This window comes from Acinetobacter sp. RW6 (assembly GCF_041956835.1).
In the GTDB taxonomy this organism is placed as follows: domain Bacteria; phylum Pseudomonadota; class Gammaproteobacteria; order Pseudomonadales; family Moraxellaceae; genus Acinetobacter; species Acinetobacter calcoaceticus.
Window position 1 is genome coordinate 922742 of sequence record NZ_CP167121.1, and the last position, 115343, is coordinate 1038084.

Sequence of the window (115343 nt, forward strand, 5' to 3'; positions counted from 1 at the left end):
CGAAGGTGTCAGCTTACATCAGGAAAAGGGCATTTTTGCTGCAACCAATGTAGCAATGTTGGAAACTCACCAATTAACGATGACCATTCATCAAGGTGTTTATCACCAAGTCAAAAGAATGATTGCTGCTGTAGGAAATAAAGTAGAAGCATTGCATCGCCATCAAGTAGGTCAATTGGTTTTACCTGAAATAGCAGATGGAGAATGGATTTATTTATCAGAGCAGCAAAAGCAGCTAGCACAAAATATTATTTAAGAAAGCAATGGAATGTCTGGAACTCACTATCCCGAATGAAGCCCATTTGTTCATATAGACGATGAGACTCATGGTTATTACTTTGAGTTTCTAGGCTAATGCGTAGGGCATTTTGTTGTTTTGCAAATAAAATGGCAGTATCGATTAACTGTTTGGCTGAGCCTTGGCGACGAAAAATTGGCGTAACATATACATCATCTAAAATATAATATGTTGAACAAGCAACTGAGGAAAAACCTAAATAGAGTAGAACGAATCCGGTGATTTTTTCATCTTTAATATGAATAAAAAAAACACTTTCTCTATTCTCAAAACGTTGTTTAAGAAAGTAAAGTGATTCATTAAAATTAGAAGAAGCCCCATAAAACTGGCGGTATTCATCAAACAAAACGGCGAGTTGGTCTAAATCTTCAAAAGTCGCTCGTCTAACGATCATTTGGTACTCCTTGTAACTTATCATTATATTTTTTACAAAGAGAGCATAACGAAAAAAAGAACTTTTTGACGTTAAAACTTGTTTATAAATGCAACAGTGTTAAGTTTTGTCGCTCTCGCCAAGAAGTGCATTTAGTTCTTCAAACAAATCTTCATGGTCATCATCTTCGGCTAAAGTCGATGGGTTTTGATTTAATGAAGATGCTTTTGCTTTTCTGAGTTTTAATAATTGTTCCATATTAATGCTCTGATTTTCGATAGCAAAAGGAATAGATTTAGTTAATACGACCTGTTTAAAAAAAAGTCGTACCGCTTGGGCAGGGGTAATTCCCAATTGTTTAAAAACAGCAAAAGCCTGTTTCTTTTCTTGGGAGTCCAGTCGAACCTGATAAACTTCTGTTTTTCGCATGAATAACAAAACCAAATGATTTTTAATTTTTAGGAATTTATTTTAAACCATCGCAATGTAATTTCAATGTTTTTCGGCATAAAAAACAATCTTTTTGTCATTACGCTTACATTACAACGTCAATTCAAACTGAGAATTGAAAAACATTTCCCCTTTTGTGAGTGGATCGACAAATGAAATGTGCTTAGCTAAAAGTTGTAATGGCTCTGAAAAATCATCATCTGCCTTATGTTGAACAGTCGGATAAAATGGATCATTTTTAATTGGAATATCTAGATAATTAAGATGTACACGAAGTTGATGCTGTTTACCTGTCGTCGGTGTTAAACGATATTTAGCCCAAATCTGGTTGTGTTCAATAAGCTCAATATAGGTCTGAGTGTTTGCTTTAGCATTTGCCATAACTTGCATGGTGTAAAAAGGAGTCCCTTTATCTAAATGCAAATGTAATGTTTGAGGAAGTTTTAATTCTTTTTTATAAGGAGCGATAGCGTGGTAAGTTTTATTGACTTGACGCTCTGCAAATAATTGTTGGTAAATACCTCGCGATTCAACCCGTTTGCAAAATAGAACAACTCCAGCAGTTTCACGGTCTAATCGATGTATCGGTGTTAAAAATTCATTGCCTGTCTGTTTTTTAAGTCGAACTAATAATGTTTCTTGCACATATTGTCCAGTTGGGCTAATTGTTAAAAAATGTGGTTTATCGACCACCAGTAAGTCATCATTTTCAAATAAAATCCCATGTTCAAATGGAACATGTGGTTCATAGGCAAGAAATCGATAATAAAAAATATGCGTATTGCTTAAATAAGGACTAGTTAAAGTTAATTTTTCCCCATTTGCCCCATAAATAAGGCCATCCTGAAATCGTTGCTGCCACTCTTGTGCTTTAATATGTTGAAAATGTTGGCATAGATACTCAAAAATAGTTTGAGCAGTTGCTTGTGCAGGAAGATAGACTTGGCTTGCGCTCACACCATCGATCATGGGCGGTAGAAATTCGTTTGGACTAGACATAAAAAAGTATCAATATGTAAGAGAATTGATATAAAAAAAGCCAACTTCTAGGGCTTGAGTAGGCTTTTAAGGCAGGGCAATGTTATCATATCGATTATTTTGAATCATGTTATGTGTGCTATGTCGTATTCATTGAAATTGGTCTTAAATCATGAAGAAGATACTGGGCGTCTAGCTCAAGCGTTGGCGCAACATGTTCAGTCAGGTGTGATTTATTTAATTGGAGACTTAGGTGCGGGTAAAACCACACTTACGCGCTATTTCCTACAAGCTTTAGGTCATAAAGGCTCTGTTAAAAGTCCAACCTATACGCTAGTTGAGCCGTATAAAATCAATGAGAAAGAAATTTTTCATTTTGACTTATATCGTTTGAATGACCCTTATGAACTTGAATTAATGGGAATCCGTGATTATTTAGATGTCGCAGATGCATTATTTTTATTTGAATGGCCATCAAAAGGTGGTGATGAAATTCCTCAGGCAGATATCATCATCGATATTCAAAAGTCAGAGGATGAGCTGAGTCGTTTTGTAACTTTAACTCTACCCACAGAACATTTATATCAGACTTTGCAGGAACAGCTTCATGACTGATGAAAAGCTAACACAACGTCGTATTCATACTTTAGACGCAGCGTTAGCCAACCAGATTGCTGCTGGTGAGGTGATTGAACGTCCTTCATCTGTTGTTAAAGAATTATTAGAAAACTCGATCGATGCGGGTGCAACTGAACTGATTGTGCGGATCGCTCAAGGTGGTTCGACGCTAATAGAAATTATTGATAATGGGCATGGTATTCATTCTGAGGATTTAGCATTAGCCGTAATGCGCCATGCAACAAGTAAAATTAAAACGGCAGAAGATTTACACGCGATTGTAAGTTTGGGATTTCGCGGGGAGGCACTTGCTTCGATTGCCGCAGTTTCAAGATTGACATTGACCAGTAGCCAAGATGACAGTGGTATTGGTCATCAGGTTGAAGTCAATGGTACAGCCTTTGATCATCAAGAGGTACAAGCTGTTGCTGCTCAAAAGGGAACCCACATACGTGTTCAGGACTTATTTTTTAATGTACCGGCCCGCCGTAAATTTTTAAAGAAACCAACGACTGAATTTGGTCATATTGAAGAGATTGTTCGTCGTCTGGCTTTAACGCATTTTGATATACGTTTTGTGCTTGAACATAATGATAATATTAGAATTAATTTACCTATAGCAGATAGCGGAGAGCTCCGTTTTCAGCGCGTACAGCAATTATTAGGTTCGCAATTTGTACAAAATGCATATTGGATGGATGCCGAAAGTATTAGCATGCGTTTATCGGGGTGGCTTGGTCATCCTTCAGATGCACGTGCGCAGGCTGATATGCAATATGTCTATGTAAATGGTCGTATCGTCAAAGACAAAACGATTTCACATGCGCTACGTATGGCATATGACGGTATTTTACATGGCCATCAGCATTCATCTTATTTACTTTTCTTAGAAGTTGATCCTGAAAATATCGATGTGAATGTTCATCCGACCAAGCATGAAATCCGTTTTTTGAATCAAAGAGAAGTGCATGAGTTTGTAAGACATTATGCAAAAGAAACTTTGTCGCAATTTCAGACAGCGAGCGCTGATTTAGCTCAAGCGATGAAAGTGGATGAAACCTCAAATTACTCTATGCAGCCTCAACCTAAATATCAGGAACAATTTACGCTGCATCGGGCAAATGAAGCTTTAAATCCAGACAATGAAGCGCGAACTCAGAATGCACCAACAGAGCTATTAACTGATTTTAATGCTAGTCGACCACAAACTGTTCATTATGCAGATCAAACCCCAAGATATAATGGCTCTCCTCAGTTAAATAATGCGTTAAAGACATACCTAGCGCCACTGCGTGATCAACCTGCTAATTTTTCAGTAAATGAAGATATTGAGCCAGTAACTAAAGTCGATGAATTTCCGTTAGGCATCGCAATTGCTCAACTTCATGGAATTTATGTTTTAGCGCAAAACACTGAAGGGCTGATTATTGTTGATATGCATGCAGCGCATGAGCGTATTTTATTACAGCAAATGAAAAATGCTTGGGATAAACCAGAGTTCTGGACATCTCAGCAGTTGCTTATACCTAAAGTCATTTCTATTAGCCGTATGCAGGCAGTTCGTGTGGAAGAGTTGAAACCTCAACTTGAGCGTTTAGGGCTTGAAATTGATTTATATGGGGATGAGCAGATTATTGTTCGGGGAGTACCAGCCATATTACAAAAAGCTGACTTTGAAAATCTTATTCCTGAACTTTTAAATGATTTAGATCCAAATGATGAAGCACAAGGATTACTTCAAAAAAGAGATGAGTTATTAGCTGGAATGGCATGTCATGGAGCAGTACGTGCACATCGACAACTCAGTCTTTCGGAAATGAATGCTTTACTTCGCCAAATGGAACAAACTGAATTTGCGAGCCAATGTAACCATGGAAGGCCAACTTGGCGTGCATTTCCATTATCTCAATTAGATAAATTATTTGCTCGAGGAGAGTAGTTTTACATGTCAAATCAATTGCCCGTCATCAATTTAATGGGACCAACTGCAAGCGGTAAAACCGCTTTGGCATGTGAATTATACGAGCGTGGAAATTTTGAGCTGATTTCTGTTGATTCTGCTCTCGTTTATAAAGATATGGATATCGGTACTGCTAAACCAACTCGTGAAGAGCAAGCGCTATATCCTCATCATTTAATTGATCTGATTACTCCTCTTGAAGTTTATTCAGCTGCTCAATTTGTTGAAGATGCGTCTAAGTTGATTGATGACATGCATTCACGCGGGAAAACTCCTATTTTAGTAGGAGGCACAATGTTGTACTTTAAGTCATTATTAGAAGGTCTATCGAGTAATTTGCCGAGTGCAGATCCCCAAGTTCGGGCAGCAATTGAAGAAAAAGGTTTAAATGAAGGGTGGCAGGCTGTTTATGATGAATTAGTTTCCGTAGATCCTGCCGCGGCTGTAAAATTTAATGTGACTGATAAGCAAAGGATTATTCGAGCACTAGAGGTTTATAAGCTTACGGGTGAGCCAATTACTAAACTGCAGGCAGAACAACCCAAAAACGTACCATATCGATACATATTTCATAATTATGCTTTACTTCCAGATCGGGTAGAATTACATCAACGCATTGAGCAAAGATTGAGCAAAATGTGGGATATCGGTTTTTTGAGTGAAGTTGAAGCTCTAATTGAAAAATACGATTTAGATGAAAATTTACCCTCAATGCGTTCGGTGGGTTATCGACAAGCACTAGAATTTCTATTAAAAAGTGATATAAGTCTCAAAAGTAAACGTGAAATGGAGGATAAAGCTTTATTTGCAACACGACAACTTGCCAAACGTCAATATACGTGGTTACGTTCTTTGCAAGAAATACACGATTTTAAAACTTACTTGACGATAAAGCAGGCGAAAGAAGACTTGCGAAACTCTTATGGATAAAGCAAAATTTGCACACTGTCTTTTTATAATTTTTAGTTGAAAAATAAAGATAGTTTTTTTGCGCTGATTTAAAATTTTTTTTTTGGAGTTAAAAATGTCTAAAGGTCAAACTTTACAAGATCCGTTCTTAAATTCTCTCCGTAAAGAACGTATCCCTGTTTCTATTTTCCTTGTGAACGGTATTAAATTACAGGGTCATATTGAATCATTTGACCAATATGTTGTTTTATTAAAAAATACAGTAAGTCAAATGGTTTACAAACACGCGATTTCAACTGTTGTTCCAGCTCGTAACCCACGCCCTGCAGGCGCGCAAGGTACAGGCTTCCCAGCACAAGGTGGCACACAAGGCGGCTTTGGTGGTGGTCAACCTACTGGTGGCTTCGGTGGCGCTCAAGGCGGCTTCGGTGGTGCTCAAGGTGGCTTCGGTGGCGCTCAAGGTGGCTTCGGTGGTCAAGGCGGCTTCGGTGGCGGTCAAGGTGGCGGCTTCGGCGGTCAAGGTGGCTTCGGTGGTCAAGGTGGTGGTTTCGGTGGTCAAGGCGGCTTCGGTGGTCATCAAGGTGGTTTTGACAACGATACTAAATTTGAAGATGGTCAAGAAGACGAAAATAATCGTTAATTGATATCTAAAAAAGAAACCAGTCAGATAATGACTGGTTTTTTTATGTTTATTTAAAAGTTAATTCAAAATATTAAACTCATCAAAGGTCATAATGTGACTATGGTGACTCATATATTTAAATAAATAGAGTTTTAATCGATGATATTAATATTGGCTGCTGCTTTAAGTAGTGTTTTGGTGTCTATCCTATTAAAAAACTTAAAGAAAAAAGGGTATCAGCCATTACAGATGATTACATGGAACTATGCGAGCGCGAGTCTTCTTTGCTTTTGGTGGTTTCAGCCTGATATTCAACACATTTCAATATCAAAGACCCCTTGGTGGCTAATTGTTGCATTAGGATTGATTTTGCCCAGTATTTTTCTGTGTTTAGCCAAGTCATTAGAATATGCAGGAATTGTTAAGACTGAGGTTGCACAGCGTCTTTCCGTCGTACTTTCTTTACTTGCAGCTTATTTCTTTTTTCATGAACAATTTAATGTATTAAAACTATGGGGAATAGGTTTAGGAATTTTTGCTGTTTTACTTGTCCTCTTTGGACAAATGGGTGCTTCTTCAAATCATCAATCTCGAAAAGCAATTTTTGCTCTATTAAGTGTTTGGTGTGGATATGCCGCAGTAGATATTCTCTTAAAATATACGAGTAGTTTAGGTCTTCAATTTACACTGACTTTGAATCTTATTTTTATTACAGCTTTTATATTATCAATTTCATATTTATTGGTGCAGAAAACCCAAAAATGGCAGTTTAAAAGTGCTATAGCTGGGTTGATATTAGGTGTACTTAATTTTTCGAATATTGCTTTATATGTGAAAGCTCATATTCTTTTAAAGGATTCACCTGCAATTGTTTTTGCAAGTATGAATATTCTTGTGGTGCTATTAGGCATTGCAAGTGGCGTTATTTTATATAAAGAAAAATTAAAATGGCCTACCACTTTAGGTATTTTATTTGGGATAAGTGGCGTGATTTGTTTAGCTAGGGCAATGGCTTTATAGTTCAAGAGAGTTGAATCTCTTGAACTATTCTAATTTTATAAATAGGTAAAAATAACTTCATCTGGTAGGCGTGATTTAGGTAGTTTGGCATTAAAATCGTTTTCACTGCGATAACCTAGAGAAACAATGACTGAACTACGTAGGCATTTTTCAGTTAAACCTAACTCATTATTTAAAATGTCTTCATCAAAGCCGCCCATTGGGGTTGCATCAATTCCTTCTAAACCCGCAGCAAAAAGTAGTTGCCCCAGAGCAATGAATGTTTGATTTTCCATCCATCCAAATAAATTTTTCTGCTCATTTCGATAGAACTCAACATAGCCATGGCGAGTATCTTTTTGGCCTAATTTAGCTTTTTCATCTTTAAAACGGCCACTTAAATCATCTTGTTCAAGTAATTGATTTAAGTATTCAGATGAAATGTCTGTTTTTGTGCAGAATACAAGTGTGTGTGATGACTCAAGCACTTTGGGACCATTGTAAGCATATTTACCTGTTAAGGCTTTCGCTATTCTTTCTTTAGCTGCAAGGTTATCTGCAATGAAAAAGTGCCAAGGTTGTATATTCACTGAAGAAGGTGAAAAACGTAAAATTTCTAATAATTTATTAATTTTTTCTTGAGGGATTTTCTTTTCAGAATCGTACGCTTTTGTTGTATAGCGGCTTTTAACAGAATTCAATAGGTCCATAGGTCTACTCCATATCAATCTTATGGCAATTGAGAGAATTTAATCTTTGTCATCATACGCTATTTTATTCAAAAACATTTCCTATGTAATTTGATAAAGAAATATAATACTTATATAAAGTTTTAGTAATCTATTGAAAATGATTGATTTAATGCCAACTGATGCAAAGAGTAAGTTGCGAGAAAGTAGAAATGTTAAAGCCTTTATAATTTTTGCATTTGTACTGTGTCTTTTAATTTTATACATTGAGTATCAAAAGTATGGACATATAAATTGGAGATTTGTATTTATTACTGGGGTATGTGTGATTTGGGATTTTGATTTAAATAAAAAAATTAAAGAATTGAAATTTCAAATAAAAAGTGACTAATTTCTAGCTAATAATTCCAGACAACCAATTCGAGCTGTCGCATATTTGAAGATGGATCAATTTCTAAAATATAAGCCTGATCCTCACGCCAATCGCCAAGAACAATTCGTTGTTTATCTTGCACTTGATGAATTGAAGGGCGGTGAGTATGCCCATGAATCAGTGTATCTACATTTGCTAAAGCAGACAGAACTGCTTGTTCATTTACATCCATGATTTCATAGCTTTTTTGCTGTTTATCCGCGGAGCTTCTCTTGCGGAAGCCATTAACCAGCTTAGTGCGAAAACTGAGTGGAGTTCGACGTAAAAGAGCGACTAAGAGCGGATTTCGAATAATCTTTTTAAATCTTTGATAAGAAACGTCATCTGTACATAATGCATCGCCGTGTTCTAGACGATATTGATGTCCTGCAATATTGAGGGAATAAATGTCAGGGAGTAAAACGCCATTAAATTTATTGAGGAAAACTTGATTAAGAGCAAAATCACGGTTACCGACTTGAAAGTAAACTCGATTTCCTTTTTGGGTAAAGTCTTTTAGGGCCTCAACAATTTCATCAAGCCATGGTGCTGAATAGTCATCTCCAATCCAGGCATTAAACCAGTCACCTAAAATGTAGAGCTGAGTATTTTTATCTTGGTAATGCACCAATAAGTCTAAAAACCCTCGAACGAGTCGAGGGTGTTCAGGTGACAAATGTAAATCTGAGATAAACAGATAAGTCACAGCTTTATCCTAAAATTATTCAGAAATAATTTTAGCAGATTCGATTACGACATTTTCTAAAGGAACGTCAGCGTGATAACCACGGTTGCCAGTGCGAACACCTTTGATCGCTTCAACAATGTCTAAACCTTCAACAACTTTACCAAATACAGCATAACCCCAACCTTGAGCAGTTTTAGAGGTATGGTTCAAGAAAGAGTTATTTTTCACGTTGATAAAGAATTGAGCAGACGCTGAGTGAGGAGCTTGAGTACGCGCCATTGCAATCGTACCTTCGTCGTTGCTTAAACCGTTATCAGCTTCATTTTCAATTGAGTCACGTGTTGCTTTTTCTTTGAAGTTTTCATCCATACCGCCACCTTGGATCATGAAACCATCAATGACGCGGTGGAAAATAACGCCGTCATAAAAACCGTCACGTACATATTCTAAAAAGTTTGCTACTGTTTTAGGTGCTTTTTCAGCATTCAGTTCAAGAACAATACGACCTTTATTGGTGTTTAATTCGACTTGAGGAAAACTCATTACATTAATCTCCTAAACATGGGCTTATGACCATGGGTTTTTGGTTGAGAGAAGCATAAGCAAACTGTAAACTACAAGGCAAGTAAAAAACGTTAAAATCTTTGTTAAAAATGAAGATAGCGTTTAAATTTTTCGAAATTTTATCTACAAAGAAGTGATTGATACACTATGAAGCCTAATGATGTTGTCTCGAGCCTGCCAAATAACCCGACACCGAATACTCATGCCTCTGTCGATTCTGCGCAGCAAGAACAACAGGCTGGCTTAGATTTTGTTCGCCAAGTCATTACTGAAGACTTGGCTGCTGGACGTGCAAATCAGATCGTAACGCGTTTTCCACCAGAACCAAATGGTTATTTGCATATTGGTCATGTAAAAGCGATTTGCCTAAACTTTGGTGTGGCTGAAGAGTTTGATGGTTTATGTAATTTACGTTTTGACGATACAAACCCTGATGCTGAAGAACAAGAGTACGTTGACGGTATTGCGAATGATGTGAAATGGCTTGGTTTTAACTGGAATGGTGAGCCACGCTATGCATCAAGTTATTTTGATCAATTATATGCATGGGCTGTTCAATTAATTGAGCAAGGCGATGCTTATGTTGATTTACAGTCTCCAGAAGAAATTAAGTTAAACCGCGGTAGTTTTGTTGAGCCGGGTAAAAATTCACCATATCGTGATGCATCTGTTGAAGAAAACCTTGCTCGCTTTGAAAAAATGCGCAGTGGTGAATTTAAAGAGGGTGAAGCTGTTTTACGTGCCAAAATTGATATGGCAAGCCCAAATGTACACATGCGTGACCCAATTTTATATCGCGTATTGCATTCAGAGCATCACCAAACAGGTGATAAGTGGAAAATCTATCCAATGTATGACTATGCTCATCCATTGTCTGATGCTATTGAGGGGATTACTCATTCGCTTTGTACATTAGAGTTCCAAGATCACCGTCCGTTTTATGACTGGATTGTAGAAAAGGTAAAATCTAAAGCAGTTCCACATCAGTACGAATCTTCACGTTTAAACGTGGACTACACCATTACATCAAAACGTAAATTACGTAAGTTGGTGGAAGGTGGTCATGTGAATGGTTGGGATGACCCGCGTATGCCAACAGTAGTGGGTATGCGCCGTCGAGGTTTTACTCCAGAAGGTTTACGTGATTTCTGTAAACGTGTAGGTGTGTCAAAAACTGATGGTATTGTAGATGTTGCAATGCTTGAGTTCTGTATTCGTCAATCTTTGGAAAATACAGCTGCGCGTGGTATGGCTGTTTTAAGTCCACTTAAAGTAACTTTGACCAATTTACCAGAAGATATGGATCTTACGCATGCTCGCCATCCTAACGTTGATATGGGCGATCGTGTAATTCCTTTAACTAAGGAAATCTATATTGACCGTAAAGACTTTGAGGAAGTACCGCCAAAAGGCTTTAAACGTTTAATTCCTAACGGCGAAGTACGTTTACGTCATGCTTACGTGATTAAATGTGATGAAGTCATTAAGGATGCAAATGGTGAAGTGGTTGAGCTGAAATGTTCAATTGATCCTGAAACTTTAGGTAAAAATCCTGAAGGTCGTAAAGTGAAAGGCGTGATTCACTGGGTATCTGCAACCAAAGGTATTCCTGCTGAAGTACGTATTTACGATCGTTTGTTCACAGAAGCAGACCCTGAAACAGGTGATGATTTCTTGGCAAACCTAAATCCGGATTCGATGAAAGTATTAGAAGCTGTAATTGAACCTGCTTTAGCACAAGCGAGTCCAGAAGATCGTTTCCAGTTTGAACGTGAAGGTTATTTCGTTGCAGATCAGCACGATCATTCACCTGAAAAACCAGTGTTTAACCGTATTCTCGATTTGAAAGATAGCTTTAAGCCTGAGAAAAAGTAACACGAGTAACAGGTTTCGAGTAAATAGCAGATATAAAAAAGCCCAACTGAGTTGGGCTTTTTTATATCTATTTTCTTACATATATTATTCTTTATTGCGCTTTGGCAAATAAGCTAAGCTGGATTAACCACATAAAAATAAAGAACAATGATTATAAGAAGAATAAATGCTAGCGATAAATAAGTATTCACCGTGTTAAAGCTTTTAATAAATTTCAGGATTTCCATAGTAAATCAGCGTTTATTTTATGTTACAAAATGAATAAATTAATAATACACGGAAATTAATTATAAAGGTTCCCAAAGATAGATTAATAATCTACCTTTGGGTGAAAAGTAAGCATTTGGCTTTATGGATATAATTTAATTAATTGTATTTTTATAATTTAACCGCTATATCCAATACGTTTGAGAAATTTTTGAATAATTTCAAATGCAGCATGTTCGAGCGCTTGAGCGTATTGCAAATTATCTTCGCGAAGTTTTGGAATTGAAATATTTGCATGGCGAAGTTCACATGTATGACCAATTAACCACTTTTCAAAATGCTCTTCAGTGGTTTCAATGTGGAACTGCAAGGCAAGAATATTATTTCCGACTTCAAATGCCTGATTGGTATAAATATCAGAGCTTGCTAAGAGCACTGCATTTTCAGGAAGGTCGAAAGTATCGCCGTGCCAATGTAGAACATGCACATTATTAAGCAAACCAGATAAAACCTGATTAGCGCGTAGGCTTAGGCTCAATGGGCCCCAGCCAATTTCTTTTTGATGTCCTGCATATACTTTTGCGCCAAGTGCATGAGCAATAAGCTGTGCGCCTAGGCAAATGCCCAGAGTAGGTTTATCAGCTGCTAAACGTTGTTTGAGTAAAGCAATTTCATCTTTTAAGAATGGATAATCGTCAGTTTCATAAACTCCGATTGGACCACCTAAAATAATGGTTAAACCTTCATGTGAAAAAGCCGGGGTTAAATCATCAACACCCGCCTCAAAATAACGGACGCGAAATCCGAGTTGATAAAAGACATCTTCTAATGAACCTAAGTCTTCGAAAGCAAGATGCTGAATGGCATAAATAGTTTTAGGGAAGGCGTTTGTTGTGTTCATACAAATGATTCATAGAAGATCAATACGTGGAGTATAGCGGTAAATATAAAGAAGAGAATATCTGTATAAATCGCCAATACCCGGAAATTGATATTTTTCGTTAAAATGATGTTGTTATGCAAAGGATTATCTATTTATGAATAAATCCCTAAACATATTCTACTGTTTAAAATAATAGCTTTTGAGTTTCCTCAAGGCCTATGTTTGAAAGTTGATGTTCATCTTTTAAATTAACGCCTGAAAATCCGAGTTGTTTTGAATTTTTCATTAATGCGATTAAACGTTGTACTGCAACTGGAATACTTAAGCCTGCTGGGCGAACATTGGAAATACAATTGCGTTTCGCATCGAGGCAGCCTGAATATGCATTCCATGTATAGTAAATGCCCATACTGTCCGGAGAGCTTAATCCCGGACGTTCTCCAATAAGCATCACAAGCATGGATGCTTTAAAGATTTCAGCAACTTCATCACCTAAAGCAACTCGGCTACCTGTCGCAAGTGCAATTGGTGCAAGACACCAGTTTTCTTGCTGAACTTGCTCACTCAGCGCTGCAATAAATGCCACAGCGTTCGCTTCAATTGCTCTTGCAGAGAGTCCGTCACCTACCACAATACAAACATCGTATGGCTTCGGATTTTCTGCATATTCCTTAATTAAGATATCTTTTGATTGATCTGAAAGCTGACGTCCTAAATCTGGGCGTTTGAGATAAATTTCTTTATTGGATGTATTACTTTGTACATGAATGCTTGGAAGTTGCTGTTGCTGTAATTGCTCAGATAAATATGAAACATCCATATCTTGATAAACAGCATCTTTAGCTTGTGCATGAGACAACTGGAACTCAAGTAAGGCTTGTGTTGGGATACTGCAACCTGCACGACCCAAAGCAATACGGGCATCGGTAAACTGTTTGAGTTTTTCCCACTGATCTTGATGGGTAGAGGAGGGATATTGAATATCACGACTGAGTTTCATAGTGTTCTCCCTAGTTCATGAGCAGGCGAGAGAATTGGTCGGGCATGTGATCTGCCCAACAAATTTGAGAGTTTTGTTGTTTAAAAATACCTTGCTGTTCAAGCCAAGCAGAAAACTCAGGAGCAGGTTTTAAACCTAAAAGCTGTCTTAAATATAGGGCATCATGGAACGAAGTCGTTTGATAATTGAGCATGACATCATCTGAACCCGGAATACCCATAATAAAGTTGATGCCCGCCGCCCCAAATAGGGTAAGGAGAACATCCATGTCGTTTTGGTCGGCATCAGCATGGTTGGTGTAACAAATGTCGCAGCCCATTGGCACACCAAGTAACTTGCCACAAAAATGGTCTTCTAGACCTGCGCGTATAATTTGTTTGCCGTTAAAAAGGTACTCTGGGCCAATAAAGCCGACGACTGTATTTACTAACAGCGGATTGTATTTACGGGCTACGGCATAGGCACGGGTTTCTAATGTTTGTTGGTCAACGCCGTGATGTGCATTGCTTGATAAGGCGCTGCCTTGACCAGTTTCAAAGTACATAACATTTTGCCCAATGGTCCCGCGTTTGAGTGCGAGTGTGGTTTCATATCCTTCTTGCAGTAAATCAAGTGAAATTCCAAAACCTTCGTTAGCCAGTTGTGTGCCAGCAATCGATTGAAACATCAAATCAATCGGCACATTTTTTTCAGCGAGTTGAATACCTGAGCTGATATGCGTAAGTACACAAGATTGCGTCGGAATTTGATATTCCTGAATCACATGGTCAAGCAATTTCAGTAGCTCTGACAAATTATGTAAATTATCTGTCGCAGGGTTAATGCCAATCACGGCATCACCATTGCCATACATCAAGCCATCTAAAATACTGGCAGAAATACCAAGTACATCGTCGGTAGGGTGATTGGGTTGCAAACGGGTAGAAAGATGGCCTTTTAGACCGATGGTGTTGCGAAACTGGGTAACGACTTCACACTTGCTCGCGACATAAATCAAATCTTGATTGCGCATAATTTTGCTGACAGCAGCCACCATTTCTGGAGTTAAACCTGATGCTAATGCTTTTAAGCTTTGTGCAGTTGCTTCTTCTCCAAGTAACCAATTTCGAAAATCGCCTACTGTAAAGTGTGAAATAGGGGCAAAAGCTGCTAGATCATGTTCATCAATAATTAGTCGTGTAATTTCATCGGTTTCGTAATCGACCACTACTTCATTTAAAAAAGTTTTAAGTGGTACATCGGCCAGTGTCATTTGTGCAGCAACATGTTCAGTTGCATCTCTGGCAGCTACACCTGCTAATTCATCGCCAGAACGTAACGGCGTTGCTTTTGCCATTAAAGTTTTTAGGTCAGCAAAGTGATATTGCTGATTGGCGACAATATTGCGATAACTCATGGTTGCATCCTTTTATTTATAGCTCTTGTTCAGCAGCTTTAATATTTGCAAACTCTTCTTCTGGTGTTCCCTTGATTAAATGATAGCGACTGTAGAACAAAAAGTAAGCAATAAATGCAGCATAAATAGCAGCAGCAATAAACCAGACTTTAGGGTTAACCACAAAACCTGCAACTACCGCAGCCACTGCTAAAACTAATGCAATGCTTGAGGTTACAATGCCACCTGGTGTTTTATAGGGACGGGGCATGTCGGGTTTAGATAGGCGTAATTTGATGTGGGATAAAAGAATCAACACATAAGAAATGGTTGCACCAAAAACGGCAATTAAAATCAGTGAATCGCCTTCTTTAGTAAGTGAAAGCAAGAAACCGATAATGCCCGGAATAATAATCGCTAGGTAAGGTGCTTTATTTTTGTTAGTTAAAGAGAGTGAGGTTGGTAAATAGCCAGCACGTGACAATGCAAAGATTTGACGCGAATAGGCATAGATAATTGAAAAGAAACTCGCGATTAAACCTGCTAAACCGACAAAGTTTACAAAGGTCGCAAGCCAAGTGTTGGTGCCATAAACTTTAACTAGAGCATCTACGAGGGGAGCACCAGAATTTTGTAAAGTACTTGCACCCGCTGCGCCTGCACCCAAGAATAAAATGAGGATAGCAAAGGCAGTTAAAATTAGCATTGAACCAATCAAACCACGCGGTAATGATTTTGCAGGATCTTTTGCTTCTTCTGCTGCTAAAGGAACACCTTCAACTGCAAGGAAAAACCAGATTGCAAATGGAACTGCTGCCCATATACCTAAGTAACCATGAGGTAGAAAACGACTTGCACCAGTTGCTGTGCCGACGGGAATATCTAACAGGTTTTGTGTATTAAAATGTGGAACCATTGCCACAATAAACACAACAAGAGCAACTGCTGCGATAAGCGTAATTGCAAACATAATTTTTAAGGCTTCGCCAGCACCTTTCAAATGTATGCCCATAAAAATCGCATAGCAGGCGAGGTAAATCATCCAGCCATTAATGCCAAATAAAGATTCGCAATAACCGCCAATAAATACAGCAATAGCAGCAGGGGCAATCGCGTATTCAATTAAAATAGCTGTACCTGTTAAATAGCCACCAAAAGGACCAAAGGCAGCACGCGCAAAACTATAACCACCACCTGCTGTCGGCATCATGGTGGACATTTCTGACATAGAAAGACATAGGCACAGGTACATGATTGCAGCGAGGGCAGTGGCAATAAACATACCACCCCAGCCACCTTGGGCTATGCCGAAGTTCCAGCCAGCAAAATCACCAGATATCACATAAGCTACACCTAAACCAATCAGGAGTAACCAACCCACAGTACCTTGTTTAAGTTGACGCTGAGCAAAATATTCTGCTGATGAAACTTCTGCGCTTGAAGCAATAACGGAAGCTGTTTCTGGTTGATTCATACAATACTCCTGCGAGTGGGTTTGTATGAATCAATGCAAAAGCAATGCCTAAATGAAGCACTTTAGATAATAGATGGCGCTTTTTTATTCCAAATGATAAAAACTTGAGAACTAACAGTACTAAATAAAGAAGCCAGTAATCTAAATTACTGGCTTCTTACATAATTAATGATCTTACTTCTTTCTAGTGTTGATAGTCTGGTATCAACTTGGTGCAGAACTTAGAAGAAGCCCATAGGTTTAGTTGAATAACTCACCAATAAGTTTTTAGTTTGTTGATAATGATCTAGCATCATCTTGTGGTTTTCACGGCCAATACCTGATTTTTTGTAGCCACCAAATGCAGCATGAGCAGGGTAGATGTTATAGCAATTTGTCCAGACACGACCCGCTTCAATAGCGCGACCAGCACGATAAGAAATGTGTGCTGAACGTGACCAAACACCTGCACCTAAACCATACATGGTGTCATTGGCAATTTTAATTGCATCGTCAAAGTCTTTGAACGTTGTCACAGCAAGTACAGGTCCAAAAATCTCTTCTTGGAAAACTTGCATGCCGTTGTGACCTTTAAAAATAGTCGGATCAACATAGTAACCATCGCCTACTTCTTTACGACCACTACCGCCAAGTAAGAGTTCTGCACCTTCTTCACGACCCGTGTTAATACAACGTAAAATTTTCTCTTGCTGTTGTAGAGATGCTTGAGCACCAATCATAGTTTCAGTATCAAGTGGATGACCAGTTTTAATACGTTTTACACGTTCGACAGCCATTTCCAAGAACTGATCAGCAATACTATCTTGTACTAAAGCACGAGAAGGGCAAGTACATACTTCACCTTGGTTTAAGGCAAACATGGCAAAACCTTCAAGTGTTTTTTCTAAGAAGTCATCCTCTTTATCCATGATATCTTCAAAGAAAAGGTTTGGTGACTTGCCGCCAAGTTCTAATGTCACTGGAATAATATTTTCGGTCGCATATTGCATAACCATTTGTCCAGTTTGTGTTGAACCTGTGAAAGCAATTTTGGCAATACGTGGGTTTGTCGCTAACGGACGACCGACTTCTGAACCGAAACCATTAACAATATTAAGTACACCCGGCGGTAAGATATCTTGGATGAGTTCAGCAACTAGTAAAATACCTACTGGTGTTTGCTCTGCTGGTTTAATCACAACGCAGTTACCAGCCGCTAAAGCAGGAGCAAGTTTCCATGCTGCCATTAAAATTGGGAAGTTCCATGGAATGATTTGGCCAACCACACCTAATGGCTCATGGAAATGGTAGGCAATTGTATCTTCATCAATTTCAGAGATGCCGCCTTCTTGAGCACGAATACAACCTGCGAAATAACGGAAATGGTCAATCGCAAGCGGAAGATCAGCTGCTAAAGTTTCACGAACCGCTTTACCGTTATCCCAAGTTTCTGCGACAGCAAGCATTTCAAGATTTGCTTCTAAACGATCAGCAATTTTTAAAAGTATATTTGAGCGTACCGTTGGCGAGGCTTTATTCCATGTTGCTTTCGCTTTATGTGCTGCATCTAGAGCAAGTTCGATATCTTCGGCACTAGAGCGTGGAATACGTGTGAAAGCTTTTCCATCAACAGGAGATACATTATCAAAATATGCACCCTTTATAGGTGCTACCCATTCACCGCCAATAAAATTTTCATATTGTGATTTAAATTGAACTTTTGAGCCTGATTGATTTGGATCGATATAGCGCATATAAATATTCCTTTGCTTTTTAGGACTAAAGACTAACAAGAACCCTGTCAGTAGGTACTTTCGTACTTTGTATAATTAGGATATAAAGAAGAAGGTTGGAGAAAGGTTGGAATAGAAATGTGGATATATAAGGAATTTACAAATGTTCACAAAAAAGGATTTATTGCAGCAACGGACGTTGATTGATCAACTGCGTACGCAAAATAGTCTCTCTCCTCAAAATGCGGCCAAACTGGGTCAAAGTATTGCAAGTTCATGGGAACGGTCAGCCTCTGCTGCGATTCCTAAAGAGCGTTTTGCGGCTCCATTAGTCGAGAAAAAATCTGCTTCACAAAATGCTTTAGATATGGCTTTAAGTCAGTGTGCCGACGACTTACGTCATATCGCTCAACAATCCTCAATGGTAATTGCTGTTGGTGACATTGGTAGTACGATCATTTGGACGGCAACAAGTGCTCAAATGCAAAGTGCAGCTGAGCGTGTTCACTTTGTGCAGGGTGGGCAATGGCGTGAAGAATTTGTTGGCACCAATGCATTGGCTTTGTCTTTAAAAACTCAGCAATCAAGTTGTGTTTTTTCTAATGAACATTATATGGAATCGATTCATGATTGGGTGTGTTATGCCGCGCCAATTATCGATCCATATTCAAAACAAACTCTAGGTGTCGTTGATTTATCAACCACATGGAAGAATCATAATAGTTTAGGGATATTGGCTGCTGAACGTTGTGCATCCATTATTCAATCTGCTTTGCTAGAGCAGCAGCGCCAGCAATTACATATTCGTGCATTTTCGACGCCACAAGTTAAATTTAATGGCAAAAGTTTGTTATTAACACCGCGTCAAATTGAAATTTTGACGATATTGGCCTTATGTCCACATGGCTTAACTTTAGAGCATCTTTATCAGGCGCTCTATGGCGAACGTAAAGTCAGCATGGGCACACTTAAAGCTGAAATGTCTCAACTTCGAGATATTTTGGGTGGTTTACTTGGGTCTCGGCCATATCGTTTGCTTGTACATGTTGAAGCCGATTTTTTACAAGCTGAACAAGCACTGGATGCGGGATATGCGGCTTCTGCTTTGCAGCTTTACACAGGTGTTTTTCTGGCAAAAACTGAAAGCCCGTTTTTATGTGCATGGCGTGACTGCCTTGAATCGCGCTTGAGCGATGCAATTTTTAAAACGCAAGAAACAGATTTATTACTTAAGCATTTAGCTCATTTCCCTGAAGCAATTGATGCGGTAGAACGTCTTATGGAGTTAGTACCTAGCGAACATCCCGCGCATCAATTGCTGATGAAATACCTTGACTCACCCAAGCTCAGTTAAGTGATTTTTTGATCCAGCCACTGGAACAATTGTTGATAGACTTGTTCTCGTACTGGCTGGGCTGAAAGTACTAAATCGTGCAATCCATTGTGAATAGAGACAACAGAGACATCTCCTTTGATTTTTTTACCGTGTTTTTCAATGTCTTTAACATCTAAAATCACATCACTTTGAGTCGCATCTACTCCCCATTTTTTAGGGTTTTTGGTTTGGTGGGAGTGCATAATCAGTGCAGGGATATCGAGTTTAACCCCGTGATGAATCTCTTTTTGTGCCGTATGAATCGCATGTACAAAGCTGAGTTGAACAGTAGGGGCAGAAGTTGGTTTCCAGTCCAGATTAAAGTCCCATTCACCTTTAAGTTCTTTGTGAAGACTCGCGGTGTACCATTTGTTCAGTTGGCTTGGGAATTTAACTTTAGGTAGATATTTTCCTACTCGACTGAGCATTGGAATACCAAATTTCTTTTCGACCAAGCTTAAATTAAAGTCGTAAAATGGACTATTTGCCCACAGCGCTTTAATAAGAGGATGGTTTGGGTTATGGGCAGCATAAAGTGTTGCTGTCAAACCGCCAGTCGAATGCCCTGCAAGCAAGACTTGGGTGTGTTGTTCTTTAGCAATGATATCTAATGCTTGAGTAATTTCGGCATCGTATTCACTTAAATCAAGCACATTATAGAAGATTTGATGGGGTAGCTTGGAACGACCGTATTTTCTTAAATCCAACGCATAGAAGTCGTAACCATGCGCGTTGAATTGTTCAGCCATTTCAGTTTGAAAGAAATAATCTAAAAAACCATGAATATAAAGCACAGCTTTTTGAGTAGATTGAGCGGCCTTTTTACGAACCAGTGTTGCTACCACTTTACCTTCGTAATCATCGGGAAAGTTGAGTGTGAGCTGTTCGTAGCCAGTACCTAAAATATCTGGAACATAATTTTGAGTAGCTGAAGATGTATTCATTTTTATCGAGCTATTGTAATTAAGACATGCTGAGTATCCTTCAATGAAATGGGCGAATTGTCAATCAGGTTTAGAGGTTGGATTGGAATAGAGGTTTAAAAAAAGGGAATACCGCTGGAGCTAAGTATTCCCCAAAAAGTAAGTCAACGGTCGGAGGGGTTTGACTTACTAGAGGGATGTGCCATTACATCAAGATTAAAGTGCTGCTTTGAAAATCTCCACAACTTGTGCATGATTTGCTTTACGTGGATTGGTCAGCATACATGCATCTTTTTGAGCATTATCGGCCATAACCGCAAGGTCTTCAGTTTTTACGCCTAGTTCTGTTAATCCAGATGGAATACCAATGGATGAAGACAGTTTGCGAATGGCATCAATTGCAGCATATGCAGCTTCCATCACCGTCAGTCCATGAGTTTTTACACCCATTAACTCTGCGATTTTTGCGTAGCGATCTGGGCAGGCAATTAAGTTAAATTCGCACACGTGTGGTAACAAGATTGCATTACATACGCCGTGAGGTAGGTTATAGAAACCGCCCAATTGATGCGCCATCGCATGTACATAACCTAAAGATGCATTGTTAAACGCCATACCAGCCAAGTACTGTGCATAGCTCATTGCATCACGAGCTTCGATGTTTTCGCCATTTGCTACAGCAGGTTGTAACCATTGGCTAATCATGGTGATGGCTTTTTCTGCACAAGCATCGGTAATTGGGTTTGCCGCTGTAGAAACATAGGCTTCAACAGCATGGGTTAAAGCATCCATACCTGTTGCCGCTGTTAAACCAGCAGGTTTCGCAATCATGAGCTTTGGGTCATCAATTGCAATGAGTGGGGTACAACGCCAGTCAACAATTGCCATTTTTACGTGAGTGTCTGTATTGGTAATAATACAGAAACGGGTCATTTCAGATGCAGTACCAGCGGTTGTGTTGACTGCAATCAGCGGAGTCATCGGTACCTTACTTTTATCGATACCTTCGTAATCACGAATATGACCACCACCCGCAGTGACTAGGCCAATCCCTTTTGCACAGTCATGAGATGAACCACCACCTAGCGAGACAATAAAGTCACAGCCATTTTCGTTATAGGCATTTACGCCATTATGAACATTGACGTCAGTTGGGTTTGGTTCAGCGCCCGGGAAAATATGGCTAGCAACGCCTGCTTCAGTTAAATAGTTTGCGATAAGATCTGCGACACCAAATTTAAATAAGCCTTCATCGGTCACAATTAATGCTTTTTTTGCGCCGAGGTTTTGCGCCTTAGTACCAATTTCTTTGGCACATCCTGGTCCAAAGAGTGATACACAGGGAATATAAAAACCGTTTGTTTGATCTGCAATATTTTTAAAAGCCATGGAGTGATTCCTTCTTCCATAAATCCATTGTTTGTTATTACAGGTGAGCCTCACCATGGGCTTAGTATTGTGATGTGAAGATTATTTTCCTACCTACCAAAAACCTACCAAATATTATTTTACTGTTAGTTATTGATTTACATTGATTTTACAGAAATTCTGGCTCATTCATTTAATTTTTTCGGGAAAGTCGTTAAGCTATGGGCTGTTGAAGATGTACTTATGAGATTATGAAACAGGAAACTGCGCTTAAACTGCTTAAAGCAGGTGAAAATGTCTTTTTAACCGGTTCGGCTGGTGCAGGGAAAACCTATACACTCAATCAGTACATCCAATACCTAAAAGCACGTAAAGTACCTGTGGCGATTACGGCATCTACAGGTATTGCTGCAACGCATATGAATGGCATGACGATTCATACATGGGCAGGCATCGGGATTAAAGATCAGTTAACTGACGATGACCTAAAACGTATGAAAGAGCGTAAATATCTCAAGGAACACCTTGAAAATGCGCAAGTTCTCGTCATCGATGAAATTTCGATGTTACATGCAAAACAGCTTAATCTGGTGAATCAGGTTTTAAAATATTTTAAAGAGAGCGACGAGGCATTTGGTGGCATCCAAGTCATTGTTGCCGGAGATTTCTTTCAGTTGCCACCAGTTGGACGTAATAGTGAAGCCAACCGTGACAAGTTCTGTTTTATGTCTGATGCATGGGTCGAAGCTAAATTTCGCGTATGTTATTTAACAGAACAACACCGCCAAGATGATGAAATCCTTAACCAGATTTTAAATGCCATTCGTGCGCAAAATATTCAAGCAGACCATATACACGCGTTACGTCAATCACGCTCGCATGATATTGGTGAGACCTTTACTCGTCTCTATACGCACAATATGGATGTCGACAATATCAATTATCAGCACTTAAATGAAATTGATAATGAAGGACATCAATTTAATGCAGTTTTAGATGGTAATGAAAAACTGATAGAAACTTTAAAATCTTCGGTTCGTGCACCAGAAGAGCTCACCTTAAAGAAACATGCAAAAGTCATGTTTGTAAAAAACAACTTTGATATGGGATATATCAACGGGAGTTTAGGTGAAGTGATTGGTTTTGAAGAAGATGATGAAAATGGTTTGCTACCAAAGGTGAAATTGACCGATGGCACGACATTGCTGGTCGCGCCTGAAACTTGGTCAGTTGAAAATGATGCAGGTAAAGTGATTGCCAGTTTCCAGCAAATTCCACTCCGTTTGGCATGGGCGATTACCATTCATAAAAGCCAAGGGATGACTTTAGAAGCTGCTGAAATTAACCTCACGAATACCTTCGAAAAAGGTCAGGGCTATGTGGCATTGTCGCGTTTGAAATCTTTAACGGGTTTAAAGTTATTAGGGATTAACGAGCAAGCTCTAGAGCTAGATAGCTTGGCTGTAAAAGCCGATCGTCGTTTCCAAGAGTTGTCTAAAGAAGCAGAAGACAACTTTGCAGATGTAGATTTAACTGCTCAGCACAAAGCATTTATTCGTCATTGTGGCGGAACTTTAAATGAAACCGAGATTTCTCGTAATGAGAAAAAAATCGCAAAAGGTGGAAAGCAAAATTACGCTACGGCAACTCTAGACGAAACACGTGCGTTGTTTGAAGAAGGCTATGAGATTGAAGACATCGCGCATGAACGTGGCCTAACACCAGCAACTATTATTAATCATTTGGCGCGACTTCATAAAGAACAAAAACTGGATATTTCGGTTGCCCATCCTGGTGAAGAGGTGGTGGAAGAAATCCGAAAAATTTATAAGAAACTGAAAAAGCGCCAAAATCCAGATCATTTTTCTGATGATGGTTCGATCAAACTAAGACCAATCGTTGAAGCAACCAGTCCTCGAATGGGATATGATCAGGTTCGATTAGCTTTATTATTTATTGAGTAAAGTTTAATTAGCTTAATTACTTATTACATAAATTGAGGTGGCTATGCCGCACATTGTAGTTGATTATTCAGATAACTTAACTGGATTAAACGCAAAACAATTACTTAAAGAAATTAATACAACGCTCATTGAAACAGAGTTGTTTAGCCCAGAAGACATTAAAAGCCGTGCGCGTAAAGATGATGTTTTCCTAATTGGTTTGGGACTAGAACAGGCTTATATTCATGTAAAAGTTTATATTTTGTCGGGAAGAAATGCAGAGCAAAAACAACTGATGGGTGATCAGTTGTTAGCGGCACTCAGCAATAAAAATTATCTACAACAAGAATTTAATAAAGAAATTCAATTGTGTGTTGAACTTGTTGATATGCCAAAAGAAGATTATTTTAAGCAAGTTGTATAACTTTAAAAAGCGCAATTTCGATCAAGAATAGAGATCAGCACTATGTAAAAGTAGTGCTATCGAATGAACAGACATAAATGTATGGCTGTATATACACAAAAGCTGCAACTGGTTTGCGATTATATTCAAAGACATTTAGATGAAGATTTAGATGTTGATCGATTGAGCCAGATTGCAGCCTTATCCAAATTTCATTTTCATCGTATTTTTGCCGTTCATATTGGTTTAAATGTGATGAAGTTTATTCAACTTTCTCGTTTAAAGCGGGCCTCTTTTCAATTGGCTTTTGAACCCGATCTCAAAATTATTGAGATTGCATTACAAGCAGGGTTTGATAGTCCAGAGGCATTTACTCGTGCATTTAAGCGTTCATTTGATCAAACTCCTCGGGCTTTTAGAGATAAACCGGACTGGGAATCTTGGCACCAGAAGTTTGTTTTTACACTTCCGAAAAGTGAGCTAAAAATGAATGTAAATATTGTTGAGCGTCCTGCCCAAAAGATTGCGTATCTGTCGCATCTGGGAAGTCAAGATAAAGTTTTTGAAACTGCTGCGCGTTTTATTGCTTGGCGTAAAGAAACGGGTTTATCACCCGTGACTAAATCAAGAACGTATGGCATTCCTTTTTCTGACCCTGAACAAACGCCATCAGACGCGTTTAGGTTTGACATTGCAGGGTCAATTGAAACCACTGTACCTGAAAATATTTATGGCGTACAAACAGGGGAAATTCCTGCCGGACGTTACGCGACCGTAAGACATTTGGGTAGCCATGACCAGATTAAAGATAGCGTATATTACATTTTTAAAAACTGGTTACCTGAGCAGCCTGAAGAAGCTGGGGATTATCCAGTTTTCTTTCACTATCATAACTTTGTGCATGATGTGAAAGAATGTGATCTTATTACAGATATCTATTTACTTTTAAAGTAGTCCGTTACCCACAAAGGCATAACTTCTTGTGGTTATGCCTTTAAACCAAATAGTTTGATATTTGCATATTGCTCAATCAGGTTGGCATCTAACATATGAATATAATCCATAAAAATGGTACTAAAACTTCCCATGGTTTGTGCCTGATTGGATGCAAGTTTACCCGCAATTGCAAAATGTATATGAGCTGAAAGCGCTGCAATGGTTGGAGTCGTTACCGCACTATATGCAGCGATTAATGCACCCAAAGCACATCCTGTTGCCGTAATTTTAGGTTGTAAGGGGCTGCCGCCGTTAATTTGGATAACGACATCCAGTTCTTTAGACAGAATGTAATCTGACTCGCCTGAAATTGCGATACAGTCTGTGTGTACTAATAGCGCGTAAGCCTGTCGATAGACATCATCACTACTTAGGGTGCTATCTACACCCTTAGATTGAACCTGATTACCTGCAAGCGTACTGATTTCTGAAGCATTACCACGAATAATGCTTGGCTTAAATTGTAAAAGCTCGTCTGTCATTTGACTACGCCAAGCTAAAATTGGGCCATAGCCAACCGGATCAAGTACCCATGGAATATCATTTAGCTGAGCTGTTTTAGCTGAGATCTGCATGGCTTGCATTTGCTCAGTGGTGGGCGTACCTAAATTAATGCTCAAGGCCGATGCGATTTTGGTAAAGCTTTCGGCTTCATAAGGATTATCAATCATCGCAGGCGAAGCACCAGACGCGAGTAATACATTGGCCGTATAGTTTGCAGCAACGCTATTGGTAATACATTGTACAAGAGGCGTTTTGGCTTGCATGTACTGCCAAGCTTCAATGACCTGTTCAATCAAACTAGATGTCGATGTCATATTATTATCCCTAGTAAGCCAAAGTGATTATAAATTTAGTGGGTAAAATAGTGGTCTTGATGCTTACATTTTTGGCAAATCAAAGAAACATAATCTGCTGCATCATAGTCAACGGTTAAATCATTTGAACCACAATACATACAACGTTTGACAGAATAAAAGTTTAAACGTGGTTCAATTTTTCGCCATGCTTTCCATACAGGTTGCACAAATATCTGTTCGTCGTACCCTAAGAAACGATTAAGCAAAATATAACTCATTTTACTGTAAGGAATATTGTGAGGACGAGGGAGCATAGAGGTTTCCCACTTTTCGGTCACGGCTCTTTCGCGATATTGTTCTAAAGTCTTCTTTAATAGATTGGTATTAATAAACTTATCATTGCGAGGCTGTAAAACTTTTTGTTTATACAGATATTCGAGTGCAGTTTGTACCAGATAATAAATCTGCCCAATTGCGAGTGAATCCATTAAACGATAGCAAAAGCTTTGAAAGTTTGAATTTCCAGCAATTTGGATACCCCAAGTTCGGCAGTAGAACTGCATGAACTGGATAATTTCCTGATAGAGCACCTGAAAAAGTACGTCTTTCACTTCATCTGCACTACGAAAAGGAATACCAAAACTTAAGTTTTCATAAAACCAATTACGTAGTTGCTGAGCCACACTAAATAAACTTGGATCGCTGTAGCCATCTAAACGAATATTTAAGTGAAAACATTGTGGGTCATCAGTTTGGTCATTTGCATTCAAAATGCCATCTTTATGCAACTGTTTAATTAAATAGCTCTGAAACATCCAGTTAGGCGTGATGTGATGGTATTTAATTTTGTCCCAATGAATATATTCATCATGAGCGATTTCTTCACGGGCATAGTCGTCTAGGAGACTTAGCAAGAACAGTTTATGTAAAAAGCTGAGCTGTTCCAGACTGCGTTGAGGTTGTTCTTTTGACTTAAATTGTCGTTGTTCTTGTAGGCGTGTTTGTTGTAGAAGCTTTTTGCGTTGTTTTGTGCATGTATCACAGTGGCAAGTCATTCTTTGATCTTTAAATAGACGGTGCTGACAATGACTGCATTCATGGAATTGAATGTCTTGTTCAAATTGCTCGGCATCTACCCAGTACATTGAAGCTTGGCAGAGAGGACAATGGCTACTTTCATCTAGCTGTTTCTGTAGAATTTGTAAGGCCATTTTGCTCCGAACATAAAATAAAAATGATGGGGCTATTATACACAGCCGAGCTATAGATGGCTGAGATTGCCACTTTCGTTTGTTGCTAAAATAGAAAAACCTAAAATCTATGTTTCGATTTTAGGTTTTCATCGTGAGTTAAAAAGTTGAATTAAACAGGGCACGGCAAGCTCTCATCATTTTGGCCAAGCTTTTTGGCCTTAATAAGCGCCTGTACTTTTTTACTTGGTAATTTCAATTTCCCTAACGCATCGTAAGTATTAACAATAGAAGTAACCTCCTGAGTTGTAATAGAAATACCTTCCGCAGATAAGAACACGGCAATCACATGGTGATCGAGTCCTGCTGCTGATAGATCATGAATAGCTTTAATGTTCTCTAGTCGATGAAAATGTGCTTTAAATTCCATGCTTACACCTCTTGTTCTAATTTAGATACCCATATTGGTATATTTAATTAGGCAAGAACCATGCCCAAAATGTAAGCTGACTCTAAAAAATGTTAAAAGCTAAAGGTGTTTTATTTTTATTGTATAGATTGCTTATATAAACAACGATTATCGTAAATTTGGTCTAATCTGTGCTAATAAAACAAGATTCTAATTTGAAATGTATAAATGAAGTCCCATTAATTTCATAAAGGTAATCAAATACAGTATGTATGACTTGGCGTATGATATTTCATGACGACTCATACTACCGTTTAGACGAGTATATAAGGAATAAAGATGAATATTGCGGCGCAGCCTCCAGTTCAGGCAGATCAGACAGTTTATTTAAAAGATTATCAAAAACCTGCGTTCTTGGTTGAATCAATTAATCTTGATATCCAAGTATATGATGACAAAACAATTGTTGATTCGACATTAGTGATGAAGCGTCAAACTGCTGGAGATCTGGTGCTATTAGGCCGTGACCTAGAATTACAGTCTGTTCAGTTAAATGGACAAATTCTCACTCCTGCACAATATTCACTCGATAGTGAACAACTGGTGATCACTGATGCACCAGATGAGGTCATTTTACAAACTCAAGTCATTATTCATCCTGAAACAAATACTCAATTAGAAGGCTTATATAAAGCAGATGACTTGTTTGTAACGCAGAACGAACCTGAAGGTTTCCGCAAAATCACGTTCTATCCAGACCGCCCAGATGTACTCTCTGTATTTACTACACGCGTAGAAGCAGACAAAAAATATCCAGTGCTACTTGCCAATGGTAATTTGCTAGAAACAGGTGAGGCTGGTGAAAACCGTCACTTCGCGATTTGGCAAGATCCGACCAAAAAGCCAAGCTATTTATTTGCTTGTGTCATTGGTGATTTAGCAGTTCTTAAAGATCGCTATACGACCTCTGAAGGACGTGATGTTGCTTTAGAAATCTATGCAATTGAGAAAGATATTCCAAAATGTCATATTGCGATGGAAGCATTAAAGCATTCGATGCGTTGGGATGAAGAACATTATGGTCGTCCTTATGATCTCGACAACTATATGATTGTTGCAGTCAGTCAGTTCAACATGGGCGCAATGGAAAATAAAGGTTTAAATATCTTTAATACTGCATGCGTACTTGCTGATGAAGAGTACACGACTGATGCTGCGATTATGCGTGTACAGTCTGTGATTGCCCATGAATACTTCCATAACTGGACAGGGAACCGTATTACTTGCCGTGACTGGTTCCAGCTCTGCTTAAAAGAAGGCTTAACCGTATTCCGTGATCAGTCATTCTCTGAAGATTTACAATCTGCTGCGGTTCAACGTATTGATGATGTCGCTGTGCTGAAATCACACCAGTTCCCTGAAGATGCAGGTCCATTATCGCACCCGCCGCGTCCAGATCACTTTGTGGAAATTAATAACTTCTATACGGCGACTGTCTATGAAAAAGGTGCGGAAATTAACCGCATGATGTCGACCTTGTTAGGTAAAGAAAAATACCGTCAAGGGACTGATGAGTATTTCCGCCGTCATGATGGACAAGCCGTGACTGTAGAAGATTGGGTTGCTGCTTTAACAGCGGGTTCTGGTGTAGATTTATCTGCATTCTTAACTTGGTATAACCAACCAGGTACACCAAAGCTTGAAGCAAAAGGTGAATATGATGCAGCAGCACAAACTTACCGTTTAAGCTTTAAACAAAGCCTGAAAGCACATCCTAAATACCCAAATTTAAAAGCTGTTCCGATTCCTGTGGCTTTAGCACTCTTTAATGCTAAAACAGGTGAGCAATATACTTTGCACAGTGACAGCCTATTTGTAAACGATGTTAAAGATGGCGTGTACTTGTTTGATCAAGACGAGGCAAGCATTGAATTTACAGGTGTGACTGAACAACCAGTTGTTTCGCTACTCCGTAATTTCTCTGCACCCGTAAATCTTGTGTTTAATTATACCGATGAAGAATTAGCTTTCTTAATTCAGCACGAAACGAATGGTTTTAACCAATGGCAAGCAACGCAAACTTTGCTTGAACGTATTTTGCTAGAAGACCATTCTGCTGATGCATACATTCAGGCAATTCAACGTACTTTGCCTGAGTTAGTCGGCCGCGACCCGCTATTGGCATCGCGTTTGTTTGATGTACCAAGCGAAGGTTATTTGGGTAGTCGTATCGATCAGAACTATGCACCAGCTGATATTCATGTAAAACGTGAAGCATTGCTCAATCGTTTAGCACAAGAGTTGGGTTCATTCTGGAAAGATACTTACCTTACACTTGACCCAGATTTGCAAAAAGAATTTTCTTTAGCAATGGGCGTGCGTGCGTTAAAGAACATCATGCTGATGATGATGGCTCGTCAGGGTGATCAAACCGCATTTGAACTCGCACATGTGCAATATCAGAACACAGGTAATATGTCTGAACGATTAGGTGCGCTACGTGTACTGGTATGGCAAAATGCGCCTCAAGCTCAAGATGTACTTGCTGATTTCTATGACCGTTTTAAAGATGAAGCTTTATCTTTAGATCAGTGGTTTATGATTCAGGCTGCAAATCCGAATGCGACAACTGAAACAATTGAATACCTCACTCAACATCCTGATTATGATTTAACAACTCCAAACCGTATTCGTGCGGTGAGTGGAGGATTATCAAATAATCCTGAAAACACGTGGGGCTTTGGTGTAGTTCACTTTATTAACCTTGCACAATATCTAGACGAGAAGAACCCAATTTTAGGTTCACGACTGTTACAAGTATTGTCGCGTTGGTACACTTTGGCAGAACCTCAGCGGACTCAAGTGCAACAGGCTTTGCAAGCATTGCAGCCTAAAGTGAAATCGAAAAATGTCTCTGAAACTTTAAATAGTATGTTGAGTGTTTAATTATACTTAAATATAAAAAATAAAGGTCTCGGAAGAGGCCTTTATTTTTATATATCTCTATAGCGATTTAACGCTTAAAAAATAAAAATTTCCTTATAGTGATTCGTCTTTAGCCACACTGCTCATCATTTTACTTTTATTTAAATTATAATCTTTGATAGTGTGTTTGAAATTTATCTTTAAGTAATCATATACAATCAAAATTTAAGAGAGCAATAATATAAAAATAAAGTAAGTAAATCTGTATTTAGCATTTAGTTTCATAAAATTAGCTGAATTTTTGACATATTTATTTAAATTTTACTTAATAAACTTTGTGAAGGTTTTATTTAAATTATTTAAATCAATAGGTTGATTTTTTGCTGTGTTAGTTTTTGTATCTGTGGGGTTGGTTTGAGTAATTATATTTTGTTAATTAGAAATTAAAATAATAATAAGTTCATGCATTTTAATTGTTTTTATGTATGATGTTTAAAAATAGGGTAAAAAAATAAACTTTAAAAGGAGCAGTCAAATAAAAAATGATTGTAAGAATAAGTGCTAAATTTTTTATATCTATTAGTTTTAACAATTTAATTTAAAAGGTTTTGACTATGAAAAAGACTTTTTTTCATTTATCAGTAATTGCTATAGCATTATTTTCTCTCAATTCAGCAAATGCAGCTACAGCAACGGGTACATTAACTGTTAAGGCAACAGTAACGAATAGTTGTGTATTGAATACTTCCGCTACAGGTACAACAGCGAATGCGGTTTTAGACTTTGGGACTTTAAGTTCTCTTGCTAGCAACGTAGATGCAGACACCACAACCACAGGTGGTACCTCAATCAAAGTCCTTTGTAACAACACTGTGCCGTGGACCTTGGCTTTCGATGCTGGGCAAAATGCTCAGACGACTCAACGTCGTATGATTGGTGGTGCAACAAGCAACGAATATATTCCTTATAACCTCTACTCAGATTCGGGGCATGCCACAGCAATCGGCATTGCAACGACTGCCTATAGTGGAACTGGTAGTGGTGCAGTACAAACAGTGAATGTATATGGCCGTATTCCTGCTGGCTCAACGCTGCCGAGTGCGGGTAGCTATCTTGATACAGTGACAATAACAGTAACTTATTAATTTTTATAAATTATAAATATTGTTAGCCCTTTTGAAAGGGCTAACACATTAAAAAAGTTATATTTGAGTAAATCATGAAAAAAAATATCTTTATTATTACGGGATTATTCTTATCTTTATCATCTAACAATATTAACGCCGCTACAATTCGTCTTTCGCCTGTGAATGTAGAAATATTAAGTAATCAGAGTGCTGCTTCAATTAGTTTATTTAATCAATCGAATGAAAGTAGTGATTTGCAGATTCGTGTATTTGAATGGACTCAGAAAAATGGACAGGATCAGTTAACACCTACAGATGAAATCGCAATTAGCCCGCCATTTTTAAAATTACAGTCTAATGATTCTTATAACTTGCGTGTAGTTAGAATTAATCCAGCACCCGTTTCTGGTGAAAAAACGTATCGCATTATTATTGATGAACTACCAAAACCGATTGATAGCCGTAAAGCAGCTCAAGGGGTTAACGTACTTTTACGCTCGTCATTGCCTGTATTTGTAGTAAATAAAGACGCGATTACTCAATTGAATTGGAAAATTGATGCTAATCAGGAGGTACCTTCCTTAAATATTAGCAATATTGGAAACAGGCATGCACTTTTAAATGACTTAGCGCTTGTGGATACCACAGCGAATAAAAGCTATCCCATTAAAGTAAATACCGTGAATGGTTATATTCTTGCGGAGCAGGCACGAAGCTACTCTATTAATAATTTTACATATCAGCCAAATCATAAATACAGCGTTTCTCTGACAGTTAATGGTAAGAAAACCACACTTTAAGAGGCTTCTATGAAATACATTATAGGTGTCTTATGTGTTGCATATCTTCCTGTGTATTCTTTTGCTGAGCAACTCCAAGATAATACGAACACTCCAATTCCCAGTGTTCCTAAATCTATAGATAGCAATAATAAATATGTACAGGTGAATACCAATGGAGAGGAACAATATCTTAATTTTACTCAGCTTTTTTTAATTATTTCTATTAATTCAAATGCCGCTGAAGACTTGGTTGCCGTGAAGCAATCTAAGGATGGAAAGCTATATATTCGCTCTGGTGCCTTAAAAAATTTAAGAGTTAAAATGGATGAGCATACTCCAGATAGCCAATGGGTGTGTATTAATGAGCTAAAAGGAATTCAGTTTAAATATTTAGAGAATGAACAATCTCTAAACTTACAAGTTCCGTCCAGCATGTTGGCAGGCTATGCAGTTGACTTAAATGGTCAGCAGCTCACAAGCCCTCATTTACTGAAAATGAAGCCCTTAAATGCGGCTATTCTGAACTATAGCCTCTATCACACCCTGACTAATGACGAGAATGTTTTCTCTGGTTCGGCAGAAGGGATTTTTAACAGTGCAATTGGTAACTTTTCATCAGGGGTTTTATATAACGGCAGTAATGAAACTAGTTATAGCCATGAAAAGTGGGTGCGCCTAGAGAGTAAGTGGCAGTATGTAGACCCTGAAAAGATCAGGATATATACCTTAGGGGACTTTATTTCCAATAGTTCTGACTGGGGAAGTAGCGTACGTCTGGCAGGTTTTCAGTGGTCGAGTGCTTATACCCAACGAGGAGATATTGTTACTTCGGCATTACCACAATTTTCCGGCTCGGCTGCACTACCTTCGACACTAGATTTATATGTCAACCAACAAAAGATTTATTCAGGGCTTGTGCCTTCAGGTCCATTTGATATTAAACAGCTCCCGTTTATTTCCGGAAATGAAGTCACGCTTGTAACCACCGATGCAACAGGTCAGCAGAGCATTACCAAACAGGCTTACTATTTTTCATCTAAAATTTTAGCAAAAGGCATCAATGAATTTTCAGTAGATGTTGGGGTTCCTCGTTATAACTATGGGTTGTATTCAAATGATTACGACGATGCCACCTTTGCATCAGGTGCGATTCGATATGGCTACAGCAACTCACTGACCTTAAGTGGTGGTGCAGAGGCTTCTACAGATAGTCTGTCGAATCTGGGCACTGGTTTTGCCAAGAACCTGTTTGGTTTTGGGGTAATTAATGCTGATATTGCAGCGAGCCAATATAAAGATGAAAACGGTTATTCTGCCTTGGTTGGTTTAGAAGGGCGTATTAGTAAGAATATTTCGTTTAATACCAGTTACCGCAAAGTATTTGATAACTACTTTGACCTTGCCCGCGTGTCTCAAATTCGATATTTAAAAGATAACCAGACCAATGCTGAACCCAAAAACTATCTGAGCTACAGCGCACTGGCAGATGAGATTTTTAGGGCAGGGATGAGCTATAACTTTTACGAAGGATATAGCGCCTATCTGGGTTATAACCAGATCAAATTTAGCGATAACTCTTACAAGTTAGTGTCTGCCAATTTAAGTGGAAGCCTGAACAAGAACTGGGGATTTTATAGCTCAGCGTATAAAGATTATGAAAATCACAAAGACTATGGCATTTACTTTGCGCTGCGTTATACACCGTCTACTAGAATCAATGCGATTACAAGTGTATCTAGTGATAGCGGCAGGTTGAGTTACCGTCAAGAAATATTTGGCTTATCAGAACCCCAAATCGGCTCATTTGGATGGGGTGGCTATGTTGAGCGCGATCAGGATGCCAATCAAAACAATGCATCGGTCTATGCTTCTTACCGTGCTCGGGCAGCCTACCTGACAGGTCGATATAACCGCATTGGAGATAACGATCAGGTTGCAGTTTCAGCGACAGGATCGTTGGTTGCGGCAGCAGGGCGGATTTTTGCAGCCAATGAAATTGGTGACGGCTATGCAGTTGTGACCAATGCTGGGCCACAAAGTCAGATTATAAATGGCGGGGTAAATTTAGGCGTAACCGATAATTCTGGAAGATTTCTGATTCCTAGTCTAATGCCATATAAAGAGAATCATATTTATTTAGATCCGTCGTATCTTCCTTTAAATTGGAGCGTTAAATCTACAGATCAGAAAACAGTTGTAGGTTATCGCCAAGGTGGTCTTATTGATTTTGGCGCTCATCAGGTTATTTCAGGGTTAGTAAAACTTGTTGATTCGAACAATTCACCTTTATTACCGGGTTATACGGTTCGAATTAATGGGCAACAAGATGGGGTAGTTGGCTATGATGGCGAAGTATTTATTCCAAACCTATTAAAGCAAAACAAACTTGAAGTCGATCTTCTGGATCATGGCTCATGCCAAGTTGACTTCACATATAACAGTAATCAGTACTCAACTAAGAAATTGGGACCTTATATATGTCATTAAATATTATGAATAAGGCTCAAATAGAGAGCTATAAGAAATTTTCATTGTCTTTAAAATACTTTATAGGCATTTGCTTATTTTATCTCGTTTATGCTTTTTTTAGTCCAGCACATGCTGCTTGTACAGTAAGCGGAACTACTAATAGTACTTTTACCTACACGGCAGCAAATATTAATAGTGATGCAACTGTAAACCTTTCAGGCACAATTACTTGCACGAATTTAGGACTTCCCCAGATTTCTAATTTCATGTGTATGAAAACCGTATTTACGGGAAACACGAACGCCAATAATAGCGTTTCATTACCTTACACTGTCACAGCAACTGTAGGTGGAGCTGGCTCTTCTACCACGAATCAAACCTCCAATGTGTGGTATGGACCAGTAGCAACAATCGCATCAAATAATATTGTGAGTTACTCGGTAAATGTGAAAGTACCAGCCCGAACGGGGTCACTCATTGCATATCCTAAAGGAACCTATACGGCTTCGGTTCGGTTGTATTGGGATATGGATCTTTTGGGTTTATCATGCGGTGATTTAATTGGGGGGTGGGATTCAGGCGATACGTTGCTAACAGCGAACTTTGTGGTACCAAGTTTGTGCCAATTAAACTCAACCTCAACTGTAGATTTCGGCAATATTAATGATATTAGTACGACTAAACATGATTACACAGCGCAAGGAGCTGTAAATTCGACCTGTAATTATGGAACGCCATATAGCATTTATTTAGGGGATGGAAACAACCGTATAGCGGGTGGATTTAGACGTATGACTAATGGCAATAATGAATTTATTCCCTACCAGTTATATAAAGACTCTAACTATAGTACGGTTTGGGATGCTGCGGGTGGAGTGACTAATATTGGGGGAGCAGGTGCAGTGTCTGGCACTGGAACAGGTAGTGCTCAAACTACGCCAGTTTATGGGAAAATTCCTCAAGGTACTTCCATTGCAAGTACGCCAGGAAATTATTCTGATAGCGTTGTTGTTACAGTGACTTATTGATTTACCAAATATACGCGGTTCTATTTTAGTAGCATGGTTCCGCGTAATTTCAATTATATTCATTAAAACTGGCTGAGCATAAAACGATATAAATCAAATGATTTTGGCATTTTAAAATTTATTCGTCATTAAAAATGGTTTGACTTAAAAATACATTCTGTATATTTATTGATTAGTTCTAAAAAAGAACTAGTAAGCAAAGCAGGCAATTAAAATAAAGGTGAACAAATGTCGGATATTATTTTGCATCAATGGGAAATTTCCCCATTTTGTCAGAAAGTTTCAAGAATTCTGAAATTTAAAGGAATTCCATTTGAAACAGTTAACTATAACGGCATTTTAGGGGCTAAAGTTCCTTTGCTCAGTAAAGTGGGTAAAGTACCTGTAATTGACCATAATGGACAGCGAATACAAGACAGTACCCGAATTACTCGCTACCTAGAAGAAACTTATCCAGATACACCACGGCTTTATCCAGAAGATCCAAATCAAAAAGCTCTTGTCGAATTATGGGAAGATTGGGCAGATGAATCTCTTTATTTCTTTGAAGTCTATTTACGCGTAAATGACCCGGAAGCTCTAAAAGAAGCCATTCGTATTAGCAGCGTTGGCCGCCCATCTTATGAAAAGCCAATGGTAAAAGGATTTATTTTAGCCGAATTGAAAACACAGCTTTTCTTTCAGGGCCTTGGCCGAATGAAAGCTGAACATGTTGAAGAAGAGTTCAGAAGGCACCTCGACCGTATCGAACAAGTTTTATCACAAAGTGAATGGTTGGTTGGAGACTCACAGACAATTGCAGATATTGCTGTTGTGGCTCAACTCGGTGAAGTGATACGCACAAGCAAAAAATTTAGTAAAGAAATTTTGGATCGTCCGTCTATTGCATTATGGTATAAAAAACAAACAGGGTGAAACGACCATGACATTAGCAACACCAGATAAAAGATTAGATTGTGTAGTTGTTATTGGCGTTGGAGCATCGCAGGGCATTGGTGCAGCCGTGTGCCATCGTTTTGCAAAAGAAGGCTTAAAAGTTTATGTCGCTGGGCGTACTTTCCAAAAAATTGAAGCAGTGGCTGCCGAAATTCATTCAAAAGGCGGCGATGCTGTTGCATTTCGTCTGGATGCAGAAGATGTAAAGCAAGTCCAGGCCTTGTTTGACACAATCACCAGCCAAAATGAGCGTATTACCGCTGTAATTCATAATGTGGGAGGGAATATTCCCTCAATTTTTTTACGCAGCCCGCTATCGTTTTTTACTCAAATGTGGCAATCCACTTTTCTATCGGCGTATTTAGTTTCTCAAAGCTGTCTAAAAATCTTTAAAGATCAAAACTACGGTACGCTTATTTTTACTGGGGCGAGTGCTTCTTTGCGCGGAAAACCTTTTTTTGCAGCTTTTACGATGGGTAAATCTGCCTTGCGAGCTTATGCACTAAATCTAGCTCAAATCTATAAATCACAAGGCATACATATTGCTCATGTGATTATTGATGGAATGGTCGATGGCGATAGAGTGAATAAAGCATTATTTGGCCTAGGGCGTCTAGCCCGTCTTACGCGTGGAACGGGTGGACTCAATATTGATGCAATTGCGGAAAACTATTGGATGCTTTACCAACAAATGCCTGAGCTTTGGACACATGAGTTGGATTTACGCCCTTATCAAGAAAAATTTTGAGAGACTAAAATGCTAAAAAAAATATTTCTAAGATTTCAAAAAAAGCAGGGTTGTGTTGTCGTTGCTGGTCATGATTTACAACTGATTGAGCGTGACTTTGTAATTCTAGATAAAAACGCACAATTTCCATTACACCTTTATCAAGTTGTGCATGATTCAGCTGCACAAAATATGCAAGTCCATTCTATAAATGATGGTGTGACAGCACTCCATTTGAACTTGGTGAATGCAGATCATTTAAAAGGCTTAGTGCGTTATATTTCCAATCACGGCCACAAAATTGAGCTATGTGTGTTTCAGCCGAACTTTTCATCTTCGCCAAATATTGAGGCTTTATCTTTAGAAGAGATTGAACACCGTTGGCAGACCACAGGTTTAAGTGCTGTGAGTGTAGCGCAAGCTGTGATTAAGCCTATGTTAAAACAACAGCGGGGTACGGTTATTTTTCTTGGAGCGCCAGTTAGCAACTCGAATCATTACGATGTATTGAGTCAAAGCATGTTCGCGGGTATTCGTGCTTTAGCGCAGTCATTGGCAAGAGAGTTTCAACCTAAAGGTATTCATATCACCTATTGCATGGTTGAGAAATGGGATGGACAAAACCAGCACTTTATTTCATCTGTAAAACAAGTGTGCCAACACATCTATCAGCAGCCTGATTCGGCATGGAGCCAAGAACTTAGCCTATCTTGAAATTTTACTTTCGCATGTTGTTAAAATACAGTACTGATCTGGAATGATGACAGAACAATAATTTCGATAGGGTATTTACGTGGCAAAAATTATGCGTGTTCAGCAAGCTGTTAAAGCGGTTTGTACGTTGGCAGTTTTCATGGGCTTTTCTTCATTAGCACAAGCATATCAATATGATCAGACTGCCCGTTTAATTAACGAGCGTTTATCTTATATGAAGGATGTAGCAGGTTATAAAGCAGAGCAGCATTTGCCGATTGAAGATTTAACTCAAGAAAAGAAAGTTCTCGATCAATCTATTTCCGAAGCTGAATCTTTTGGTTTAAATAGCGAAACAGTGAAGTCATTTATTGTGACTCAAATGAATGTTGCCAAAGCAATTCAGTACCGATATCGTGCAGACTGGTTGTCGGGTCCGGAAACCAATTGGAAGCCCCAAGATTTAGCAGAAGTACGTTTAAAAATTAGTACGCTAAACACAGAGCTTTTAAAAAATATTGCCTATGAACTCAAGAAAAATAATAATAAAGCACCTCATAGCTGTGGTTACATGTGGTCTGTTCAACACCCTCAAATTAAAGAAGCCGATAAAAAAGCTTTATGTATGACACTAAATAAAATTAAGTTAAGAAAGCAGTAAAACTCTTGCATTTGAAACTTAAGTTTTCATCTTCCACTTGTCTGATTTCATAATTAACATTTTCCCACTGATTTTTGTGCTTTTCGATAAGTAACGTCGGGAATTGTTGAAAATTATTTCTAAAACTATCATTCATACTTAAGTCTGAAATATGGTTAAAGCATACATTGAATTTAGGGGCTGAAGGATCATGTAAATCCTTAGATAGAATCAAAACAAAGTTGTAGCAATTCATTATATGGTCATGTTCTATTTTGAATGTATCTACTTGATCAAAATTAAAAAAATTTCCATTCATTTCGTCTAGGTCTAACATAATTATCCTTATTTTAAAGTAGTGGATGAAATATATAATTAAGTTGTAGTTCATATTAACTAAAGACGAGCTAATAATGAATTTTTAACAAAGTAATTAAATATTCTAATCTAATGAAAAACAATAATTATTTAACTGTTTTCTGGCCAATATTACATTGACACTCAAAACCTCTACGATTATTCTTTGCCTGCTGGCCAAATTGCCAGTCGGTTTTAGCAGACCGTTTTTCATCTAGCACATCAGAAAAGCAATTTTTTGGTGTCGAACTCGTTCGTCTCCCTTCGTAGCGGTAGGACGGAGGAGGGACGCCTTCGGGCGTGCCGGTTCCTAGATGACTGGTCTGCTAACCCTTCTTCGTTCTGCCACCATAATCATTTAGCAGTGATCTGGTAGAACTTCTATTTCATCTAGGAGTCCGCTATGCGTACTAATTCTTCTTATTTCTTGGCCTTTGCCAAATTCTCTCTATTCATACCATTTAAACAGTTTTTAAAACGGTTTAATCGACTATAGGTTTTCTACACCTTTAGATCATTACGACTAAAAAATCATAGCAACAATAAACCCGAGATAGGCGAGCACACCTTTATTGTGCGACTTTTACATGCCTGTTTTTATCGCTCATTTTAAGAGTGACGGTGTTTCTATCTCATTTATATACAACAAAAAATTATTTTAAACGGTATGTCTATGCCAAATTTAGAAGCTTCATTTAGAGCACTACAAGTGCTCCACGCGGCAAAAGATTTATTTAATCAACATGGGTTTTACATCGGGGTTGACCGAATTATTGAGGAAGCCAAAATCCCAAAAGCCACCTTTTATAATTACTTTCACTCTAAAGAAAAACTGGTTGAGATGTCTCTGACTTTTCAAAAAGACGCATTAAAACATGAGGTGTTTTCTATTATTCATTCGTACCAAGAACTTATGGTTTTCGATAAGTTAAAGAAAATCTACTTTTTACATGCAAACTTAAACGGCTTTTATCGGTTGCCATTTAAAGCAATTTTTGAAATTGAAAAGCTTTATCCAGCGGCCTATAAACTCGTTATTGACTACCGAAATTGGTTCATTAACGAAATTTATAAGCTGCTTTTAACCGTAAAAGTTACAGCCGCAGTTGAAGATGCTTACATGTTTTTATTTGTGATTGATGGAGCAATGGTTCAGCTTTTAAGTGCAAATAAGATCGATGAAAGAGATAAGTTGTTAGAATATTTTATGTCGACGCTTGTGTAGATTGATTAATACTCTAGCATTTAATATTTATAAAAAAGCCCTCAGAAGAGGGCTTTTTGTTCAATTTGATTTAGCTTTAAAAGTCAAAAGATGTTTGTAGATAGAAAGTACGTGGTTGCCCTACATACTTACCACCTGTAGAGTCAGTTGAGCGGGTAAAATATTGCTTATCAAAGACGTTCTTAATGCCACCAGCGATTTTTAAACCTTTAACTTGTGAACTTAAGTCATAAGAGGTACGGACCGCAAAAGTGGTATAACCCGGAATATCTCCGTATTTACCATCAGCAGTTTCTTCTGTTTGATAGACATTACTATCTGGAAGATCTGGTGAATGCTGCTTAGACTGTGCAAACATATCCGCATTTAAAGCCCATTTATCAAGTGTATAACCTAGACCGACGTTACCAACATGACGCGAATAAAACGGTAAATCTTTATCTTTAAATTGACCTGCTTCAGCTACTGCTTTGGTAAAAGTATAGTTACCATATACTTTTAAGCCTTCTAACGCGTCTGTTAATTGACCGAAATCATAGCTAATACCAGTTTCGATACCTTTATGGCTGGTTGCCCCTAAGTCTGTCCAGATCCCGTTATTACCAGCATCGCGTACTAATGAAAGCTCTTTATCAAAGTCTAGATAGAACACAGTAAATTCGGCATTTAAACCATTACCTAGATATTTGGTTCCGATTTCATAGTTATTTGATTTTTCAGGATGTAAACCTTCGGTTGTAGCCGTTGCGGTTGTTCCTTCAAGGCGAGCCAATTGGCTGTACTGTTGTGGACCAAAAGATACACCAGCGTTTGCAAATATATTCCAATTTTCATTTGCCGAGTACATCACAGATAAACTTGGCAAAAATTCGTCTGAATCAATTTTTGGATAAACAGTATTAGGTTGTCCTTTGTTATAACCTGTGAAGTTATTATGGGTTTCAATTGATTCGAAACGAACACCTGGTGTTATCGTCCAATGGCCCAGTTCCATACGGTTGTCGATATATACCGCATGCGCTTTGGTGCCACCTTCGCTGCTACTACGTGGAGCAAAATCTGGAGCTGATGAATCTGCTGCATAAGATGCAGTACGTCCGGCAAACTCAGAGCTTTCTTCTTTTAAGTATCGATAGCCTACCGTTACTTCATTTTGAGTATTACCTAGCTCATAAATACGAGAGTAACGCGGTTCAATTGCGTAGACCTTGTAATCACGTGGAGCAGAGTCGAGGCGCTTTTGACCATTAGCTAACACGGTCTCAAGATTACTTGTGCGGAAAGAGTCAATGTAGTAAGTCAGAACTTCGAAGTTATTTTTTTCATCTTTATGGTTATAACGTAAAGAGACATCAGTACGTCGACCTGCAAAATAGTTTTTTTCACCAGAAGATTGATACGGATTTTCTGCATATTGGGCCTGAGTTAAACCCTCTGGCATTTCGCCTCGACCTTCATAATGATGCAGATTTAAAGCAACTGAATCTTTATCATTAAATTGATAAGCAGACTTTAACATTACATCATCGATATCAATCTTATTGTTTGCTTCTCGATACCCATTTCCTTTAGTCCCTGAATATAACAGGGCAAGACCTAATCCGTTATCTAAAGTTCCCCCAATAAATAGATTAGGACTGAGTTTTACTTGGTCAGTACCAGATGCATATTCTGAAGTTAAGCTAACAGTTCCACTAAAATCTTGAGGAATTGATCGAGTGGCAAAGTTAATAATTCCGCCTACGTTTTGAGGCCCAAAACGAACTGACCCCGCACCACGTACTACATCAACCGATTCAATATTACCTATTGAAACGGGAGCTAAAGATAATTGTGGCTGTCCATAAGGAGCAAACGAAAGTGGAACACCATCTACTAAAACTGTTGAGCGAGGCGATAGGCGTGATGCTAAACCACGGACCCCAATATTGAGTGAAACATCACTACCACCAGTTCCACTACTATCTTGAGCTTGAACTCCAGGAATTTGCTTTAGGGCTTCTCGAATTGAAGTCGCAGCCGTTTCATCTAAACGTTTGCGGTCAACAATAGTTCGAGCACCAGCATGTTTGTGAACCGTTTCGGCATTTGCTTCTTCTAACCAGTTACCTTGTGCCTTAATGGTAATGGTTGGTAATGCACTAGTAGTTGTATCTTCAGCATGTGCTGGAAGTGCTAGATAAGTACAAGCAAGTCCGATTGCATAGCTAAGTGTAGAAACTTTGAACTTAAAATTTGGGAGTGAAAGAGCAGATGAGCGTTCCATGTTTATCTATCGAAATCCTAAACGATAATTATAATCATTATAGCGAAAAAGTAACAAAACTTTATAAAGGGGTTTATATTTTTTTTCTCAGAATTTTAAACAATTATTTAAAATAAATTTGTATTAAAAGCAGAACTATAGAGCCCCTACAACAGGGCTTTTTTCTGTTCGATGATCTCTACTAACTGTTCACATGACTGATTTACTTTTGATAAGGGTGAGGTTGCAACACCTAACATTAAACTTGAAATAGCATTTTTAGGGTCTTGGTACCAAAGTGATAATGGAGAGGGAGCCAGATTGAAAGCTAATGCTTCATTCACAATTTTTTGATCAGATAAAGAGGGCGGTAAATTGATGAGTACGGATAAGCCAGCAGTATACGTTTGCAGATTAAATCGTTTTAAACACTTAATTAATTCATCACGCTGAGCACTATAAGTTCTTTTTGTTCGTCTTAAATGTCTTAAAAAATGACCTTCATGCATAAACTCTTGAATTGAAAGTTGTAAAGATGGAGATGGAGCGGGTACTAAAGTTGCTGTCGTTTCTGCAAAGTGATTAATCATGTGAAAAGGTACAACTGCAAATCCAATCCGTAATTTGGGACTGATTGTTTTACTAAAGCTTCCTAAGTGAATAACTCTTCCAGCAGTATCTAATGAAAATAAAGCGGGCGCTGCTCTGCCATCTAGTTGTAATTCTCCTAAATAATCATCTTCAATAATCCAGCTTCTGTTCTGGTTAGCCCAATCAAGTAACTTTAATCGTCTGGTCAAAGAAAGTGACATTCCTAAAGGTGCTTGCTGTCCCGGTGTGACTAATGCAAGGGAGGCATCCGGTACATTTTTCATTGCGAACTCTACATCTATCCCATCTTTATCAACGGGAATTGGACATATTTCCAGTCTTCCAACTTCAAGCGCATGTTTAGAGAAAGGGAAACCGGGATCTTCAACCCATGCCTTTTTTCCACCTAATCCTAAAACATGCAACGTAAGGCCCAGACCACCAGAGAAACCTGAAGTGATAAATACTTGGTCAGGAGTACATTGAATGCCCCTTGATAGAGCTAAATAAGCAGCAATTTCTCGACGAAGACCATGTTCACCCCGAGCGTCTGGATAGCTAGGCCACCCACTAGATTCATTACGCACAGATCTTGATCTGATTTTTGAAAATAACTTAGCTGGAAAGATTTCTTTCGAGGGGACGCCTAATTGAAAAATGCCCTGCACAGTTGTCATATCTAAATACATCTGTGTAAACGAACTATTTTTATAATCATCTTGAGTAGAGGGTGGCTTAACTGTTTGATAGGCAACACGTGTACCTTGTGATCTGGATGCAATGATAAATTGGCCATCGGCAAGTCTTTCATATGCAACTTTTACCGTGCCTCTAGAAACACCAAGTTGACTGGCTAAATCGATCCATGAGGGTAAACGATCACCTTGTTGTAGCGTCCCGGAAATAATAGCTTGTTCAATCCCAAGGCGTATTTGTTCGGCTAATGGAGTCTTTAATTTGCGATCTAAATTGATTTTGAGCTGCTGATACATGCGTGGTACAGCCTTTTAATGCATTTTTGGTTCATGAATTTATACTACGGATCTATAAAATAAAAACAACTTCCTATCTTTATGTAGGTTTAATTTGAAATGAAAATAATCAAAAGCACATTCTTTTTAGGTATAGGTCTAATGCTTGTGAGTATTACACCATCTATGGCACAGGAGCCAGTGGAAAAAGTTACGCCTAATTTTGAACATGCAATTTCTAATATACCGGGCAAGTCTCTTATCGCTTTAGAGGTGGATTATCCGCCTGGTGGTGCTTCTATTCCTCATACTCATGCGAAATCATCTTTTATATATGCCTATGTGGTTGAGGGTAGCATTGAGTCTAAAGTGAATAGTGAGAAGCCAAAAATTTATCAGGCAGGTCAGAGTTGGTTTGAAGAGCCAGGAGCAGTTCATTCTATTAGTCGCAATATAAGTAAGACTAAACCAGCAAAGCTATTGGCAGTATTTGTTGTAGATACTGACGATAAAGAGTTAGTTACCCCAGTAAAATAATTGAAAGTAAACAGGTGTCTATTATGGTTCAACGTATTGATTATAATCAGGTCGCTCCAGCAGGTGTTAAAGCTCTAGGTGGTGTCTATAGCTACGTAGTGCAAAGCGGTTTGGCAGCAGAGTTAGTTGAATTGGTTTATCTACGTATATCGCAAATTAATAACTGTGCATATTGTTTGGACATGCATACAAGAGATTTAATCAAGAAAGGCGTAGCAATTGAAAAACTAGCTTTAGTTCAGGCTTGGCAAGAAGGTGGACATCTATTTGATGAACGGGAGAGAGCAGCTTTAGCTTGGGCTGAGTCAGTAACTAAAGTCTCTACTACTGGAGTACCTGATGATGTTTACCAACTTGCTCATTCTGTATTTGATGAAAAAGAACTGGTTGATTTAACGATAGCTATTAGTTTGATGAACGCATATAACCGTATGGCAATTAGTTTTAGAAATACTCCACAAGCTGCTAAGTAATATTCAAAAAGCCCTCTAGCGAGGGCTTCTAACTTATTTAAAAGAAGGTTGGCTTAAGATTTTGTAGACCTTTTCTTTATATACATCATTCGAAATCACGCCTTTATCTCGCTGTTGTTTTAGCGCTTTAAACTGCTGACCATGAATTTCCCTTTGAATATTCACATTATCATGATTTCTAATGTAGTAAAGACTACGCTCATGATCACTCATATTGACTGTTTCATCAGTAGAGTAGGACGGCTTAGTTTCATTTTCTTGATACTGTTTCGCAATCTCAAAAAAATCTACATTTTGATGATGAGCGGCAGAATTAGAAGAGTCTTTTGGTTGCCCATTAAATTTATGTTCTTGAGAACTCGCGTTCACTTCAAGCATGCTTTTATGCTTATTAAAGTTGGGGTAGCTATATTCTTGTTTCATTTGAAATGTGTTTGTTTCAGAAAATGCAGAGGAAGAAAAAATACTAATATTTAAAAATAAAAAAGTTAATAACAATCTATTCATTTCTTTTGAAGTCCAATTGAAATTGAGTAAATCACTGTATTGTAACATTAAAGTTTAGTTTTTAAAGGTTAAATTTTTAGGGTATTTGATCATCTGGTCAACAACAAGTTGAATGGACAGATTTGTGTGAAGTTCTATTGAGAGCTCCGCAAAAAAACTTTATATAATATAAGATCTAAAATTTTTAATTTTAGGGTGTTTGTCCATTATCTAATTTTAATATTTATTCCGTAACAGATTCTAATTTTTTAAAATACTTCTTTTAAATTTATTATTAAGCTTAACTAAATAGTATAGGTGTGACAAGGGCGATTCAATTTGTTAAATTGTGTGGTTTTTATAACAGTGGGCGAAATTTATGAAGACGTTTTTAGTTATATCTTTATTGGGTTTTGGGCTGATTGGCTGTGCTTCATCTACATATAATTCTCAAGAAAATTACTTAAATAAATCTCCAATTGTTCCAGAAAATAAAGCCTTTAATAGTTTTAAAACACCTGAACACGGAATTTTTACAGATCAAGATATCTATAATATGCCTGAGAATTCAAATATGAATTTTCGTTACGAAGTCCCTTTTTAAAGAAAAATAAAGTATTAATTTAAACAAAGGTGGAATAAGCGTGGCTTACCACCTTTGTTGATGAGGAATAATTAATGATTAATATCACCTTCGGGTGGTTTTTTAAATTTTAAACTGTTAAATTTTAGTTATTGAAAAAAGGTATTTAAAATGAAAAACTTCACTATTATTGCTTCTTTATTTTTATTAGTTGGGTGTACTACTGGTCATAAACAAGCCATTCCCGTTCAAGTGACTGATAATAAAATCACTTCTGAGGCTGATAGATATAAAAAACAATATCAAAAGAAAATTTATAAATTATGGGAAGTTCCAAATTCTTCTACAGGGATGAGTGCAAGTGTTAAAGTATTTTTAAGTGATAGTGGGGAAATTGAGCAAATCATCTTTTTAGATAAAGAAGAACAAAAATTTAAAACAAGTATTGAAAAAGCGATCTGGCGTGCAAGTCCATTTGCTTTGCCTTCCAATCCAGAAGTAAGAAAACAAGCAAGAAGATTCAATATGAAATTTCAGGCAAAATAAATGAGTTCTTCTTAATTATTAGGGGCGAATTTAAAATTGTTAAGGTATATTAAATTTGCTCTCTATTTTTATGAAATACCGCAAATAGTTAGTTTAATTGCTATAAAGATTTTTTTTAAAATAAAAAAATCAATATTTCATTCTGATTCTAGATAACAAATAAGACATTTTATTTATTAGCAAACAAAATATAAACATTAGTTACATTACTATCAAAACATAACATAAACAAAACTTTAAAAGGGTATTAAATTATTATAAAAAATATGTTAATCCATAAATATGTTAAAGACGAAGTATGAGTGAAGCAAAGAAATCTCTGAAAGAAAGTAAGGCAACTTCAGTTGTAGCGTGGAGCGTAATTTTATTTGGAATTGTGGCAGGACTGGCCTTTATTTTGTCATATGGGCAAGTTGAAACAAGAAATGATAATCTTGATATTATTCAAATCTGGTCTAAAGAAATGATTACAGTCGGTCTCTTCATTATATTTAATGGGCTACTGTTCGGCTACTTGCTTTTAAAAATTAGTAGTATTTTGAACCATCTTGAAAATAATAAAAGCTAATTTATAAGAGTTCATTAACCTCTTTTTAGCGGGGATAAATGTATCTTAAAGTGTCAGTTACACAAATGATGATTGTTTGGGGTTGAATGTATCCGTTAATTATTTAAGCATGGAGTGACACAAGTTAAGTAAAGGATGAATCTCATGATAGATGAAGAAAAACCCTTAAATTTTGACGATGATGAAGAACCTCTCGATTTTGCCGATGAAGAATTCATCGATGATAAAAAAGAGGATGAGTTATATAACAGCATTACAAAAGATGGCTCAAGTGTAGATCCCGCAGATGATGGTGAGCGACACATTCGCCCTGAAGATGGGGATCCCATCGAAATCGAACAATAACTCAAAGCCCAATTCCATATTGGGCATTTTTAATAGGTTTGACTTTTTTATCTGAAAAGTACGATACGTCAGAGGTTATTCAATTATTATCATTAATGACTCAAAAAATTGAGAACTAAGCAATGAGTGTAGAGATGTGTACATATATATTTATTGAATGATTTATTCTCCAATTGAAGTAAAACTATGAGTAATTATATTTCTACATTTACCAACAAAATCAAAAATAAAGCTGTTCCACCTGTCAATGATGTTCTGATTGCTTTTAGGACTTTGAAGACCGTACCAGGCGGATTAACACTATTGTCAAAAATTGTTAGTCGAGTCGCTCCATATTTTCAGACTGTAAATCCAATTATTCAAAAATTAGATGTAGACGTGTGTGAAGCCTCGATCAAAAAAAATAAATCAATCGAAAATCATATCGGGACGGTACACGTTATTGCCATATGTAATGGGCTGGAATTTGTCATGGGTGTGTTAGCTGAAGCATCTGTGCCTCAACATTTAAGATGGTTACCTAAAGGTATGAGTGTAAATTATGTCGCTAAGGCAGATTCTGATATTAAGTTAGTGGCAACAATTGATGAGGAATGGAAGGTTGGAGATATGCAAATAAAAGTTAACGCTTATAGAGCGGATGGGCAGCCTATAGTTCAAGGATATATTACGCTTTGGGTTACAGAGAAAAGTAAATAACAGGGCATTAAATGCAAAAAATATTGGATTATCTCCGCAAAATTTTTACTGCCAAGCCTCAGCAAGATGCAACAGCGGATCACCTCATTGCTACGGCAACTGATCATGGTGATGAATTGATCGGTGTTGCTGTTGATGAGATGTCTCTTAGTGTGGAAGGTGTAAACCAAATCTGTAATTTTGAAGGGTTAAAGCTCAGTGCTTATGATGACGGTACTGGCGTATGGACTATTGGATATGGCACGACGCGATATCCTAATGGTAAGCGTGTAAGTGAAGGAGACCGATGCTCTCTTGAACAAGCTAAAACTTATATGCAGCATGATTTAAAGATATTTGAGCGTGCAGTGAGTAGTTCTGTAACAGTTCCTTTAAAACAGCATCAATTCGATGCACTAGTCTCTCTAACGTATAACATTGGCGTAGGTGCCTTTAAACATTCGACCTTACTCAAAAAGTTAAATTCAGGTGATTACAAAGAAGCAGCAAACCAGTTTGATGTATGGGTAAATGCAGGCGGTAAGCGTTTGCAGGGGCTGGTTAATCGCCGTGCAATGGAAAAGAAATTGTTTTTATCATCAAAGTAGTTGTCTCAGTTTTTTATTAGACTTGGTTAAAAATTCATGAAAAAGCCTCAAATGGTCAGGGCTTTTTCATATGGAAATTGAATCGATTAACTCTTATCCCCTAAGGTGATTCTGAGCCTGTTTAATGCTCCCATGAGTGAAATGCTGGTCGTCAACTCTACAATCTCTCTTTCACTAAAATATTCTGCTAAATGAGCTTTTACAGTTTCAATTTTTTCAGATAAAAAAGTGACTGCCTCTGCAAGTTCAAGAGCAAGAAGCTGCTTTTTTGAAAAGACATTTGAATGTTTATAGCCCGGAATTTTATCAATGACTTCTTGGCTTACTCCCATATCTCTTAATTCTTGAGCATGAAAAGCGCAGCAGTAAGCACAGCCGTTGATTTGTGACACGTATAACTCAGCCAAAGCAACTATTTGAGGATCAATGCCTGAGGTTCGTATAGATGCATGTGCTGAGTACAAATGATTAATCGTTTTTTTAGCAACTTCTTTATATTCCATCATATAGACCAGTTTTTTCGTAATAAAAAACTATTATTCATCACTAGGTATAGATTGTAAATTAGGCACTATTTTGTTATATAGGTATATTTTTTATACCTAATTAGACAATGAAAGATAATATTTCTGGCTGTTCTGTAGAAGAGGCAATGACAGTATTGGGTGGTCGCTGGAGAATGTTAATTATTTCATTTCTCATTGAAAGGCCTATGCGTTTTAATGAGCTAAGACGTGCAATACCTAATATTTCTCAAAGAATGTTAACTTTAGAGTTACGTTTTCTTGAAGAAGAAGGGTTTATTAACAGAGAAGTTTTTGCGGAAGTTCCTGTTAAAGTTGAGTACTCATTAACGGAAGATGGTAATAAATTAAACGGTTTAGTTGAGATGCTAAAAGAAGTTGGCTCTTGGCTAAAAGTAAGATAGTGCAGTTTATTTTATAGTTTTATTTACTTTGTTTCAGGTCACGCCTAGATCGTATGTCATCATTTTGACTGGATCATTTATACAAGTTTTAGACGTAAAAAAGCCTGATGCTACGAATCAGGCTTCAGTATTCATCAACAATAGGAGTTGATGAACAAGACCAATCTAACAGACCTGCACTATAAAGGCAAACCAATGGCCGACCGAACAGTTCATATAAGCATAATTTTCTCAAATTATAGGCATTAAAAAAGCCCTTGCTCGAAAGCGAAGGGCTTAGTCGTTCATTGATCTAGCAATGAACTATATAAGGCTCATCTCATACTAAGTGCAGTATATCTGAAATTGAAGCAAGAAAGAAGAAAACTTATGACAGTTATTTAAAACATCTTAATTACTCATATAGTCTTTCAATAGACTTAACTAAAGTGTTTGAAAGGTGCTTAATATTTGATTAGCTTTTTTATCTTTAAAAATATTCTAGTTTTAACCAAATATACACAGTTAAACAATTAGTTGAAAAAAGTTTCCGTAATCTCATCAAATAGCGTGTTAAGTTTTTCTCAATCATAAAAATTTAAAAAGGATTGAAACATGAAATTTTCATATCAAGATCTTGCCGGAAATAACGTTGAAGTAGTATGTGAAAGTTATATTCATATACCTTCAGGAACAGCAATAAAATCTACAGAAGCTGGTAATTATCACCCTACTGAAAACTTCAGTTTCTTTAAGAAAACTGAAGCTGATTCGATACCTATCTACCGATTTGCCATTGACCGAAATTTTAATGTTTTTAATAGTGATGAATTACCCGCTTTAGCTCAAATCGGCACTGGCTGGAAAAAATTGGGCTAAGTTTTTACTTAAAAATAAACCCTCGATTGAGGGTTCTATCCTAAAATTTTAAGAATTATTTCTTTTTAAATACGAGCATTAAGCCTAGCAAAATTGCAATCATCCCAATTAAACCTGCTAGTGGTAACTTATTTTTTAAAATTAGAAAATCTAAAAGTGCAGTCACGATAGGGACCAGATAGAACAGGCTTGTCACATTTACAATATTGCCCTGACTTAGAAGTCGGTAAAGTAAAAGCTGAGCAACTACAGAAATTAAAATTCCGAGAAATAAGACTGAAATAATCAGTTGTGAATTCCACGTGATTTCAAAATGTTCAAAGGGAACTATAAACAAGCAGACGACAATGCTGATTACATATTGTAGCGGTAAGACATCTGTAGGGGCTTGTTGAATGTTCTTTTGCATGATGGCCCCAAAAGTTATACAGATGAGAGCAGCTAAGGCAAACAGCACACCAATTGGAGCAATAAAAGACATTGTCAGGCTTTTCCAGACTAAAAGTATGAGCCCAGCTAAAGCAATGAATAAACCTAATAGCCTTTCTTTTTGCCAATTCTTTTCCATAAGACAAAGCGTGAGTATGGGCTGTATTCCCATAATTGTTGCCATTAAACCAGGAGTGACGCCATGGGCCATCGCTTTAAAATAGCAAATTGAATAACCTGCAATAATAAGCAACCCAGTAAGCAGAACTTGTTTTCGAGTTCCATGTTTGGGTAAAAGTCTTTTTCTAAATAGAGCAAGTACGAACAGAACAATCAAAGCAGTAGAAAAACGCAGAATTAATAATGCTATGGGCGAGGCATTATCTAACCCCCATCGAGTAAAAATTGCGGCACTACCCCAGAGTAAAACAAAAGCGGATGTTGCACTTTGTGATGCAAGCATCTGTTTATTTAGGCGCATAAAACCTCCTCCTAGTATGTAATACCTAAGAAATACGAAGTGATAAAATTGTTAGTAAATGCAGTTATTAATGTGTTGTTCAGTCACTAATCATGTACTGATCTTGGTTAAAATTGTGAATAGGACAAATAAATCGCTTTGAACTTATTATGATTTCAGTATGGAAGAGAGAATAGGTAAAGAAAAGCGCATAATTCTTTTATATACTATTTGAAAATCGAATAGATAAATCGTAATGAATTTAAAGAACCTACAGATTGATTGGCTGAAGTGTTTTGTCACAGTAGTAGATACAGGTTCGTTATCAAATGCAGCGCCTGAGCTTTATCGTTCGCAATCTGCTGTTAGTATGCAATTGAAAAAATTAGAAGAAGCTCTAAATTGCCAACTTTTAATACGGACGCACCGACAAATTGAATTAACTTCGCAAGGACAGCTACTTTTAGGTTACGCACGCCGTATTCTTGACTTACATGCAGAAGCACAAATGGCATTTCATGGAGATGAGTTGAAGGGCCGTATACGCCTTGGAGTACCTGATGACTATGCTGCTAAATATTTAACACCTGTACTTAAGCGTTTTGCACCACGTTATGGAGGCGTTGAAATCGAATTGATCTGTGAACAATCTACGTCTTTAATTCCGCGGGTAGAAAGTGGTGATATAGACTTAGCATTAATTTCGAGAGATAACGCTCGTCAAGGAACACTTTTATTTCATGAACCAATGGTATGGGTAGGGTCTCCACAGTTTGAACTTTGGCGAGAAGATCCACTCCCCATTGCAGTTTATGAAAGTACGAGCCAAGCGAAAAAGAGCGCTATTCATTCTTTAGCATTACAAGGGCACCGTTATCGAGTGGTCTACAACAGTTCAAGTTTAGCTGGTCAAATTGCAGCAGTTGAAAGTGGTTTAGCAATCGCCGTGTTTACGCAATGTAGCGCACCTGAGCATTTAACCATATTAGGTGCAGATCATGGCCTTGGACCTTTAGAGCCGATGGAGGCTGCGGTTTATCGGAGTAGAGCATCGTTAGAGTCGAAGGCTGTAGATCACTTATATGAATTACTTATTAAAACGCTCAGACACTCAGTTAACGTTTAATGGCCAAACCTTAAATTGATATTTAAATGTCAAACCAAAGAGCTTTACATTTTTGCGCGAAATCTACAAAAAAGCCTAGAAACATATGCTGATCGTAAAACGAATAAAAAGTATTTATTAACTCACTATCTGAACAATTCATGAGGTGAAGTATGACAAAAATTATGGCTACCTTAGGTTTAGCTGTGATTATTTCTTTAAGTGTGAGCGCTTGCCAAGGTGAAAACGATACAAAACAGCAAGATAAAACGACAACCCCTCATTCAATGGACAAAGATTCATAATCTAGATGAATGCTTAGGCCCGTCGTAAGATGGGCTTTTTTATATCTTTTTATTTTTATCCTAAAGTGTGATTTGTAACTCACAATATTTATTTTTAATGGTGCTGTTCAAAATATGTTGACTAATATGCTAGGTTTTAAATATATTTAAATCCAACACCAATCATTTTAAATATAACTCTATATTTAAAGTAAATTGGTTCAAATGCCATCAGATCAGAAATTTAACCTTTAAATTTGATTATAAAAATATTAATTAATCAAGGAGGTGGGTATGGACGCTAAATTTCATTCTGAAAATGAATATGGTTTTATTCTAGATATCTTGAACACTTACATGGTGATAAAGAAGACATTAAAAAATGATCATTATCCTTATGATTCATTTGGTTATCTTCTAGCTCTTTATCAACCACTAAAAGTTTATATCCCTCAACTTCCAAATCCGAAAATTTATATTGAGATTGGTGGAATTTCATATGACCGAATGATTGTTGGGCAAACAGAGGATGAAACGGAAGCCATAAATATTTTATCGAATTTAGGACAACTTGTTGCTTAACAATTAAGTGATATTTTAATGCTGAGTTTAATTTACTTAAGGAAAGCGTTTTCTTAAGTAAATTAACGACACAACTAAAGGCTCAAAATGGTTGTTGGAAGAAAAAACTTAAAGAAACTATTTGTTGTTTTTATCCATCCTCATTAAACAAAGACTCTAATAAGATACAAAAAACCACAAAAGCTAAATCTATAACTTTAAAAGAATTTGTTTATATAACTAAGAACATTAAAAGTAGGTCATCGTAATGAAAAAAATATTCTTAGCAACACTCACTGGGTTGGCTTTATTGGGTAGTAATGCGGTATTGGCTAAACCAGATGCTGCCTTATTAAAAGAAGCGACAAAAAATATAGTCACGGTGTCTAAAGCAAAAACCTTGGCTGATGAATCTGGAGTAACTTTAACGGGTACGATCGTAAAGCATATTGCTGGTGATCATTTTGAGTTTAAAGATGCTACAGGTTCAATTGTAATTGATGTAGATGATGATTTGTGGAAGCCTTTACAACTAAAAGCTGGAGATAAAGTCCGTGTTGTAGGAGAGGTGGACACTCATAGAGTTAAGCCAACTGATATTGAGGTTTTTAAGATTGAGCGTGTTAAATAAAACCAGATCATTTATATAAATATTGCTCAAAGCAAACAAAAAAGAGAACTCCTATTTCCAGAGGAGTTCTCTTTTTAACGACGATAATTTTTATTATTGGGTTGCATTAAATGCTTCATGATAGCTTACATATCCTTTAGGAATATTGCCTGAGAAGCTTAAGGCCTGAAAATACTCACTTGGTACATCGGGCAAAATTAACTCGCGATAGGTTTTAAAACCAAATCGGCTGTAATAGTTGGGATCACCCAGTAAAACGCATCCTTTTGCACCTAATTTTTTTAATTTTTCTAGTGATTTATTCATCAAAAGCGAGCCAATACCAAGCCCCTGTTTATTTGGATGAACAGAAATAGGGCCTAAACCATACCAACCCATTTCCCCTGAACTCATTTGAACTGGAGAAATAGCAACATGTCCAACAATAGATCCGTCTTCAATCGCGACTAAAGAGATGGTCAATTGTCTGTGGTTTCTTAAACTATTCACAATAAAATGTTCTGTATTACTGGTGTGCTCAGCATTTTGAAAAGCTGCTTTCGTTAGTTCTTCTATTGCTTCAATATCCTCATTTCGCTCATCACGAATCGTAATATTCATTAAAATTCTTCCTTATTTATTGACCAATCATACGCTTTAATTTTTTAAATTAAGTTAACTTCTTTAAATTTTGTCGAAATATAGGTAAGGCGTGGAGTTAAATTTTGACCTCAGTTCTATCTAATTGGTTCAATCACAAAAGCATGCGAGTATTAAAATTAGACTACTTAAAACTTTAAAGTATTTTACCGATCGTTAAATTATTTATTTGCATAATGTTTCCATTTGTCAGAAAAATTAGATAACTATTTCATGTAATTAACAGTATAAATTGATGGGTTTATCTAAATTAATTACGTTTTAAAATATACCGATTGATAAAAACGGCAACTTGTCTATATTCCATACATATATTGCAAAATCAGCAATATATTTCTAGGATGGAATAAAAATGAAAAAAAGAGTAATAAAAATAGCAATAGTGAGTTCATTATCTGTAATAACGAGCATGAGTTATGCGCAGGAATTTAAAAGATTCTCTGTCTCTGCTGGTTGGATACATGTAATGCCACAGGGTAAAGCTAATCCATTTAATATTAATACAGCTGTTAAAAATGGAACCGCTGCTAAAGTCGGTACTATTTCAACAACAAGTTTTTTAAATTCGGTTGATCCGAATGCCACTGAAATAGACTTAGGAGGAGAAGTCTTTAATCAAAAGGAGTTTCTAGAGTTAGCTTTAAAAGATGAGTACATGCGAGAGATTATTCTTGATGCCAACGGTAATATTAAACCCGAAGTTTCTGGTACTGCGACGATCCATGGAATAGAAAACTGGCAACAAAATGATGCAGGTCTTGAGGTCGATGATGCAGATACGTTGGGTTTAACCTTTAACTATTATCTTAATGATCATGTGTCTTTACAATTTATTGGCGGAATTCCACCTAAAGTAGATATTAAAGGAAAAGGAGAAATCTTAGCGCCATTAAGCGGAGTCGCAATGTCTCCCAATGACTTGGTGAAATATCTTTTTCCTAATGGGATTACCTTGGGTCAAGCGATTCCAATTACCAACCTAGGGAATAAATCTAAAGCTGCATCTATTCGAGCATGGACGCCAACCATAGAAGCACAATATCAGTTTGGTAAAAGTGGGGTAAATAAGTTTAGACCCTATATTGGAGCTGGTTTAATGTATGCCCATTTTAATGATATTAAACTCAATGATGGGATTCGTTCTGATTTAGTCTCCGCAGGCCATATGATTCAGAATGTGTTAGATGGTAAAGCAGGAGCAGCTTTAGACCGAAAAGAATCGAGTGGAAAAATGGTTGTTAATGTTGATGCCGATGATGCGATAGCTCCTATTTTTACTGCTGGCTTTACTTATGATTTTAATGATTCATGGTATACGGTTGCTTCAGTATCGTATGCAAAGTTGAGCAATAAAGCACAAATTGATGTAGTCAATCAAAATACGGGTACTCGCTTAATACACGCAACAACAAAAGTTGATATTGATCCACTGATTACCTATTTAGGGGTAGGCTATCGGTTCTAAAATTTTAATTGTTTAAATGTAGTATCTCAAAGAGAAAGTAAAGCTGGAACTTTGAGATACTTTATTTGTTACTGGTTATAAAAAACAACTACTAATTATCAAACTCATACATAAAGTAAAATTTTATAAAAAGTATTTTTAATATAATAATTTTAAAATTATTTTGAGGATTGGAAATTGGAAAAAATCATTAAAACTTTATTATTATCTACACTGATTTCAACTACATCATTCTCTGTTTTAGCTAAAAATGTTGAGCAAAAAGTTAATTTTTTACAAGGTTCAACGAGTACCACATTAACTGGAAAATTTCAGGGCTATGATGATGTAAGGTACAAGGTTTATGCAAAGAATGGACAAGTATTAAAATTTAATATTAATAGTCTTGGTAATTTAGCCTATGTCAATATTTTTGCACCGGGGAAAAAACTAGGTAAAGATAATGCATTATTAATTGGTTCAACTGTAGGATCGAAAGGAGAGCTCGCTTTGCCAGTTGATGGCGATTATATTATTCAAGTTTATCAAATGCGTAATAGTGCTCGTAAACATAAAACTGTGAAATATAATCTCGATGTCGAATTATTAAATAAAGTAAAAAAATAATGTTTGATAAAATTTACTAGCTCTCAAATGAGAACTAGTAAATTTGAAAAATGATAGAGATAGTCACTATTCGGTTAAAGAAAATGACTCGTAAATGCCACAACTTTCAACAAACATTTGATCATGTGAAACTAGTAATACAGCACCTTCATAACTCTGAATAGCAGTAGCTAATAATTCTCTCGATTCAATATCTAAATGATTTTCGGGTTCATCTAATAACAGGAGTTCGGGGGTAGGTTCTATCTGGCTAATGGCCAATAAAGCTACTTTTAGCTTTTCACCACCACTTAGCTGTGACAATAGATAAGTACTTTTATCACCGCGAATTCGAAGTTGGCCTAATAAATTTCTCCATTCCAATTCTGAAAGCTCATTATTCATGTGAGTTAAGTTCTCTATAACAGACATTTCATCACATAAAAAGCTAAAGTTTTGATCGAGATAAAAGCACTCTAAAAATAATTGAATGCTGTCACAGGGCTGATTCTTCTGTGCATTAATTGCTTTAAGCAAAGTCGATTTTCCAATTCCATTTTGACCTGTTATGTGAATTTTTTGGACTGCTTGTACAGCTAAATCTATGGGTTGTTGAGTTCCATATTTCAGTTTGAGTTTTTTAATCCGAAGAATTTCTCCAGATTTTTTATGAAAAGTGGGGAAGACAAACTGTTGTGGCTTGACGGTTTCAAGACGCAGTTTTTTGTCTTTTAAATCATTTTGACTATTTGAAATTTGTCGTTGGTGCTGAGACTGTATAGCCGCAATACTTTGGCCCGCTTGTTCCTTTTTAAAATCGAGCAGAATTTTGGCTTGAGAATTTGATTCACGTAATTTATTGCCAGCACGTTCACGTTTTTGAGCTTTCATTAATACATCATGTTGCTTTTGCTTCATGTGTTTAACATCGCGTTGGCTTTGTTGAACAGATTGCTCTAAAGCTGCAACATGAGTTTGATATTGCTCATCAAATTTCTCATAGTTTCCAGTTGTGTGATGTAAGCCATGTTCATTTAAATGATAAATATGGTCTACTTCATTCAACAAAGTGCGGTCATGGCTAATAATTAAAGCGCCTGTTGGGTGTTTTCTTAAGTGGTCAATTAACCATTTTCTAGAGTCTTGATCTAAATGATTACTGGGTTCATCGAGAAGTAAGTAGTGATCTGATTTTAGAAATAAACAGCTTAAAGCCAATTTGGTTTTTTGACCTTCACTTAAGTTTTTAACTGGAAAGTCTAAATCTGTTGGTAAACCCGCAGACTCCAATAAATTATTCCATAAGGTGGGGAGGTCCCATTTACCTTCTAACAAATCATAATCATCGAAGTTGGCAACACCTTGCTCAACTCTTTTAAAAGCTTGATAAATGTCTAAGATATCTAATGCTTCAGCTATGGTCAGTCCCGTTAACCGATGTAGTTGAGGTAAATATGCATGTTTTATATGCCAAGATATTTGTCCAGATGTAAGAATTGAATCTGCTTTAAGCGTCTGATTTAACATTTGCATAAGCAAAGATTTACCTTGACCATTACGGCCAATTAAGGCAGACACCTGATTCGATCCAAGGCTAAAATTTAGTTGTTTAAACATGACTTTAGATGAAAGCTCTAAAGTCAGCTGTGATATTACACATGCCTGCTGAGTCATAAAAACCTCATAAATACAGGATGTACAAAATAGGAAAAAACAGTTTTAAGCAGAGACGTTAAATCACAAAAAATAGTCTATTTTGCACATCAAAAAAAGAAAAAATGATGAGAAAAAAGACTTACTTCATTGGCGTGACTCACGAAATTGAAAGAATAAGCAACTATTCTATCTGGGTTTTTGGCTAGTGTAAAATTTATACAATCTATTTTATTAAAAACCCAATCAAAGGATTGGGTTTTTTGCATCTAAAAAAGTTTATTCTTTTACAACCAATACCTGAATTTTGGTACTGTTTAAAACATCTTGAGCAAAACTACCCAAAATAAGTTTTTGGAAGCCTTTGCGACCATGAGAACCAATTACAATCAAATCGGAACCTAAGCCTTCTACAGCTTTTAAGATACCATCTGAAGAAATTTCACCTTGGATAATCTGAGTTTCGGCATCAATACCTTCTTCAGCACATAAAGCTTTTACTTTTGCGAGAGTTTTTTCTGCATTGGCACGTGCTTCAACAAAATAATCTTTTACAACAGGTGAGATGTAATAAAAATCTACGCCGCTAAAAGGATCTACTGCAACTAAGCTAATAGCGGTCAATTTACTCCCAAATGCCTTTGCAATATGAGCTGCTTGTCTTGCTGCTGCTAAAGAAATTTCAGAACCATCGACCGGTACAATAATATGTTGGTAATTCATAATGTTATTCCTCTTATTTACAGTTGTTATATGTATGAAGCATTTATTAATTAAAGATTAACATATTTCATTCTCGGTAAACATCTATTCGACTAAAAGAAAGAAAAATTAAATAAAATTATTTTAAATCAATTGGTTGTGTTTATTATTCTATCGACTGTGATGGAGTTTAAGAGCTATTGCTGAATAATTGATAATATTTACATGAAAATTACAAAAAATTACCGTTCATATTTCTGTCATATAGAAAACGTATAACAAAATAGTAAACTAAGGGGAGAGTGATGAAGATGGCTGATTTAACAGCAAAGAAAATCAATAAACTCATTGAAGAGTTTCGTCAAACAGGTAAAGAACCCGAAAAATTAGTCGTTGGTTATAAAACGTATGCCAGACTCATGACTGAAGATAAATTTGCAGAGAAAGTTGTGCCTTCACTAGAAAATTCAAAAGAGCGGTTATATAAAAATTTAAAAATTAAACTTGTGACTGAAAAGCATTACTTTGAAATCAAATAAAATTTATGTGAAATACATCACTGTTTATTAAAGTAAAATAACACTAAATAAGTTTAATAACATGATTATTGTATGATGAAACAAATTAATAGTGTAACCAACATTTGAAAACAGCAATCGTTTATAAACTCGATAGAATAAATTGCTTTTATTTTTAAGTAGTGGAATAAATCGAGATGCCAACACTCAGTGTAATTATATTTTATGTTTTAACTATATTAGGTAGTGTAGCTATTGTTTATGGATTAGTCAGTTTAATTGTTTTTTTAATTTTTATTGGATTAGCTCTATTATTTGCAGCATTATTATTAAAAACAGAATTTAAATTAGATATTTTGTTCTGGAAATAAATATAATATGTATTTATATTTTTAATTGTCTATAAAACTGTTTCAATAGAGCTGAAACGAAAAATTTCAGTTCTAAAAAGATTAAATTAATTTTTATGGTGAATATTGATGTAATAACGTTTTTTTGATCAAAATTATTACAATAAAATATAAAAGTGGAAAATTTTAAATTTATTTAAGTATTTAAAAATAAAAAAGTTTCATTTAGGATAAAAGTAAAATTGTAAAAGCATTTGTAGCTATTAAACAATAACAAAGCGAGGTGAGCATGACTTATAAGTATGAGTATGCAGGGTTCTGGTTAAGATTTGGTGCAATGATTATTGATACTCTTATTCTTTTTTTGGCAATTATTCCTGCGGCATGGATTTTTTATCAGGGGGATTATGACTTAGTCTTTGCCACAGGCTTAAGTGCGAAACCACAAAATTATGGGTTTGATTTAATCGTGAACTATGTATTTCCTTTATTGTATTCAATTTTATGTTGGCTGTATTTTGCAGGTACTCCAGGTAAACGATTGATGCGATTAAAAGTTTTAGATGAAAAAACAGGCAATAAGCTAACAGTCATGCAGAGTATTATTCGATACATTGGCTATATTCCATCAATTTTAGTCTTTGGTATTGGTCTTTTTTGGGTAGCATTTGATGCTAAAAAACAAGGCTGGCATGACAAAATGGCGAAGTCAGTTGTAGTGCGAGAGCTATAAAAAATAAAATGGAAAAGCGTTCATGGCATTGAGAATAGGGACTATGAACGCTTTTTTTATTAACTTTTTTTGATTCTGAGTTTTAAAATAAAGTACACCATTACACCTACAATAAGTCCCCAAAAGGCTGAGCCGATACCGAAAAATTGAATGCCCGAGGCGCTACACAAAAAGGTAAATAATGCAGCTTCACGGTCTTCAACTTGAGCAAATGCGATTGCAATGTTGTGGCTGATCGTACCAAATAATGCAATGCCAGCTAAAGCTACAATAAAGATATGTGGAAAAGACATGAGTAAGCTTGTCAGTGTTGCAGCAAACAAGCCCATTAAAATGTAGAAAAAACCACAGCTCATGCCTGCAATATATCGTTTACTTGGGTCTGGGTGGACTTGATCGTCTAAGCTTACAGCCGCACTAATCGCAGCAATATTTACGCTATAACAACCAAAAGGTGCAAGCACAACTTGGGTTAAACCCGTCCAGCCAATCAGTTGATTAACATGCGGTTTATAGCCATAACTCTTGATCATGGCAATTCCGGGTAAATATTGCGAAGCCATGCTAATCACAAAAAGTGGTAGAGCTAAGCCCAAAAGTGCTGACCAGCTAAATTCCGGACTAATCCAAATAGGTTTAGCCAAAGACCACTGAAGTGAAGGCATATGAAACTCTAAAAAGACAGGGCACAGGGCAATACCTGCAAGTGCTGTGAATACAATGCTATAACGCGGCCATAATCTTTTTGTAATTATATAAATGGTCAGTAAAGATAAAACGAATTCCCAATCATTTTGCAAACTTGCGAACAGGGAAATACCAAATTTGAGTAAAACACCTGCAAGCATGGCACTGGTTAAGCTTTGAGGAATATATGAAAGTGCTTTTTGAAATATACCTGAAAAGCCTAAAATAGCAGTCAGTAAACCGCCAACTAAAAAAGCACCAATCGCTTCATTTAAGCTATAGCCACTACCTGTTGCCATAATTAAAGCGAGGCCAGCGGTTGACCATGCAGTTGCTACAGGATATTTAAATTTCCAAGAAAGTATGAATCCTGATAAACCAATACCTAAGCCTAAAGCCCAAAACCATGAGGTGATTTGCTCGGATGAAGCACCTAAAGCTTGAGCCGCCTGAATCACTAAAATGGCTGAAACACTAATACCTATTAAAAAGGTAATAAAGCCAGCAAATACGGCTGGAATTGAAAAATCTTGAAGAATCTTTTGCATAGCTAAATGTTCTAAATCCCTGAAAAATTAATATGTTTCTGTCTCTGCTTTCAGCTAGGTAAATCTAACAATTTTTTTTAAGAAGGTGCTTTCTATTTTTAACTTAAAATAGAAATAATATTTTCAAAATATTGAATAATGCTATTATTCATTTCGAAATTAATACTAAATTTGGGATATTGTTTTATGGAAGAACAGACTGAAAATTTGTCACCACTTGAATTGAAAATTATGCGTGCTTTACAAGAAAATGGGCGCTTAAGTAATGCTGAACTGGCTAAGCTTGTAGGCATAAGTACTTCATCTTGTTGGAATCACACACAGCGTCTTTTTAAAATTGGGGCAATTCTAGATGTGCGCGCTCGGATCAATCCGAGTATGGTGCAGCGTGATACGGTTGTACTCGTTGGTGTAGTTTTAGACCGTTCAACCCCTGATAGCTTTCAGGCATTTGAACAGGCGGCAGGTGATTTGGAGAATGTTCTGGAGTGCTATCTGGTTGCTGGAGAAGTCGATTATTTTCTAAAAATTCGTGTTAAAGATTTAGCTGCTTTTAACCGATTTCATAGTGAAAAAATTATTGCCTTACCGGGAGTAAGACAAGTCAGAACGTTTTTTGTGCTCAATGAAGTTAAAACAGATGGCATGCTGGCATTTTAGCAGTTCACTATATTTTAACTTTATGATGCAAAAACTAGGGTAAAGATGATTAGATTGTTGAGGTTGCCAGTTTTAAACCGAATCCGAAAAATAGAATCCCTACTAAAAAAATACTACTTGCTGCAATTTTATGGTTCTGTTTAAAAAATGCTGAAAGCTTAATCCCCGAGAAGATTAATGCAGTTAAATAGCTAAAACTAATAATTTGTAAAATAATCGCTAAAATTAAGAAACTTAGTGCTGGGTAGGCATAATCGGGTTCAACAAATTGAACAAAGAAAGATAAGAAAAATAAAATCGCTTTAGGGTTGAGTAAACTAATGCTTAATGCTGTTTTATAAGGATGAATTTTATCTAAAGCTGGTAAATCAGCCATTTCAGGTTGTGGTTGATTACGTTGTTTCCAGCGTTGAATACTACCTTGTAAGAGCTTAAAGCCTAGATAAGATAGATAAAGTGCACCTGTTAATTTAAGAATAACAAATACCCATGGGAATGCTTTTAATAAAGAGGCTGCACCTAATACGGTACATAGCATTAAAATAAGATCACCGGTAAAAATACCTAATGCACCCATATATCCAGTTTTAATGCCATAACGTGAAGCAATTGACATCACATAAAGAGAATTGGGTCCCGGCAATAACACAATTAGGAATGTACCAATAATATATGTTGTTAAATCTGTTATGCCGAACACGAGAAACCCAATAAAAAACCGATTTTTGCCATGATAACAAAAATCGGTGATTTTGTATGAAAAGTGAAGTTTTTTAAGGTTTAATTTCCGCATCAATTCCAAAAGACTGACGTAATAAAAAACTTAATTGGTCACGAGCTTTAATAAAGCCATCTACACCACCTTGTAAAAGCTGGAATGCCATTAAGTCATGATTAAGTTCATCTTTAAAACTTTGTTCATCTTGAGCTGGTCTAACAATAGCATCTACTTGCTTTGATTTAGTTGCATCAAGAGCTGCATCAACTGTACGTGTATCTTGCTCGAGCTGGGTAAGTAAGCCCGGAGAGATCGTTAGTAAATCGCAGCCAGCAAGTCCAAGAACCTGATCGATACTACGGAAGCTCGCACCCATCACTTGAGTCGGGATATTTTGTTGCTTGTAGTAGTTATAGATTTTTTTAACTGAAACGACACCTGGATCTTTTTCGATTGGGTAAGAATCGACACCTTCAGCTTTTTTGTACCAGTCCAAGATACGGCCTACAAATGGTGAAATTAAAGTTACTTTTGCATCTGCGCATGCTTGAGCTTGATGTAATCCGAAAAGCAGAGTGAGGTTACAAGCAATTCCTTCAGCTTCGAGTACTTTCGCGGCTTGAATACCTTCCCAAGTCGACGCAATTTTAATAAGAATACGTGACTGATCAATACCATAACCTTTGTAAAGTTCACATAATTCATGTGCTTTTTGAATGGTGGCTTCGGTGTTATATGAAAGTGCAGCATCAACTTCAGTCGAAACGCGACCTTCAATCAGTTTTAAAATTTCTACACCAAATTTTACGGTTAAAATATCAATAGTTCTTTCGATTAACTCATCATTGCTATAGCCTTCCTCTTTGGCTTGATAATAAGCATCTTCAATGAGTTCTTTACTTTCTGGTTGTTCTGCTGCTGCCGTAATCAATGAAGGATTGGTCGTCGCGTCTAATGGACGAAATTTACGAATTGCATCAAGGTCACTACTGTCGGCAACAACGGTCGTTAATGTTTTTAATTGGTCAAGTGCTGTATGAGTCATTGATATTCAACATCTTCAATAAAAAAATCTTATGTTTTCTTTATAGCACAAAGTCTATTCATGCTGTCGATATATCAATTGTTATATTTCAAAGAAAAACGTTTAGGTTCTGCATCTAAATTGAAATAATTTTAAGGGACCTGTTGTGTTCGTTGCTTACGGATATGTTCAATGAGAAATCTGGCAGCAGCACCGAGCTCACTTTCACGACTCCATACCAAATCTACGTAATATTCAAATCTTGGAGTGAAATCTAATAAATTCAATATCTTAAGCTTATTTTTTAGTTCAGGGTTTTCTTTAAACATTTCTTGAGGAAGAACACCCCAACCCAGATCACGTAAAATCATTAAGCAAGCAGAGTGGTGGTTATCTGTACGCCAGTAATGTTTCGAAAAAAGTAATTCGGGTTTTAATGTTTCATCTCGACTTGCCACTACAATTTGTCGTGTTGTGAGGATCTGTTCATAAGAAACCTGATTTTGACTTGCAAGTGGATGATCTTTAGAAATAACGGGAATTAAAGCCTCACGTTTGAGCTCTACGAATTGTTCTCTGTTATCTAGATGCTCACGTTCAAACATGAGTGCAAGTTGGGCAGAACCATCTAACAACATTTGTAAGGCATCTTCTTGGGGTGCAGAAACAATATTAATTTGCAGGTCTGGAAAACGACTCTCTAGCAGGCAAATATAGTCGGTCCAGTTGGTATGTAAGAGTTCAGACACAATCACAATGGTTAAGTTAGCTTCTAAACCGGTGCTTAACGCATGTGCATGTTGTTTCCATTGATTCATCTCAATCAAAAGCTGAGAAGTTTTTTCATATAACACCCGTGCTTCGTCAGTAGGGACGGGCTCACGACCTTTACGATCAAATAAGGTTAAGTCCAGATCAATTTCTAAGTTGGCAATAGACATGCTTACAGCCGAAGGAACTTTTCCAAGTTTACGTGCTGCTGCTGAAAAAGAGCCTGTTTCTATAACGGCCTGAAACATGAGTAATTGTTCTTGATTAATATTCATCTGTCAAAAAAACTGAAAGAACCTGATTGGATTAATCAATATTATAAAAATAAAATGCACATTATCCAAGTATTATTGAGTATTTAAAAATGTTGATTTCCAAGAGAAGGCTCATTCATGCAATCAGTTATGAAGGAATTTTATTGGTCATCATTGCGATTGCATTAAGTTTTATTTTTGATATGCCTATGGACGTAACCGGAACACTCGGTGTGTTTATGGCAGTGGTTTCAGTTTTCTGGAATATGATTTTTAACCACTACTTTGAGAAAGTAGAGCATAAATATAATTGGGAAAGAACAATCCCTGTAAGGATTTTACATGCGGTTGGTTTTGAGGGCGGTTTGCTTATTGCAACAGTGCCGATGATTGCTTATATGCTACAAATGAATGTCATTGATGCGCTTATTTTAGATATTGGTTTAACCTTATGTATTTTGGTCTATACCTTCATTTTCCAATGGTGTTATGACCATATCGAAGATAAGTTTTTCCCTGAAGCAAAAGCTGCCTCACTGCACTAAATTTATAAATCCTAAAATGAAATAAGCACCCAAATGGGTGCTTATTTTTTGTAGTTAGATGTAGAAATTATTTCTCTACAATTGCAACTACACCTTCACCGCCAGCAGTACAGATAGAGATTAATGCGCGGCCTGAACCTTTTTGATTAATCAATTTAGCAGCAGTTGCTAAGATACGGCCACCAGTTGCAGCAAATGGATGGCCTGCACCTAAAGATGAGCCATTTACGTTAAGTTTAGAGCGGTCAATTGAACCTAAAGGTGCATCTAAGCCAAGACGTTCTTTACAGAATTTTTCGTCTTCCCAAGCTTTTAAAGTAGACAATACTTGAGATGCAAAAGCTTCATGAATTTCGTAGAAATCAAAATCTTGAAGTTTAAGGTTTGCACGCTTAAGCATACGAGGTACTGCATAAGCAGGAGCCATCAATAAGCCTTCTTTAGGACCATTTTTACCAATGAAGTCCACAGCAGCGGTTTCTGAGAAAGAAAGGTAAGCTAAAACTTCATGACCGTTTTCTTTTGCCCATTCTTCAGAAGCAAGTAATACAACAGATGCACCATCAGTCAACGGCGTTGAGTTACCCGCTGTCATTGTTGCAGTTTCGCCCTTACCGAAAACAGGCTTTAATTTAGCAAGTTTTTCAACTGTACTGTCTGCACGTAAGTTGTTGTCACGGTTTAGACCTAAGAATGGAGTGATCAAGTCATCAAAGAAACCGCGCTCATAAGCAGCAGCAAGTTTTTGATGGCTGCTTGCAGCGAGTTCGTCTTGAGCTTCGCGAGTAATACCCCATTCTAATGCAGTAATTGCTTGGTGCTCACCCATTGAAAGGCCAGTACGTGGTTCACCATTGCTTGGCGCATCAAGAAGCTTTTTAAAATCAATTTTTGTTAATGCTTTAAGACGGTCTTTACCTGTTTTAGCAACATTGAGCTCAAGTAAAACTTTACGTAAGCCATCACCAACAGCGATTGGGGCATCAGAAGTGGTGTCTACACCGCCTGCAATACCGACATCAATTTGACCAAGCGCAATTTTGTTAGCAACAACAAAAGCAGCTTGTAAGCCTGTACCACAAGCAATTTGAATGTCGTAAGCTGGAGTTTCAGGAGCAAGATCAGTGCTCAATACAACTTCACGAGTCATATTAAAGTCACGGCTGTGTTTTAAAACAGCACCAGCAACGACTTCACCAATACGCTTACCTTGTAAGTTAAAGCGCTCAACCAAACCATTCAATGCTGCTGTCAGCATGTCAGAATTCGATGCTTTAAAATAAGCAGTATTTGAACGTGCAAATGGAATGCGGTTGCCACCAATAATTGCAACGCGGCGAACAGTGTTTTGGCTCATGGTTTTATCCTGTTGAACAGAAGTTTTGGTTTTTGTTGCTTTTGGTGCTGCAGCTACATTAGAAGATGTAGAAGGGGGTGCAGAAGCCGCGCTCTTATTATGAGGGCTTCGTGCAGGTGCAGTCGTTGAACGAGTACGTGTCGTTTTTGGTGTATTAGTTGCTGCTTTAGGAGTAGTGCTGTTACGCTTAGCCGTGTTAGAAGCCGGCTTTGATGTATTTGACACTTTTTCCTGAGCAGAATTCTCGACTGCTGGATTTTCTTGAGTTGTCTTGCTCATAAGGCTTTTCCAAGCATATTAACGATATTCTTATAAGCTACATTAACACAATTCAAATAGACCTGTATTGACTAGAATGACATTGTAGATAGCATTCAGGTCAAGACATCAAAAGATCAACTCAAGTATGATTTGGGATGACTCTAATGAACGACTGCTTTCATATTGTTTCTCCGCATTTCCTAACATAATGAAGCCTGTCGTAGAAAATTCATTTCTTTGAGAGATAATAATCATGACTGATCAATACCAAGCATTTACACAATCTCCTATTGGTAAATTCGTTGTTAAAAATCTGGGTTTACCATCACCAGTTGCATTAGAGCGTTTTGAAAGTGCTCAGCCAGTAGTGAATGGTGCAGTATTGGTTGGCGCAGCGCCGTCAAGTGTATTGTCTGGTGCGATCGCACAAGTACTTAGCAATATTCATGCTGACAGCTATGTAGGCAATAATGTTGCATTACAACAAGACGCTGCAAAAGTTGGTTTAAATTTACGCCCATTCAATGCAGGCGACAAAGAATCAAAATTCAAAGCAGTTATATTTGATGCTTCTGGTATTCAAAACTCAGAACAGTTAAATGAACTTTATAAATTCTTTAACCCGATCGCACGTCAAGTTGCGACTTCTGGTCGAGTTATTGTGATTGGTACAACACCTGAAACTGCAAAAACTGTAAAACAGGCGATTGCTCAGCGTGCTCTTGAAGGTTTTATCAAATCTGTAGGTAAAGAATTTAAAAAGGGCATTACTGCTCAAGTTGTATATGTAGATGAAGGCGCTGCCGCGAACCTTGAATCAACTTTACGCTTCTTACTTTCTCCGCGTTCAGCTTATGTATCTGGTCAAGTTGTTCGTGTTTCTAAAGCAGATGTTGTTGATATTGATTGGGCAAAGCCACTTGCAGGTAAAACTGCATTAGTAACAGGTGCAAGCCGTGGTATTGGTGAAGCAATTGCACATGTATTGGCACGTGATGGTGCTCATGTCATTTGCCTAGATGTACCACAGCAGCAAGCTGACCTTGACCGTGTAGCTGCTGACATTGGCGGTTCTACATTGGCAATTGATATTACAGCTGCCGATGCAGGTGAAAAAATTAAAACTGCTGCGGCAAAACAAGGCGGTTTAGATATTATCGTTCATAACGCGGGTATTACTCGTGACAAGACTTTGGCTAATATGAAGCCTGAGCTTTGGGACTTGGTAATTAACATTAACTTGTCTGCTGCTGAACGTGTAAATGACTACTTGTTAGAAAACGATGGTCTAAATGCAAATGGCCGTATTGTTTGCGTATCATCAATTAGTGGTATTGCAGGTAACCTTGGTCAAACTAACTATGCTGCATCTAAAGCAGGTGTGATTGGTTTAGTTAAATTTACTGCACCTATTCTAAAAAATGGGATTACCATTAACGCAGTAGCTCCTGGTTTTATTGAGACACAAATGACTGCTGCGATTCCATTTGCAATTCGTGAAGCTGGCCGTCGTATGAACTCGATGCAACAAGGCGGTTTACCTGTTGATGTAGCAGAAACGATTGCATGGTTTGCATCAACTGCATCTATAGGTGTAAATGGCAACGTGGTACGTGTGTGTGGTCAAAGCTTGTTAGGCGCTTAAGCACTCTTAGCTAAAAATAGGGGGTGCTTGGGCATCCCTTTTTTATTCAAGAATCTATAAATTATAAAAGGTTAGGTATGAATACTCGTCATTTTAGCCAGCTACCAAAAGCGGCATTGGCTTATCCAAAAGTTGTGCAAGGTTTAATCTTTAAAAAGCCTAAAGGGCCAAAAATCTTGCCGCAAGTTGAATATGTGGTTGATAGTCTTGAGATTGATCAAAGTCATCTCAAAGCTTATAACGAAGTATGTGGCTTTAAAAATAATGGCTTTGTACCAGCAATTTATTTGGCTGTGTTATCGCAAAGTTTGCAAATGCACATGATGACGGCAGAAGCATTCCCATTTCCGATTTTAGGCTTAGTCCATATTCGTAACCAGATTAAACAGACTAGACCGATTGGTGTGACTGAAAAATTAACTCTGTCATGTAAATTTGGGGAACTAAAACCGCATGATAAAGGTGTTCAGTTTGACTTTATTACCACGGCTAAAGTTGGTAATGAAGTAGTTATGGAAGGCTTAACGACTTATTTATCTCGCCAAAAAGTTGAGAAAAGAGTCGGCGAAAAAGCCAAAGAAGAACAAGTACCAGCTTATGTTCCAAAGGCTGAGTGGGATATTTTAGAAAACACAGGCCGTCGTTACGCGAAAGTGTCAGGTGATTTCAACTTAATTCATATTCATGCCATTACAGCAAAAGCATTTGGCTTTAAGCAAGCAATTGCACATGGCATGTGGAGCAAAGCTAAAGCACTAGCGAATCTTGAATTACCAAATGCTTATGAAGCAGATGTGTGGTTTAAGCTGCCAATGTACTTACCTTCAAAAGTTGAGTTTTTAACTGCCAATGCAGACAAAAAGACTGATTTCTTGATTCGTAATACGAAATCACAAAAACCGCATGTTGCAGGAACTGTAAAAGCATTATAAAAATATCAGCAGCCTGAACAGATGTTTGGGCTGTTTTTGAGCAAAATAACAAAAAATGCAAGGAACTTCATGTGATTAAAGACATTCTGTTGGCCGATACCCAAAACTATCACGGTATTTTAGATGAACGTTTTATTGATTTAGCTCACCAGTTTAGCCGCCTTCAAGATGCCAGAACGGGACAAGGTGGAGCTGCATTAGCGGTTTATTTTAGAGGTCAGAAAGTTGTCGACATCTACACTGGTCTAAAATCACAAACTGAAGCTTGGCAACCAGATACCTTGGCAGTTTGCTACTCTACAGGTAAAGGTATACTTGCGACTTTAGCTCACATTTTAGTAAGTGAGGGTTTTTTAGAATACGATAAACCGATTTCGACTTATTGGCCTGAATTTGCACAAAATGGTAAAGAGCAAATGACATTGCGTCATGTGCTGAGCCATCAAAGCGGTATGTTTGATATTCGAAATACCATCGAAAGTGCGAGAGAAATGCTCGACTGGTCACACATGTTAGATGTGGTTGCGGCGACTAAGCCAAGATTCGTTGCTGGAGAGGGTAATGCTTATCAAGCTTTAACATTTGGTTGGCTTGTGGGCGGCGTGCTTGAAAAAGCAACTGGTCAATCTTTACATCAGCTCATGCAAAAATATCTAGTTGAACCGTTGCAATTAGATGGTGCTTATTTTGGAACGCCTGCAAGTGAGTTAGATCGTGTAGCACGTCTAATTATTCAACCAAAGCCAGAAAAACCAGCATCTACTCAAGTTGAAAAACCTAAAAAGCCGCAGCCGCGCAAAAGTTCACTCTCTGAAAAAATGATTACGTGGACTGGACAAGACCCGCAAGATTTTCAAGATGCTATGATTCCAAAAGGAATGAAGCATTTTAGTTTCTTTAGTGATGAAGGATTACAAGCCGTTATTCCGGCAGCAAATGGGACATTTACTGCAAGTAGCCTTGCCAAAATTTATGCGATGCTGGCAAATCACGGCGAATGGGATGGACAACAACTCATTCGTCCAGAAATATTTAAAGAATTGAGCACCATCCAAAGTTATGCACGTGATCGTGTTATGCCAATTCCAATGAATTGGCGTTTAGGTTATCACCGTATCATTACCATGGGTAAGCGTGCTAAAAATGGTTTTGGGCATATTGGCTATAATGGTTCAGGTGCATGGTGTGACCCTGAACGTGATCTTAGCTTTGCTTATACTCATAACTTTCAGATTGGTTCAATAACCGGTGACTATCGTTTGTGGGGGCTTACTCAAGAAGCCTTACGCTGCACCGACCAAATTTTAAAAGGTCGAAAAGGCTGGTTCTAAACTCAATATCTTTAAAGCTGGTATTTTAATAAATGCCAGCTCAACACTTATAACAACTCTAAGCGAATTATCGCTTCGGTATGGCGTTTAAAATCTTCTTCAGCTAAACCTTGTAATCCAAGTTTATAAATACCTTCTAAACCACATACAAAAGCAATCAAACGCCAAGCAATGTCTGTTGAGTTAGATAGAGTTTTAAACTCACCGTCTTTTTTGCCACTTTCAATCGCTTGAACAATCGTTTGATGCCAACTTTGCATGGCCAGCTTATAAGCTTTTTGTATTTCTATATCTTGTTCTATCAAGAGTTCAGCTTCATTCCATAATCGTAAGTAGGGTTGAAGTCTGTCTATGTTCTCCGCACCTAACAAGATAAAGAGCCTTTGAAATTGGCTAGTGGTTTGTAGAGCTTGTTCAATTTCATCCAGCTGTTCCATAAGCTTTAAAAAAGCTTCAGCTTTTAAATGAGATGCCGACGAAAAGTGATGATGAACTTGTCCAGTCGAGGTTTGGGCTTCACTTGCGATTCTACGTACTGTCATGGCTGTAAAACCTTCAGCCAAGGCAACTTGCATGGCAGCTTGCAGAATCATTTCTCTGCGTTGATCACGATTAAGATAGGCCATGTTTATTTCACCTGACTGAATTCGACACAAACTACATTAAAATTTAAACTTGGACAAGTGTCCAATTGTGTATATAATATCCATAATTTGAACACATGTCCAAGTTTTGGATATCGAAGAGCGTTATGCAAAAGAAATGGTTAATTCTGACGATCATCGTCCTTATTTATTTGCCGGTTACAATTGATGCAACAGTGATGCATGTTGCAACACCATCTTTAAGTGCAGCATTGAATTTAACTGCCAATCAGCTTTTATGGATCATTGATATTTATTCACTGATTATGGCGGGTTTGATTTTGCCGATGGGTGCACTCGGTGATCGTATTGGCTTTAAAAAATTATTATTTATTGGAACTGCAATTTTTGGAGTCGGTTCACTGGCAGCTGCTTTTTCACCAACAGCCTATGCTTTAATTGCTTCCCGTGCTCTTTTAGGGCTAGGGGCAGCCATGCTTATTCCTGCAACTTTATCGGGAATTCGAAATGCTTTTACCGAAGAAAAGCAAAGGAATTTTGCGCTTGGACTTTGGTCGACAGTAGGGGGCGGCGGTGCCGCTTTTGGTCCATTAGTTGGCGGTTTTTTACTAGAGCATTTCCATTGGGGAGCAGTATTCCTCATCAACATCCCAATTATTTTGGTTGTTCTGGTCATGATTGTCATGATTATTCCTAAGCAGGAAGAGAAAACAGACCAGCCAATTAATTTAGGCCAAGCTTTAGTGTTGGTTGTGGCAATTTTAAGTCTGATCTATTCGATCAAATCGGCCATGTATAACTTCTCGGTACTCACAGTCGTGATGTTTGTGGTTGGGGTAAGTGCTTTAATTCACTTTATTCATAGCCAAAAAAGAAGTACCACTCCAATGATTGATTTGGAGTTGTTTAAACATCCAGTCATTTCTACCAGTATTGTTATGGCTGTCGTTTCCATGATTGCTTTGGTGGGATTTGAATTACTCTTGTCTCAAGAATTGCAGTTTGTGCATGGTTTTTCTCCCTTGCAAGCTGCCATGTTTATTATTCCATTCATGATTGCAATTAGTTTAGGTGGTCCATTAGCAGGGATTTGTTTAAATAAATGGGGACTTAGACTTGTATCTACTGTTGGGATTTTAATAAGTGGCTTTAGTCTATGGGGACTTGCCCAGCTTAACTTTTCGACCGATCATTTTTTAGCATGGACGTGTATGGTCTTTTTAGGTTTTAGCATTGAGATTGCTTTACTGGCTTCAACAGCAGCCATTATGTCTTCTGTTCCATCAAACAAAGCAAGTGCAGCAGGTGCGATTGAAGGTATGGCCTATGAGTTGGGTGCTGGTTTAGGTGTCGCTATTTTTGGTTTAATGTTGTCTTGGTTTTATAGTCGCTCAATTATTTTGCCAGAGGAACTCCCGACGAACTTAATTGAAAAAGCGAGTATTTCGATTGGTGAAACCATGCAATTAGCATCTAACATTGAAAGTCCTTTGGGAGGACAATTAATTGCAGTTGCTCAGCAAGCTTTTAGCTATGCACATAGTTGGGTACTTACAATCTCAGCCATTTGTTTCTTCCTTTTAACTGTATTTGTCTGGTTTAGTTTTCCAAAGAAAGTGAGTTAATGATCTAAACAAGCTTAACAGTAGTGGAAAAAGAGAGAAAAATTTCTCTCTTTTTCTTGTTATAAATATAATTTTTAAATACATATAAATTGATAAAGCTTTCTTCACCTCAGAATATTATTAGTTATTTAGTTCTCATAAAAAAATTATTATTTAATAAGTTTCATATTTTTATTTCAAAATGATTCAGTAGTCATGTAATTGAAATTTAATAAAAAATTAGTTGATCGAAAATTGACTATAAAAAAATGGTTTGTTAATCTGCTACTCGAAAAATCTAAAAACAAATAAAAGAGGCTGCTGTGAATTTAAAATTAAAAACATCATTTATTATTGGAGCAATTGTTGCATCTTCACTTGTATATGCCGCAACTGTACTTTCACCCAATCAGAATAATAATAGTGGATCAATTCCATCTGGTTATTCAGATTTAGAATTTTCTTTAGCAAATGGGAATTGGGTCAAAAATCTCTCTTTACCAGCAAGTGCTAATAATTTAGACAAAATTACGATTCGTTCTAGTGCTGCTTATAGTAGTTATTTAGATACTTCTAATACGAATATTCCGTTAGAAGTGTTAAAGATAAATAGCGGGGATGTTTACCAATTTGTCTTTAATACTACTCAAAATAAATGGATTGCTCAGTTAGCAACAGTGAGTCCTACGAATGGTGCTAACTATGAGGTTGTACCGTTAACAACTGCATCCATACAAAAAGTACTCATTCAAAATGACAAATGGGCACAAACCATTGCATTACCGAGTGATGTACGTGATGGAACGACTGTACAAATTGTTTCTACAGCAAGTGCCGATTCCAATATAGATAAAGCAAATTTGCTATTTCCAAGCAGTTTTTTATTAAAAAATGGCTCTGAATATTGGTTTAAATATTATTCGGCTTTAGGAAAATGGGTGCCAGAATATATAAAACCTCAGAAGTTAAATGTTCAGCAAATTGGGACATCTTTAGTAGCTGTAAATAGTCCACTTACGGAAGTTTCATTTGGGGATGGAAACTGGGTATCCAATTTCACTCTCCCTGCGACTGCAAGTGATCGGGATAGAATTGTTATTAAATCTACGGCGACTTGGTCTGCAAAAATTAATAATACCAATATTAATAGCCAAGCAACCTTAACCCTTAAAACTGGCGATCAATATGAGTTTATGTATGTCAGTGATAAAGGATATTGGCAGCTGATCTCTTCGCCAACAAAGGTGATTGATTCAACAGCGACAATCCCTGCGACTTTACCCAATATGACTCAACCCGCTTTAAAGGTAAAACTTTCTACCTCAAATTGGCAGCCAACCTTGCAACTACCAGTTAAAGCTCAAGTCGGGGATAAGGTGGTTATTGCGTCAACTGCATCGGCTGATACCTATATTAATGCTGCCAATGGTTTGTCTTCGACCATTAAAAATGGTGAAAATCGCCGTTTTATTTACACGGCTCAAGGCTGGTCAGTAGATAGTTATACGATTGATATGTTGTTGGTTTCTAGCCCAGAGGTAAATTCAATTTTAGGAGAGAGCGCTGCAAAATTGAGAATGATTGAAGGCGTAAATTTAACGAATTTAACTGCTGAAAATTCGAATGCACGTTTTTACTTAAGAGATGTGGGCTATTTAACTTATAAAATCCCTGCTGCAACTTTAAAAGAAGCGATTTCTTTTGGACGCGATGACACGACCGTACAAAATGAGCGTAAACGTGTATTGGCTGATGGTGTCTATTATCAAGGTAATGAACCAGGCGATGGCGGTTGTGGCTGGGCATGGATTAATGCATCTTCATATAACATGATTGGTGCAAACGATATTGCGGGTTGTTCTTTTGCAGCTATGCGCCATGAAGTGGGACATAATCTTGGCCTATACCATAATGGTTCAACTAATATTGGTTCAGGCTTTGCCCATCCTTTAGGAAGTACTGCGATGGGAGGTAATAATATTAATTTTTATTCTAGCCCGTATCTATATAACCCTAAATATGGTGTCCGTTTGGGTGAGGAAGGAAAAATTGATGCGGTGAGTGTCATTAACCTAAATGCACAGAAAATTTCTCTATATAACTAATCTCTATTTTTAGCTGTAAATAATGAAGAAAAATAAATTGTTAATAGGAACTGCTATCGCTTGTTTAGCGCTAGTAGTTCTCATCTGGCTCGCATTTTCACAGCAGAGTTCTTCTGCTTTAACGTCATCTGCAGATAGCCGGAAAGGTGAAGTTAGCTTAAAGCGAGTTGAAAGTCAGACTGGTTTTGCTCGTCAAAATACAATGAATCTGAGTCCGTCAGAGAAAGAAAGGTTATCTAAGCAACAAATTGTTTTTAATGAGATAGAAAAGGATCAGCTACCTTCTAATGTTAATTTTCCATTGATTAAAAATGGACAAGGCATGGTGATTAAGTATGATCCAAACGTGATTGAACTCAAAAAAGTAGGTGATACGGTTAAGTTTCAAATGTTGGAATATGGCATTAACCGCACAGGGAAAATTGTAGAGATCGAACCTGTTGACCAAGATATTGTTCGGTGGACTGGGAAATTTGATCAGGGAGATCCAAATCAGAATTTCTTTACCATCACCCAAAGTCAAAAAGACCACTATACGATCATGCAAATTTTTACCGAGAAAGGAAATTATTCTGCTGAAATTAAAGATGGTGTTGGGCTGGTACAAACGATGGATGACGGAGTCACTGATCAGGAGTTACATCACGATCACCCTTAGTCAAATAAATGGTTCAGATGAGAAAAGAGTATAGTTCGCAGTTTATCTGTACGGATATGAGCTTTATGCGTTCACTCTCTTTTAAAAACAAAGTATGCTTATGCCTGTAACAAGGAGCATACATGTATCAAGTACTTGCTAGAAAATACCGTCCACGTAATTTCAATGAGTTAGTGGGACAAAACCATGTTTCTCGTGCATTAAGTAGTGCATTGGAACGCGGTCGTCTACACCATGCTTATTTATTTACAGGAACGCGTGGTGTGGGGAAGACCACAATTGCACGTATTTTAGCCAAGTGTTTAAACTGTGAAACAGGTGTGACCTCTACACCATGTGAAGTCTGTGCAACTTGTAAAGCGGTAAACGAAGGCCGTTTTATTGATTTGATTGAAATTGATGCTGCTTCAAGAACAAAAGTAGAAGATACGCGTGAACTTTTAGACAACGTTCCTTATGCGCCAACGCAAGGTCGTTTTAAAGTTTACCTGATTGACGAAGTACATATGTTATCTACGCATTCCTTTAATGCGTTATTAAAAACATTAGAAGAACCACCAGAACACGTTAAGTTTCTTTTTGCAACGACTGATCCACAAAAACTACCAATTACGGTCATTTCACGTTGTTTACAATTTACATTGCGCCCTTTAGCTGTTGATGAAATTACAAAGCATCTTGGCGCAATTCTTGAAAAAGAACAGATTGTTTCTGACCAAGATGCAATTTGGCAAATTGCCGAGTCTGCTCAAGGTTCATTACGTGATGCGTTATCTTTAACTGACCAAGCAATTGCCTATGGTCAGGGTGCTGTACAGCATCAAGATGTTAAAGAAATGCTCGGTCTAATTGACCGCACCATTATTTATGATTTGATTTTAGCGATTCATCAGAACCAACGTGAAAAAGTTAGTCAGCTTTTATTGCAATTTAGACATCAAGCGCTCGATGTTTCACTTGTGCTTGATCAGTTGATTTCGACATTACATGAATTAGCAATTTTGCAATATCTGCCTGATTTGAGTTTGAAATATAGTGATGAAATCAATCGCAAAATCATGCAACTGTCCAAGCTGATTTCTGCTCAAGATTTACAACTGTATTATCAAATTGCATGCAAAGGACGATCTGACCTACAACTTGCCGTGACGCAAGAACAAGGTTTTGAAATGTGCGTTTTACGCTTATTAGCATTCCGTCCTTTAGCGCCAAATGAAATTGTGGTATCAGAGTCTGTTCAACAAAATCAGCAAGTTGTAGTGAATCATCAAGTTCAGCAAACAGCTGAAGATATTGCTCCTGTAAGTGCTGTGCAGCCAGTTGAAGTTATTAGCCAACCCGCTATGGTTGAACCTGAACCTGAACCTGAACCTGAACCTGAACCTGAACCTGAACCTGAACCTGAACCTGAACCTGAACCTGAACCTGAACCTCAGTCTAATCAGGACTTAATGGTATTTGATCCAAATCATCATGAGTTAATCGGATTTGAATCAGCATCTGTTCAAGAAACAAGTAATGTTTTGGAAGAAGATTTTATTCCGGTACCAGAACAAAAGTCAGTACAAGTTCAGGCTGAAACCCAGACCAGAAGTATTGAACCTGAACCAGCTTTCACTGCTGAGCCTATAGGTTTATTTGAAGCGCCTAGCACTGATTTTTCACTTGCCCAAGATACGCCCGTTACTAATGATTTAGCCTTAGAACCTGTTGTCGAGCAACCATTACTGGTGGAAAACCCGGAGGCGATTGAGAAGGTCGAAGTTGTAAAAGAAGTTAGTGCAACTGATAACGGGCAGCTTATGCCTCAAGACATTTTGAAGCTAACCACGCAAACCTTAGAAGGCGAGTGGACACTAGCAAAATGGGAATATTGGTTTAGAACGAGTCAACTTTCTCCAGCCGTTCAAGAGCTTGCTCAGCATGGCGTGATGACAGGTCAAATTGGTGGCAATACAGTTTTCCATATTCCTCAAGAATATGAAAATATGTTGACTCAATTACAACAAGGTCTTATTGATGCATTAAATGAGCAATGGCCTGATACCCAATTTACAGTTGAATATGGTGCTGTAAATACGGCTACACCATATATCATTCAAAGTGCGCGTAAAGAAAAAGCCTTTCAAAGAGCAGCTGAGTTATTACAACAGCAGCCAGTCATTAAAAGCCTTATAGAGACTTTTGATGGCGAATTACAAAATATTCAATTAAAGCCTTAACTTTTTAGTCCTGTGATGAGCTTGGAAAATATACAATTCCATGCTTTTTCACGGGATTGAAACATTCAGGTCACGTCATTGTCATTGTACTTTTCTATGTTAGCCATTTTAGATTTTAAATGGATTGTACATAGACATGAAAAGGCAATACGCAGGAATAACTTCTTTTAAATATTCATGTTTTTTATTGATCAGCGCACTTTTGCTGAGTGGTTGTAACGACTCATCAAATGATAATTCAAATGCACCAGACACAGGTAAAAAGCCTGTAATGCGCTGTGCTCCTTAAACTTAAATAATAAAAAGAACCTGATCATGATTACACGTCGTAAATTTTTAAATTACTCTTTAAATATGGGCTTTGGTGCTGCGGCATTGACGGCCTTTCCATCTAGTATTCAAAAAGCTTTGGCAATTCCCGCAAACAATAAAACAGGCACGATTCAAGATGTCGAACACGTTATTATTTTAATGCAGGAAAACCGATCTTTTGACCATTATTTTGGAACGTTAAAAGGCGTTCGAGGTTTTGCTGATCGTTTTACGATTCCTCTACCAAGTGGCCGCCGTGTATGGGAGCAACTCAGAAGTAACGGGCAAGTTTTAACGCCTTTTCACTTAGATGGCACAGCCAATAATGCACAGCGAGCAGATGGCACGCCTCATACGTGGAATGACAGTCAGTTAGCATGGGACAATGGACGTATGGCGAATTGGCCAGCCCATAAAACCGATATATCAATGGGCTATTTTAAAGAAAAAGAAATTCCATATCAGTTTGCGCTTGCAAATGCTTTTACGATTTGTGATGCCTACCATTGCTCTATGCACACTGGAACAGATGCAAACCGGTCTTTTCACTTAACAGGCACAAATGGGGCAACCCCTACCAAGCGTTCATTTGTAAATAATGAATGGGACTGGATTGATGGTAATCCAGCCACGGCAGATCGTGGTTATACGTGGAAGACTTATGCAGAACGTTTGGAAGAAGCCGGTGTAAACTGGATTTGTTATCAAAATATGCCAGATGAATGGGGCGATAATATGCTTGGTGCATTCCGCTCATTTAGAAAGGCAAATATCGCATCTGGCTATCCAGTTGCAAGTGGTGGTGAACCGAACAAACCCTATGCCGACACGGGGCAAAAATTACCGTATAAAGCTTATGATGCTGCGACCGATAATTCCAAAAATCCATTATATAAGGGTATCGCAAATACTTTACCGGGCAATAAACCAGAAGAATACCTCGACGCTTTTAAACGAGACATTCGTGAAGGAAAATTGCCGCAAGTCTCTTGGATTAACGCACCATCAATTTATTGTGAACATCCAGACCCTTCAAGCCCAGTTCAAGGGGCGTGGTTTATTCAAGAAATAATTGATGCATTAACTGCTGTGCCAGAGGTTTGGAGTAAAACAGCACTGATTATCAATTTTGATGAAAATGATGGCTATTTTGACCACGTACCATCACCATCTGCGCCATCTCGACTTAAAAATGGTCAATACGCAGGGAAATCAACATTAAGCAGTGTCGATATGCAGGATGAATATTTTGATCATGCTGCACCAGAGGGAAGCCATTCTCAGCCTACACCTGATGGGCGCGTTTATGGGCCAGGGCCTCGTGTTCCGTTATATGTGATTTCTCCATGGAGCCGTGGTGGTTGGGTCAACTCTCAAGTTTTTGACCATACGTCCGTGCTGATGTTTCTTGAAAAACGATTTGGTGTAAAAGAGCCGAATATTAGTCCATATCGCCGTGCGGTGTGTGGTGATTTAACTAGTGCATTTAACTTTAAAACACCAAATGCAGATGTTCTACCGCAGCTCAATGGAAAACAAACACGTTTACAGGCAGATGAGTTAAGAGAAAATCAAGAAGCTTTACCTGCTGTTCCAGTACCAACAGATAGCAAATTACCGATTCAGCAAAGTGGTATACGTCTGTCACGAGCATTGCCTTATGAGTTGCATACCAGTGCGCGTTGTAAAGCGGATGGAAAGGTGCATTTGATTTTCTCTAATACAGGTCAGCAAGCGGCGGTTTTTCATGTGTATGACAAGCTCAACCTAGACCGTATTCCAAAGCGTTATATTGTAGAGCCGAATAAAACCTTAGATGATGAATGGGATGCTTTAAAAGATAACTTAGGTCGCTATGATTTATGGGTGTTAGGCCCAAATGGTTATCATCGTCATTTTAAAGGAGATACTCAACGTATTGTCGATAGTGGAATTAAACCTGAAATTCGAGTGTGTTATGACATCGCTAATGGTGATGTCTATGTAGAGCTTATGAATGACGGGGCTAAGGATGCAATATTGACTGTAAAACCTTGTGCATACAGACAGGATGCTCCATTACAACTTACCGTAAAAGCGGGTCAAGTCGTTAAACAACACTGGGCTTTGGCTGATGTAGGCCATTGGTATGATTTTGAGATCACATGCCAAAGTGATGTGTCTTATTACCGACGCTTTGCTGGTCGGGTTGAAACGGGTGAGGACTCGTTTAGTGACCCAGCAATGGTCTAAATAATGAAGAGGCAAAAAGAACAACTCATTTTCTTTTTGCCTCATTTTTTATAATAAAAATTTCTCTAAAACGTCACGAGTAGATTCAGAAATTGGAAGGGTCTTACGCGTTTCGCGATCAACAAAGACATGCACAAAATGTCCTTGAGCTGAGGCTTGCTCTTGGCCTTGTTTAAAGATGGCCAGTTCATAGCGCAGTGAAGTGTTACCGATTTTACCAATCGCAACACCTACTTGAATAATTTCGGGAAAAGATAACTCTTGGAAAAAACTACAAGCTGAATCGACCACTAAGCCAATTGATTGTGATTGATGAATATCAAAACCTGTTTTTTGAATGAGTAAGGCATTTGCTGCCGTATCAAAGTAGCTATAGTAGGTGACATTGTTAACATGACCATAGATATCGTTATCTGCCCATCGGGTTTGAATATCTAAAAAGAACTTAAATTGATCGCGGGTTTTTAAAACTGGTTTAGTCATTAATGAATCGCCTGATAAATTGCCAAAGCAGCAGCTTCTGTCATGTCACGAGGGTTATTTTGTAGCAAGCGGGTTTGCAACATGGCATCTTGAGCAAGCTTAGGTAGACTAGACTCTTCAATATCCAAATCTCTAAGTTTTAAGACCAAACCACTACGATCTAAATGATTCTGCATATGGTCAATAAACAGATCACACAAACCATCAGTGCTGCCATTACTATATGGATCTAGCCATTGCATCAGTTCCGCATAGTATTTTTTTGCATTTGGTGCATTAAATTTTAATACTTCAACCAACACTAGCGCATTGGTGTGGCCATGCGATAAATGAAAATGTCCGCCAAGTGGGTAAGCTAAAGCATGTACAGCGGCAACGGGTGAATTTGCAAATGCTTGACCTGCAAGCATCGAGGCGAACAGCATGTTTTGCCTTGCTTCTAGGTCATTACCGTTTTTAAGAACTTTCGGTAAGTTATGGTTCAGTAACTTCAAAGCATTTTTGGCTAAAATATCAGTATAAATATTCTTTTTATGCTTAGAGGTATATGCCTCAATGGCATGCACCATCGCATCAATACCTGTTGCGGCAGTAATATGAGCTGGAAGATTTTGTGTAAACGTGGCATCTAAAATAGCGGTATCTGCATACAGTACCGGAGAGACAATCCCCATTTTTGTTGTCTCGCCCGTGGTCACAATTGAAATTGGAGTGACTTCTGAGCCTGTACCAGCTGTAGTTGGAATTAAGATAAGCGGAAGGCGAGCTGTGGTTACCTGATTTACGCCATACATGTCTTGCAAGCTTTGAGTCTGGTTGGGGTGTGCGAGCAAGGCAATTACTTTTGCAACATCTAAAGAACTGCCACCACCAAAACCAATAATGGCGTCTACATTTTGCTGTTTTGCATAATTGGCTGCATCTAATACCACTTGTTCTGGAGGGTCAGCCTGAACATCGGCATAAATGACATGTTCAATATTAAGCGTATCTAAAATTTGAATGATGGGAAGATGTAATTGATTTTTGATCATGCCTGCATCGGTGACAAGTAACAACTTACGGTAAGCTTTTGATGACAAAACATTCTGTAATTCTTGTATAGAGCCTAAGCCTGAGATGATATTTGGAACGGTTTGAAATTGAAAATGGCTCATATACGTTATTTCCTTATTTTTGAACATTATTGTAGAAGGGTTCTTTAGGATTCAATCTTTAAGTAACTTAGCATAAGACACTTTAAAATAAAGTAGTTCTGAAGTGATTATGTTGAGTGTTGTATGAGATAAGCACTACTTTCATATGGTAGAGGGGGGAAGGTAGGCGGAGATCCGCAAGGTATTTAAACGTTTATGGAAAGGTGGGCTTTTTGTTATTTATACTGTTCGGTAGATTTTCCTGAAGGCTACTAATTCATATAATGACCAAACAATTTATAATTTTATTCGGTTCAAAAGTGAAAATTTCTAAAACTGTACTTAGTCTTATTGGATGTACTTGTTTAATGCTTAGCTCAGCAGCAATGGCGAAAACCAGCTCTAGCGTCTATTCACCTAAAAATGGTGTAATTTGTGACAAATATATCTGCGCTGACAAGAAAGGTGTATCTAAAAAACTTACAGCCAAATACTTAGGAACTAACAAAGCGAACAAAGCATTCTCTCAAGGTGATTTTGATACTTCTGCATTCACACTCTCAAATGGTGTGTTCTGTGATACTAAGACAAAACTATGTCACGTTGATCGATACTTTGAAAATGGACATCGTAGTAAAGTTGATAGAAAAATGACGGATAAACTTTTTAAAAATAAATGATTTTTATCCAAGTTTTACTTAAAAGCCCATAATATTGGGCTTTTTTTACATAACTATTTAAAAATTTTATGAACCTATAATTATAGAGACTTTAGCATTCGCATTGATTGCCGTAGTTGTAGTGATGATACTATAGGGCTATAGCCCTATAGATCCTTAATCTCATAGGTGAAAGACAATTATTGACGTAATTAAAGAAGTCAAGAAAGCCAAAGATGATATACAAAATAGTTAACCACTTTCGGGTGGTATTATTAATTAGATCACATATATTTCTGTCATCTGTCGGATTTAATTAAATTATTTAGAGACCTGTTTATACTGAATGTTCAAAATAAAAACAGGGTAACGACGTGAAAAAGATAATTTTAGCAACAATAATGGGTTTCAGTGGAATAAGTAGTGCTTTTGCTGAGTGTACATATAGCTTTGATGCAACATTAACTCAGTTACAATCCTTAAGTGCTTCTGCACAGAAATTTCCAACTATTACAGGAAATAAGTTTTCCTATAAGACTTCTCAGCAAAGTCCGATTTATATGGCTTATAGTCAAGATTATCTTTCACGGTTTTTAGCAGCAAATGACTCATCTGCAATGCTATATACCAGAGGGGATAAAGCAATACCAACTACTGGGATTATAGCTTTTGAATATAGAATCAAAGTTCCTACACTAGGTAATACGGGTTATGTAAATATTTTCCCAGCTTTATCAGCAGGTATTATGCAGAATGGTAAAGCTGTGAATTTTATTGTTGCTTATCAACATGGACCTACAACTAATAACTTTTATATCCAAACTACATCAAATGATAGTGCATTAGTTTCTAATGGATTTAATTTAGCTCCAGAAGTTACTTCTGATGGTTACCAAAAGATTGGTATCTATATTAATCAGAACTCTAATCAAGTTGGTTTAGTTTTTAATGGGGTTAACAAAGGTTATTTTGCGACATTCCCTTCTAAATTAGATAACCTGTATTTTTCATTAACTTCTAATTTCTCTGATTTAGCAGCAACTGACGTGAATAAAGATGTTTCTATTGAGTTCTTACTTGATAAATCGAAAATTACACAAAGTTATCCAACTGGTACCAAAGATATTTGTGGAGTAGCTTTGTAAAAAGTCCATTAAATTAAAAGACTCCTCACCAGCCACTTTCGAGTGGCTTTTTTAGTTCTAAACGAAAAGTGAAATGAATAGAAAAAATAATATAAAAAAGTTATTCCTTTGTGTAAAAGCCCTCTGATGGGGGCTTTATTATTTTCTTAAAAATTAGAAGATCAGATCGTTTGTCGAGTGATTTATCAACTTTTAATCTATTGATAAACATTATTTTCCTTTTCAAGCCATGTGAGTTTTGACAAAATGCAACACGTCACAATGGTCAATTCAATTCTGACAATAATTTATAGTTTTGTCAGGATGTTGCATGCACCATATTTATTTCTATGTAATTCAAATATTTGGAAGTAATTTCTAATGGAAACACAATATAAGGTGTTATGTGTATGTTTAGGAAATATTTGCCGTTCTCCCACGGCTGAAGTGGTTTTTAGACATTATTGTGATGCACATCAACTTAATGTAATTGTCGATTCTGCTGGAACGAGTAATTATCATCCAAATAAAGCACCAGATCAGCGTAGTCAGCTGCACGCTAAAAAAAGAGGCTATAACTTATCTTCTTTACGTGCAAGACAGCTTTCAACTCAAGACTTTTTAGAGTTTGATTTAATTTTGGCAATGGATCATCAAAACTTTAATGATATTCATGACATGCTACAAAGTGCGGTTTCTCAGTTTGGGACTCATCAAATCCGTGCAAAAGTAGCTTTAATGAGCGAGCATGATCCTGAATATCCACAACAAGCCTTGCCTGACCCTTATTATGGCGGAGCTGAGGGCTTTGAACGTGTACTCAATCAATGCGAGTCCAGTAGTTTGGCATGGATTAATATTTTAAAAAAACAATTGAATGTTTAAGAATAGGTTTTTCAATACAATGCAAATTCAAAATCAGGTACAGCTTAAGCCATTCAATACTTTGAGTTTAGATGCAACAGCGTCTCACTACACCAAAGTTCAAACTATTCAGGATATTGAGGAAGCTCTGGGTTTTGCTGAACAGCATAATTTAAATGTACTTGTATTATCGGGCGGTAGTAATATGCTACTGCCGCAACAGATCAATGCGTTGGTTATTCATCTAGATATTCAAGGTGTCGAAGTTTTATCTAACGATGATGACTTTGTTCGAGTTAATGTCGGTGCAGGCCAAGTCTGGCATGATTTCGTTTTATACAGTACTCAGCAAAATTGGTTTGGCTTGCAAAATCTCGCACTTATTCCAGGCTTAGTTGGTGCTTCACCAGTACAAAATATTGGTGCTTATGGGGTAGAAGTAGGTGAGTTTATTGAATCGGTACAAGTGTATGACCGTAAATTAAAAGAAACTCAGACAATTTTAGAAGCAGACTGCCATTTCGCTTATCGTCATAGCATTTTTAAAGATGATCCGAACCGCTACATCATTACGCATGTGACTTTTAAATTGCTTAAACATCCCCATTTAAAGCTTAACTATGGTGATTTGAAGCAAGCAGTTGGAGATAATCAGACTGCCGAGAACTTACAAAATCAAGTCATTCATATTCGTCAAAGTAAGTTACCTGATCCAAAAGAATATCCAAATGTGGGAAGTTTCTTTAAAAATCCGATAGTTAATCCTCAAGAATTTGAGCGCTTAGTCACACAATTCTCAACAATTCCACATTATCCTCAAGCCAGTGGAAACGTTAAAATTGCAGCAGGATGGTTAATTGATCAGGTGGGTTGGAAAGGTAAACAACTTGATATGGTGGGTATGTTTCACAAACAGGCATTGGTTTTGGTGAATTATGCCAATGCATCTCTTACTGATGTAAAGAAAACTTATCAGGCTGTACAACATGATGTTGATCAGCGTTTCCATATTATGTTAGAACCAGAGCCTGTGCTTTATAACAGTTTAGGTTTAATTGAAAATCATACGGAATAGTTTTATGCCACAAGTACACTTAATGGTACGTTTAGTACAAGTAGTCACCGCGCTATTTTTACTATTAGGCTGTTTCGTGGTTTTTTTATATTCGCCGTTTTATTCAAAATTAATTGTAGCTGGACTTAATTATTTTGTACCGGTTGATGTTAATCAAGTCGCTGCTGAAAGCCAGAGACAGGCTGCATTAAGTGAGCATGACAATTTAGAACCAGGCTCAAATCTATGGATTGCTCGTCAAGCATATTTAAAGCTGACCGAAAAAGCTTTACGTGAAAAAAAGACAACTGATCTGACCTATCTTCAAGAAAACTATAAAGCTTTGCAGCAAATTATTCTTTTAGAAGAAAAGGAACAAGATTCAGAGGCAGCCGCTTCTGTAACGGTTCCTTTAGTGGTTAAAAACTCAGAAATTGATGCTGCCGATGAAGCAAGTGCTCCCATTGATGAAGCTCTCTTTATTAATAGTTCGGAAAATAAAGCACTTACAGAGCAATATACTGAGTTTTTAGCAAGAAAACCTGTGGTACCAGAGCATCAACAAGCTATTAGTGAACCTGAACAGAAAATCGAATATGTGCGTAAAAATCCATTACCAGTGCAACCTAAAAAGTTATCAGAACCTTATGCAATTGTTGTATTGGGTGGCGGATTAACTTTAGATAAAAATGGTAAAGATATTGTGGTTAATGGCTACACGCGCTTACGCTTAGAAAAAACTTTAGAAATTGAAAAACAAAGTCATCTTCCTATTGTGCTTAGCGGTGTTGAAGCACCTTATATGCAAACTTGGTTAAAAGAGCGCGGCGTTGAAGCAAAACTATTAGAAAAACGTAGTATGAATACTTGTGAAAATACACGATTTAGCTCTCTGTTGCTTCAGAAGAAAGGGGGCGCTCCGACGGTTATGTTGGTTACTGATGAATATCATATGCCGCGTACACGTCGACTATTTGCCTTAAATGGTATAGAAACGATTCCTGTTGTAGCTCCGATGCCAACACCACTTACACGCTGGCAACCAAGTGTGCAAAATTACGATCATAGCCGCCGTGCGAATTATGAATTACTTGCGACAATTCGCGACATGTTGTTTGGCTCAAGTGATTGTCGAGAGGTACCTTAATGTCAGATATCCCATTTCTCAATCCTGCCGTATTAAAACAATTAGATTTGCCGGTTCCCAACCGTGATCTTACGCCACAGGTTTTAAGCCCACTCAATTTAAATACACTAGAAGAACCATCGCGAGATTTGCTGGCCTACCGCAAATTGTATGGTTTGCATTTACTTGAATGTGACCATTGGCAGGGTTATGTTCAAATGCCTTTATTTCGCTTACATGTGCAGGTTTTCAAACCTAAAATAGACAAAATACAAGGTACCGTCTGTTTGTTACATGGCTATCTTGAGCATAGCGGTATTTATCAGCCCATCATTCGTGAAATTCTTGAACAAGGCTTTAGTGTCATTACCTATGACTTACCAGGGCATGGTTTGAGCAATGGTTCACCAGCAAGTATTCAAAATTTTGATCACTATCAACAAGTTTTGATGGCTGTTTATCAATATGTCAAACATGCAGATCAGTTGCCTAAACCTTGGGTTGGAATTGGGCAAAGCACGGGCGGGGCAATTTGGATGCATCATTTATTAGAATATGCTGAAAAACGCCAAGATCCAATTGTAGATAGAGTCTTATTACTTTCTCCTTTGATTCGCCCTGCAAAAACCGCATGGTGGCATAATCCGGTCGGGTTGGGCATTATTCGTCGTATTAAGCGCCAAGTACCAAGACACTTTAGACGTAATAATCATAATCCTGAATTCTTGCGTTTTGTTCGCTTAAAAGATCCATTGCAACCCCGAATGATGGGGATGGATTGGATTTTAGCAATGTCAAAATGGATGCAGGAAATGGAAGAACGGCCCGCTTGTCGTATTCCCGTGTGGCTTGCACAAGGCGCTCTCGATCAGACTGTAGACTGGCGTTACAACATTGAATTTATTCGTCGTAAATTTAGGCTTCAAACGCTATTAATGCTTGAAGAAGGTTCACATCAATTAATTAATGAACGTGCAGATATACGTGCGGCTTTAACAGGACTGATTCCAGCCTTTTTACATGCGAAACCAAAACATTTTTATTATTAAAAAATAATGCATCTATCCAATAATTCTGGATAGATGCATGGCTTAATCTATCTGCTTTATTTTGAATTTTGATAAAGCTGCATAAAGTTTTTATAAACTGAAGATTGTTTTTGTGGACTATACATATTGCGTTCAATCGTTCCTTTATCCGTTTTTATCAAAACATTTACATTTTGAGCATTTTTAAACTCTTTTAAGAATTGGCTTGGAATAATAAAGAACGTAGTTGAATGTTTAGGCACTAATCGACTTACATTCGTTTTTTCAGTCGCTTGAGCGGGCTGATAAGTAAATCGCTTCCCATCAATATCAAATATTAACTCGTTAATATCATAAAAGTTATAACTACTACTTAAATGAACATCTACGCGGAGCTGATCTTTTTGATTCTCGTTCCATTTAACGAGCAAACTAGGACATAATTCAGTTGGTAAACAGTTGAGCTGACCAGCTGTCTTTACTACTGTAGGAGCTGTTGCTTTATCTGTACCAAATTGTGCGGTGCTGCAAGCCGTTGTAAGTAGACAAGAACCCAATAAGAGTAGAGATTTCTTCATCATATAAATTCCAAGATAGTATGTTTAATATTATTTATGTTAAGGCCAATAATTTTGACATAAATTAACGTGTAGTTGGGCTTAAAAATACAAATGGTTTTGCAATTTTAAAGGAAGAAGTAGCATCACCTGCATATATATGACTTTGATCGGGCCCTAAATCAAGTCTACGCGTTTTACCATCTTTAAAATTAATCTTTTTTAAGTCAACCCAAAACACATTTGGTGATAGGGCAGACTCGAAAAAATAGAGCAGCTGTTTATGATCAGCTACAGTTCGCCAGCGAGTCGAAGAGATATTAGGTTCTTCTTGAGTATTTAGTCCATAGGGAACAGATGCATTTCGAATCACACTAAATACAGAGGCTTGAGCCTGTTTACTATCATCATTTTTAGGAATTGCATTAATATAAAATGATGCACGTGCAAAGCGATCAGATGCTCGGTTTGTACCAGGAAGCATGATCGTTCCACCAATTTGTTTCCAATATTCGGCAAGTGCGAGTTGCTTATCGAAAGTAGGTGAGTTAGTCATGACTTGATAGCTGCGACTATGGTGAATAATCTGCTTTCCGTCAATATATTCAATAATTGCGCTATCACCTGTTTTGTCAGAAATAGATAAATGCAGGGTGGTAAGCCTTGATTCACCTGGAACACTATCTGTAATAATTGTATAAGGTTCTTTTTCAAGGGCTTTAACGGCCTCATCAACGGTTGCGAAATTATCCAGTACATATTGTGCCCAAGCAGCAATGCTGAGTAGTGGCTTATTAGATTTTTTTACATCGGGGTATTTAGATTCAACTAACCATAAGACATTAGCAACCAATCCAGCTTCATTCATGCCATCTGTTGTGGAAACTTCATAACCTGTAGCAATCACACTTCCATATTTAGATGTCCATTTTATTGAATTGGAGCCTGCACTACCATCACGGGTAACCCCGCTTGGCATAATCCATAAATTTGTACCCGTATCAACTTTCCAGTCCATCGAACGAGCAGTAATAATATGTTGGTTATTGCCTAAATATACAGCGCGTGTACAAGCAACAGCATAGCTACTTAAGCCTACCGTCAGTGCAACAAAAGAAGAGATGAATGTTTTTTTCAACATGATGAGATACCTTCTTGTTATAAGCATTGAAAAGTTTTTATTAAATAAAATTAAAATATGTACGTTATTTATACTTTTATATTAGGTGAAAAATCGATTAAATACAAATTAAAAGGAGAGTGGGATTTAATTAAAAATCACATATTAGTTTTAAATATGGAAGAGCATCACACTATAAATGTAATGCTCAACTTATAAGAATTAATATCAATTAAAAATGATTGGCATCAGCCATATTCCACATTCGATAATAAAAATTATCATCGTCATTATTAAGTTCAGATTGTAAAAGTTCACCTTCTTTTAAGAAAAAATGCAATTGAGCATAGTTCTTAATTTCACGATCATTTACTCGCTGAGCCAAATGATGGGCTTTAATATCTGAAGGATGGCGTAAACCAGCCGCAGCAATCATTTCTGACAAAGCATGCAAGGTATTTTTATGAAAATTAAATACCCGTTCTGATTTGGTCGGTACATCAATGGCTTTTTGGCGGTCTTTATCTTGGGTTGCAACACCTACAGGGCATTGGTTAGTGTGACAGCTTTGTGCCTGAATACATCCAACAGCAAACATGAAACCACGTGCTGAGTTAACCCAATCTGCACCTAGTGCAAAAGTACTGGCAATATCGAAAGCACTAATGATTTTACCACTCGCACCGATCTTAACTTGATCTCTTAGCCCGGCACCGACAAGTGTGTTATGGACAAAACGCAAGCCTTCACGTAATGGCGTACCAATATTATCGCTAAACTCAATTGGTGCTGCGCCTGTACCGCCTTCAGAACCATCAACAACAATAAAATCAGGAACAATTTTTGTTTCAAGCATTGCTTTAACAATACTCATAAATTGCCAAGGCTGACCAATACACAGTTTAAAACCAACTGGTTTACCGCCAGATAATGTGCGCAACTTCTGTAAGAAATGCATCATTTCAATTGGGGTAGAAAAACTAGAATGCTTTGCAGGAGAAATACAGTCATGATCGCGCGAAACGCCACGGATTTCGGCAATTTCTGCGGTAATTTTATGTTTAGGTAAAATACCGCCATGGCCCGGTTTTGCACCTTGGGAAAGCTTCAGCTCAATCATCTTGATCTGTGGTAATTGAGATTGTTTAGCAAACTTTTGCTCATCAAATTTTCCGTCTAGGGTACGGCAACCAAAATAACCACTGGCAATTTGCCAAACAATATCACCGCCATTTTCTAGATGGTAAGGGCTTAAACTACCTTCGCCAGTATCATGATAAAAACCACCTAACTGTGCACCTTTATTTAACGCACGAATTGCGTTGGCACTTAAACTACCAAAGCTCATGGCAGAGATGTTCATAATTGACGCGCTATAAGGTTGAAGGCATTGGGCATTACCAACCTGAATACGGAAACTCTTTGGATCTGCTGGTGGGCAAGGGCTTATTGAGTGGACAATAAAGCGATAGTTTTCTTGATAAACGTCAATGATTGAACCAAAAGGTTTATCTGCATTTTCATTTTTAGCGCGTTGATAAACTAGACTTCTTTGCATACGAGAAAAAGGCAGAGCATCTTGATCCGCTTCAATAAAGTATTGACGAATTTCTGGGCGTATATCTTCAAACAAAAAACGGAAATGCCCCATAATTGGGTAGTTTCTTAAAATTGAATGTTTATTCTGCAAAACATCATAAAGGCCTAACAAGCTTAGAGCACCCGTGAGTACCCATAAACCGTTAAGTAGAGTATCTGAAATAAAATAATAGATACTATGAGGGGTATATACGGTGCGAAACCATGTAATGCTGAGTGCAGTAAAAATACATAAGAACCAGAGAGAATGGCGTGAAAAGAATGTATTGAGAAATTTATGTCGAATGATTTGTGCTGGACTCGCCATATTGGAACAAATTCCTAATGTTTTACTGGCACATACCTTGCCAAGAAGCAAGTAAAACTACAAGTATGGAATTGTTAGTTTTAGGGGGACAAGAAAGAGTACATGCAAAGGTTCGCTCGATTTAGAAATATATTTTTAAATAGAAAGTATTTTGACTATAAATAATATTTAATCTGAAGCTTTTAGAATTGAAATTAATTATAAAATTAATGTGTTTTATAAATGTTTAGCTGTACTAAAAAATATATTTTGTTAAATCATTTTTCAAAACCTATATATAAACTAAATGTAAATTTAGATTTATTTAAAAATAAAAAATATTTGAATTTTATTTGTACATTTTTGATTTAATTAAGGCTGTGCTATTTAATTGTTTTTTGCTAATATAAATAAATTGAAATAATATTTTTTAAAAGACATTACTACAACTATATAAGATTCTAAAAATTATTTAAGGACTGAAATGAATTGGAAATTATTAATATGCTCTATTCTTCTAACAGGAGTCTTTTTCTTAACTTTAATGTTCTATTTAGGTTTTGATTTAGATACTTTTAAAAGAGTCGTTCTAATACAAAGTTTGTTAGTAGCTGCGGCTATCATCTTTGACTCTATGGAACGAAAGAATAATCCTATTTTTCCGGGTTGTATCGTTTATCCCTTACTTGGCATTGTATTTGTTTTAGGATTTACACCTATTTTAGATTTTTTTGCTGAAAGACCCAAAGGATTTCATAGTTGGGATATTAGGAATATGTTTGTGATCAACACTAGCAGTGCAGACTATCAATTTAGGGAACTGGCTTGGTATGGCAAAGCTTATATACAGTTAGGTTTTGCTATGGTTGGTGGATTTCTTGGCTTATTTTTTCATCTAATTTTTAGAAATAGTTAAGTTAATGCTAACTTCTTTTGGTAGGTGATAAGTTGTTTTAATTACTGAAAATTTAAAAAAAATCCTAGAACTGCTATAAATTACTTAGATTTCTTATTCATAAAATATTATTTTCTTATTCATTTAAAATATATAGAACAATCAGTAGCTTACTTTTTGTTCTTGTTTTTTTGACCAAAGGTTCAAAAATTATAAAATATTAAAAGTTATGGTAAATTTTAACTAATGAAAAGCTATCATTTTTTTAGTAAAACTAATAAAAGCTGAATAGAAGTATCGAAAATTCATATAAAAAGTGTAATAAAACATAAAAATTCTTCTAATTGAGAAATTCATCAGAAGTTGAATTATTAATTGATATTTAAAATGAAACTTATGTTAGTGTTTTTGTTGTTTTTTTGTATTATTTGCGGTCAGTAGAGTAAAAAAATAATGCTTTGAAAAAACAATCAGAAAAGCTAGTGATTGTGATGGGGAAGGCTAGTTTTTACATCTATTAATTTTATTGGCGTAATGTAAAAAAGGTTTTTTACCATGAAAAAGTCTCTCATTTGTTTACCAGCAATTGCTATGGGTTTAATGTCTATCACTGCCGCAAATGCTGCAACAGCAACAGGTACCTTGACTGTTAAAGCAACAATTACAAATAGCTGTGTATTGAATACTTCAGCTACAGGTACAACAGCTAACGCAGTTTTAGATTTTGGTACTTTAAGTTCTCTTGCTAGCAACGTCGATGCAGACACTACAACGACAGGTGGTACGGCCATCAAAGTTTTATGTAACAACACTGTGCCATGGACTTTGGCTTTTGATGCCGGCAAAAATGCTCAAACGACCCAACGTCGTATGATTGGTGGCGCAACAAGCAACGAATTTATTCCTTACAACCTCTTCTCTGACACTAACCGTGCAACAGCAATTGGTATTTCAACGACTGCATATAGTGGTACTGGTACTGGTGCGCCACAAGCAGTTAACGTCTATGGTCGTATCCCTGCTGGCTCAACTTTGCCAAGTGCAGGTAGCTATGTTGACACTGTAACTGTAACAGTGACTTATTAAGTTTTAATAAGTTTTATTGTGTCATTGCTAGCTCTTGATTGAGAGAGCTAGTCTAATTTGAGAAAAGTAGTTCTGGGCAAATCATGAAAAAAAATATCTTTGTTATTACAAGTTTATTGTTATTTTTGCCTAGTATGCTGAACGCTGCATCAATTCGTCTTTCGCCTGTAAGTATTGAAATATTAAATGATCAATCGGCGTCCTCAATCAGTTTATATAACCAGTCAAATGAAAGCACTGATTTGCAGGTACGTGTATTTGAATGGCGCCAAAATGCCGGGCAAGATCAACTCATACCAACAGATGAGATCGCGGTTAGCCCCCCGTTTTTAAAATTACAACCTAATGATTCTTATAACTTACGTGTAGTTAGAATTAATCCAGCACCAGTTTCTGGTGAGCAAACATACCGTATTATTATTGATGAACTACCAAAACCAATTGATAACCGTAAAGCGGATCAAGGGATTAACGTACTACTACGTTCGTCATTGCCTCTATTTGTCGTAAATAAAGATGCAATTACTAAACTTACTTGGTCAATTCAACAAGAGCAAAATAATTCTTCTCTTATGATTAGCAATGTTGGCAATCGACATGCTCTTTTAAATAATTTAACGCTTGTTGATGTGACAGCAAATAAAAGCTATCCGATTAAAGTAAATACTGTGAATGGTTATATTCTTGCTGGCAAAGCAAGAAATTTTAATATTAGCCCTGATTTTAAATTTCAAACGGATCATAAATATAATATTTCATTGAATATTAACGGTAAGCAAACATCTCTTTAAAGAGGCACACATGAAATATCTCGTAAGTGCCTTATGTGTTATGTACTTGCCGATTCATGCTTTTGCTGAATCATTGCAAGATAACACCAATATTGCTTTACCAAGTATTCCGGAAGTTACAAACTCTTCTCATCAGGTGTTTAGTTCTGATAAGGCCTACACACAGCTTTTCTTAAAAATTTCTATTAACTCGAATATTTCAACAGATTTAATCTCGGTACACCAAGATCAAGATGGAAAGCTGTATATTCGTGTTCGTGACTTAAAAGTTTTAAGGGTAAAAATAGATGAACACACTCCAGATAGCCAATGGGTGTGTATTAACGAGCTAAAAGGAATCCAGTTTAAATATCTAGAGAATGAGCAAGCTTTAAACTTACAAGTTCCTTCAAACATGTTGGCGGATTATTCAGTTGACTTAAATGGTCAACAGCTCACGAGCCCTCATTTACTAAAAATGAAGCCTTTAAATGCTGCCATTTTGAACTATAGCCTCTATCACACCCTGACTAATGACGAGAATGTTTTCTCTGGTTCGGCAGAAGGGATTTTTAACAGTGCAATTGGTAACTTTTCATCAGGGGTTTTATATAACGGCAGTAATGAAACTAGTTATAGCCATGAAAAGTGGGTGCGCCTAGAGAGTAAGTGGCAGTATGTAGACCCTGAAAAGATCAGGATATATACCTTAGGGGACTTTATTTCCAATAGTTCTGACTGGGGAAGTAGCGTACGTCTGGCAGGTTTTCAGTGGTCGAGTGCTTATACCCAACGAGGAGATATTGTTACTTCGGCATTACCACAATTTTCCGGCTCGGCTGCACTACCTTCGACACTAGATTTATATGTCAACCAACAAAAGATTTATTCAGGGCTTGTGCCTTCAGGTCCATTTGATATTAAACAGCTCCCGTTTATTTCCGGAAATGAAGTCACGCTTGTAACCACCGATGCAACAGGTCAGCAGAGCATTACCAAACAGGCTTACTATTTTTCATCTAAAATTTTAGCAAAAGGCATCAATGAATTTTCAGTAGATGTTGGGGTTCCTCGTTATAACTATGGGTTGTATTCAAATGATTACGACGATGCCACCTTTGCATCAGGTGCGATTCGATATGGCTACAGCAACTCACTGACCTTAAGTGGTGGTGCAGAGGCTTCTACAGATAGTCTGTCGAATCTGGGCACTGGTTTTGCCAAGAACCTGTTTGGTTTTGGGGTAATTAATGCTGATATTGCAGCGAGCCAATATAAAGATGAAAACGGTTATTCTGCCTTGGTTGGTTTAGAAGGGCGTATTAGTAAGAATATTTCGTTTAATACCAGTTACCGCAAAGTATTTGATAACTACTTTGACCTTGCCCGCGTGTCTCAAATTCGATATTTAAAAGATAACCAGACCAATGCTGAACCCAAAAACTATCTGAGCTACAGCGCACTGGCAGATGAGATTTTTAGGGCAGGGATGAGCTATAACTTTTACGAAGGATATAGCGCCTATCTGGGTTATAACCAGATCAAATTTAGCGATAACTCTTACAAGTTAGTGTCTGCCAATTTAAGTGGAAGCCTGAACAAGAACTGGGGATTTTATAGCTCGGCTTATAAAGATTATGAAAATCACAAAGACTATGGCATTTACTTTGCGTTGCGTTATACGCCATCTACCAGAATCAATGCGATTACAAGTATTTCTAATGAAAGTGGTAAAACAACGTATAGACAAGAAATAAATGGATTTAATGACCCACAAATCGGTTCATTTGGATGGGGAGGCTATGTTGAGCACGATCAGGATGCCAATCAAAACAATGCATCGGTCTATGCCTCTTACCGTGCCCGTGCTGCTTATCTGACAGGTCGATACAACCGAATTGGGGATAATGACCAAGTTGCAGTTTCAGCGACAGGATCGTTGGTTGCGGCAGCAGGACGAGTCTTTGCAGCCAATGAAATTGGTGACGGCTATGCAGTTGTGATCAATGCTGGGCCACAAAGTCAAATTCTAAATGGTGGAGTCAATTTAGGAGCGACTGATAGAACTGGTCGATTCTTAATTTCAAATTTAAGACCCTATCAGCTTCATCATATCTACCTAGATCCATCATATTTACCTTTAGAATGGGATGTTACTTCAACTAACCAAACAGCATTTGTGGGTTATCGCCAAGGAACCTTAGTAGACTTTGGTGCTCATCAGGTTATTTCAGGGTTAGTGAAACTTGTTGATTTGAACAACTCAGCGTTATTACCAGGTTATAGCGTTCGAATTAATGGACAGCAAGATGGGGTAGTTGGCTACGACGGTGAAGTATTTATTCCAAATCTATTAAAACAAAACAAACTTGAAGTCGATCTTCTGGATCATGGTTCATGCCAAGTTAATTTTGCATATGAAAATAAGCAATACAGTGCTAAAAAATTGGGGCCTTATGTATGTCGATAACTACTGCGAGTCATAGTTTTTGGATGAAGAGTAAAAAGTTTTCATTGGCCATAAAGTATATTTTAGCAATTGTTCTGTTGTTTATATTATATGCATTTTTTAGCTCTGCACATGCTGCTTGTACGGTAAGTGGAACCACTAATAGTACGTATACTTATACGGCCGCCACTATTAATAGTGATGCAACCATAAACTTTTCCGGCACGATTAGATGTCTTGGCGGACGTACTACTCCTGAAATTTCAGCTTATATGTGTATGAAGACGGTATTTAGCGGAACCACAAGCGTAAATAATAGTGTTTCATTGCCTTATACGGTCACTGCAACTGTAGGCGGTGCAGGTTCTTCTACCACAAATCACACCTCAAATGTTTGGTATGGACCAGTGAGAACAGTCGCTTCAAATAATATTATTAGTTACTCTGTAAATGTAAAAGTTCCAGCCCGCACTGGTTCGCTCATTGCATATCCTAAAGGCACATATACTGGTACGGTTCAGCTTTTCTGGGATATGCAAGCAAGCTCTAACACTGTCTGTGAAGGAAATAGTGGTGGAGGGTGGGACTCGGGTAATACCACTATAACTGCCAATTATATTGTACCGAGTTTATGCCAATTAGATTCAACATCAAATGTAGATTTTGGCAATATTAATGATATTGGTTCGACTAGTCGTGATTACACTGCGCAAGGTGCTGTGAATACGACTTGTAACAATGGAACGCCATACAGTATTTATTTAGGTGATGGAAATAACCGTATTGCTGGTGGCTTTAGACGTATGACAAATGGTAGTAGTCAATATATTCCCTATCAGTTATATAAAGATTCTAACTATAGTACGGTGTGGGATACTACAGGTGGTGTAACTGCGGTTGGAGGTTCTGGAGGTGTTTCCAAGACGGGATCAGGGAGTGTTCAAAGCACCAATGTGTATGGAAAAATTCCACAAGGTACTACTATTTCAACGACTCCTGGTAATTATTCAGATGCGATAGTTGTTACAGTAACTTATTAATTATCTTTCTGGTGCTGGGTTGGCAATGTGAATAGCCGTGATTTTTTGATGTGATGCTTTAAGCCAAGTTTGATTTGCACATTTAACTCTACCTAAAGGAGCTATCTATAAATTTGATTTTTAATTGTTCTAATTTAAAGGAAGTAGAAAAGCTTTTAAAGAAAAGATAGTTGAAAAAAGACGGTTAACGGTAATGTTGTTTTAGGATAAGTAAAAACAGAAAAAGACAAATTAAGAAAATAAGAAAAAACATGTGATGATTAAATACCTTATGAATATTAAATGTATTTTTACACAAGTTAACACATTGTACAAATTAAATTACAGTTCGCTTATCTTTATTTAATTTTTCTTATCAATAAAAAAAGCTTTTAAAGGAAAAGCTGGTTATTAATAAATTAGTTATTTGTATTGGAAAACAAAGTGTTAGAATTGTAGGGTTGGGAGTTCTCAGATAACTTGTGATATGACTTTGATTAATTAAAGATCCTCTTCGGAGATTTTTTAATATTTGATTTCAATTTGCCGAGCATATTTGGGTACTGGGTACAAAGACCCTCACTAAATATCCATTATTGGAGGGGACTTTTATTTTTAAGTACTCCTTATCTTACGATAGATGGAATTTATGGACCAGCTATATTAAATGCTCTCAAATCTTATCTATCAAAACAAGGTAAAGAAGGTGAGAAAGTCTTATACCTGTACTTAACATCATGCAAGGTCAGCGCTATATTGAAATCTGTGAGCGTAATCCAAGCCAAGAGCAGTTTTTCTATGTCTGGATTGCTAAAAGAGTTTCTTTATAATTTTTTTTGTTGCTGTAAACATATTCCACTAAAAGGGCGCTAGCTTAGCGCCTTATTTGTACTTATTAACTAATCTATATCCTTTCAGTCCTTTTGCTCATACATAGCTTTATCGATCGCATCTCGTAATGTTTTAGTGCTTAGTTTAGTATTTTTTTTATTCATAAATTTATTGAATATTTCATAGACTAAGAAGAATCTATTCATTATTCCTACACATGATTCACGATTCATAAGTGAAGCTTCTAAAGTTGGGTTATTTAATAAAAACTCTAGACGCTCAGAATCTTTTGCTTGCTCCTTTGAAACGACGACACAGCCTTCAGGTATATCTTCAATTTTGCTTAGATCTTCCTGTTTAATTTGAATAGCTTTTTTCCACATCGTCCAACTAGTATTAACACGGTGGAATGCATCTGCAGCATCTTGTTTTGACTCCTTATTTAAGAAATATTTCAAAACGTAATTTCCAAGTTCTAAATCAAAAGTTAAATATTCAAAATGGGAATTAAAAATATATTCTTTCTCAAATCTCTGTTGTTCAGTTCGCTAGGAAATCTACTTTTTCTCTAATTCTGTAGAAAACATAAACAAAAACCACATATTATTAAGAAAAGTATTATAATGAATTTACTTCAAGATCGGGACAGTTGAATTACTACCAATTTTTTAATTGTTCAATTACTAATCGACAGGTGTTTAGGTTAGCAAAATCGTAGACAGACTTTCTTAATTTTCTTGAAGAGGTGAAATAATAGTAAAGGGATAGTAAGTAATAAGTTCTAGTTTTAAGTAATTTAATAAGTAGTAGATTATGGTTCTAAAATTATATTTTCTAAGTTAACCAACTTAATGAAGCTATAGCATGAATGCGATCACTAAATAAATGCATATTGATTTCTATAGTTTTTTCTCGATCAGCCATTAATAAAAAAATCTTTTTTGTATCGACATCAGACCTATTAGTTAAATAGTCAATTGCTGAATTTAGATGGGAATATAGAATTTCTATTTGTTTTTCTGGGATAGAAATAAAAGTAAAAGCCAAAAAGCCAATCTCATTCATCTTTTTTGCATAATAGTCAAGAGAAGGCTCGTTTATCTTTTCTTCGTACTGTTTTAGTATGATTACAGAAGGGAATGGTCCAAGCCCATCAGGAATATAAAGTTTACCTCTAGGACTGTTTACTAAGTAATCAGAAAATATGTTTTCCATATATGGCCTTAAAAATATTAATGAAGGAGAGGTTGCAGAACACCTAAATTGCACGCAGATAAATGTGATAAATATCACAAAAAAAAAGTTATAGGTGAAATATCACAATGAAATATAACATTTTCTTATAAATTTTTCCTGTTTTTGATTAAACAAAATAACTATCTAAATCTTTTTATACTTCTTTAATCTTAATTTTTGCTTATTCAAAAAAGATGATATATGTCTTAAAAAAGAACGATCAGAATCAAGGAAACTAGTAAAGAAGATGATAATTAAATAGGATGAGAAAATGAAATTTTTATTGCTACTAACGATTTTTACGTTGATATTAAATATGATAAGTATTGTCAAACTTCTTAAAGTCTTGTAAGAATCAAAAAACTTTTACGTCGAAGGGGTTTTTAGTCAATAAAATTTTCATATAAAAAAACTATTATTGAATATACTTCTATATTGGATTAGCTCGTTTCATTATGGCTAGTAGGAGAATGAGTATGCGTACATATGCTTATTTTAGAGTTGACACCTATGATAATTCTATAGAAGCATCATACAGTTCCTTGCTAAGAGAACATGGATATGTTGTACAAAAAAATAGACTGATCATTGAAGAGGTCGGAGTTGATAAACCTATTTCCATTCGAGACAAACTCACAAATTTGATTGAATACTCGATGGAAGCGGATGATTTACTAATTGTTAAGGGCATCGATTGTTTAGGTAGTAATTATTGTGAAATTTTAAATATTGTAGAAAGTTTAGAAAAAAAAGGTATCCGTTTGATTTGTATAGATTACTCTAAACATGAGTTGATTGGAGAAATAAGAGTTTTTTTTATCCATTTTTTAAAGTTATGTCTAAATTTTGAGAAATTACATCTAGATTCTAAAGCAAAATTTAAACATGGTTCTGAGTCTTATAAAGCTGGACGGCCCGAGAAGCTTACAAATGAGCAAAAGCAACTAGTTATTGAAAAATACAAAAAAGGTTGGAGTGTGTATAGACTAGCTCAGGAGTTTGAAGTTTCTAGGACGGTGATTCAGCGAATTCTCGATAATGAGACTAAAAAAAATGGTATGTAGATTCTAATTGTTATCTAAGAAGCCTTTTATAAAATTCTATTTAATTTAGAATATAACTCATGCTATATGTTCTAAACAGTTTGATGTTTTAATTTATATGAATTTAAAGTGGATTATTAATTTAACTTGTGTAATATGCTGATTGTTTTAATTTTTTTGTTAATTTTATTATTTTTGGAATAAGCAGTTTTAATAATGTTTATTTTATTTGAATAGATCTCTATTGAAATATTTTATATTTAGAAAAGGTATAAAAACATGATAGAGAATATGAAATGTCTAATACATTATTAAAGATAATTGGGTTGACTACAATATTGAGTCTAACTGCTTGCGGAGGTAATGATTCTAGCAGTAACCAGACGCCTCCTAAAGTAGATCCTATTGATCCATATGTAACCATTAAAGGAACTGCAGTTACTAGAGATTTTTTATCAGATGCAATTGTGACTGCACGTTGTAAGGATGATTCGGGATTCAAAGATATCGTTAAGACAAATATTAATGGAGAGTGGGAAGGACAAGTAAAAGCAAGTCAGTTACCTTGTCGACTAAAAGTAACCAAAGATAATGATATTAATATAACGCACTATAGTGTAATTTTTAATGAAAATGATCATGTTAATATAACACCATTCACCGACTTGGCAATTGCGATTAGAAAAGGTTTCTCATATCTTCCAAGTGATTTATATGGTTTAGCTGGTAAGGATATTAACTATATTACACTCAAGAAAAATTTATATGATAATAATACTTTCTTGGTTAGTAAATTATTGAAGGGTGCTTATAATATTGATTCTTCGATGAATTCTTTTAATGATGTTATTGAACCTAGGGATACTATGATTAATAATATTAAGGCATTTAGGATTGCAGCAGATATAGTTGAATCTGATGACTATAGTGATTATATAAATAAAGTTTATAGTAAGAATCATGATGTAGCAAGAAAATTTCCAATTCTTGTTAATAGTTCTATAGCTTCTCCTAATTTAAAGGCCTGTAAACCAGGGGAAACAAATGATATTTATACAAATTGTATAAATGCTGTCTTTAATGAATTCTATAGTCATGATTTAGTGAGTCGAGATAGAAAAAAATCATGTAGAATCCAGATAAAAGAAGGCGAACTTTATTATTTGGTGATCAATGATAGTGCTTATGGTGACTCTGAAGGTTACCTAATATCTCTAGAAAGTGGTTACTATGATAGTGCATTGAAAGTAGTGGATAAAGGTTATAAATATACAACTTATGTTAGAAGTCAGTATCTATCCCCAGCCTCACCTAAAGAACAATTATATAAACTAGATTTGAGTATTACAGATAAAAAAAGAGTAAATGGCATAAGTTTTACTCCTATTGATGGTCCTTTAGATCAAATAGACCACAGTACTATTAAATTTGCTGATGAATATATGTGCACTGTTATTTAACTATTTTTTTATGTTGTAGTGAATTGATTGTTGAGCATAAGAAGACATTTAACCGCTAGCTTAGGTCAGCGGTTTTTTTGCTAGTTTTAAATAATAATAACTCGATGTAAATTTACTCATTAGATGTGACGATCTTTAGAAAAAATAATAGGGCAACTATAAAATGAATTAACATCGGCCTTATATTCAAAATAAGACTCCAAAAAATGATAAGTAGATATACTGGGTTCTTATTTATTAATTCATAGGTGGTATTCCCTAACAGAACTCTTTTTTTACTATATGAATTAACAATAAATCAATTTAGTTCTACCCAAAATGATAGAATTGCGCAGATCAGTAATTTGATGTGTAGTTTCTGCTTTAAAAGCATGCAGTCTACAAATTTTTTAAATTGATTGGAAATTAAATTTGTAGACTAGTGAAATGCAACATTCAGCATATCAGTACAAGTGGATGCAACTTTAATTATGATTAACTTTTTGAAAATGCAAGATAAAGCAACTTAATGCAACCACTTACAATCCAAACTAGACTCGGCGGATTCTACTTCTTTTATTATTCCATTGTTGGCACATTCATGCCTTACTGGAATTTATATCTTCAAGATCAAGGGTTTAATTATCAAGAAATTGGTGTTTTATCATCAATTGCCATTGTAACGCGTTTTTTCGCACCTTTGGTATGGGGATGGATTGCTGACAAATCTGGTAAGCGAATGTTATTAGTACGGTTGGCGACTTGGATGGAATCATGTATATGGTTGGCTATTTTTATAGTTCCAAATACTTTTCAATCCATTGCTTTACTCATGCTTATTTTTAGCTTCTTTCAAAATGCTATTTTAGCTCAATTTGAAGGGGTTACTTTATTTTGGTTGGGCGATCAAAAAGCTAAACTTTACGGCAAAATCCGTAAGTGGGGATCTGTTGGATTCATTGTAGGTGTCTTCGTTATTGGTGCACTTCTAGAAATAGTACATATTTCGATGCTTCCGATTTTATTATTAATTATTGCTTCATTGGCATTTATCTGGTCTTTCACAATTCGAGAACCGGATGGTGCACCTACCTCACAAAAGCAGTTAGAGCCTTTACTTCCCGTACTTAGGCGCCCGACAGTAGCTGCATTTTTTACAATTGAATTTATTTTGCTTTTTTCACATGCGCCTTTTTATAGTTTTTATAGTAATTTTCTGAAATCTTTGAATTTTAGTACGACTGAAATTGGATTTTTATGGGCTATAGGGGTTTTTGCAGAAATTTTTATGTTTTCAATTGCTTCAAAGGTTTTTCAACGTTTTTCATGGCGTAGTTTGGTGACTGTATGTTTACTGGTGACGAGCATGCGTTGGATGTTAGTTGCACTATTTTCGCATTATTTTGTTGGTCAACTTTTTGCACAGTGTTTGCATGCTTTTAGTTTTGGTCTATTTCACTTAATCGCGATGCGAGTTATTTTTCAAAATTTCTCGGCTGGACAACAAGGGCGGGGACAAGCTCTTTACAGCACCATGTGGGGCTTAGGTGTGGCTTTTGGTAGTGTTCTGGCTGGACATTTTTGGAAAATTCTTTCCGGTGAAATTATCTTTATGTGTGCCAGCTTGGTTGTACTCTTAGGTTTATGCTTTGTAATGTGGCTTCCTAAACAAATCGATTCTTCAACGGCATAAGCTCGAAATGATGAAGGAAAAAGGTATTTATATTGAAAAAAGCAAGTAAATATAAAATTGTTTGATGACTTGTTGTAGCACGTTACAGTTGAAAAATATTGTTTTTATATGGTTATGAACCAGTGAATTTGTCAAAAAATATGCTAACTTAAGTTCATGCGTTTAATGATTAATAAATCTATGAAAAATATTTATATTATTGGATTATTGTGGGCTTGTTCTGGTTTAGCTGTGGCAGAAACGGCGACTCAGCAGCCAGCCGAACAACCCGTTCGGACAGCAAGTAATCCTAATGCTATACGTATTGTTACGCGTCCTGAAATTATGGGATTATGGGGAATGGAAATTCCAAATAATAAGAAATGTGTGGAATATTATAATTTCCGTAGCAGTAATGATGTAGTGATCAAAAGTGGTCAAGAATGGTCATATGGCTTATATGAATATCAACCGTCCGATGATCCTAAAGAGCAGTTAGCTGCTTTAGTCATGCAAATTAAATTTGATAATAATAAAATGGATTGTTCTGGACAGAAACAAGATCAAACAGGTGATGTTTCTCAATATTTTGTACAGTGGAAAAATGATCATACTATTAACTTCTGTTCAACCGCTAAAGGTGAGCAGTGTTTTGCGACTTTGCGTAGAGTACTACCATAAAGTAATAGATATAAAAAAAGCCTCTTATTTATAAGAGGCTTTTTTTATTATGCAGTTTCAGCTTTCTTCTTTTCTTCCAATTGCTTTAACAAGTGTTTTTCAAGGTAATGGATGTCCATTGCTTGAGAACAGAAGCTCTTATCTTGCAAAATAAGATCTTTATGCAGAGGAATATTGGTTTTAATTCCTGTAAGGATCATTTCATCTAAAGCTTGACGCATACGTGCAATTGACGTTTCACGGTCTTTACCATGAGAAATCAGTTTGGCAATCATAGAGTCATAGTAAGGTGGAATGCTATATTCTGGATAGATATGAGAGTCTAAACGAATACCAGCACCGCCTGGTGCATAGAAACTTTCAATTTTACCCGGTGAAGGTAAGAAAGTTGTTGGATCTTCTGCATTGATACGACATTCGATTGCATGTCCTTGAACTTTGATATCTTCTTGTTGAAGTTCTAGTCCTAGGCCGCCTGCAATACGTAGCTGTTGTTCAATAATGTCAACACCAGTCACCATTTCAGTAACAGGGTGCTCTACCTGAACACGAGTGTTCATTTCGATAAAGAAGAATTCACCGTCTTCAAATAAAAATTCAAACGTACCAGCACCACGATATTGCATTAGCTGACATGCATGAACACACGCTTCTAAAATATCAGCTCGAGCTTGTTCTGGTAGATTTGGTGCAGGCGCTTCTTCTAGCACTTTTTGGTGACGACGTTGTAATGAACAGTCGCGGTCATATAAATGAATCGCATGACCATTACCATCACCAAGAATTTGAACTTCGACATGGCGAGGTTTTTGTAAAAAACGCTCCATGTAAACAGTATCGTCACCAAACCACATTTCTGCATCGCGTTGTGCTGCTTGAACTGATTCAAGTAGTGTATCTACACGCTCAACAATACGCATACCACGTCCACCACCACCAGATGCCGCTTTAACAATAAGCGGGAAACCGATTTCTTTCGCTTCAGCTAAGGCATTGTGGATGGTCACGGCATGGTCGCAACCCGGTACAGTAGGTACGCCTGCTTTTTTCATGGCAACAATCGCAGAAACTTTATTCCCCATGAGGCGAATATGTTCTGGGCGAGGGCCAATAAAAGTAAAGCCTGAACTTTCTACAATTTCAGCAAACTCAGCATTTTCTGAAAGGAAACCATAACCAGGGTGAATGGCATCAGCACCAGTAATTTCTGCAGCAGTAATAATTGCCGGGATATTTAAATAGCTATCACTACTTGCACCCGGACCAATACATACTGCTTCATCAACAAAACGTAAATGCATCAAATCCTTATCAGCATCTGAATAGATACCAACAGTCTTGATTCCTAATGTTTTGCAAGCCCGAGTAATTCGTAAAGCGATTTCACCACGGTTTGCAATTAAAACTTTTTGCAACATAGACGTCCCCGAGGTAATTACGCGCGATAACGGAATAAAGGTTGACCGAATTGGATAACATCACCATTTTTCACTAAAATTTCTTCAACCACGCCACTTTGAGTTGCTTCAATTGGGTTCATGATTTTCATTGCTTCAATAATACCCAAAGTTTCACCAGCAGATACAGTTTGACCTACTTTAACAAATGGTGCTTCGCCTGGGCTTGGAGCAGCGTAGAACACGCCAACCATTGGAGAAGGTTCAACAGCTCCACGTGGTGTTTTTGCAACTGGTGCTTCTGCAACAGGAGCTGCCGGAAGTGCTACACCAGCCGCAGCAACGACTGGACTACGACGAGTTAAAGCGATTGATTGATCACCTTCTTTAACTTCAATCGCTTGCAAGTCAGACTCAATCATTAAATCGATGAGTTTCTTAATTTTGCGGATATCCATGGGCGACTATTCCTAAACTAGTTTGGGTTAGATGGTTGAATTTTTTCAATGGCGTAATCGAGTGCAAAACTATAGCCTTTTGCACCTAGACCACAAATCACGCCAATTGCTTTATCAGATAAATAAGAATGGTGTCGGAATGCTTCTCGTGCATGAACATTCGACAAATGTACTTCAATAAATGGAATGGCAACGCCAAGTAGAGCATCGCGTAGAGCAACAGAAGTATGAGTGAGGGCGGCAGGGTTAATAATAATAAGTTTTACGCCTTCAGTTTGTGCCTGATGAATACGGTCAACAATGGCACCTTCCCAGTTGCTCTGGAAAGTATCTAATGTAATTGATGCGCGTTGAGCTTGGGTAATAAGTTGTTGGTTAATATCACCTAAGGTAAGATGACCATATACTTCTGGTTCGCGTTTTCCCAGCAAATTCAAATTCGGTCCATGAATCACCAAAATGGTCGAACTCATTCAGATTGCTCCAGCTCTAAAGTTGCAAATAGTCTTTGCAAGATGTCTGCAAAGTTTGCTTATTATGGCATATGTTTCTACAATTTTTTTATAATTTGTTTTAATTGTCGCAGAAAGGGTACGCCAAATTCGGCTTATATATTGTGAATTTTGCGATGATTTAGCAATGTTAAAAAATGACAAAATTTCAAGTAATTTAATAAAGCTTATTTTAAACTGAATTGACAAAAACAGTTCATGTATTTTGTGTAACGGCTGTAGACTTCTCTTCAATTACGAGTAGCTCATTCCATCGGGTTAGATAGTTTTTTGAACGGTGACATTGTTTCATATGCCAAGATGGGCTACGCGAATGATAGCCCACTTGTAAATAGTGACTACCGAATCGATTACGGACTGTACTTAGTGTTTTCATGAGTTGTTGTCTTTGCTGGATCAACTCAAGAGGTTGCCATAAATCATCAATGTGATGTTGACGGGCGTGCAAACCACAAAATAAAACTCCAATCTTAATGTATCTTTTATTTTCTTTATATAAAACATCAATTTGTTGCATTGCTGCTTTGGTTAATATGCATAGATCATCTGTTGCATAAGTTAAGCCAATGGCTTGAGATGATGCTTTTTTATAAGGTGGTTTATCTGTTTTTTCATAAAGCATGACTTGAATGCAGGCACAGAGTTGTTCTTGTTTCATTAAACGCCGATGAGCACGATTGAGATGAAAGATAAGCGCTTGTTTAATAATCTCAATGCTGGATAAAGCTTGAGCGAAACTTCGTGATGCTAAAATTCGTTTTGTTAGGATGGCAGGATCATCAAGTTGAATGCAGGATTGGCCTTTTAGCTCACGAATAGTACGTGCCATAACCACAGAAAAAGCTTTGGCTAGATGGTATTCATTGGCAAAAGTTAAGTCTAGGCATGAATAAATTTCATAGCTTCGTAGTTGTTTGACCAATTGGTAGCCAATTCCCCAGACTTCTTTAACAGAAGTTTGTTGCATGAGGTCTTCAAGAACTAGAGGATCTAAAGTAGTGAAATTACAAATTCCATTAAAACTTTTAATTTTTTTTGCATAGTGATTGGCTAACTTGGCCTGAGTTTTTGAATATCCGATGCCAATACAACAAGGTAGGCTTAACCATTCATCTAGCGTTTCTACGACTTTGCCACAATATGAATGGATCTCTAGAGATTGGAGGTAAGGGGTAAGGTGGATAAAGCATTCATCAATAGAGTAAGCCTCTAAATCATCGGATGAGAAAAACTCCCCAAGAACCGAAAAAAAGCGACGAGACATCTCGGCATATAAAGTGTAGTTGCTTGAATAGACGTGTACGCCTGCTTGTAGAGCCGCTTCTTCAATTTGATACCATGGGATTCCCATCTTTATACCCAAGTCTTTTGCTTCTTCGCTGCGTGATACAACACATCCATCGTTGTTAGAAAGTACTACAACAGGTAAACCAATAAGTTTGGGATTAAATAGTCGCTCACAACTGACATAACAATTATTAATGTCTACAAGCGCATAAATTTCTCGATGTGAAATTTCCATTATGATTTCCCCTTAAAAATATTGGTAAAGCCACATGCATGAATTGAGTTTCATAAACACGATGTTGAAAAGTGTTGGGAGAAAATCACATCTTGAATATGTAACAAAATCAAGTTAACAAAATTTCTGGTAGAAAGCTAGGGTAGTCCCGACAGTCGGTTTCAAGTCGACAAAGAAAAGAAGATAAGGCTTAAATAATTTTTAAATAAAAAAAGGAGACCGTATAGATCTCCTTTTTTGTGACACATTCTATGTAATTTTAATTACCACTTATGGCTATAAGAAACTTTAAGCGTTGCCCCATTTGCCACCAAATGGCTAGTGTTATTACCAGATCTTAATAATTGACTATAGAGAGGATAGTACTTGCGGTTAAACATGTTTTCTAAACCAATCGTCACAGTGTCTTTTTTGTTAAGCGCAAAGCTACTGATTAAATCGGCTGTTGTATAAGTTTTTACATCGGCACGACCAGAGATAGTGGCATCATTTAATCGGTAATCTTCTGAACCGAAGTAAGTTGCTTGTAGGCGGTTTGTCCAAGTTTCTGTTGGACTATAAGAAACGTAAGCTGTGAGTTTTAAAGGCGGTATACGGAAGCCTGTCATGTCTTGTTCAGCACCGTTTTGAGGTTTTTCACGGCCTTTCATCCACGTAACACTACCACCAGTTCCCCAAAAATTTGCATCATCAAGATAGTCAAAAGTTGCTTCTACACCAGTGACTTTCTCTTTAGTTCGGGTGAGAATTAAACCGTTACCAAAGGATTGCACGCCGCCTAAGTCAGAAGTAGAGTGGAACACTGCTAAGCTTGAAGAGAAGTTGTTGAAGTTTCCTTTCCAGCCCAACTCATAGTTATCAACTTTTACCGGCTCAAAAAATGAAGATGATAATTCAGATTTTTTTTCCTCATTTGCATTACGAATAATCACACCAACATCCGGTAATTGGAAACCTTGATTAAATGATGCATAAATCGAGTGCTGGTCATTCGGTGAGAAAGTCACATTGGCATTGTATAACCATGAATTAGCTTTCACTTTTCCACCTTTATATACATAAGGGTTGGGCTTATATGATTGTGTGTTAGGATCAAGTTGTGATAATGGAATAAAGCTATCAATTTGCGCATAGCTGTCTTCATAACGTGTACCCGCTTCTGCTGACCATTGATCATTAAAACGGTGTTTTAACTGTATAAAACCACCAACACTTTGCGTGGTGAGTTTTGGTAAATAAGTAAGCTTGCCAGTTTTTACAAACTCTAGGCCACCAGATTGCTCATAAATGTCACGATCAAAAATATCTAAAGGCATTTCGCTTTTTTCGCGGTTGAAATCACCACCCCAAACTAGGGAGGTATCACCTAAAAACTCAAGTGGTGTGGTTACAGTTAAGCGGCTACCGAGTACGTTATTCTCTTGATAAACTTGGTCTACCTGTCCACCTCGATTCGGATTGTTTTTTGCATCAAATGGTGAAAAACGTGTAAAGAAGTCACGGTAATAAATTTGAGCATCAACCTTATTGCCAAAGAAGTCTTTATGGTTATAGGTTAAATTGTAAATCTGGTTTTCATTTTTAGTCTGGTCTTTTAGCTTTAAGCCTTTAATGGCTTTGGCTGGTACAGTTCCGGCAGGGGCATTATTAACACTTGGGTCAGAAGCATAATCTGAGTCTTGCTCGGCATTGTAGTAGTTTGCAGCAAATTGTAGGTATTGGTTGTCATCAATATGGTAACCCAGCTTACCGCCTACGCTGTAGGCATCGGCATCATAAAGGTCGCCCTGACTTGGTTCTGGTGCAACTCGGTCACCACTGGCATCGTATGGACTACCAATACGTTGATAGCCAAAGTCGAGTGCATAGTCAAAAGCGTTAAAGCTGCCTGTGAAATATTGATGAATATCGCCACTTAAAGCATTAGAACGGAAATTTGTTAAAGGTGTTTGAAGTCCAACGACTGTTTTTGCTGTAGGTTCGCCACCAGCAGCTTTCGTTGTAATTGAGATAATACCGCCAGCAGCACCACCGCCATAAATTGCGTTACTTCCTCGGATCACTTCAATATTCGCAATGCTTTCGGGGTCAATTGAGGAAAGTCCTCTTGATGTATCACGTGTGAGGTTCATTGGAACGCCATCGACCAAGATCAGGGCATTACGACCACGTAAAGTTTGACCATAATCGGTAATGGTTCGGCTTGAGTCAGACAGGCCTGGTACTGCTTTGGCTAAAACGGTTGCAATACTTCCAGAGGAACCATTTCTTAAAAGTTCAATTTGTTTTTCATCTAGTTTAGTGACTTGTTTAGCAGAAGTAGAAAGTTCATCTGCACGTGAAGCAGTAATTGTAATTGTAGGGAGTGCTTCAGGCTTTTTTTCAGCATCTGTTGTCTCAGAGGCTGAGGCTGCAAATGCTGAATTTGAAAGAAAAATGGCCCCACCAAGTGAAAGAAGTGGAATGATATTTTTAACTTCAGACTTTCTTGTAAAAAGTTTATTACTTTTTATCTTATTTCCCATTTTCTCGCCCTGAGAGTGATTTTAAATTGAGCGAATTATAAATGAGAATCATTGTAATTAACAATATTATTAATTGCTTAAAAAATAATATATTTGAAATTTATTCAATGAATTAGGGGAGTAGGTGTTTATTCCCCCCAAAAAATTGAACAGTGATCAGATTTCCTTATAGGCGTTCAAATGATTTTGATGGGCACGGCGAATAATACTTCGGTCATCACCGAGTACAAAAAGCTGAACAGATTGTTGTTTCCAAGCCGCAATATCTTCAGGTTGTCGAGGAATAGCACAGAAATGCTTTTGACTATTTTTGGTCTTTGTATACATCTCTTGAACTTTTTCTTTTACTTTTGGATGACTAGATTGCCACGGCATGCCCATAGATTGAGAAAGGTCGGCAGCACCTTCCATAATAATATCAATACCTTCGACTTTTAATATTTCATCAAGCTGCTCTAGTCCGTCTAAGCTTTCAATCATGGCAACCACAATCGTCTCGTTTGCTGCGTGTTGAACAAAACTGGCTAAATCATCAATACCATATCGATTTAACCTTGTCGAGTTAAGGCCTCTTTGCCCAAGTGGCATATAGTGACAATAGTTCACTGCTTCTCGTGCCTGCTTCGCATTTTCAATACGTGGAAACACAATACCCGTTACCCCTGCATCGAGCAGAGGTAGAACTAGGTGGTTAGCGTTTAAAGGTACTCTGACAAAAACATCAAGACTCATGGCTCTAGCCGCTAAAATCATGGTCTCGACTTGAGACGTACTAAATAAAGTATGTTCCAAGTCGATAATAATAAAATCATAGCCCGCAAGTGCCAGTTGCTCGACATTAATAGGAGAAGCTACGGAACAAAATATTCCGTAGAGCGTCTCACCATTTTCTATTCGTTTCTTAAGAGAAATCGAATATTTATTCATATTCAATTTCCTTAATGAGGCTGAGTGGGTTCGGCGTAGTTTGCACTCTTAAGCGAATTTCAGGAAGGAAGCGGCGGCTCGCCAACTGTTCAATATCGATGGTGTCATCTGTAAAGTTAAACAATTCATATCGCTCGGCAAACTCTGGGTGAGCTTCTTTATGTTGATTGATGATGGTTCTTAATATGGTCCAGAATTTGATTTCATCGAAGTCATAATGTTCATTTAGGAAAATTGCTAACTCTGCAAGGTTTACAAACCAAAGCGCATCTTGAGTAACGTCTCTTAACTCATTTGGAGAGTGGGTTTCCAAAAATGAATTTGGATTAATCTTGGCATGTTCTTTTGGTGCATCTTGTAAATTTGGTAGAAGGTCTGGCTCGTGTAAAAGATGACGACTAAAACGAATACCGTCATGGAAATCTTTCAAGGCTGCCTTAACTGGTAAGCCATTTTTATGAATCAGAACCATGTTTTGAGCATGTGACTCTACGCTAATACCTATTATTTGCAAATAGCTCAACTAATGGAATAAGCGAAACGTTAATGTATTGTTTCCACCAAAAAGTAATGAAGTCTTTAGCATCGTTCGATTGTAAATTTTGGTTGGGTGCAGCTTGTTGAATAAAGCTTAATAGAGGAATTTCATGGTCCTCTTTAAAATAGCTAGTTTTTGAGCTGGAGTTTAATAGTGTGCATGGAATAGATGGATTTTGTTTAGATAAATATCAATTCAATTTTGTAGAGGATAATCCGTCTGACCACATTGAATAATTCCACACACTAACAAGAATTTTTACTAGGCTCTATAGAGTAGGTTTACACATGATATTTCGTAGAGCTCATTTTTTACTCAGCTTTTATCATTTCTTTCAACTGATCCTAGCTAATTGCTTTTTTGTTGTTAGTAATTTGTTTCTCGCTCTATTCAGGAACGAAAACAAAGCATTGAGGAGGTAAAGTTTCTATTCGTTTGTTAAAAATTATAAAATAATTGTGATTTATATCACGCTTAATCAAGATAAATTCATCTGATCCAGTTTTGCATTGATCAGCATTTTAGGAAATTTAAGGTTGAATTTTGTAGTTTGAGTGATTTGACTTGATTCTACTGTGTGAAAAAAATGAAGAGTTGTTAAGGGAATGTAATTTTTTATTATTGAATGTAAATAATAATAATTATCATTTGTATTTATATTTAAGCATGGATATTCTCCGTAGGTATTTATCCCCCCACAGAGTAATCCTGATGAGATCAATCACAAATAAAATTGCCTTGCAGCATTTAGTGAACTCATATTTACAAGAAACAGGTCATGGTCGTTTTCTCTCTTTAACAGAACAATCCCCTCATTTAACAGAAAGAGGCAAGGGTAAAGTTTTACTGAGTATTCCTTTACACGCAATCAATGGGTTTCTTTATGCACCGATTGAATATTTCAGTCAGGTGGGACGCCACCGTTTTGCTGACTTGCCGTGGGTCGAGCGGGAAGGTCAATATGTGGCACTCAGCCCTGTAAATATTGCGGCAAATTTACTGGAAAATTTAATTGAACAATCCAAAGCTCAGCAACTTGATGCATCTTCATTGCTGGAATGTTGGATTCAGAGTCACAGGGCACTGCAGCAATTTCTCAGTCATCGTGAACCAGATTTTGATCAGATTATAGCAAAACAGCAAAACTTTATTCAGAGTGAACAGGCATTGGTACTTGGCCACAGCATGCATCCTTCACCAAAAAGCCGTCAGGGTTTTGTACAGGATGACTGGAAGATTTTTTCACCTGAAACACAGAATACCTTCAAAATGCAATTTCTATATGTGAACCCAGAACATATTGCTTCGGACAATGCACATAAAATTGATATTCCCGCACAGTTCAAACATGATTTAGAACCATATTTCAATGCGTTTCACCGAGCAAAAATAGCCCAGTTTCCTGACTATGCCTTGTTGCCTTTACATCCATGGCAGGCACGTTATCTAAAAGATAAGGATTGGTATCAACAGCTTCTACATGAAGAGAAATTGATTGATTTTGGCGCGCTAGGCTGGGATGTCAAGGCAACAACTTCAGTACGTACACTGTACAGTGAGCAATCACCTTGGATGTTCAAGGCATCTATGACTGTAGCTGTGACTAATTCAGTGCGGGTCAATCTGTATAAGGAATGCCACCGTGGTTTGTTGAGTTATCAGCTGTGGCATGATGATTGTCTAAGTGAATTTAGGCAGAGAAATCCGAACCTTCAGGCTTTGAGTGATCCTGCTTGGATTGCATTGAAATTTGATGGTCAAGTACTAGATGAAACCATCTGTATTTTGCGTGAAAATCCATTTAAGGTCAGTGATGATGTGACTTGTATTGCTTCATTGTGTCAGGATCATCCTGTATTGGCAAAAAATCGTTTCAGTGAAATTTTTGCAGATATTTCAAAA

Annotated in this window: 112 protein-coding genes and 3 pseudogenes (2 of these 115 running past the window's edge); 69 read left to right on the plus strand and 46 right to left on the minus strand. The window is 37.0% G+C overall.

The window, feature by feature from the left end:
• Positions 1-256 carry the final stretch of a pseudouridine synthase gene (locus ACB088_RS04265; RefSeq protein ID WP_375038103.1) on the plus strand. It extends 449 nt beyond the left edge of the window, so only the last 256 of its 705 coding nucleotides appear in the window; its start codon lies off the left edge, out of view; its stop codon occupies positions 254-256.
• On the opposite strand, the gene ACB088_RS04270 is transcribed toward ACB088_RS04265, so the two are convergent.
• The 3 genes from ACB088_RS04270 to ACB088_RS04280 form a co-directional block, all read right to left on the minus strand.
• Positions 249-692: a GNAT family N-acetyltransferase gene (locus ACB088_RS04270; protein WP_004643268.1), complete on the minus strand. Its 444-nt coding sequence runs from the start codon at positions 690-692 to the stop codon at positions 249-251. The two genes, ACB088_RS04265 and ACB088_RS04270, sit on opposite strands and share 8 nt — an antisense overlap.
• Before the next feature lie 99 nt (positions 693-791).
• Positions 792-1100, minus strand: a complete 309-nt coding sequence (locus tag ACB088_RS04275; protein ID WP_003652408.1) for a type II toxin-antitoxin system RelB/DinJ family antitoxin — start codon at positions 1098-1100, stop codon at positions 792-794.
• 111 nt (positions 1101-1211) lie between these two features.
• The gene (locus ACB088_RS04280; protein WP_375038104.1) at positions 1212-2120 is read right to left on the minus strand and encodes a pseudouridine synthase; all 909 of its coding nucleotides are present in this window, start codon (positions 2118-2120) and stop codon (positions 1212-1214) included.
• A 120-nt stretch (positions 2121-2240) separates the two neighbouring features.
• Here ACB088_RS04280 and tsaE point away from each other — a divergent pair, with 120 nt between their 5' ends.
• The 5 genes from tsaE to ACB088_RS04305 all read left to right on the plus strand — a co-directional run bounded on the left by tsaE (position 2241) and on the right by ACB088_RS04305 (position 7228).
• Positions 2241-2714 (plus strand): tRNA (adenosine(37)-N6)-threonylcarbamoyltransferase complex ATPase subunit type 1 TsaE, encoded by a 474-nt coding sequence (gene tsaE / locus ACB088_RS04285; protein WP_035362360.1) that lies wholly within the window; start codon positions 2241-2243, stop codon positions 2712-2714.
• The gene (gene mutL / locus ACB088_RS04290; protein ID WP_092706818.1) at positions 2707-4656 is read left to right on the plus strand and encodes a DNA mismatch repair endonuclease MutL; all 1950 of its coding nucleotides are present in this window, start codon (positions 2707-2709) and stop codon (positions 4654-4656) included. Before tsaE ends, mutL begins: the two co-directional genes overlap by 8 nt.
• Positions 4657-4662: 6 nt before the next feature.
• Positions 4663-5607 (plus strand): tRNA (adenosine(37)-N6)-dimethylallyltransferase MiaA, encoded by a 945-nt coding sequence (gene miaA, locus ACB088_RS04295; protein ID WP_375038105.1) that lies wholly within the window; start codon positions 4663-4665, stop codon positions 5605-5607.
• A 94-nt stretch (positions 5608-5701) separates the two neighbouring features.
• Positions 5702-6226: an RNA chaperone Hfq gene (gene hfq / locus ACB088_RS04300; protein WP_199989827.1), complete on the plus strand. Its 525-nt coding sequence runs from the start codon at positions 5702-5704 to the stop codon at positions 6224-6226.
• Positions 6227-6367: 141 nt separating this feature from the next.
• Complete coding sequence (locus tag ACB088_RS04305; protein WP_375038106.1) at positions 6368-7228, plus strand: EamA family transporter; 861 nt, start codon at positions 6368-6370, stop codon at positions 7226-7228.
• A gap of 35 nt (positions 7229-7263) precedes the next feature.
• Here ACB088_RS04305 and nfsB read toward each other — a convergent pair whose 3' ends face one another.
• Positions 7264-7917 (minus strand): oxygen-insensitive NAD(P)H nitroreductase, encoded by a 654-nt coding sequence (gene nfsB, locus ACB088_RS04310; RefSeq protein ID WP_375038107.1) that lies wholly within the window; start codon positions 7915-7917, stop codon positions 7264-7266.
• 139 nt (positions 7918-8056) lie between these two features.
• Here nfsB and ACB088_RS04315 point away from each other — a divergent pair, with 139 nt between their 5' ends.
• On the plus strand, positions 8057-8287 hold the full coding sequence (locus ACB088_RS04315) for a hypothetical protein (RefSeq protein WP_092706826.1): 231 nt from the start codon (positions 8057-8059) through the stop codon (positions 8285-8287).
• Between the two features lie 7 nt (positions 8288-8294).
• Here ACB088_RS04315 and ACB088_RS04320 read toward each other — a convergent pair whose 3' ends face one another.
• Complete coding sequence (locus ACB088_RS04320; RefSeq protein WP_375038108.1) at positions 8295-9014, minus strand: UDP-2,3-diacylglucosamine diphosphatase; 720 nt, start codon at positions 9012-9014, stop codon at positions 8295-8297.
• Between the two features lie 15 nt (positions 9015-9029).
• Complete coding sequence (locus tag ACB088_RS04325; RefSeq protein WP_003652397.1) at positions 9030-9539, minus strand: peptidylprolyl isomerase; 510 nt, start codon at positions 9537-9539, stop codon at positions 9030-9032.
• A 168-nt stretch (positions 9540-9707) separates the two neighbouring features.
• Between ACB088_RS04325 and ACB088_RS04330 the strand changes: the two genes are divergently transcribed.
• Positions 9708-11435, plus strand: a complete 1728-nt coding sequence (locus ACB088_RS04330; RefSeq protein ID WP_375038109.1) for a glutamine--tRNA ligase/YqeY domain fusion protein — start codon at positions 9708-9710, stop codon at positions 11433-11435.
• A gap of 113 nt (positions 11436-11548) precedes the next feature.
• Here ACB088_RS04330 and ACB088_RS04335 read toward each other — a convergent pair whose 3' ends face one another.
• The 6 genes from ACB088_RS04335 to ACB088_RS04360 all read right to left on the minus strand — a co-directional run bounded on the left by ACB088_RS04335 (position 11549) and on the right by ACB088_RS04360 (position 18107).
• Positions 11549-11662 (minus strand): hypothetical protein, encoded by a 114-nt coding sequence (locus tag ACB088_RS04335; RefSeq protein ID WP_080592263.1) that lies wholly within the window; start codon positions 11660-11662, stop codon positions 11549-11551.
• Between the two features lie 158 nt (positions 11663-11820).
• Positions 11821-12543 carry a glutamine amidotransferase gene (locus ACB088_RS04340; protein WP_375038111.1) on the minus strand — a complete coding sequence of 241 codons (723 nt, stop codon included), beginning with the start codon at positions 12541-12543 and terminating at the stop codon, positions 11821-11823.
• A 166-nt stretch (positions 12544-12709) separates the two neighbouring features.
• The gene (eutC, locus tag ACB088_RS04345; RefSeq protein WP_375038112.1) at positions 12710-13525 is read right to left on the minus strand and encodes an ethanolamine ammonia-lyase subunit EutC; all 816 of its coding nucleotides are present in this window, start codon (positions 13523-13525) and stop codon (positions 12710-12712) included.
• 10 nt (positions 13526-13535) lie between these two features.
• Positions 13536-14921 (minus strand): ethanolamine ammonia-lyase subunit EutB, encoded by a 1386-nt coding sequence (locus ACB088_RS04350; RefSeq protein ID WP_375038113.1) that lies wholly within the window; start codon positions 14919-14921, stop codon positions 13536-13538.
• Between the two features lie 16 nt (positions 14922-14937).
• Positions 14938-16374, minus strand: a complete 1437-nt coding sequence (gene eat / locus ACB088_RS04355; RefSeq protein WP_375038114.1) for an ethanolamine permease — start codon at positions 16372-16374, stop codon at positions 14938-14940.
• Between the two features lie 221 nt (positions 16375-16595).
• Positions 16596-18107 carry an aldehyde dehydrogenase family protein gene (locus ACB088_RS04360; protein WP_375038115.1) on the minus strand — a complete coding sequence of 504 codons (1512 nt, stop codon included), beginning with the start codon at positions 18105-18107 and terminating at the stop codon, positions 16596-16598.
• A 142-nt stretch (positions 18108-18249) separates the two neighbouring features.
• Between ACB088_RS04360 and ACB088_RS04365 the strand changes: the two genes are divergently transcribed.
• Entirely contained in the window at positions 18250-19440 is a 1191-nt protein-coding gene (locus ACB088_RS04365) for a transcriptional regulator (protein ID WP_309949161.1), read from the plus strand.
• On the opposite strand, the gene ACB088_RS04370 is transcribed toward ACB088_RS04365, so the two are convergent.
• Together ACB088_RS04370 and ACB088_RS04375 are read right to left on the minus strand one after the other, a co-directional pair.
• Positions 19437-20405, minus strand: coding sequence for an alpha/beta hydrolase (locus tag ACB088_RS04370; protein ID WP_375038116.1), 969 nt, complete (start codon positions 20403-20405; stop codon positions 19437-19439). The genes ACB088_RS04365 and ACB088_RS04370 overlap by 4 nt on opposite strands.
• Before the next feature lie 195 nt (positions 20406-20600).
• Positions 20601-21773, minus strand: a complete 1173-nt coding sequence (locus ACB088_RS04375; RefSeq protein WP_375038117.1) for an iron-containing alcohol dehydrogenase — start codon at positions 21771-21773, stop codon at positions 20601-20603.
• 230 nt (positions 21774-22003) lie between these two features.
• Between ACB088_RS04375 and ACB088_RS04380 the strand changes: the two genes are divergently transcribed.
• The 3 genes from ACB088_RS04380 to ACB088_RS04390 all read left to right on the plus strand — a co-directional run bounded on the left by ACB088_RS04380 (position 22004) and on the right by ACB088_RS04390 (position 25052).
• Positions 22004-23716: an AAA family ATPase gene (locus ACB088_RS04380; protein WP_375038118.1), complete on the plus strand. Its 1713-nt coding sequence runs from the start codon at positions 22004-22006 to the stop codon at positions 23714-23716.
• A 43-nt stretch (positions 23717-23759) separates the two neighbouring features.
• Positions 23760-24119, plus strand: a complete 360-nt coding sequence (locus tag ACB088_RS04385; protein WP_213031116.1) for a 5-carboxymethyl-2-hydroxymuconate Delta-isomerase — start codon at positions 23760-23762, stop codon at positions 24117-24119.
• An 81-nt stretch (positions 24120-24200) separates the two neighbouring features.
• Positions 24201-25052, plus strand: coding sequence for a GyrI-like domain-containing protein (locus ACB088_RS04390; protein WP_375038772.1), 852 nt, complete (start codon positions 24201-24203; stop codon positions 25050-25052).
• 32 nt (positions 25053-25084) lie between these two features.
• On the opposite strand, the gene thiM is transcribed toward ACB088_RS04390, so the two are convergent.
• The 3 genes from thiM to ACB088_RS04405 all read right to left on the minus strand — a co-directional run bounded on the left by thiM (position 25085) and on the right by ACB088_RS04405 (position 27514).
• Positions 25085-25912 carry a hydroxyethylthiazole kinase gene (gene thiM / locus ACB088_RS04395; protein ID WP_375038119.1) on the minus strand — a complete coding sequence of 276 codons (828 nt, stop codon included), beginning with the start codon at positions 25910-25912 and terminating at the stop codon, positions 25085-25087.
• A 35-nt stretch (positions 25913-25947) separates the two neighbouring features.
• Positions 25948-27105, minus strand: coding sequence for a hypothetical protein (locus ACB088_RS04400; RefSeq protein ID WP_005039760.1), 1158 nt, complete (start codon positions 27103-27105; stop codon positions 25948-25950).
• Between the two features lie 151 nt (positions 27106-27256).
• Positions 27257-27514 (minus strand): hypothetical protein, encoded by a 258-nt coding sequence (locus ACB088_RS04405; protein WP_004643236.1) that lies wholly within the window; start codon positions 27512-27514, stop codon positions 27257-27259.
• Positions 27515-27832: 318 nt separating this feature from the next.
• Here ACB088_RS04405 and pepN point away from each other — a divergent pair, with 318 nt between their 5' ends.
• The 9 genes from pepN to ACB088_RS04450 all read left to right on the plus strand — a co-directional run bounded on the left by pepN (position 27833) and on the right by ACB088_RS04450 (position 38841).
• Entirely contained in the window at positions 27833-30439 is a 2607-nt protein-coding gene (gene pepN, locus ACB088_RS04410; protein WP_375038120.1) for an aminopeptidase N, read from the plus strand.
• Positions 30440-31026: 587 nt separating this feature from the next.
• Positions 31027-31563 carry a spore coat U domain-containing protein gene (locus tag ACB088_RS04415; RefSeq protein WP_198495542.1) on the plus strand — a complete coding sequence of 179 codons (537 nt, stop codon included), beginning with the start codon at positions 31027-31029 and terminating at the stop codon, positions 31561-31563.
• 74 nt (positions 31564-31637) lie between these two features.
• A complete protein-coding gene (locus tag ACB088_RS04420) occupies positions 31638-32345 on the plus strand; it encodes a fimbria/pilus periplasmic chaperone (protein ID WP_133746862.1) in 708 nt (235 codons plus the stop codon).
• A gap of 9 nt (positions 32346-32354) precedes the next feature.
• Positions 32355-34814: a fimbria/pilus outer membrane usher protein gene (locus tag ACB088_RS04425; RefSeq protein ID WP_375038121.1), complete on the plus strand. Its 2460-nt coding sequence runs from the start codon at positions 32355-32357 to the stop codon at positions 34812-34814.
• Positions 34805-35824 (plus strand): spore coat U domain-containing protein, encoded by a 1020-nt coding sequence (locus ACB088_RS04430; protein ID WP_375038122.1) that lies wholly within the window; start codon positions 34805-34807, stop codon positions 35822-35824. The genes ACB088_RS04425 and ACB088_RS04430 overlap by 10 nt, the downstream gene beginning before the upstream one ends.
• A gap of 228 nt (positions 35825-36052) precedes the next feature.
• Entirely contained in the window at positions 36053-36739 is a 687-nt protein-coding gene (locus ACB088_RS04435; RefSeq protein ID WP_133746859.1) for a glutathione S-transferase family protein, read from the plus strand.
• Positions 36740-36746: 7 nt separating this feature from the next.
• On the plus strand, positions 36747-37508 hold the full coding sequence (locus tag ACB088_RS04440) for an SDR family NAD(P)-dependent oxidoreductase (protein ID WP_133746858.1): 762 nt from the start codon (positions 36747-36749) through the stop codon (positions 37506-37508).
• Positions 37509-37517: 9 nt separating this feature from the next.
• Positions 37518-38201 (plus strand): SDR family NAD(P)-dependent oxidoreductase, encoded by a 684-nt coding sequence (locus tag ACB088_RS04445; RefSeq protein ID WP_375038123.1) that lies wholly within the window; start codon positions 37518-37520, stop codon positions 38199-38201.
• 91 nt (positions 38202-38292) lie between these two features.
• A complete protein-coding gene (locus ACB088_RS04450) occupies positions 38293-38841 on the plus strand; it encodes a chorismate mutase (protein ID WP_133747232.1) in 549 nt (182 codons plus the stop codon).
• On the opposite strand, the gene ACB088_RS04455 is transcribed toward ACB088_RS04450, so the two are convergent.
• Positions 38822-39157, minus strand: coding sequence for a hypothetical protein (locus ACB088_RS04455; protein WP_375038124.1), 336 nt, complete (start codon positions 39155-39157; stop codon positions 38822-38824). The genes ACB088_RS04450 and ACB088_RS04455 overlap by 20 nt on opposite strands.
• Before the next feature lie 693 nt (positions 39158-39850).
• On the opposite strand from ACB088_RS04455, the gene ACB088_RS04460 reads away from it, so the two are divergent.
• Positions 39851-40402, plus strand: a complete 552-nt coding sequence (locus ACB088_RS04460; protein WP_375038125.1) for a TetR/AcrR family transcriptional regulator — start codon at positions 39851-39853, stop codon at positions 40400-40402.
• 76 nt (positions 40403-40478) lie between these two features.
• On the opposite strand, the gene ACB088_RS04465 is transcribed toward ACB088_RS04460, so the two are convergent.
• Together ACB088_RS04465 and ACB088_RS04470 are read right to left on the minus strand one after the other, a co-directional pair.
• Positions 40479-42668, minus strand: a complete 2190-nt coding sequence (locus tag ACB088_RS04465; RefSeq protein WP_375038126.1) for a TonB-dependent receptor family protein — start codon at positions 42666-42668, stop codon at positions 40479-40481.
• 146 nt (positions 42669-42814) lie between these two features.
• Positions 42815-44230 carry a PLP-dependent aminotransferase family protein gene (locus ACB088_RS04470; RefSeq protein WP_375038127.1) on the minus strand — a complete coding sequence of 472 codons (1416 nt, stop codon included), beginning with the start codon at positions 44228-44230 and terminating at the stop codon, positions 42815-42817.
• A gap of 141 nt (positions 44231-44371) precedes the next feature.
• On the opposite strand from ACB088_RS04470, the gene ACB088_RS04475 reads away from it, so the two are divergent.
• Together ACB088_RS04475 and ACB088_RS04480 are read left to right on the plus strand one after the other, a co-directional pair.
• On the plus strand, positions 44372-44746 hold the full coding sequence (locus tag ACB088_RS04475; RefSeq protein WP_375038128.1) for a cupin domain-containing protein: 375 nt from the start codon (positions 44372-44374) through the stop codon (positions 44744-44746).
• A gap of 23 nt (positions 44747-44769) precedes the next feature.
• Positions 44770-45219, plus strand: coding sequence for a carboxymuconolactone decarboxylase family protein (locus tag ACB088_RS04480; protein WP_133746853.1), 450 nt, complete (start codon positions 44770-44772; stop codon positions 45217-45219).
• A gap of 33 nt (positions 45220-45252) precedes the next feature.
• Here the strand turns inward: ACB088_RS04480 and ACB088_RS04485 are convergent, their stop codons facing one another.
• Positions 45253-45774 (minus strand): hypothetical protein, encoded by a 522-nt coding sequence (locus ACB088_RS04485; RefSeq protein WP_375038129.1) that lies wholly within the window; start codon positions 45772-45774, stop codon positions 45253-45255.
• Between the two features lie 310 nt (positions 45775-46084).
• Between ACB088_RS04485 and ACB088_RS04490 the strand changes: the two genes are divergently transcribed.
• The 6 genes from ACB088_RS04490 (at position 46085) to ACB088_RS04515 (ending at position 49033) form a co-directional block, all read left to right on the plus strand.
• Complete coding sequence (locus ACB088_RS04490; protein ID WP_133746851.1) at positions 46085-46309, plus strand: hypothetical protein; 225 nt, start codon at positions 46085-46087, stop codon at positions 46307-46309.
• Positions 46310-46459: 150 nt separating this feature from the next.
• A complete protein-coding gene (locus ACB088_RS04495; RefSeq protein WP_375038130.1) occupies positions 46460-46834 on the plus strand; it encodes a TonB C-terminal domain-containing protein in 375 nt (124 codons plus the stop codon).
• Positions 46835-47132: 298 nt separating this feature from the next.
• A complete protein-coding gene (locus ACB088_RS04500) occupies positions 47133-47402 on the plus strand; it encodes a hypothetical protein (RefSeq protein ID WP_133746849.1) in 270 nt (89 codons plus the stop codon).
• Between the two features lie 144 nt (positions 47403-47546).
• A complete protein-coding gene (locus tag ACB088_RS04505) occupies positions 47547-47747 on the plus strand; it encodes a hypothetical protein (RefSeq protein WP_003652344.1) in 201 nt (66 codons plus the stop codon).
• Between the two features lie 186 nt (positions 47748-47933).
• Positions 47934-48446 (plus strand): hotdog fold domain-containing protein, encoded by a 513-nt coding sequence (locus tag ACB088_RS04510; protein ID WP_375038131.1) that lies wholly within the window; start codon positions 47934-47936, stop codon positions 48444-48446.
• A gap of 11 nt (positions 48447-48457) precedes the next feature.
• Positions 48458-49033: a lysozyme gene (locus tag ACB088_RS04515; protein ID WP_375038132.1), complete on the plus strand. Its 576-nt coding sequence runs from the start codon at positions 48458-48460 to the stop codon at positions 49031-49033.
• Positions 49034-49119: 86 nt separating this feature from the next.
• Here the strand turns inward: ACB088_RS04515 and ACB088_RS04520 are convergent, their stop codons facing one another.
• Positions 49120-49536 (minus strand): carboxymuconolactone decarboxylase family protein, encoded by a 417-nt coding sequence (locus ACB088_RS04520; protein ID WP_375038133.1) that lies wholly within the window; start codon positions 49534-49536, stop codon positions 49120-49122.
• 110 nt (positions 49537-49646) lie between these two features.
• Here ACB088_RS04520 and ACB088_RS04525 point away from each other — a divergent pair, with 110 nt between their 5' ends.
• Positions 49647-49961, plus strand: a complete 315-nt coding sequence (locus ACB088_RS04525; RefSeq protein ID WP_133746846.1) for a helix-turn-helix domain-containing protein — start codon at positions 49647-49649, stop codon at positions 49959-49961.
• Positions 49962-50555: 594 nt separating this feature from the next.
• A complete protein-coding gene (locus ACB088_RS04530; protein WP_375038134.1) occupies positions 50556-50819 on the plus strand; it encodes a hypothetical protein in 264 nt (87 codons plus the stop codon).
• A gap of 55 nt (positions 50820-50874) precedes the next feature.
• Here ACB088_RS04530 and ACB088_RS04535 read toward each other — a convergent pair whose 3' ends face one another.
• A complete protein-coding gene (locus ACB088_RS04535; RefSeq protein ID WP_375038135.1) occupies positions 50875-51729 on the minus strand; it encodes a DMT family transporter in 855 nt (284 codons plus the stop codon).
• A 235-nt stretch (positions 51730-51964) separates the two neighbouring features.
• Between ACB088_RS04535 and ACB088_RS04540 the strand changes: the two genes are divergently transcribed.
• The 4 genes from ACB088_RS04540 (at position 51965) to ACB088_RS04555 (ending at position 54289) form a co-directional block, all read left to right on the plus strand.
• Entirely contained in the window at positions 51965-52834 is an 870-nt protein-coding gene (locus ACB088_RS04540; RefSeq protein WP_375038136.1) for a LysR family transcriptional regulator, read from the plus strand.
• 152 nt (positions 52835-52986) lie between these two features.
• Positions 52987-53118 carry a hypothetical protein gene (locus tag ACB088_RS04545; protein ID WP_375038137.1) on the plus strand — a complete coding sequence of 44 codons (132 nt, stop codon included), beginning with the start codon at positions 52987-52989 and terminating at the stop codon, positions 53116-53118.
• A gap of 273 nt (positions 53119-53391) precedes the next feature.
• A complete protein-coding gene (locus ACB088_RS04550) occupies positions 53392-53679 on the plus strand; it encodes a hypothetical protein (RefSeq protein WP_092706911.1) in 288 nt (95 codons plus the stop codon).
• Between the two features lie 247 nt (positions 53680-53926).
• Positions 53927-54289: a NirD/YgiW/YdeI family stress tolerance protein gene (locus ACB088_RS04555; RefSeq protein ID WP_092706913.1), complete on the plus strand. Its 363-nt coding sequence runs from the start codon at positions 53927-53929 to the stop codon at positions 54287-54289.
• Between the two features lie 93 nt (positions 54290-54382).
• Here ACB088_RS04555 and ACB088_RS04560 read toward each other — a convergent pair whose 3' ends face one another.
• A complete protein-coding gene (locus tag ACB088_RS04560) occupies positions 54383-54889 on the minus strand; it encodes a GNAT family N-acetyltransferase (protein ID WP_375038138.1) in 507 nt (168 codons plus the stop codon).
• Positions 54890-55280: 391 nt separating this feature from the next.
• Between ACB088_RS04560 and ACB088_RS04565 the strand changes: the two genes are divergently transcribed.
• The 3 genes and pseudogenes from ACB088_RS04565 to ACB088_RS04575 all read left to right on the plus strand — a co-directional run bounded on the left by ACB088_RS04565 (position 55281) and on the right by ACB088_RS04575 (position 56999).
• Entirely contained in the window at positions 55281-56393 is a 1113-nt protein-coding gene (locus tag ACB088_RS04565) for an OmpW family outer membrane protein (RefSeq protein WP_133746839.1), read from the plus strand.
• Between the two features lie 55 nt (positions 56394-56448).
• A pseudogene (locus tag ACB088_RS04570) lies at positions 56449-56535 on the plus strand (hypothetical protein); the annotation flags it as partial.
• Between the two features lie 35 nt (positions 56536-56570).
• Positions 56571-56999, plus strand: a complete 429-nt coding sequence (locus ACB088_RS04575) for a DNA breaking-rejoining protein (protein WP_375038139.1) — start codon at positions 56571-56573, stop codon at positions 56997-56999.
• Positions 57000-57065: 66 nt separating this feature from the next.
• On the opposite strand, the gene ACB088_RS04580 is transcribed toward ACB088_RS04575, so the two are convergent.
• Positions 57066-58652, minus strand: coding sequence for an ATP-binding cassette domain-containing protein (locus tag ACB088_RS04580; protein ID WP_375038140.1), 1587 nt, complete (start codon positions 58650-58652; stop codon positions 57066-57068).
• 258 nt (positions 58653-58910) lie between these two features.
• A complete protein-coding gene (locus ACB088_RS04585) occupies positions 58911-59354 on the minus strand; it encodes a universal stress protein (RefSeq protein ID WP_004643207.1) in 444 nt (147 codons plus the stop codon).
• A 290-nt stretch (positions 59355-59644) separates the two neighbouring features.
• Between ACB088_RS04585 and ACB088_RS04590 the strand changes: the two genes are divergently transcribed.
• The 3 genes from ACB088_RS04590 (at position 59645) to ACB088_RS04600 (ending at position 60934) form a co-directional block, all read left to right on the plus strand.
• Positions 59645-59872: a hypothetical protein gene (locus tag ACB088_RS04590; RefSeq protein WP_003652322.1), complete on the plus strand. Its 228-nt coding sequence runs from the start codon at positions 59645-59647 to the stop codon at positions 59870-59872.
• A 176-nt stretch (positions 59873-60048) separates the two neighbouring features.
• The gene (locus ACB088_RS04595) at positions 60049-60222 is read left to right on the plus strand and encodes a hypothetical protein (RefSeq protein WP_133746836.1); all 174 of its coding nucleotides are present in this window, start codon (positions 60049-60051) and stop codon (positions 60220-60222) included.
• A gap of 268 nt (positions 60223-60490) precedes the next feature.
• Complete coding sequence (locus ACB088_RS04600; RefSeq protein ID WP_092706924.1) at positions 60491-60934, plus strand: RDD family protein; 444 nt, start codon at positions 60491-60493, stop codon at positions 60932-60934.
• A gap of 59 nt (positions 60935-60993) precedes the next feature.
• Here the strand turns inward: ACB088_RS04600 and ACB088_RS04605 are convergent, their stop codons facing one another.
• Positions 60994-62169 (minus strand): benzoate/H(+) symporter BenE family transporter, encoded by a 1176-nt coding sequence (locus ACB088_RS04605; protein WP_375038141.1) that lies wholly within the window; start codon positions 62167-62169, stop codon positions 60994-60996.
• Between the two features lie 186 nt (positions 62170-62355).
• Between ACB088_RS04605 and ACB088_RS04610 the strand changes: the two genes are divergently transcribed.
• On the plus strand, positions 62356-62829 hold the full coding sequence (locus ACB088_RS04610; protein ID WP_375038142.1) for an Lrp/AsnC family transcriptional regulator: 474 nt from the start codon (positions 62356-62358) through the stop codon (positions 62827-62829).
• A 49-nt stretch (positions 62830-62878) separates the two neighbouring features.
• Here ACB088_RS04610 and leuE read toward each other — a convergent pair whose 3' ends face one another.
• The 3 genes from leuE to ACB088_RS04625 all read right to left on the minus strand — a co-directional run bounded on the left by leuE (position 62879) and on the right by ACB088_RS04625 (position 65617).
• The gene (gene leuE, locus ACB088_RS04615) at positions 62879-63529 is read right to left on the minus strand and encodes a leucine efflux protein LeuE (RefSeq protein ID WP_199989758.1); all 651 of its coding nucleotides are present in this window, start codon (positions 63527-63529) and stop codon (positions 62879-62881) included.
• 73 nt (positions 63530-63602) lie between these two features.
• A complete protein-coding gene (tal, locus tag ACB088_RS04620; protein WP_375038143.1) occupies positions 63603-64592 on the minus strand; it encodes a transaldolase in 990 nt (329 codons plus the stop codon).
• A 131-nt stretch (positions 64593-64723) separates the two neighbouring features.
• Complete coding sequence (locus tag ACB088_RS04625; RefSeq protein ID WP_199989757.1) at positions 64724-65617, minus strand: LysR family transcriptional regulator; 894 nt, start codon at positions 65615-65617, stop codon at positions 64724-64726.
• Positions 65618-65706: 89 nt separating this feature from the next.
• On the opposite strand from ACB088_RS04625, the gene aceI reads away from it, so the two are divergent.
• The gene (gene aceI / locus ACB088_RS04630; protein ID WP_026057096.1) at positions 65707-66141 is read left to right on the plus strand and encodes a chlorhexidine efflux PACE transporter AceI; all 435 of its coding nucleotides are present in this window, start codon (positions 65707-65709) and stop codon (positions 66139-66141) included.
• Between the two features lie 67 nt (positions 66142-66208).
• Here aceI and ACB088_RS04635 read toward each other — a convergent pair whose 3' ends face one another.
• Complete coding sequence (locus ACB088_RS04635; protein ID WP_375038144.1) at positions 66209-67777, minus strand: acetyl-CoA C-acetyltransferase; 1569 nt, start codon at positions 67775-67777, stop codon at positions 66209-66211.
• Between the two features lie 235 nt (positions 67778-68012).
• On the opposite strand from ACB088_RS04635, the gene ACB088_RS04640 reads away from it, so the two are divergent.
• The 3 genes from ACB088_RS04640 (at position 68013) to ACB088_RS04650 (ending at position 71667) form a co-directional block, all read left to right on the plus strand.
• Positions 68013-69404, plus strand: a complete 1392-nt coding sequence (locus tag ACB088_RS04640) for a 3-oxoacyl-ACP reductase (protein WP_375038145.1) — start codon at positions 68013-68015, stop codon at positions 69402-69404.
• 77 nt (positions 69405-69481) lie between these two features.
• The gene (locus ACB088_RS04645) at positions 69482-70336 is read left to right on the plus strand and encodes a MaoC/PaaZ C-terminal domain-containing protein (protein ID WP_005046507.1); all 855 of its coding nucleotides are present in this window, start codon (positions 69482-69484) and stop codon (positions 70334-70336) included.
• A 71-nt stretch (positions 70337-70407) separates the two neighbouring features.
• Complete coding sequence (locus tag ACB088_RS04650) at positions 70408-71667, plus strand: serine hydrolase domain-containing protein (protein WP_375038146.1); 1260 nt, start codon at positions 70408-70410, stop codon at positions 71665-71667.
• A 47-nt stretch (positions 71668-71714) separates the two neighbouring features.
• On the opposite strand, the gene ACB088_RS04655 is transcribed toward ACB088_RS04650, so the two are convergent.
• Positions 71715-72293 (minus strand): TetR family transcriptional regulator, encoded by a 579-nt coding sequence (locus tag ACB088_RS04655; RefSeq protein WP_133746827.1) that lies wholly within the window; start codon positions 72291-72293, stop codon positions 71715-71717.
• A 125-nt stretch (positions 72294-72418) separates the two neighbouring features.
• Here ACB088_RS04655 and amvA point away from each other — a divergent pair, with 125 nt between their 5' ends.
• The 5 genes from amvA (at position 72419) to ACB088_RS04680 (ending at position 81405) form a co-directional block, all read left to right on the plus strand.
• Entirely contained in the window at positions 72419-73897 is a 1479-nt protein-coding gene (amvA, locus tag ACB088_RS04660; protein ID WP_375038147.1) for a multidrug efflux MFS transporter AmvA, read from the plus strand.
• A gap of 302 nt (positions 73898-74199) precedes the next feature.
• Entirely contained in the window at positions 74200-75981 is a 1782-nt protein-coding gene (gene cpaA, locus ACB088_RS04665) for a metalloendopeptidase CpaA (protein WP_375038148.1), read from the plus strand.
• 22 nt (positions 75982-76003) lie between these two features.
• Positions 76004-76639: a metalloprotease secretion chaperone CpaB gene (gene cpaB / locus ACB088_RS04670; RefSeq protein WP_375038149.1), complete on the plus strand. Its 636-nt coding sequence runs from the start codon at positions 76004-76006 to the stop codon at positions 76637-76639.
• A 122-nt stretch (positions 76640-76761) separates the two neighbouring features.
• Complete coding sequence (locus ACB088_RS04675; protein ID WP_375038150.1) at positions 76762-78861, plus strand: DNA polymerase III subunit gamma/tau; 2100 nt, start codon at positions 76762-76764, stop codon at positions 78859-78861.
• Between the two features lie 315 nt (positions 78862-79176).
• Positions 79177-81405, plus strand: coding sequence for a phosphocholine-specific phospholipase C (locus ACB088_RS04680; RefSeq protein ID WP_375038151.1), 2229 nt, complete (start codon positions 79177-79179; stop codon positions 81403-81405).
• A 48-nt stretch (positions 81406-81453) separates the two neighbouring features.
• Here the strand turns inward: ACB088_RS04680 and ACB088_RS04685 are convergent, their stop codons facing one another.
• Positions 81454-81888: an acyl-CoA thioesterase gene (locus ACB088_RS04685; RefSeq protein WP_375038152.1), complete on the minus strand. Its 435-nt coding sequence runs from the start codon at positions 81886-81888 to the stop codon at positions 81454-81456.
• Positions 81888-83045, minus strand: coding sequence for an iron-containing alcohol dehydrogenase (locus tag ACB088_RS04690; protein ID WP_375038153.1), 1158 nt, complete (start codon positions 83043-83045; stop codon positions 81888-81890). Before ACB088_RS04690 ends, ACB088_RS04685 begins: the two co-directional genes overlap by 1 nt.
• A gap of 347 nt (positions 83046-83392) precedes the next feature.
• Here ACB088_RS04690 and ACB088_RS04695 point away from each other — a divergent pair, with 347 nt between their 5' ends.
• From ACB088_RS04695 to ACB088_RS04720, 6 genes are all read left to right on the plus strand, one after another.
• Complete coding sequence (locus ACB088_RS04695) at positions 83393-83704, plus strand: YcgJ family protein (protein WP_209734273.1); 312 nt, start codon at positions 83393-83395, stop codon at positions 83702-83704.
• Positions 83705-84057: 353 nt separating this feature from the next.
• Entirely contained in the window at positions 84058-84828 is a 771-nt protein-coding gene (locus tag ACB088_RS04700; protein ID WP_375038154.1) for a DUF4882 family protein, read from the plus strand.
• Positions 84829-85188: 360 nt separating this feature from the next.
• Positions 85189-85692: a low molecular weight protein-tyrosine-phosphatase gene (locus tag ACB088_RS04705; protein ID WP_375038155.1), complete on the plus strand. Its 504-nt coding sequence runs from the start codon at positions 85189-85191 to the stop codon at positions 85690-85692.
• Positions 85693-85711: 19 nt separating this feature from the next.
• Positions 85712-86746, plus strand: coding sequence for a UDP-N-acetylmuramate dehydrogenase (gene murB / locus ACB088_RS04710; RefSeq protein WP_375038156.1), 1035 nt, complete (start codon positions 85712-85714; stop codon positions 86744-86746).
• A gap of 4 nt (positions 86747-86750) precedes the next feature.
• Entirely contained in the window at positions 86751-87872 is a 1122-nt protein-coding gene (locus ACB088_RS04715) for a YdcF family protein (protein ID WP_375038157.1), read from the plus strand.
• Positions 87872-88900 (plus strand): alpha/beta hydrolase, encoded by a 1029-nt coding sequence (locus ACB088_RS04720; RefSeq protein ID WP_092706969.1) that lies wholly within the window; start codon positions 87872-87874, stop codon positions 88898-88900. Before ACB088_RS04715 ends, ACB088_RS04720 begins: the two co-directional genes overlap by 1 nt.
• Before the next feature lie 56 nt (positions 88901-88956).
• Here the strand turns inward: ACB088_RS04720 and ACB088_RS04725 are convergent, their stop codons facing one another.
• The 3 genes from ACB088_RS04725 to ACB088_RS04735 all read right to left on the minus strand — a co-directional run bounded on the left by ACB088_RS04725 (position 88957) and on the right by ACB088_RS04735 (position 92462).
• On the minus strand, positions 88957-89460 hold the full coding sequence (locus tag ACB088_RS04725) for a hypothetical protein (protein ID WP_375038158.1): 504 nt from the start codon (positions 89458-89460) through the stop codon (positions 88957-88959).
• 61 nt (positions 89461-89521) lie between these two features.
• Positions 89522-90577 (minus strand): linear amide C-N hydrolase, encoded by a 1056-nt coding sequence (locus ACB088_RS04730; protein ID WP_375038159.1) that lies wholly within the window; start codon positions 90575-90577, stop codon positions 89522-89524.
• 211 nt (positions 90578-90788) lie between these two features.
• Complete coding sequence (locus ACB088_RS04735) at positions 90789-92462, minus strand: FMN-binding glutamate synthase family protein (protein ID WP_056480816.1); 1674 nt, start codon at positions 92460-92462, stop codon at positions 90789-90791.
• 463 nt (positions 92463-92925) lie between these two features.
• On the opposite strand from ACB088_RS04735, the gene ACB088_RS04740 reads away from it, so the two are divergent.
• The 6 genes and pseudogenes from ACB088_RS04740 to ACB088_RS04765 form a co-directional block, all read left to right on the plus strand.
• Positions 92926-93357 (plus strand): hypothetical protein, encoded by a 432-nt coding sequence (locus ACB088_RS04740; protein WP_375038160.1) that lies wholly within the window; start codon positions 92926-92928, stop codon positions 93355-93357.
• A gap of 534 nt (positions 93358-93891) precedes the next feature.
• Positions 93892-94422, plus strand: a complete 531-nt coding sequence (locus ACB088_RS04745) for a spore coat U domain-containing protein (RefSeq protein WP_017392181.1) — start codon at positions 93892-93894, stop codon at positions 94420-94422.
• 83 nt (positions 94423-94505) lie between these two features.
• Positions 94506-95213: a molecular chaperone gene (locus tag ACB088_RS04750; protein ID WP_375038161.1), complete on the plus strand. Its 708-nt coding sequence runs from the start codon at positions 94506-94508 to the stop codon at positions 95211-95213.
• A gap of 40 nt (positions 95214-95253) precedes the next feature.
• Positions 95254-97662 (plus strand): fimbria/pilus outer membrane usher protein, encoded by a 2409-nt coding sequence (locus tag ACB088_RS04755; RefSeq protein ID WP_375038774.1) that lies wholly within the window; start codon positions 95254-95256, stop codon positions 97660-97662.
• Complete coding sequence (locus ACB088_RS04760) at positions 97653-98681, plus strand: spore coat U domain-containing protein (RefSeq protein ID WP_375038162.1); 1029 nt, start codon at positions 97653-97655, stop codon at positions 98679-98681. Before ACB088_RS04755 ends, ACB088_RS04760 begins: the two co-directional genes overlap by 10 nt.
• 603 nt (positions 98682-99284) lie before the next feature.
• A pseudogene (locus ACB088_RS04765) lies at positions 99285-99490 on the plus strand (putative peptidoglycan-binding domain-containing protein); the annotation flags it as partial.
• A gap of 84 nt (positions 99491-99574) precedes the next feature.
• Here the strand turns inward: ACB088_RS04765 and ACB088_RS04770 are convergent.
• Together ACB088_RS04770 and ACB088_RS04775 are read right to left on the minus strand one after the other, a co-directional pair.
• Positions 99575-99949 carry a hypothetical protein gene (locus ACB088_RS04770; RefSeq protein ID WP_375038163.1) on the minus strand — a complete coding sequence of 125 codons (375 nt, stop codon included), beginning with the start codon at positions 99947-99949 and terminating at the stop codon, positions 99575-99577.
• A gap of 376 nt (positions 99950-100325) precedes the next feature.
• Entirely contained in the window at positions 100326-100706 is a 381-nt protein-coding gene (locus ACB088_RS04775; protein ID WP_375038164.1) for a hypothetical protein, read from the minus strand.
• 497 nt (positions 100707-101203) lie between these two features.
• Between ACB088_RS04775 and ACB088_RS04780 the strand changes: the two genes are divergently transcribed.
• The 4 genes from ACB088_RS04780 to ACB088_RS04795 all read left to right on the plus strand — a co-directional run bounded on the left by ACB088_RS04780 (position 101204) and on the right by ACB088_RS04795 (position 105562).
• Positions 101204-101791 (plus strand): recombinase family protein, encoded by a 588-nt coding sequence (locus tag ACB088_RS04780; protein ID WP_375038165.1) that lies wholly within the window; start codon positions 101204-101206, stop codon positions 101789-101791.
• A 275-nt stretch (positions 101792-102066) separates the two neighbouring features.
• Positions 102067-103230 carry a hypothetical protein gene (locus tag ACB088_RS04785; RefSeq protein WP_375038166.1) on the plus strand — a complete coding sequence of 388 codons (1164 nt, stop codon included), beginning with the start codon at positions 102067-102069 and terminating at the stop codon, positions 103228-103230.
• Positions 103231-103738: 508 nt separating this feature from the next.
• Entirely contained in the window at positions 103739-104902 is a 1164-nt protein-coding gene (locus ACB088_RS04790; protein WP_375038167.1) for an MFS transporter, read from the plus strand.
• A 156-nt stretch (positions 104903-105058) separates the two neighbouring features.
• The gene (locus ACB088_RS04795) at positions 105059-105562 is read left to right on the plus strand and encodes a hypothetical protein (protein ID WP_003652266.1); all 504 of its coding nucleotides are present in this window, start codon (positions 105059-105061) and stop codon (positions 105560-105562) included.
• Positions 105563-105609: 47 nt separating this feature from the next.
• On the opposite strand, the gene accC is transcribed toward ACB088_RS04795, so the two are convergent.
• From accC to ACB088_RS04830, 7 genes and pseudogenes are all read right to left on the minus strand, one after another.
• Positions 105610-106980 carry an acetyl-CoA carboxylase biotin carboxylase subunit gene (gene accC / locus ACB088_RS04800; RefSeq protein ID WP_003652264.1) on the minus strand — a complete coding sequence of 457 codons (1371 nt, stop codon included), beginning with the start codon at positions 106978-106980 and terminating at the stop codon, positions 105610-105612.
• A 17-nt stretch (positions 106981-106997) separates the two neighbouring features.
• Positions 106998-107417: a biotin/lipoyl-containing protein gene (locus tag ACB088_RS04805; protein ID WP_003652263.1), complete on the minus strand. Its 420-nt coding sequence runs from the start codon at positions 107415-107417 to the stop codon at positions 106998-107000.
• A gap of 17 nt (positions 107418-107434) precedes the next feature.
• Positions 107435-107890 (minus strand): type II 3-dehydroquinate dehydratase, encoded by a 456-nt coding sequence (gene aroQ / locus ACB088_RS04810; protein WP_003652261.1) that lies wholly within the window; start codon positions 107888-107890, stop codon positions 107435-107437.
• Positions 107891-108125: 235 nt separating this feature from the next.
• Entirely contained in the window at positions 108126-109451 is a 1326-nt protein-coding gene (locus tag ACB088_RS04815; RefSeq protein WP_375038168.1) for a Y-family DNA polymerase, read from the minus strand.
• A gap of 263 nt (positions 109452-109714) precedes the next feature.
• Positions 109715-111976, minus strand: a complete 2262-nt coding sequence (locus ACB088_RS04820) for a TonB-dependent receptor (protein WP_375038169.1) — start codon at positions 111974-111976, stop codon at positions 109715-109717.
• 156 nt (positions 111977-112132) lie between these two features.
• Positions 112133-112903, minus strand: coding sequence for an HpcH/HpaI aldolase/citrate lyase family protein (locus tag ACB088_RS04825; RefSeq protein WP_375038170.1), 771 nt, complete (start codon positions 112901-112903; stop codon positions 112133-112135).
• A pseudogene (locus tag ACB088_RS04830) lies at positions 112896-113399 on the minus strand (IucA/IucC family C-terminal-domain containing protein); the annotation flags it as partial. The pseudogene ACB088_RS04830 and the gene ACB088_RS04825, both read right to left, overlap by 8 nt.
• Positions 113400-114152: 753 nt before the next feature.
• Here ACB088_RS04830 and ACB088_RS04835 point away from each other — a divergent pair.
• Positions 114153-115343, plus strand: the 5' portion of a protein-coding gene (locus ACB088_RS04835) for an IucA/IucC family protein (RefSeq protein WP_375038171.1). The gene runs 600 nt beyond the window's last position; only the first 1191 of its 1791 coding nucleotides appear in the window; its start codon is at positions 114153-114155; the stop codon falls past the right edge of the window.

Excerpts from the sequence above, each read along its gene's own strand:
- ACB088_RS04270 (WP_004643268.1), bottom strand. The coding sequence starts at position 692 with ATGATCGTTAGACGAGCGACTTTTGAAGATTTAGACCAACTCGCCGTT.
- ACB088_RS04275 (WP_003652408.1), bottom strand. The coding sequence starts at position 1,100 with ATGCGAAAAACAGAAGTTTATCAGGTTCGACTGGACTCCCAAGAAAAG.
- ACB088_RS04280 (WP_375038104.1), bottom strand. The coding sequence starts at position 2,120 with ATGTCTAGTCCAAACGAATTTCTACCGCCCATGATCGATGGTGTGAGC.
- tsaE (WP_035362360.1), top strand. The coding sequence starts at position 2,241 with ATGTCGTATTCATTGAAATTGGTCTTAAATCATGAAGAAGATACTGGG.
- mutL (WP_092706818.1), top strand. The coding sequence starts at position 2,707 with ATGACTGATGAAAAGCTAACACAACGTCGTATTCATACTTTAGACGCA.
- miaA (WP_375038105.1), top strand. The coding sequence starts at position 4,663 with ATGTCAAATCAATTGCCCGTCATCAATTTAATGGGACCAACTGCAAGC.
- hfq (WP_199989827.1), top strand. The coding sequence starts at position 5,702 with ATGTCTAAAGGTCAAACTTTACAAGATCCGTTCTTAAATTCTCTCCGT.
- ACB088_RS04305 (WP_375038106.1), top strand. The coding sequence starts at position 6,368 with ATGATATTAATATTGGCTGCTGCTTTAAGTAGTGTTTTGGTGTCTATC.
- nfsB (WP_375038107.1), bottom strand. The coding sequence starts at position 7,917 with ATGGACCTATTGAATTCTGTTAAAAGCCGCTATACAACAAAAGCGTAC.
- ACB088_RS04315 (WP_092706826.1), top strand. The coding sequence starts at position 8,057 with ATGATTGATTTAATGCCAACTGATGCAAAGAGTAAGTTGCGAGAAAGT.
- ACB088_RS04325 (WP_003652397.1), bottom strand. The coding sequence starts at position 9,539 with ATGAGTTTTCCTCAAGTCGAATTAAACACCAATAAAGGTCGTATTGTT.
- ACB088_RS04330 (WP_375038109.1), top strand. The coding sequence starts at position 9,708 with ATGAAGCCTAATGATGTTGTCTCGAGCCTGCCAAATAACCCGACACCG.
- ACB088_RS04335 (WP_080592263.1), bottom strand. The coding sequence starts at position 11,662 with ATGGAAATCCTGAAATTTATTAAAAGCTTTAACACGGTGAATACTTAT.
- ACB088_RS04340 (WP_375038111.1), bottom strand. The coding sequence starts at position 12,543 with ATGAACACAACAAACGCCTTCCCTAAAACTATTTATGCCATTCAGCAT.
- eutC (WP_375038112.1), bottom strand. The coding sequence starts at position 13,525 with ATGAAACTCAGTCGTGATATTCAATATCCCTCCTCTACCCATCAAGAT.
- ACB088_RS04350 (WP_375038113.1), bottom strand. The coding sequence starts at position 14,921 with ATGAGTTATCGCAATATTGTCGCCAATCAGCAATATCACTTTGCTGAC.
- eat (WP_375038114.1), bottom strand. The coding sequence starts at position 16,374 with ATGAATCAACCAGAAACAGCTTCCGTTATTGCTTCAAGCGCAGAAGTT.
- ACB088_RS04360 (WP_375038115.1), bottom strand. The coding sequence starts at position 18,107 with ATGCGCTATATCGATCCAAATCAATCAGGCTCAAAAGTTCAATTTAAA.
- ACB088_RS04365 (WP_309949161.1), top strand. The coding sequence starts at position 18,250 with ATGTTCACAAAAAAGGATTTATTGCAGCAACGGACGTTGATTGATCAA.
- ACB088_RS04370 (WP_375038116.1), bottom strand. The coding sequence starts at position 20,405 with ATGAATACATCTTCAGCTACTCAAAATTATGTTCCAGATATTTTAGGT.
- ACB088_RS04375 (WP_375038117.1), bottom strand. The coding sequence starts at position 21,773 with ATGGCTTTTAAAAATATTGCAGATCAAACAAACGGTTTTTATATTCCC.
- ACB088_RS04380 (WP_375038118.1), top strand. The coding sequence starts at position 22,004 with ATGAAACAGGAAACTGCGCTTAAACTGCTTAAAGCAGGTGAAAATGTC.
- ACB088_RS04385 (WP_213031116.1), top strand. The coding sequence starts at position 23,760 with ATGCCGCACATTGTAGTTGATTATTCAGATAACTTAACTGGATTAAAC.
- ACB088_RS04390 (WP_375038772.1), top strand. The coding sequence starts at position 24,201 with ATGGCTGTATATACACAAAAGCTGCAACTGGTTTGCGATTATATTCAA.
- thiM (WP_375038119.1), bottom strand. The coding sequence starts at position 25,912 with ATGACATCGACATCTAGTTTGATTGAACAGGTCATTGAAGCTTGGCAG.
- ACB088_RS04400 (WP_005039760.1), bottom strand. The coding sequence starts at position 27,105 with ATGGCCTTACAAATTCTACAGAAACAGCTAGATGAAAGTAGCCATTGT.
- ACB088_RS04405 (WP_004643236.1), bottom strand. The coding sequence starts at position 27,514 with ATGGAATTTAAAGCACATTTTCATCGACTAGAGAACATTAAAGCTATT.
- pepN (WP_375038120.1), top strand. The coding sequence starts at position 27,833 with ATGAATATTGCGGCGCAGCCTCCAGTTCAGGCAGATCAGACAGTTTAT.
- ACB088_RS04420 (WP_133746862.1), top strand. The coding sequence starts at position 31,638 with ATGAAAAAAAATATCTTTATTATTACGGGATTATTCTTATCTTTATCA.
- ACB088_RS04425 (WP_375038121.1), top strand. The coding sequence starts at position 32,355 with ATGAAATACATTATAGGTGTCTTATGTGTTGCATATCTTCCTGTGTAT.
- ACB088_RS04430 (WP_375038122.1), top strand. The coding sequence starts at position 34,805 with ATGTCATTAAATATTATGAATAAGGCTCAAATAGAGAGCTATAAGAAA.
- ACB088_RS04435 (WP_133746859.1), top strand. The coding sequence starts at position 36,053 with ATGTCGGATATTATTTTGCATCAATGGGAAATTTCCCCATTTTGTCAG.
- ACB088_RS04440 (WP_133746858.1), top strand. The coding sequence starts at position 36,747 with ATGACATTAGCAACACCAGATAAAAGATTAGATTGTGTAGTTGTTATT.
- ACB088_RS04445 (WP_375038123.1), top strand. The coding sequence starts at position 37,518 with ATGCTAAAAAAAATATTTCTAAGATTTCAAAAAAAGCAGGGTTGTGTT.
- ACB088_RS04450 (WP_133747232.1), top strand. The coding sequence starts at position 38,293 with ATGCGTGTTCAGCAAGCTGTTAAAGCGGTTTGTACGTTGGCAGTTTTC.
- ACB088_RS04455 (WP_375038124.1), bottom strand. The coding sequence starts at position 39,157 with ATGTTAGACCTAGACGAAATGAATGGAAATTTTTTTAATTTTGATCAA.
- ACB088_RS04460 (WP_375038125.1), top strand. The coding sequence starts at position 39,851 with ATGCCAAATTTAGAAGCTTCATTTAGAGCACTACAAGTGCTCCACGCG.
- ACB088_RS04465 (WP_375038126.1), bottom strand. The coding sequence starts at position 42,668 with ATGGAACGCTCATCTGCTCTTTCACTCCCAAATTTTAAGTTCAAAGTT.
- ACB088_RS04470 (WP_375038127.1), bottom strand. The coding sequence starts at position 44,230 with ATGTATCAGCAGCTCAAAATCAATTTAGATCGCAAATTAAAGACTCCA.
- ACB088_RS04475 (WP_375038128.1), top strand. The coding sequence starts at position 44,372 with ATGCTTGTGAGTATTACACCATCTATGGCACAGGAGCCAGTGGAAAAA.
- ACB088_RS04480 (WP_133746853.1), top strand. The coding sequence starts at position 44,770 with ATGGTTCAACGTATTGATTATAATCAGGTCGCTCCAGCAGGTGTTAAA.
- ACB088_RS04485 (WP_375038129.1), bottom strand. The coding sequence starts at position 45,774 with ATGTTACAATACAGTGATTTACTCAATTTCAATTGGACTTCAAAAGAA.
- ACB088_RS04490 (WP_133746851.1), top strand. The coding sequence starts at position 46,085 with ATGAAGACGTTTTTAGTTATATCTTTATTGGGTTTTGGGCTGATTGGC.
- ACB088_RS04495 (WP_375038130.1), top strand. The coding sequence starts at position 46,460 with ATGAAAAACTTCACTATTATTGCTTCTTTATTTTTATTAGTTGGGTGT.
- ACB088_RS04500 (WP_133746849.1), top strand. The coding sequence starts at position 47,133 with ATGAGTGAAGCAAAGAAATCTCTGAAAGAAAGTAAGGCAACTTCAGTT.
- ACB088_RS04505 (WP_003652344.1), top strand. The coding sequence starts at position 47,547 with ATGATAGATGAAGAAAAACCCTTAAATTTTGACGATGATGAAGAACCT.
- ACB088_RS04510 (WP_375038131.1), top strand. The coding sequence starts at position 47,934 with ATGAGTAATTATATTTCTACATTTACCAACAAAATCAAAAATAAAGCT.
- ACB088_RS04515 (WP_375038132.1), top strand. The coding sequence starts at position 48,458 with ATGCAAAAAATATTGGATTATCTCCGCAAAATTTTTACTGCCAAGCCT.
- ACB088_RS04520 (WP_375038133.1), bottom strand. The coding sequence starts at position 49,536 with ATGGAATATAAAGAAGTTGCTAAAAAAACGATTAATCATTTGTACTCA.
- ACB088_RS04525 (WP_133746846.1), top strand. The coding sequence starts at position 49,647 with ATGAAAGATAATATTTCTGGCTGTTCTGTAGAAGAGGCAATGACAGTA.
- ACB088_RS04530 (WP_375038134.1), top strand. The coding sequence starts at position 50,556 with ATGAAATTTTCATATCAAGATCTTGCCGGAAATAACGTTGAAGTAGTA.
- ACB088_RS04535 (WP_375038135.1), bottom strand. The coding sequence starts at position 51,729 with ATGCGCCTAAATAAACAGATGCTTGCATCACAAAGTGCAACATCCGCT.
- ACB088_RS04540 (WP_375038136.1), top strand. The coding sequence starts at position 51,965 with ATGAATTTAAAGAACCTACAGATTGATTGGCTGAAGTGTTTTGTCACA.
- ACB088_RS04545 (WP_375038137.1), top strand. The coding sequence starts at position 52,987 with ATGACAAAAATTATGGCTACCTTAGGTTTAGCTGTGATTATTTCTTTA.
- ACB088_RS04550 (WP_092706911.1), top strand. The coding sequence starts at position 53,392 with ATGGACGCTAAATTTCATTCTGAAAATGAATATGGTTTTATTCTAGAT.
- ACB088_RS04555 (WP_092706913.1), top strand. The coding sequence starts at position 53,927 with ATGAAAAAAATATTCTTAGCAACACTCACTGGGTTGGCTTTATTGGGT.
- ACB088_RS04560 (WP_375038138.1), bottom strand. The coding sequence starts at position 54,889 with ATGAATATTACGATTCGTGATGAGCGAAATGAGGATATTGAAGCAATA.
- ACB088_RS04565 (WP_133746839.1), top strand. The coding sequence starts at position 55,281 with ATGAAAAAAAGAGTAATAAAAATAGCAATAGTGAGTTCATTATCTGTA.
- ACB088_RS04580 (WP_375038140.1), bottom strand. The coding sequence starts at position 58,652 with ATGACTCAGCAGGCATGTGTAATATCACAGCTGACTTTAGAGCTTTCA.
- ACB088_RS04585 (WP_004643207.1), bottom strand. The coding sequence starts at position 59,354 with ATGAATTACCAACATATTATTGTACCGGTCGATGGTTCTGAAATTTCT.
- ACB088_RS04590 (WP_003652322.1), top strand. The coding sequence starts at position 59,645 with ATGGCTGATTTAACAGCAAAGAAAATCAATAAACTCATTGAAGAGTTT.
- ACB088_RS04595 (WP_133746836.1), top strand. The coding sequence starts at position 60,049 with ATGCCAACACTCAGTGTAATTATATTTTATGTTTTAACTATATTAGGT.
- ACB088_RS04600 (WP_092706924.1), top strand. The coding sequence starts at position 60,491 with ATGACTTATAAGTATGAGTATGCAGGGTTCTGGTTAAGATTTGGTGCA.
- ACB088_RS04605 (WP_375038141.1), bottom strand. The coding sequence starts at position 62,169 with ATGCAAAAGATTCTTCAAGATTTTTCAATTCCAGCCGTATTTGCTGGC.
- ACB088_RS04610 (WP_375038142.1), top strand. The coding sequence starts at position 62,356 with ATGGAAGAACAGACTGAAAATTTGTCACCACTTGAATTGAAAATTATG.
- tal (WP_375038143.1), bottom strand. The coding sequence starts at position 64,592 with ATGACTCATACAGCACTTGACCAATTAAAAACATTAACGACCGTTGTT.
- ACB088_RS04625 (WP_199989757.1), bottom strand. The coding sequence starts at position 65,617 with ATGAATATTAATCAAGAACAATTACTCATGTTTCAGGCCGTTATAGAA.
- aceI (WP_026057096.1), top strand. The coding sequence starts at position 65,707 with ATGTTGATTTCCAAGAGAAGGCTCATTCATGCAATCAGTTATGAAGGA.
- ACB088_RS04635 (WP_375038144.1), bottom strand. The coding sequence starts at position 67,777 with ATGAGCAAGACAACTCAAGAAAATCCAGCAGTCGAGAATTCTGCTCAG.
- ACB088_RS04640 (WP_375038145.1), top strand. The coding sequence starts at position 68,013 with ATGACTGATCAATACCAAGCATTTACACAATCTCCTATTGGTAAATTC.
- ACB088_RS04645 (WP_005046507.1), top strand. The coding sequence starts at position 69,482 with ATGAATACTCGTCATTTTAGCCAGCTACCAAAAGCGGCATTGGCTTAT.
- ACB088_RS04655 (WP_133746827.1), bottom strand. The coding sequence starts at position 72,293 with ATGGCCTATCTTAATCGTGATCAACGCAGAGAAATGATTCTGCAAGCT.
- amvA (WP_375038147.1), top strand. The coding sequence starts at position 72,419 with ATGCAAAAGAAATGGTTAATTCTGACGATCATCGTCCTTATTTATTTG.
- cpaB (WP_375038149.1), top strand. The coding sequence starts at position 76,004 with ATGAAGAAAAATAAATTGTTAATAGGAACTGCTATCGCTTGTTTAGCG.
- ACB088_RS04675 (WP_375038150.1), top strand. The coding sequence starts at position 76,762 with ATGTATCAAGTACTTGCTAGAAAATACCGTCCACGTAATTTCAATGAG.
- ACB088_RS04680 (WP_375038151.1), top strand. The coding sequence starts at position 79,177 with ATGATTACACGTCGTAAATTTTTAAATTACTCTTTAAATATGGGCTTT.
- ACB088_RS04685 (WP_375038152.1), bottom strand. The coding sequence starts at position 81,888 with ATGACTAAACCAGTTTTAAAAACCCGCGATCAATTTAAGTTCTTTTTA.
- ACB088_RS04690 (WP_375038153.1), bottom strand. The coding sequence starts at position 83,045 with ATGAGCCATTTTCAATTTCAAACCGTTCCAAATATCATCTCAGGCTTA.
- ACB088_RS04695 (WP_209734273.1), top strand. The coding sequence starts at position 83,393 with ATGCTTAGCTCAGCAGCAATGGCGAAAACCAGCTCTAGCGTCTATTCA.
- ACB088_RS04705 (WP_375038155.1), top strand. The coding sequence starts at position 85,189 with ATGGAAACACAATATAAGGTGTTATGTGTATGTTTAGGAAATATTTGC.
- murB (WP_375038156.1), top strand. The coding sequence starts at position 85,712 with ATGCAAATTCAAAATCAGGTACAGCTTAAGCCATTCAATACTTTGAGT.
- ACB088_RS04715 (WP_375038157.1), top strand. The coding sequence starts at position 86,751 with ATGCCACAAGTACACTTAATGGTACGTTTAGTACAAGTAGTCACCGCG.
- ACB088_RS04720 (WP_092706969.1), top strand. The coding sequence starts at position 87,872 with ATGTCAGATATCCCATTTCTCAATCCTGCCGTATTAAAACAATTAGAT.
- ACB088_RS04725 (WP_375038158.1), bottom strand. The coding sequence starts at position 89,460 with ATGATGAAGAAATCTCTACTCTTATTGGGTTCTTGTCTACTTACAACG.
- ACB088_RS04730 (WP_375038159.1), bottom strand. The coding sequence starts at position 90,577 with ATGTTGAAAAAAACATTCATCTCTTCTTTTGTTGCACTGACGGTAGGC.
- ACB088_RS04735 (WP_056480816.1), bottom strand. The coding sequence starts at position 92,462 with ATGGCGAGTCCAGCACAAATCATTCGACATAAATTTCTCAATACATTC.
- ACB088_RS04740 (WP_375038160.1), top strand. The coding sequence starts at position 92,926 with ATGAATTGGAAATTATTAATATGCTCTATTCTTCTAACAGGAGTCTTT.
- ACB088_RS04745 (WP_017392181.1), top strand. The coding sequence starts at position 93,892 with ATGAAAAAGTCTCTCATTTGTTTACCAGCAATTGCTATGGGTTTAATG.
- ACB088_RS04750 (WP_375038161.1), top strand. The coding sequence starts at position 94,506 with ATGAAAAAAAATATCTTTGTTATTACAAGTTTATTGTTATTTTTGCCT.
- ACB088_RS04755 (WP_375038774.1), top strand. The coding sequence starts at position 95,254 with ATGTACTTGCCGATTCATGCTTTTGCTGAATCATTGCAAGATAACACC.
- ACB088_RS04760 (WP_375038162.1), top strand. The coding sequence starts at position 97,653 with ATGTCGATAACTACTGCGAGTCATAGTTTTTGGATGAAGAGTAAAAAG.
- ACB088_RS04775 (WP_375038164.1), bottom strand. The coding sequence starts at position 100,706 with ATGGAAAACATATTTTCTGATTACTTAGTAAACAGTCCTAGAGGTAAA.
- ACB088_RS04780 (WP_375038165.1), top strand. The coding sequence starts at position 101,204 with ATGCGTACATATGCTTATTTTAGAGTTGACACCTATGATAATTCTATA.
- ACB088_RS04785 (WP_375038166.1), top strand. The coding sequence starts at position 102,067 with ATGTCTAATACATTATTAAAGATAATTGGGTTGACTACAATATTGAGT.
- ACB088_RS04790 (WP_375038167.1), top strand. The coding sequence starts at position 103,739 with ATGCAACCACTTACAATCCAAACTAGACTCGGCGGATTCTACTTCTTT.
- ACB088_RS04795 (WP_003652266.1), top strand. The coding sequence starts at position 105,059 with ATGCGTTTAATGATTAATAAATCTATGAAAAATATTTATATTATTGGA.
- accC (WP_003652264.1), bottom strand. The coding sequence starts at position 106,980 with ATGTTGCAAAAAGTTTTAATTGCAAACCGTGGTGAAATCGCTTTACGA.
- ACB088_RS04805 (WP_003652263.1), bottom strand. The coding sequence starts at position 107,417 with ATGGATATCCGCAAAATTAAGAAACTCATCGATTTAATGATTGAGTCT.
- aroQ (WP_003652261.1), bottom strand. The coding sequence starts at position 107,890 with ATGAGTTCGACCATTTTGGTGATTCATGGACCGAATTTGAATTTGCTG.
- ACB088_RS04815 (WP_375038168.1), bottom strand. The coding sequence starts at position 109,451 with ATGGAAATTTCACATCGAGAAATTTATGCGCTTGTAGACATTAATAAT.
- ACB088_RS04820 (WP_375038169.1), bottom strand. The coding sequence starts at position 111,976 with ATGGGAAATAAGATAAAAAGTAATAAACTTTTTACAAGAAAGTCTGAA.
- ACB088_RS04825 (WP_375038170.1), bottom strand. The coding sequence starts at position 112,903 with ATGAATAAATATTCGATTTCTCTTAAGAAACGAATAGAAAATGGTGAG.